We start from the raw sequence: 113,089 nt of genomic DNA, 5'->3' as shown, positions 1-113,089 counted from the left end.
CCGATCCATGATCAGCCAGAAGATGAAGTACGCGCTCAAGGCTCTCATGGTCCTCGCCGACGAAAAGGAGGAGGGGGGACAGGCGCTGCGCATCGAGGAGGTCGCAAAGCGTGCAGGGGTCCCCAAGCGCTTTCTCGAACATATCCTTCTCGAGATCCGCAACTCCGGGGTCATCGCGTCGATTCGGGGACGGTCTGGCGGATACGTGCTGGTCAAGGACCCGGAAACCATCGCCCTGTCCGAGCTTCTCCGTCTGATCGACGGGCCGATGGCCCCGCTGCCCTGCCTGTCGCGCCGGAGCTACGAGCGCTGCGAGGACTGCGTGGACGAGGAAACCTGCCGCATCCGCAAGGTGTTCGCCGAGGTGTTCTGGAGCTACCTCGTTCTCATCGAGTCATTGACCTTGGCCGACATGCTGCGGTCCAATGACAAGGCCACGCAGGTTTTCGCTGCCTGACAGGCCATGGCCTGTTTCGGATAAGCCGCTGTCATCAAAGCATTATCACCGCAGCTTCGGCAGAGTTCCGCCCGCCTCATCAAATCACGACACGGACGAGCGTCTTTTCCGCTTGAAATAGACGACTAGCTCCGTCGATATTCAATGGGCCGCGATCAAGCGACCCCGGTTTATCGGCAGGAGATCCAGATGCCTTCTCGCTTCGCCAACCTCATCGGTCCCGCCGCTTCTGGCCGCTGCTCGGACCGGAACGGTGCTGGGCGTGTCTGCGTGGCCCATGGACGCGCCACGGACTTGGCGTCCTGGCGCATGGCCCTTGCTGGCGGCGTCCTGACCCTGGCAGGGGCGGTCCTGGCCCAGGAGGCCCGCGCCCAAGAACTCCTCAACGTCTCCTATGACCCGACCCGCGAGCTGTATCGGGAGATCAACGAAGCCTTCAGCGAATACTGGCAGACCCAGGGCAACGAGGCCGTGAACATCGAGCAAAGCCACGGTGGCTCGGGCGCGCAGGCCCGCGCGGTCATCGACGGCCTGGGCGCGGATGTCGTGACCCTGGCGCTGGCCTCGGACATCGACGCCATCGCACAGAACACCGACCTGATCCCCGACGACTGGCAGGCGCGCCTGCCGCACAACTCGTCGCCCTATACCTCCACGATCGTGTTCCTCGTCCGCGAGGGGAATCCCAAGGCCATCCAGGACTGGGGCGACCTTCTGCAGGAGGGGGTGGAGGTTATCACGCCCAACCCCAAGACGAGCGGAGGGGCGCGGTGGAACTACCTGGCCGCCTGGGCCTGGGCGGAGCGGAACGGGCAGGACCCACAGGCCTTCGTGGGTGAGCTTTATCGCCATGTCCCCGTGCTCGACTCGGGCGCGCGGGGCGCCACCACCACCTTTGCCCAGCGCGGCATCGGTGACGTCCTGCTGGCTTGGGAGAACGAGGCCTATCTCGCGCTCGAGGAGTTGGGCGAGGATCAGTTCGACATCGTCGTTCCCTCGGTGTCGGTGCTGGCCGAGCCGCCAGTCGCTGTGGTGGACGGCAATCTGGCCGACGACAATGAGCGGGCCTTGGCCGAGGCCTATCTCAACTTCCTTTACACTCCCGAGGCTCAGGCCATCGTTTATAAGAACTTCTACCGGGGCTGGGATACCTCGGCTGCCGACCCTGCCGACGTGGAGCGCTTTCCCGAGATCGAGCTTGTCTCCATCGAGGAGTTCGGCGGCTGGGCGCAGGTTCAGCCCGAGCATTTCGGCGATGGTGGCATCTTCGACCAGATCTACCAGGAGGGCAGTCAGTGAGCCGAACCGGAGCCTGGAGCCTCCGCGCCCCTTCCCCCCTGCCGGGGTGGGGGCTTTCGCTGGGAATCACCCTGACCCTGCTGTCCCTGGTGGTGCTTCTGCCCATCGGGGCCCTGCTCACTCGTGCGGCCGGCATCGGCCCGGCCGAGTTGTGGGCCACCATCGGTTCCGAGCGGGTGCTTTCGGCCCTGGCCCTGTCATTCCGGGCGGCGCTGATCGCGGCGCTGTTCAACCTCGTCTTCGGGCTGGCGCTCGCCTGGGTGCTGGTCCGCTATGACTTCCCGGGCCGCAAGCTCGTGGATGCGGCGGTGGACCTGCCCTTCGCGCTCCCGACGGCGGTGGCGGGCATCGCCCTCACTGCGCTGTACGCCCCGAATGGCATCCTTGGCGGCCCGATCCAGGACTGGTTCGGCTTCCGCGTCGCCTATACCGAGATCGGGATCTGGATCGCCCTCGTCTTTGTGGGGCTTCCTTTCGTCGTCCGGACCGTCCAGCCCGTCATTGCCGAGATCGAGCAGGAGGTCGAGGAAGCCTCGGCCACCCTCGGGGCCACGCGGCTCACCACATGGCGGCGGGTCATCCTGCCGATGCTCACCCCGGCGCTGCTGACGGGCTTCGCGCTCTCGCTCGCCCGCGCGGTGGGGGAATACGGGTCGGTCATCTTCATCGCCGGCAATCTGCCCTTCAAGACCGAGATCGCGCCCCTCCTGATCGTGATCCGGCTCGAGGAGTTCGACTACAATGGCGCGGTCGCTATCGCCCTCGCAATGCTCGCCATCTCCTTCGTCCTCCTGCTCCTCATCAACCTGATCCAGGTCTGGAGCCGTCGCCACACCGCCGGAGCCTGAGAGCCATGGCCGATATGACCATTTCCCCCCCAGCCCTGTCCGCGCCCGTCCCGCGGCCCGCCCGTTTCACCCGCTGCACCGACGAGCCACGCTGGCTGCGCTGGACGCTCACCATCCTCGTGCTGGCCGTGCTGGCCGTCCTGGTCGTGATCCCTCTCGCCTCCGTCTTCTTCGAGGCGCTGCGCGACGGCTGGGCCCTTGCGGTCGAGTCGCTGGCGGAGCCCGATGCCTGGGCCGCGGTCAAGCTCACGCTGATCGTCGCGGCAGTAGCGGTGCCGCTCAATGCGCTATTCGGCGTCGCCGCCGCCTGGGCGCTGACCAAGTTCCAGTGGCGCGGCAAGGCGGTGCTTCTCACGCTCATCGACCTGCCGTTCTCGGTGTCGCCGGTGGTGGCGGGGCTGTGCATCATCCTGCTCTTCGGCGCCAACTCCGACTTCGGCGGCTGGCTGGTGGCGAACGGCTATCCCATCGTCTTCGCCGTGCCTGGCATCATCTTGGCCACGATGTTCATCACCTTCCCCTTCGTGGCCCGCGAACTGGTGCCGCTCATGACCGAACAGGGCAAGGCCGAGGAGGAAGCCGCGCTGACGCTGGGCGCATCGGGCTGGCGGATGTTCCTGACGGTCACGCTGCCCAACATCAAGTGGGCGCTTTTGTACGGCGTATTGCTCTGCAACGCCCGTGCCATGGGCGAGTTCGGGGCCGTGGCCGTCGTGTCCGGCAAGATCCGGGGCGAGACGGCCACCATGCCCATCATGATCGAGATGCTCTACAACGAATATCTCTCGGTCGCGGCCTTCACCATGGCGGCCGTTCTGACGCTGCTCGCTCTTGTCACGCTGACGCTGAAAAGCCTGCTCGAATGGCGCTACGCCGACCAGCTTGCCGCCGCCGGCGGACGGCACTGAGGAGTTTTCCCATGCAGATCCAGATCGACCAGATCGCCAAGGAATTCGGGGCCGCTACGGCGCTCCTGCCGGTGTCGCTGAATGTCCCTTCGGGGGCGCTGGTGGCGCTGCTCGGGCCATCGGGCTCGGGCAAGACCACGCTTCTTCGCATCCTGGGGGGCCTTGAAGAGCCGACTTCGGGACGCGTGATCTTTGACGGGACGGACGCGACCGGCATGCGGGTGCAGGACCGCCGCGCGGGCTTCGTGTTCCAGCATTATGCGTTGTTCCGGCACATGACGGTGTTCGAGAACATCGCCTACGGCCTGCGCGCCCGGCCGCGCGCGACCCGGCCGTCGAACGCCGAGATCGGGCAGCGCGTGACCAGACTCCTGGACCTGATCCAATTGCCCGACATCGCCAAGCGCTACCCGTCCCAGCTGTCGGGCGGCCAGCGGCAGCGCGTCGCCCTGGCCCGCGCCCTGGCCATCGAGCCGCGAATGCTCCTCCTCGACGAGCCCTTCGGCGCGCTCGACGCCAAGGTCCGCAAGGAACTGCGCCAGGGCCTGCGCGACATCCACGACGCGACGGGCCTGACCACGATCTTCGTGACGCATGACCAGGAAGAGGCGATGGAACTGGCCGACCTCGTCGTGGTCATGTCGATGGGTCGGATCGAGCAGGTGGGCAAGCCGGGGGATATCCAGGCGCGGCCGCAGACCGACTTCGTACGGGATTTCATCGCCGCCTGAGCCGGGTTAGGGAGGGGGCATGACCCCCGACGAATACCGAGCCCAGGACGGCGTGGGCCTGGCGCAACTGATCGCCCAAGGCCAGATAAGCGCAACCGAGGTGGCCGAAGCGGCCATCTCGCTCATCGAGGCGCTGAATCCCCGGCTGAACGCGGTGGTGCTGGACCGCTTCGATGCCGCACGGGCCGAGGCGGAGCGGCTCCGCCCACGCGGGCCTTTGGCCGGAGCGACGTTCCTGCTCAAGGACGTGAACCTTTTCGGGGCGGACATGCCCACCCGGTTCGCTTCGCGCTTCTTCGCCGGGGCCGAGCCCAAGCCCGACAGCACAATGGTGCGACGCTGGCGCGAGGCGGGGCTCGTGATCCTGGGGCGGACGAACACGCCCGAATTCGCGGGCGACTTCATCACCGAGCCTCAGCTCTACGGCCCCACGTTGAACCCATGGAACGAGGGCGTCACGGTGGGCGGCTCCAGCGGCGGGGCTGCCGCGGCTGTGGCGTCGGGAATGGTGCCGCTGGCTCATGGGACGGATCTTGGTGGCTCGATCCGCATCCCGGCCGCCTGCTGCGGCGTTTTCGGCTTCAAGCCGTCGGTGGGCCTGAACCCCCTTGGGCCGCCTTGGGAGGAGATCGCCGGGGGGCTTGATGCCGACCACGTCCTGACCCGGTCTGTCCGCGACAGCGCAGCCTCCCTGGACGTGACCGCCGGACCGGACACAGGCACGCGGCTCAACCGGCTTCCCCCCTCCGGTGGCTTCCTCGCTGGTCTTGTCGCGCCGCTGCCACGCCTGCGGATCGGGGTCGCCCTGGAGGACCCTGCGGGCCGGCGCGCCGGTGCGAACCAAGCTGCGGCGGTGGAGCGGACGGCGCGCCTGCTGAGCGGCCTCAGCCACCACCTCGAGCCCTACGCCTTTCCGCCCGAAGCGCTGCCTGGCCCCTGGTTTGACGCGCTCTGGACGACCGACATCCTGCACCTCGTCCAGGAGCGCGGCGCGGAGCTCGGTCGCGACCCGAGCGAGGACGAGTTGGACGACCTGACCCGCGCGGCGCTCCGCCATGCCCGGACGCTGAGCGCGGTAGACTACCTAGACGCCCGCCTTGCCATGGCTCGCGCGGCACAGGCCATCGGCCGGTCCAGGGAGTCGTTCGACATCGTGCTGACACCCAGTCTCGCCGAAGATCCGCCCTCCTTGGGCGAACTCGACTTTGCGACCAACGGCCGTGACCTCGACCGATGGAATGCGCGGGGCTACGCCTTCGCCCCCTTCTCCACGCCAGCGAACCTCGCAGGCCAGCCGTCAGCTTCCTGTCCGGTCATGATCGGCGGCAGCGGCCTGCCTTTGGCCGTTCAGATCACCGGCAAGCCCGGCGCGGATCTTCTGGTGCTCCAGCTCGCCCGCGAACTGGAGGACGCGACGGAGTGGCAGCGGACCTTCCAGGGCCTCTGGAAGCGATTGGCCTAAAGCGCGTCCAGCAACGCTTGGGTGGGCCAGGCGTCGGCGGGAAGGCCCAGGCGGACCTGTTCGGCCTGCACCGCCACCCGGGTTCTCGCCCCGAGGATGCCGTCGATCTCGCCCACGTCATGGCCGCGCGCCTGGAGCCGCTGCTGCAGGAACTTCATCTCCTCGCCGGACAGGGCCGGATCAGGCTCGCCTGCATCATAGACCGGCGCGCCCATGATCCGGGTGGCAAAGTAGCCAGCCGTCAGGACATAGGTCAGGCTCTGGTTCCACTCGGTCAGGAGCGAGAAGTTCGGATAGGCGAGGAACGCCGGACCCTTGCGCCCCAAAGGCAGGACCAGGGCGGCGGGCAGGTCGGTGGCGATCCCGCCCTCCCGCGCGGCGACGCCCAGCGTGGCCCATTCCGAGGCGGAGCGAGGCTTCTCCAGTCCGGTCAGGCTCCAGTCGAGGCTGTCGGGCACCGTGACCTCTTGCAGCCAGGGCTCGTCCGGCCGCCAGCCCAGGCCCGCCAGCATCCGCGCGCCGGACAGGAGCGCGTCATCCGACGAGCCCTTGAGGTCCACGATCCCGTCGCCGTCGCCGTCCGACCCGAATTCCAGGATATCGCGCGGCAGCATCTGGACCTGCCCGATCTCTCCGGCCCAGGCCCCCCTGACATCCGTGTCCCACCGTCCTTGGGCGTGCAGGCGCATGGCGGCCAGCGCTTCGGGCCGGAACAACTCGGGCCGGCGGCAGTCATGGGCTAGCGTGAGCAGGGCATTCGTGGTGTCGAAGTCGCCTTGGACCTGTCCGAAGTCGGTCTCAAAGGCCCAGAAGGCCAGGAGAATACCGCGCGGCACGCCCAGATCGGTCTCGATCCGGTCGAAGGTGGCGTCATGCTCCCCGGCCAGGCGGGCGGCGCGGTCCACCCGATCCTGCGAGATCAGCCGGCGCGAGAAGGTGACGAAGTCGGCCTGGAAGATGCCTTGCCCCCGATCCTGCTCCAGCACGCTGGGGTCTTGCCGCGCGCCCGACAGGAAGCGGTCCGCATCCTCGGCCGGCACGCCGGTGGCCAGGGCCTCGGCCTTGAGCTCGTCAAGGAACAGGGACCAGTCGCCCCCGCAGTCCTGGGCAAAGGCGGGCGCGGCAAGGCCAGCCGCGACGAGGGGAAGCACGAAGCGCATGATGGAAGCTTTCAGATGATGATCTGCTGGCCGAGCTCGATCACCCGGTTCGTCGGGAGACGATAGAAGTCGGTGGCGTTGGCGGCCGACTTGGACAGCGCGATGAAGAGCGCCTCCTGCCAGGCCGGGAGGCCCTGGGTCTTGGAGGTCCGGAAGGTGCGCCGGTTAAGGAAGAACGACGTGGACATGATGTCGAACTTCTCCCCCTGCTTGCGGGCCAGCGTCAGCGCGCGGGGCACGTTCGTTTCTTCCATGTAGCCAAAGCACATGTCCACGCGGCTGAAGCGGTCGGACAGCTTGGTGATCCGGACCCGCTCGCTGTCGGGCACGAAGGGCTTGGTGGCCATGCTCACGCAGACGATGATGTTGCGTTCGTGCAGCACGTAGTTGTGCTTGATGTTATGCATCAGCGCCGCCGGGGCGATGTCGGGGTCAGAGGTCAGGAAGACGGCGGTGCCCGGCACGTCCCTGAGGCGGCTCGACTTGGCGAGCATCTCGATCAACGCCTCGATGGTGCTGGCGCCCCGGCGGGCCTGGGCCTGGACGTGCCGGGTGCCGCGCACCCAGGTCCACATCAGCAGGACCGTGGCAGCGGCCATCAGGATCGGCACCCAGCCGCCGTCGGGAATCTTGAGGACGTTGGCCCCCAGGAAGATCACCTCGATCACGAAGATCGGCACGACGATCACCGCGACCAGCGGCGCAGGCCAGCGCCAGGCGCGCAGGAACACGAAGGACGCAAGGATGGTGGTGATGACCATGTCGCCCGTGACCGCGATCCCGTAGGCCGAGGCGAGATTGGACGAAGAGCCGAACACCAGCACGAGGATGATCACGCCCACGGCCAGGATCGCGTTCACGCGGGGCAGGTAGATCTGCCCTTCCTGGCTTTCCGAGGTGTGCAGGATCTCGAGCCGGGGCAGGAGACCCATGCGCACGGCCTGCTTCATCATCGAGAAAGCGCCCGAGATCACCGCCTGCGAGGCGATCACCGTCGCGGCTGTGGCAAGGATCACCAGCGGGAGAAGCGCCCAGGACGGGGCCTGGAGGAAGAACGGGTCCTCGGCTGCCTCGGGATGGGACAGGACCAGGGCGCCCTGGCCGAGATAGGACAGCGTCAGCGCCGGCCAGACCAGGGAAACCCAGGCCAGGCGGATCGGCTTCTTCCCGAAATGTCCGAGATCAGCATACAGCGCTTCCGCCCCCGTGACCGACAGGAAGACCGACCCCAGCACGATCAGGGAGGCGAACCCGTTGCTCACGACGAAGCCTGCGGCATAGACCGGGTTCAGGGCCCGCAGAATCGCCCAGTTGTCGCCAAGGTGCAGCAGCCCCATGACCCCCATGGTCAGGAACCACGCCACCATGATGGGGCCGAAGAAGACCGACACGAAGCCCGTGCCCCAGCGCTGCACCACGAAAAGGCCGACAATGATCGCCACGGTGATGGGCACGACGTAAGGGTCGAAGGCGGGCGTCACCAGGCTCATGCCCTCGACCGCCGACAGCACCGACATGGCCGGAGTGATCATCGAGTCGCCGAAGAACAGCGAGATCCCGACCATCCCCAAACCGAGCAGCCAGACGGGGCGCTTGTCCAGCGCCTGCTGGACCAGGGCCACGAGGGACAGGGTGCCGCCTTCGCCCCGGTTGTCGGCGCGCAGGATCAGCACGACGTACTTGAAGGTCACGATCAGGACGATGGTCCAGATCAGCAGCGAGATGACGCCGATCACATCGGCCTCGGCCCGCCCGCCGCTGGCGGTCGCGTGGAGCGACTCGCGCATGGCGTAAAGGGGCGAGGTGCCGATATCGCCATAGACGACCCCGATCGCGCCCAGGGTCAGCGCGGTCAGGCTCCCGGTCGCGTGCTGGCCGGGGGTCGGCAGGTCCGAGCCGCTTTGCGCGGCCGACGCTGACTCGGCCATGTTCTGGCCGTCGCCGACATGCACTTCCGGGCTGGGGGCGTCGCCCACGTTTGGTCTGTCGCTGTCGCTCATTGCCATCGTGGGAGCCTGCCGTGCATCCGAGCTTCATATAGGTCGGCCCGGGTCTCTGCAATGCGGCGAACGCGGCAGGGTTCCGTCAGCGTCAGGGCGCGAGCAGGCGCCGGAACAGCGTCTCGAGATAGTCCCCGGCCTCGGCGAAGGGGTCGTGCCCCTGGCCCAGCACGGCCCGGACCTGCGGCTCGAAGTCGGCATAGTGCTGGGTCAGGGCCCAGATCGAGAACAGCAGATGCTTGGGCGGCACCCGAGCTAGGCGTCCTTCGGCCATCCAGCGTTCCAGCACCGCGGCCTTGTCCTCCACGAGGGCCGCGAGCTCCCCTTCCAGAACGCCCGACAGGTGCGGGGCTCCGCGCAGGACCTCGTTGGCGAACAGCCGGCTTTCGCGCGGAAAGTCCCGCGACAGGTCGAGCTTGCGCCGCACATAGGCCAGAACCTCCGCCACCGGCTCCCCCTCGGGGTCGAGCGCCCGCAAGGGGGCCAGCCAAGCGTCCAGCAGGTTGGTCAAGAGGGCCATGTGCACGGCCTCCTTGGATGGGAAGTAGTATAGCAGGTTGGGCTTGGACAGCTTGGCCTCGCTGGCGATCCGATCCAGCGTCGCGCCCGAGAAGCCGGTGGCCGAGAACACCGCAAGGCCAGCTTCGAGGATGGCGGCGCGGTTGCGCTCTTGGATGCGGGTGCGACCGCCCCCGGCACGCGGCGGCTCGTCCTGTCCGTCCATGCTCATCTCGTTCCCTTCCTTGGGCATTCCTTTGGCATCGACGCTGCCTGTCGCATCATCTTTCAGCGGATCCGGTGGCGGAACGCGAAATCCTTGACTGGGGTCCGGCCTTTGCTAGCGTGGCTTTGACCGACTGGTCAAATCAAGGCTGGCCGCCGGGGGCAACTCTCCCCGCTTCATGCGGCGCCACGACAGGGAGACATCGCGATGGTCGTCACCGGGGCCAACCTCAGGATCTCGGGCGAAAGGCTGTGGGACAGCCTCATGGACATGGCCAAGTGCGGACCGGGCATCGCGGGGGGGAACAACCGCCAGACCCTGACCGACGCCGACGCCGAGGGTCGCCGCCTGTTCCAGTCCTGGTGCGAGGCCGCGGGCTGCACCATGGGGCTCGACACCATGGGCAACATGTTCGCCCGGCGCGAAGGGGACGACCCGGGCCTCGACCCGATCTACATGGGAAGCCACCTCGACACGCAGCCTACGGGCGGCAAGTACGACGGCGTCCTGGGCGTGCTGGGCGGCCTGGAGGTTCTGCGGACGCTCAACGACGCCGGCATCCGGACCCGCCGACCCATCGTCCTCACCAACTGGACCAACGAGGAAGGCACGCGCTACGCCCCCGCCATGCTGGCCTCGGGCGTCTTTGCCGGTATCCACGACCAGGACTACGCCTACGACCGCGTGGACGCGGACGGCAAGCGCTTCGGCGACGAACTCAAGCGCATCGGCTTCGTGGGCGACGAGCCGGTGGGGGCCCGCAGGATCCACGCCATGTTCGAGCTTCACATCGAGCAGGGCCCCATCCTTGAGGCCGAAGGCAAGGAGATCGGTGTCGTCACCCATGGCCAAGGCCTCTGGTGGCTGGAGGTGCGGCTGACGGGGCGGGACGCGCATACCGGCTCCACGCCGATGGCCATGCGGGTCAATGCGGGCCTTGGCATGGCGCGGATCATCGAACTCGTGCACCGCGTCGCCATGGATCATCAGCCGGACGCGGTGGGGGCAGTGGGGCAGGCGAATGTCTGGCCGAACTCCCGCAATGTGATCCCGGGCCGCGCGGTCTTCACCATCGACATACGCTCGCCCCATCAGGCCAAGCTCGACTCCATGCGCGCCATCATCGAGGCCGAGGCCCCGAAGATCGCCGCCGAGCTGGGCCTCGGGATCGAGATCGAGCCCGTGGGCCATTTCGACCCGGTGACCTTCGACCCCGCGCTGGCCCAAAGCGTCCGGGACGCGGCGGACCGCCTGGGCTACTCGCGCCGCGACATCGTGTCGGGCGCGGGGCACGACGCCTGCTGGATCAACCGCGTGGCCCCGACCGTGATGATCATGTGCCCCTGCAAGGACGGGCTGTCGCACAACGAGGCCGAGGAGATCACCCCCGACTGGGCGGCCAAGGGAACGGATGTCCTTCTCCATGCCGTGCTGGACGCGGCGGAGATCGTGCCGTGACGACCGAAAAAACAGGCCGCGCCGCCTCCCGCTCGCCTCGGGGCCGGGCTACGCTGCGCCTCGATCCTGCTTTGGAGCGCTGATGACACGCCTAGCCCTTCTCTTGCTGCCCTTCCTTGCCGCCTGCGCGGCCCCCGGTCCCGATAGTCGGGGGGGCGACGACACCTCCGGCGGCTTTTTCGGCAGCCCCGAGGCGGAGGCCGCCGCACCCGAGCCTCTGCCCCCGCAAGTCCTGGCCGCGCTCCCTGCCGGGGTGCCGCCCTCGGTGGCGGTGCGCAACGGCGACGGGTGCTATCTCCTGTCGATCGAGGTCACGGACCCGCCCTCGGGCTTTCCGTTGACCGACGCCGCCGGAAACCAGATCTGCGACCGGAGCCCCGTGGCCACCGTTTCAGGCGACGAAGCCGTGGGCGACGCCGAGTTTCCCGCGCTGCTGCCGGGCGACATCAAGCCGCCCGCGCCCATCGCGCCGCTGAACCCGACCTGAAGGGGTCGGGCTGCCCGAACAAAGAAGAACAGGCAAAAGGGGACATCATGGCCAGCACAGTCATCAGGGGCGGAACGGTCGTCACGCACGACCTGACCTATTCCGCCGACATCCTGATCGAGAACGGGCGCATCGCGGAGATCGGCCCGAATCTGCGGGGCGACGAAACGCTCGACGCGACGGGCTGCCTGGTGATGCCCGGCGGCATCGATCCCCACACCCATCTCGAGATGCCCTTCATGGGCACCTACTCCGCCGACGACTTCGAGTCCGGCACCCGCGCCGCCTTGGCGGGCGGCACCACGATGGTCGTGGACTTCGTGCTGCCGGGGCAGGGGCAGCCGCTCCTCGATGGCCTGCAGATGTGGCACAACAAGTCGGGCCGGGCGAGCTGCGACTATTCCTACCACATGTCGGTGACATGGTGGGGCGAGCAGGTCTGGGACGACATGCCCAAGGTGGTCGAGCAGGGCATCACCACCTTCAAGCACTTCATGGCCTACAAGGGCGCCCTGATGGTCAACGACGACGAGATGTTCGCGTCGTTCCGCCGCCTGGGCGAGTTGGGCGGCACCGCGCTTGTCCATGCCGAGAACGGCGACGTCGTGGCCGAGCTTCAGCGCAAGCTGATGGAGGAAGGCAACCGCGGCCCCGAGGCCCACGCCTATTCCCGCCCGCCCCAAGTCGAGGGCGAGGCCACCAACCGCGCCATCATGATCGCCGACATGGCGGGCGTGCCGCTTTATGTCGTGCACGTCTCCTGCGAGGAGGCGCACGAGGCCATCCGCCGCGCCCGTCAGCAGGGCAAGCGCGTCTGGGGCGAGCCGCTGATCCAGCACCTCACGCTGGACGACAGCGAATACCGCCACCCCGACTGGGACCACGCCGCCCGCCGGGTCATGTCACCCCCCTTCCGCGACAGGCACCATCAGGATTCGCTCTGGGCTGGCCTCCAGTCTGGCTCGCTCTCGGTCGTGGCCACCGATCATTGCGCCTTTACGACCCAGCAGAAGCGCTTCGGCCTGGACGACTTCACCAAGATCCCGAACGGCACGGGGGGGCTGGAGGACCGGCTGCCCATGCTCTGGACCCACGGCGTGGCCACCGGGCGCCTGACGCCCAACGAGTTCGTGGCCGTCACCTCCACCAACATCGCCAAGATCCTGGGTTGCTACCCCCGCAAGGGCGCGGTCCGCGTGGGCGCCGACGCCGACCTGATCGTCTGGGACCCCGAGAAGACCAAGACCATCACCGCCAGCGCGCAGCAGAGCGCCATCGACTACAACGTCTTCGAGGGCCACGAGGTCAAGGGCCTGCCCCGCTTTACCCTGACCCGCGGCTATGTCGCGGTCCACGATGGCGAGATCCGCACCCGCGAGGGCCATGGCGAATTCGTGGCGCGCGAGGCCAACACGCCCGTGAGCCGGGCATTGTCGACCTGGAAGGAACTGACCGCGCCGCGCCCGGTGACCCGGACGGGCATCCCGGCGAGCGGGGTGTGATGGCGTCAGGGCACCAGCCCCTCCAGGTCCGGCAGCAGCACCACGCTTTCCTGCTCGTGCGGGTCGGTGCGGGCGATGACCGCCGTCACAGGCTCGGGGCCCGGGTTCCAGGGCAGGTGTGGGGTGTCGGCGGGGATGTAGAGCATTTCGCCCGCGCCCACCTCCATACGGTGCTCCAGCCGCTCGCCCCAGGCCATGATCGACGTGCCGGAGATGACGTAGATCGCCGTCTCGTGGGTCGCGTGTTTGTGCGCCTTGGCCCGGCCGCCCGGCGGTATGGTCAGCAGATGCATGCAGATACCCCGCGAGCCCGTCGTTTCCCGTGCGATCCCTTCAAAGTAGTCGAACCCCTGTTTGCCCGCGTAGGTCGTCGCGCCGGGCGCGATCTTCTGGCATGAGGGCATGACAATGTCTCCCGATGGATCCACCGTGATGGCGAATGCCGCCAGTCTCTCACAAACCGCCGCTCCAGTCATCGATGCCAGGGGCGTCAACCTTGTCTTCGAGACCGCCGACGGGCCCGTGCAGGCGCTCAAGGACGTGTCGCTTTCGGTCACCAAGGGCGAGTTCGTGAGCTTCATCGGCCCCTCGGGCTGCGGCAAGACCACCTTCCTGCGCTGCGTGGCCGCCCTGGAGACGCCGACATCCGGCGCGCTCACCGTCAACGGCATGATTCCGGATCAGGCCCGCAGGGCCCGCGCCTACGGCTACGTCTTCCAGGCGGCGGGCCTTTATCCCTGGCGTACCATCGCTGGGAACATCCGACTGCCGCTTGAGATCATGGGCTTTCCCCGTGCCGAGCAGGACGCCCGCGTGGACCGGGTGCTGAAGCTCGTGGACCTTGCCGGGTTTGGGCGCAAATACCCGTGGCAGTTGTCGGGCGGGATGCAGCAGCGGGCCTCCATCGCCCGCGCTCTGGCCTTCGATGCCGACATCCTCCTGATGGACGAACCCTTCGGCGCGCTGGACGAGATCGTGCGCGACCGCCTGAACGAGGAACTTCTGAGCCTCTGGGCCCGGACGCAGAAGACCACGCTCTTCGTCACCCACTCGATCCCCGAGGCCGTGTACCTCAGCACCAAGATCGTCGTCATGTCCCCCCGGCCGGGACGGATCACCGACATCATCGACAGTCCGTTGCCGCGCGAACGCCCTCTCGATATCCGTGAATCGCCCGAGTTCCTGGCTGTGGCCCACCGCGTCCGCGAAGGGCTGCGCGCAGGCCACGTGGAGGTCTGATGCGCCGCACGGTCCTTCCGGTCCTCGCCGTCGTCCTGGCCATCCTCGCCCTCTGGTACGTCGCCGCCATTCCCATGAACATCCGCGAGGTCCTGACCGAGGCCGAGCGGGCGGGTGCCGAGGTCTGGGGCGGCACCGCCCCCGAGCGGCAGGATAGGTCCGCTTGGGCGCTGGTCGTCCGGAACCCCGACCTCGCGCCGGCGGGCTGGTCGCAGGAGCGGCCCCGCCTTCCCGCACCGCATCAGGTCGTGCGGGAGCTTTATGCCAGCACGATCGGGGAGGAGGTCTTCGGCCGCCGCGGCTTTGTTCAGACGGGCGAGTTCTCCAACCGCTCGCTGATCTATCATGCCGGGGTGACGCTTGGGGCCACGCTGGTCGGCTTTCTGATCGGGGCGGCGGCGGGCGTGCTCTTGGCCGTGGGCATCGTCCACAACCGCGCCATGGACATGAGCGTGATGCCCTGGGCCGTGATCAGCCAGACCATCCCCATCGTCGCGCTGGCCCCGATGATCATCGTGGTTCTGAATTCGATGGGCGTGCAGGGGCTGCTGCCCAAGGCCATCATCTCGGCCTACCTGTCGTTCTTCCCGGTGGTCGTCGGCATGGTGAAGGGCCTGCGCGCGCCCGACCAGATGCAGCTCGACCTCATGCACACCTGGAGCGCCTCGGGGGGCGAGACGCTCCGCAAGCTGCGCCTACCCGCGTCCGTTCCCTACCTCTTCGCCTCCCTCAAGATCGCCATCGCGGCGTCGCTCGTGGGCACCATCGTGGGCGAGTTGCCGGTCCAGCGCGGGGGCCTCGGCGCCCGGATGCTGGCGGGGAGCTATTACGGCCAGACCGCGCAGATCTGGGCCGCGCTGTTCATGGCGGCCATCCTCGCGGCGCTGCTGGTTTGGCTGATGGGCTGGCTCGAGCGGCGCACCCTGCGCGCGATGGGGGTGCCCGCATGACGCTGGTTCTCCTCGCCGTCCTCCTCTGGATCGGGGCCTGGGCGCTGAACGGCTGGCTTACGCGGGGGACTCGGCATCGGGTCCGCGCCGTCCGCATGGCCGTTCCCCTGATCTTTGGCGTGACCGTCCTGCTGGTGTGGGAATTGGTCGTACGGGGCTTGGGGGTTCCCACCGCCATTCTTCCCGCGCCCTCGCGCATCGGCGCGACCTTCGGCGCGAACCTTCCGCTGCTGTGGGGCGACTTCGTGCAGACGATCCTCAAGGGGGCGCTCTCGGGCCTCGCCATCGGGGTAGCTGCCGCGCTGGTCACGGCCGTGCTGGTGGACCGCTTCGACGTGCTGCGGCGCGGCCTCCTCCCGGTGGGCAGCTTCATGGCCGCCTTGCCCATCGTCGGCACGGCCCCGATCCTGGTGATGTGGTTCGGCTTCGGGTGGGAGTCCAAGGCCGCGGTCGTCGTGCTCATGGTTTTCTTCCCCATGCTGGTGAACACCGTAGCGGGCCTGCAGGACACAACGGGGATGCAGCGCGACCTCATGCGGACCTATGGGGCGGGCTACTGGCCCACGCTGGTCAAGCTGCGCATCCCCGCCGCGCTGCCCTTCGTCTTCAACGGTCTCAAGATCGCGTCCACGCTGGCCATGATCGGGGCCATCGTGGCCGAGTTCTTCGGGTCCCCGACCCAGGGCATCGGCTTCCGCATCTCGGCATCGAACGGCCAACTCGCCCTCGACATGGTGTGGGCGGCGATCCTTGTCGGGGCCCTTGCGGGAAGCGCGGTCTACGGCATCATCAGCCTTGTCGAACGCTGGGTGACCTTCTGGCACCCGTCGCAACGCACATAACAAGAACAGTCCAACAGGGAGACTGACCACCATGAAGACACTGCTCGCCGCCACCGCCCTCGGCGCCCTGGCTCTTCCCGCCTTGGCCCAGGACGCCGTCACCCTGCAGTTGAAGTGGGTCACCCAGGCCCAGTTCGCGGGCTACTACGTCGCCCTCGACCAAGGCTTCTACGAGGAGGAGAACCTCGACGTCACCATCCTCCCGGGCGGCCCCGACATCGCGCCCACACAGGTGATCGCGGGCGGCGGGGCCGACGTCGTCGTGGAATGGATGCCCGCCGCGCTGGCCGCGCGCGAACAGGGTGTGCCGCTCGTCAACGTCGCCCAGCCCTTCCAGGGTTCGGGCATGCAGCTGACCTGCTGGGCCGACACCGGGATCACCGCGCCCGAGGATCTCAAGAACCGGACCCTTGGCGTCTGGTTCTTCGGCAACGAGTATCCGTTCCTGTCCTGGATGTCCCAGCTTGGCATCGCGACCGACGGCAAGGACGAGGATGGCGTGGAGGTGCTGAAACAGGGCTTCAACGTCGATCCGCTGCTCCAGCGGCAGGCCGACTGCATCTCGACCATGACCTACAACGAATACAACCAGGTTCTCGAAGCCGGCGTCACGCCCGAGGAGTTGGTGAACTTCAAGTACGAGGAGCAGGGCGTCGCCACCCTTGAGGACGGCCTTTATGTGCTGGAGGAGAACCTTCAGGACCCGGCCTTCGTGGACAAGATGGCCCGCTTCGTGCGCGCTTCCATGAAGGGCTGGCAGTGGGCCGAGGGGAACCCCGAGGAAGCCGCCCAGATCGTCCTCGACAACGACGAGACCGGCGCCCAGACCATCGAGCATCAGGTGTCCATGATGACCGAGGTGTCCAAACTCATCGGCGAATCGACCGGGGAGCTGGACCCCGCCGCCTATGAGCGGACCGTGGCGACGCTGATGGCAGGGGGTTCGGACCCCGTCATCACCGCGGCGCCCGAAGGCGCCTGGACCCACGCCGTGACCGACGCGGCCCTGGCCCAGTAACCGGCACGATCCATTCAGGCGGGCGCGGGGACCTCTCCGCGCCCGTTTTCCTTGCGAGCCCGACAGCGGAGCCCGGCACGACATGGCAGTTCTTCTCGGCGTCGATACAGGCGGGACCTATACCGACGCCGTCCTTCTCGACGAAGACGAGACAAGGGTTCTAGCCAAGGCCAAGGCTTTGACCAGCCGGCCCGACCTGTCCATCGGCGTCGGGGCGGCCATCGACGCGGTGCTGGCCCAGGGCGGCGTGGCTCCGTCCGAGGTCGCGATGGTGTCGCTATCCACGACGCTTGCCACCAATGCGCTGGTGGAAGGGCAGGGCGGGCGGGTCGCCCTGATCGCCATCGGCTTCGATGAAGCGGATCTGGGGCGTGACGGGCTGCCCGAGGCGTTGGGGGGCGACCCGGTGATCCGTATCGCCGGGGGCCACGACCATGCCGGGGGCGAGGCGGCGGCGTTGGACCTCGATGCCTTGGACGAGGCGTTGAGGGCGCTGCCCGAGGGGCTGACGGGCTTGGCCGTCGCGGCGCGCTTTGCCACCCGCAACCCGTCCCACGAGGCGCGAGCCCGCGACCGCGCGCGGCGGCTGACAGGCCTTCCCGTAACCTGCTCGCACGAGTTGTCGTCGGGCCTGGGCGGCCCACGCCGGGCCTTGACGGCGCTGCTCAACGCGCGGCTCGTCGGCCTCATCGACCGGCTCGTGGCAGCCTGCGAGGGGCACCTTCGGGCCATCGGAGTCGCGGCTCCGCTCATGGTCGTGCGCGGCGATGGCGCGCTGGTCGCCGCCGCCGTCGCGCGCGAGAAGCCCATCGAGACGATCCTGTCCGGGCCGGCCGCCTCGGTAGCTGGGGCCGCCTGGCTCGCGCGCGAGCCCCTGGCCCTGGTCAGCGACATCGGCGGCACGACCACCGACATCTGCCTTCTGCGTGACGGCCGCCCCACCATCGACCCCGAAGGCGCGCGGGTGGGCCCCTGGCGCACCATGGTCGAGGCCGTGGCCATGCGGACCTGGGGCCTGGGCGGCGACAGCGAGGTCCATGTCCTGCCGGGCCTTGCGGGCGAGTTGACCCTGGGGCCCCGCCGCGTCGTTCCGGTGTCTCTGCTGGCCCGCGACCATCCGGAGCTCGTGCATCGCTCGCTCGATGCCGCCCTGGCCGCCGACCGGCCTCCCGAGGACGCCGGGCGCTTTGTCCTGCCGGTCTGGCAGGGGGGCCTGCCTCTCGGCCTCGATGCCCGAGAGATGGCAGTGGCCTCGCGGCTCACTGCGGGACCACTTCCCTTGCAGCAGGCGGTCCTGGCCCGTCCCGAAGGTGCGGCGCTCCGGCGGCTCGTCGGGCGCGGCCTGGCCATGGTCGCGGCCGTGACGCCGACCGATGCCGCGCATGTGCTGGGCCTTCAGGCCGATTTCGACGAGAAGGCGGCCACCAAGGCCCTCACCCTGCTGGCCCGCCAGCGCACCGGCTCGGGTGACCGGCTCGCCCCGGACGCGGCCACCATGGCGCGTGCCGTCCTGGACCAGGTGACTGATCAGACCGTGCTGGCCCTCCTGGAGACCGCCTTTGCCGAAGACGGGCGCGCCTGGGGCAAACCGCCAGAGGTTCTGGCCCGGCATGCGCTTGCTCGGGCCGGGCTTGATGGCCACCAGGGAATCGTTCGGATGCAGTTGGCGCTCGGCGTGCCGGTCGTGGCGCTGGGTGCGTCCGCCCGCACCCATTACCCTGCCGTGGGCCGGCGGCTTGGGACCCTCGTCTCGATCCCCGAGCACGCCGAGGTCGCCAACGCGGTGGGCGCAGTGGTGGGCCGCGTCGCCATGCGTGTGGAGGGCAGCGTGACGAGTCCGGCCCCGGGCAGCTTTGTCGCCCATCTGCCCGACGGGCCCCGTCAGTTCACCGAGGCGAATGCAGCGCTGGCCGCCTTGGGCCAAGCGCTCGACGCCGAGGCGACGGCCCGGGCCCGGGCTGCCGGGGCCGAGGATGTGGAGCTTCTTCGAAGGACGGACATGAGCGAGGCCGAGGTCGAGGGACAACGGATGTTCGTCGAAGCCCGGCTCCGCGTCACGGCCCAAGGGCGCGCGAGGCTTGTGCAGGGCTGAGCCCTGTGCCACGCGGGCCAAAGGGCGCCGACCTGGGGAACCGGGCGGCGGGCCGGATCGCTATGACTGTCCGAGTGGGACAAACCAAGAGGGATGCATGCGGGTATTGGTGACGGGCGGCGCGGGCTACATCGGCAGCCACACGATGGTGGAGCTTCTGGGCCAAGGGCACGAGGCGCTGGTGGTGGACAGCTTTTCCAACAGTTCGCCCAAGGCGCTCGACCGCGTGCGCGAGCTGTCTAACGGCTACTTTGAGGCCGTGGAGGCCGATATCCGCGACACCGCCCGCCTGACCGAGGCGGCCGAGCGGTTCCGGCCCGAGGCGGTGATTCATTTCGCGGGCCTGAAATCCGTGGGCGAGAGCGTGCGCCGCACCGTGGACTACTACGACGTCAACGTAGCGGGAACGGTCTCGCTCCTGCGCGCGATGGATGCATCGGGCTGTGGTCGTATCATCTTCTCGTCCTCTGCCACGGTCTACGGCGAGCCGCAGTACCTTCCCTTCGACGAAAGCCATCCGCTGGGACCCATCAACGTCTATGGGCAGACCAAGGCCATGGCCGAACGGCTGCTGACCGACTGGGCCGCGGCCGAAAAGGGCAGGGGGGCGCTCCTGTTGCGCTACTTCAACCCGGTCGGGGCGCACGCCTCGGGCCGCATGGGCGAGGATCCCCTCGGCGTCCCCGAGAATCTGATGCCATTCCTGGCGCAGGTCGCCGCAGGCCGGCGCGACGCGCTGCGGATATGGGGCGACGATTACCCGACCCCGGATGGCACTGGCATCCGCGATTATATCCATGTGACGGACCTCGCTCGCGCCCATGTCGCCGCGCTCGCCCGGTTCGAGACGCTGGAAGGGGCGGAGCCTTACAACATCGGGACCGGACAGGGAATCTCGGTCAAGGAGATGCTCGGAGCGTTCAACCGCGCCGTCGGCCGCGACCTGCCGTTCGAGATCCATCCCCGTCGCCCCGGCGACATCGCCGAGATGCGGGCCGACTGCTCCAAGGCCAATCGCGAACTGAACTGGCAAGCGGAGCATGACATGGACGATATGGTGCAAAGCCTGTGGGCCTGGCAGTCCGCCAACCCCCATGGCTACGGCGAGCCGGGCTGAGGCAGGCGCCTCCCCTCACTCCGCGGGGTGGGGGATCCCCTGGACCGGACCGGACGCCGGGGATGCCTCGGCCTTGGCGACCGGCTGATCCAGCGGAAAGTCGTTGCGGCCTTTGGTGCGCCAGAACGGCTTTCCGGCGGTCTGCGCGACCAACACGATGTCGAGCCAAAGCGACTGGCGGCGCTGGTAGATCAGGTCGAGCCGCGCCTTGCGGGGAATGCAGCGACGGCGGTAGACGGCCTCCGTCTCCCGATGGGTGCGGCACTGGCCGAGCAGCCATTCCTCGTGCTGATGGAACCGCAGCGTGGCAAGGCCCGTGATCCCGGGACGGCACTTGAGCACCTCGCCATAAATCTCGGGATAAGCGTCAACATAGGACCGCATGGGCGGGCGGGGTCCCACGAGGCTCATATCGCCTTTCAAGACGTTGATGAGCTGTGGCAGCTCGTCGGCACGGGTCCGCCGCAGGATGCGGTGCAGGGGGGAGATCGCGCGGGCCTTGTCGCCCCCGGTGACGCCGCCCACCTTGTCCGTGCCCACCCGCATGGTGCGGAACTTGATCTGCTTGAAAGACCGGGTCGGCGAAGCCATCCGCTCCCCGACATAGAAGATCGGACGACCTTCGGCCACCAGCAGTACCACGCTCAGCACAAGCAGCAGCGGCATCAGCAGCGTAATGAGAAGCAGCGCAATGGTGAGGTCGAAGAGCCGCTTGCTCAGGGGCATGGGCGGCAGGCGCATCTCGGACCTCTGATCTGGCCGGCGCTGGACGGATGCCATGGCGCGCGGTTCACGCCGTATCGGCGAGGCCGAGCCTGAGCCCGCAAAGGACGACGCGGTTGGATCGAGGTTCGTCATGGGACGCAGTTAGAACTTTCGCAGTTAACACATCAAGCCGTGGCGTGATGCGAGCCCGGGTAGGGCATTGACGATCGGCAGAAAAACTCTGGCTCCCGTTTCCGGGGTAGCCTGCTTTGTTATCAATGTCTTTTGGACGGGACCCACGAACGGAATTGCCTTCAGAGGCGTGGCGACCCTGCCACAGCGGCGAAGAATGACAATCCGGCACTGGCAGGTGCCGCGGCACGACAGGTCCGGCGAGGTCCTGGGATCGGCTTTCCGGCGGGCTTGGACGGAGCCCAGGGATTCGCCCAGCGCGCTGGTCTCGGGGCCACTAGCGAAGCGGTCGTCGCTGGGTCAGGATGGAGCGAGGCCGGGATCGAGCCCGCCATTCACGTCCCATGAGGTGCCCCGTGGAGTTCGACTACGACCCCAGCAACGTCTTCGCCCGGATCCTGAGCGGGGAGATCCCGTCGCGGACTGTCTTCGAGAACGAGACCGCGCTCGCCTTCCATGACGTGCGGCCCCAGGCGCCGGTCCACATCCTCGTCATCCCCAAGGGGCCCTACGTCAGCATCGACCATTTCGCCGCCGAGGCGACCGCGGTGGAACAGGCTGGGTTCATGGCCGCCCTGGCCGAGGTCTGCCGCATGCCCGAACTGGAGCCTGGATTCCGCTGCATCGCCAACACCCGCGAGACCGGGGGACAGGAGGTGCCACATTTTCATGTGCATGTCCTCGGCGGCGCGCCTCTCGGTCCCATGCTGTCGCGCTAGGGACCACGATCCGCCGAGGGCAGGACCTGTCCAGATCGATGCCGCGGGTGCCATGCCCATCTTCGCTTGCTGCATCCTGCCGCCGCGTGCTGGCTTCGCGACCTCCATGCGGCCTGCCGAGATGGCTATCATGGGCCGTCGCTTCGAGCATCCGCAGCCGCTGCATGGACAGGGACTGATCCGGTTGGTCGGCCTGGCCGAGAACGGCGACTACGGACTGTGCGTGCTTGAGGCCTATGACGCCCATGCCATGGCCCGACCCGGCCCAGCCCGCCGGGCCGATGACGGTCGCGGTCCCTCCCTTCATGGTCGTGTTCGATGCGCCGGCTAGATAGCGGCCCAACCTTTCCTCCCCCGCGGCGCTCGGCTAAGAACGCAGCGACCGCCGCACAGCCCGAGGGACCGCCCGATGACCCAGATCATGATCCGCCGCACGGATCACCCCGCGCCCGACGGACTGCCGCCGCCCGAGGTCAAGGTCGTGACCTCCTGGCGCGTGTCCTGCGACGGCGGCGAAGGCGCGCTGGGACATCCCCGCGTCTGGTACACCATCCCGCGCGAGCAGGGATTCATCGACTGCGGGTACTGCGATGCCCGCTTCGTTCATGCCGACTCGCAGGGGCAACACGCCCACCCGGCCACGCCCGGACTGGCCGATCACGCCCAGCCCGCCGACCTGGAGGGCACCGTGCGCGGCAAGCAGCCGGGCGAGGGGACGGACGGTCCGCTCAGGGGCAATGACGGCGGCTCGGGCCAGACGCACGGCGAGTGAAGGGGACAGACGGATGGCATTCGGCAAAGGGTGCCACCTGCACCTGATCGACGGCTCGGCCTTCATTTTCCGGGCCTACCATGCCCTGCCGCCGCTCACGCGGAAGTCGGACGGTCTGCCTGTGGGGGCGGTCGCGGGCTTCTGCAACATGCTGCTCCGCTACATCGAGAACAACAACGGCCCCGACGCCGCGACCCATGTCGCCGTCATCTTCGACTTCTCGTCGAAGTCCTTTCGGAACGAGCTTTACGACCAGTACAAGGCCCATCGCCCGCCGCCGCCCGAGGAACTGGTCCCCCAGTTCCCCCTGACGCGCGAGGCGACGCGTGCCTTCGGCATCTCCTGCCACGAGATCGAAGGCTATGAGGCCGACGACATCATCGCGACCGCCACCTGCAAGGCCCGCGAGGCCGGGGGCCGCGTCACCATCGTGTCCTCGGACAAGGACATGATGCAACTGGTGGGCGGCGGGGTGGAGATGCTCGACCCCATCAAGAACAAGCGCATCGACCGCGAGGGGGTGTTCGAGAAGTTCGGCGTCTATCCCGAGCGGGTGGTGGACGTGCAGGCGCTGATGGGCGACGCGGTGGACAACGTCCCCGGCGCGCCGGGCATCGGTCCCAAGACCGCCGCGCAACTGATCCAGGAATACGGCGATCTCGATGCGCTCCTTGCCCGCGCGGGCGAGATCAAGCAGGCCAAGCGGCGCGAGACCCTCATCGCCTTCGCCGACCAGATCCGCCTGTCGCGAGACCTCGTGACGCTCCACTGCGACATGCCGCTGGATTTCGACCTCGACAGCCTGGAGGTGCGCGACCCCGACGCGACCCAGATCCTCGACTTCCTGGGCCGGATGGAGTTTCGGACGCTGTCCAGAAAGGTGGCCCAGCGCCTTGGTGTGGAGGCTCCTGCCGTTCCCGAGGACGCGGGCCAGCTGGCGCGCGAGCGTCCTGCGCCCGAGGAGACCGCGTTCCCGCCCATTGACCGTGCGGCCTACGAGACCGTCCGCACGCGAGCCCAGCTCGATGCCTGGATCGCCCGCATCCAGGAGGCGGGCCACGTCGCCGTGGATACGGAAACCACCTCGCTCAACGAGATGGTGGCGGAACTCGCCGGCATCTCGCTGGCGACCGCTCCGAACGTCGCCTGCTACATCCCCGTGGGCCACCGCGCCTCGGCGACCGCCGACCTGTTCGGCGGCAGCGACCTCGCACCCGATCAGCTCCCGCTGCAGGAGGTTCTCGACGCGCTCAGGCCCGTGCTCGAGGCGGACGACATCCTCAAGATCGGCCAGAACATCAAATACGACTGGAAAATCCTGGCCCGCCACGGGATCGAGGTCCGGCCTTTCGACGACACCATGCTGCTGAGCTACGCGCTCCATGGCGGGTTGCACAACCACGGCATGGACGAACTGTCCGAGCGCTACCTGTCCCACATCCCCATCCCGATCAAGGAGCTGATCGGCTCGGGGAAAAGCATGGTCACCTTCGACCGCGTTCCGATCGAGAAAGCGACGCCTTATGCCGCCGAGGACGCGGACGTCACGCTCCGCCTCTGGCTGACGCTCCGCCCACGTCTTCACCGGGTGCGCGTCACGACCGTCTATGAGACGCTGGAGCGTCCCCTGGTCCCGGTCCTCGCCCATATGGAGATGGCGGGCATCAAGGTGGATCGCGACACGCTCTCGCGCATGTCGGGGGCCTTCGCCCAGAAGATGGCGCAACTGGAATCCGAGGTGCAGGAGATGGCGGGCCGCCCCTTCAACCTTGGCAGCCCCAAGCAGCTTGGCGAACTCCTCTTCGATGAACTCAAGCTGCCCGGCGGGGTAAAGGGCAAGACCGGCGCCTACGGGACCGACGTCAACGTGCTGGAAGACCTCGCGACGGAACACCCGCTGCCGGGCCGCGTGCTCGACTGGCGGCAGGTGTCCAAGCTGAAAAGCACCTACACCGACGCGCTCCAGCAGGCGATCAACGCCGACACGGGCCGCGTCCACACCTCCTACTCCATCGCCGGCGCGAACACCGGGCGGCTCGCTTCGACCGACCCGAACCTCCAGAACATCCCCGTGAGGACCGAGGAGGGCCGCCGCATTCGCGAAGCCTTTGTGGCCGAGGAAGGAAAAGTTCTCGTTTCCCTCGACTACAGCCAGATCGAACTCCGCTTGCTGGCCCACATGGCCGACCTGCCAGAGCTGAAGACCGCGTTCCGCGAGGGGCAGGATATCCACGCCATCACCGCGTCCGAGATGTTCGGCGTGCCCCTGTCGGAGATGACCTCCGAGCTGCGCCGTCGCGCCAAGGCGATCAATTTCGGGATCATCTACGGGATCAGCGGCTTTGGCCTCGCGCGGAACCTGCGGATCCCCAAGGACCAGGCGCAGCAGTTCATCGACCGCTACTTCATCAAGTTCCCGGGCATCAAGGCCTACATGGACGGCGTGATCCAGGGTGCCAAGCGCGACGGCTTTGTCCTGACCCTGTTCGGTCGCAAGATCCACACGCCCGAGATCAACGCCAAGGGCCCGGGCGCCGCCTTTGCCCGCCGCGCCGCGATCAACGCGCCGATCCAGGGGACGGCGGCCGACATCATCCGCCGCGCCATGATTCGCATGGAGCCCGCCATCGAGGGGCTGCCCGCGAGGATGCTCCTGCAGGTCCATGACGAGTTGCTCTTCGAGGTGGAGCGGGGGGCTGAGGACGCCCTGATCGAGCGCGCGCGCAGCGTGATGGTGAATGCGCCGGACCCGGCGGTGAAGCTTTCCGTGCCCCTGGAAGTCGAGGCGGGCACCGGCCAGACCTGGGCTGCGGCCCATTAGATGTGAAAAGGGCGCCCCCTAGCCGGGGACGCCCTGTTCATCGTCACATTCTAGAAAGATCAGAACATGCTGCGGTCGGGGATCCGGCCTTCGGGCGTGTACTGGTCCACCGCATGGGGCAGCTCGCGCGACAAGCGGGCCACGATCTCCTGACGCGACAGGCCGGTCTGCTCCTGAAGGTCCTCCAGCACGTCGGGGCCTAGCGCGGCCTCGAGGTCATGCGGCGCCAGCTCATGGTTCTGGCCGGTGCCGACCCAGGAGTCCATCGTCTGCCCATGGCCGGTGCGGCGGAAGTGCTGGTCCATCTCTGACAGGCCACCGCCCAGAAGGCCGCCCAAGCCACCCCCGGCAGCCGCGCCGCCGCCGCCCAGGAGACCGCCCAGCAGGCCGCCCAAGCCCCCGCCGCCGCCCATGCCGCCCATCATGCCGCCCGACTGGCCGCCGCCGAAGGCGCCGCCTTGGCCGCGCATCTGGCCGCCCAGGCCACCGCCACCCATGCCGCCGCCCAGGCCACCACCGCCTTGCTGGTTCAGCATCTGGCCCAGCTTGTCGCGGTTCTGGTAGCCTGCGACGGCCAGGAGCCCCAGAAGGGCGGTCATTGAGGGAAATCCACTACGGGCCATGATGGCCTCCTGTTCGTGATGGTTGTTGGGATCGGGGCGAGGGACGCTCCCCGCCCGCCGGGTCCGTCAGGCGCGGCGTCGCGTGACCGCGCCGTAGATCAGCAGCACGATGATCGCGCCGACCACGGCGCCGATCAGGCCGGCGCCTTCGTTGGGCCCATACCAGCCCAACGCCTGACCCAGCCAGGTCGCCAGGAAGGCGCCCACGATGCCGAGGAGCATCGTCACGATGATGCCGCCCCCCTGCCGTCCAGGCATGAGCAGCTTGGCAAGCGCGCCAGCGATCAATCCGATGATGAGGGTTCCGATGAAGCCCATGGCCGTCTCCCGCAAAGTGGCGGGCGGCCCGGGCCGCCGCGCAAGGATGTTCCTCCGGCGTCGCGTGGTGCGCCGCCGGACGTCCTCACAATGAGACAGGCGCTCCCTTGGTTCCCCGGCTCCTCCCCCGAGCTGGCTGCAAGGGCTGGTACACCGTGTGCCGAGGCCTTGGCAGAGCGGGCTCCATGCAGACCTCCGACCACGGGCATCCCAAACCAAAAAGGGCGTGGACCCTACGGTCCACGCCCCCCTTGACGATCAGCGGAGCGGCCCTTGCGGGCCAGCCCCTCAGTTCACGGCCTTGGCTTCGACCAGGTTCGCATCCTGGGCGGCGGCCTTCGCGATCTCGATCCGGCGGGGCTTCAGGGCCTCCGGCACTTCACGCACGAGGTCGATATGGAGCATGCCGTCAACATGCGACGCACCCGTGACGCGGACGTGGTCGGCCAGGTGGAAGCGGCGCTCGAAGGCACGGGTGGCGATGCCGCGGTGCAGGAACTTGCGCTCGGTCGTGTCATCCACCTTCTTGGCGGTCACGATCAGGGCGTTCTCGCGCACTTCGGCGGACAGCTCGTCCGAGCTGAAGCCGGCGACGGCGATCGAGATGCGCCAGGATCCGTCGGCAAGCTTCTCGATGTTGTAGGGCGGGTAGTTGGTCGTGGACACGTCCTGAGTCAGGACACGGTCCATGAGGTCGGCGATCTGGTCGAACCCGACGGTGGCCCGGTAAAGCGGGGCAAGGTCAAAGCTGCGCATGGTCATCCTCGAAAGCGATAACGGTGGGACCATCCCCTTGAGGGGACTGGCCTTTTTTCCAGGGCCCATCTGTTGGCGCCCCGGTGAGTGTTATCTGGGAAGGACCGCCTGCGGGTTCAAGACCTCCTTGGCATGAATGATATGCGCCCCCGTGTCGGCCCGTTCGCCTGCTGCGATCCGGGCTTGCGCCAAGCCCGCCCGCGCAGCCGCGAACGCTTCCCGCAACTCGGCCAGCGGTTGGGTGAGCGAGGTGCCCAGGGCCACGCGCTGCCCGTCGAGCCGGCCCTTGGCGGACACGACGGAGACGATGCGCGCGATGCTGCCGTCCATCTGGAAGACCGGCGCCCCCGATGCCCCGAAATCCACGTCGCAGGTCAGGACGAACACGCCCCCTTCCTGCCCCAGCACCCCGCAGGCGTCCTCCCTTGAGGGGGCTTCGGCCCGGCCCAGGGCGTAGGACACGACGCTGACCTCGGCCCCGGCCTGAACCTCTGGCGCGGTCTCGAAGGGGCGGACGCCCGCCACGCCGATGGGCTCGTCGAGCTCGACGAGGGCGAGGTCGTTGCGGCTTTCGGCTGCTCCTGCAGCAGGGTCGAAGCGGTAGGCGGGGTGCGGCATGGCGCTCCGGGCCACGCGCGTCGCGGCGGATCGGCCGTTGCGGAAGCCGGCCCGGAACTCGATCCGAGACGGATCGACGGGCGACCCCGTCGCGCGGTCATATAAACAATGCGCGGCGGTCAGCACCACGTCGGGCGCGATCAGCGACCCCGTGCAGAAGCCCTTTCCACCGATATCAAGTCGACCAACGGCCTCCCAGGCCGCGGCCTCCGTTCCCGTTCCCAGGCTGTGAAGCCCTGTGCCTTGCGCAGCCGCCGGCGTAGCCAGCGCGAACGCCAGCAGCCATGCCGCCATGCGCATCCGTCATCTCCGCTGTCCCTTGCGGATCAGGGTTACGCTGCATATGGGGCGAAACTAGGGCCGTCTCTTCGGTCGGGGACATTTGGTCCCAGTGTTGCAGGACGGGGACCACCATAAGCCCAATCCAGCAGCTCGGCGGTATGAAGAACGGGCACTTCCGTCTTCCCGCCGATCTGCATCAGGCAACCGATGTTGCCCGCCACGATGGCATCCGGCCGAGTCGCCTCGAGCGTGGCGGCCTTGCGGCGTCCCAGCTCGTCCGCGATCCGGGGCTGCATGATGTTGTAGGTTCCCGCCGAGCCGCAGCAAAGATGCGCGTCGCGGGGCTGGAGCACGGTGAAGCCCGCCCGCTTGAGCAGGGCGAGGGGCTCTGCCTTGACGCGCTGGCCATGCTGGAGCGAGCAGGCCGAATGATAGGCGATCCTGAGACCCTGATCCGGAAGCTCTGGCAGGTCGAGCCGGGCCAGAACCTCGGTCACGTCGCGGGCCAGGTTCGCCATGGCTTCCGCCTTTGCCGCATCAGGGGTTCCGGCCAGCAGATGCCCCCAGTCCTTGACCGTCGTCCCGCAGCCCGAAGCGGTGACGATGATGGCGTCGAGCGGCTCGCGCTCATGCTCGGCGGCAAAGGCCGCGACGTTTGCGGCGGCCATCGATCGGGCCTCGGTCTCGCGGCCCATGTGGTGGACCAGCGCGCCGCAGCAGCCCTGGCCCCTGGGAATCACGACCTCGACCCCGGCCCGCTGCAACAACCTGACCGCCGCCTCGTTGATCCCCGGATTGAGTGCCCGCTGTGCGCAGCCCGTGAGCAGCCCGACCCTCATTTGCCGGGGGGCGTGAGCCTTGTGGGTCTGGGCATCCTCGGCCCGGCTGACCGGCGGGATCGCCCTGGGGGCGAGGCGGATCATGGCGCGCAGGCGTTCGTCCGGCACGAGACCCGCGAAGGGCCGCCCGATCTTGGCCGCGAGCAGCGCCAGCCGGAAGCGGGTGGGGTGGGGGAGGACCCAGGCCAGCACCTTGCGCAGCATCCGGTCCGACCAAGGCCGCTTGTAGCGCGCTTCGATATAGGCGCGCGCATGGTCCACGAGGTGCCGGTAGTGAACCCCCGAAGGGCAGGTCGTCATGCAGGCCAGGCAGGACAGGCAGCGGTCGATATGCTTGACCGTGGCCGGGTCGGGATCGCGCCCCGATTCCAGCATCTCCTTCATCAGGTAGATGCGGCCGCGCGGGGAGTCCAACTCGTCCCCCAGCACTTGGTAGGTCGGGCAGGTCGCCGTGCAGAAGCCGCAATGGACGCAGCTTCGCAGGATCGCGTTGGCCTCGGCGGTGCCGGGGTCCGAAAGCTGCTCGGGCGTGAAGAAGGTCTGCATAGGGTCACCTGTCTGGGCGGCGCGTCAGGCCGCCCGCGCCTCCATGAGGCCGGGATTGAAAAGCCCGCGCGGGTCGAAGCGCTCGCGCAGCCGGGCCGACAGCATCGTCACTGCCTGGGCCTCGGGAGGGAAGGTGCCCAGCGCAGCGCGCGTGTCCGATGTTGCCCGGACCAGCACGGCGCGTGGGCCGAAGCGGCCCAGCCGCCCTCGCAAGTCCGTTCCCTCGGGCACCAGCACCCAAGCCCGACCGCCGCCCCAGTCGAGCCTTTGCGCCCCGCCGGCGAGATGGAGCGCCTCGGCCATCTCGGACGGCCGGACCGACAGCCGCCACACATCGCCGGGCCGGTCCGCGAACTCCGTCACGTCACGGATCGCCGCCCAGGGCCCGTGGCCTTCGCTGGTCTCCGCCGCGCCCCAAACTTTCAGGAGCTTGGCCAGCCGTTCGCCCCGTACCGCGACCGCCGTCGCGAAGCCTTCCAACCGCAGCCGCGTCACCCCCGCCTCGGCATCATGCGCCGCGCCCGTCACCTCGAAGGGCGAGCCCAGCGCGGCCGACATGCAGGCCACCGCCTTGGCCGGGTCGTGCCCGCCGAAGGTCAGCGTCAGCGTCGCTTCGGGCGCGGGCAGAACCTTGAGCGCGACCTCCGTAATGACGCCCAGCGTCCCGTGGCTCCCCGCCAGAAGGCGCGCGAGGTCGAGCCCGGTCACGTTCTTCATGACCCGCCCGCCGTTCGACACGGCCGTCCCGGTCCCGTCCACGAAGCGCATCCCGAGCAGCACGTCCCGCGCCGCGCCGACCTGCACCCGCCTCGGCCCAGAGGCGTTGGTCGCGATCACGCCACCGATGGTGGGCTCGCCCGTCGTTCCAAGGAGCGGCCGCAGGTCCATGGGCTCAAAGGCCAGACGCTGCCCGGCCTCGGACAGCACCCTCTCGACCTCGGCCACCGGCGTTCCGGCCCGGACCACCAGTGTCAGCGCGCCGGGCTCGTAAAGCTCGATCCCGGACAGTCCAGCGGTGGACAGCGGCTCCCCCTCGTTGGCCATCCCGCGAGTAAAGCCGCCGCCGACGGCCAGCGGTCCCCGCGCCGCGCGGATCGCCTCGGCCAGTTCGGCCTCGCTGGATGGGGTCAGGCTCATGCGGCGGCCCGGCGGCTTGCGCTGACATGGAGCGGGAACACCTTGGCGGGGTTGAGCAACCAGTCCGGGTCGAAGGCGTCCTTGACGCGCATCTGCGCCTCCAAGTCCTCGGGGCGGAACTGATCGGTCATGAGGTCGCGCTTCTCCACGCCGACCCCATGCTCGCCGGTCAGGCAGCCGCCCATCTCCACGCAAAGCCGCAGGATGTCGGCGCCCAACGCCTCGGCCTTGTGGAGCCCGTCGGCGCTGTTGGCATCGAACAGGATCAGCGGGTGCATGTTGCCGTCGCCCGCGTGAAACACGTTGGCCACCCGCAGCCCATAGCCGTCGGCCAGCTGCCCGATCCGACCCAGCACGGGGGCCAACTGCGACACCGGAATCGTCCCATCAAGGCAGATGTAGTCGCCCATCTGCCCCATGGCCCCGAAGGCCGACTTGCGGCCCAGCCAGATCCGGGCTGCCTCGGTCGAATCCTTGGCCTCGCGGATTTCCATGGGCTGGAACCTGCTCGCGATGGCGGTGATGCGGCCCAGTTGATCCGCGATCTCGGCCTCCGATCCCTCGACCTCGATGATCAGCAGCGCCTCGCAGTCCGGGTAGCCCGCCTTGGCGAAGGCCTCGCAGGCGACGATGCAGGGGCGGTCCATGAACTCGATGGCGACGGGAACGAAGCCCGCCCGGATGATCGCCGCCACGCATTCGCCCGCCGTCTCGTTGGCGTCAAAGGCGATCAGGACGGGACGCGCGCCCTCGGGGCGGGGCAGGATGCGGAGCGTGGCCTCGGTCACGACGCCAAGCTGCCCTTCGGAGCCGCAGACCACGGCCAGGAGGTCGAGGCCCAGCGCCTCCCCCTCGGGCCCGCCCAGCTCCACGACTGTGCCGTCCATCAGCACCATGGTCACGCCCAGCAGGTTATTGGTCGTTACCCCGTATTTGAGGCAATGCGCGCCCCCGGAGTTCATCGCGATGTTGCCCGCGATCGCGCAGGCCAGCTGGGACGATGGGTCGGGGGCGTAGAAGAACCCTTCGGCCTCGACCTCCATGCTGACGGACAGGTTGGTGCGCCCGGTTTCCACGCGGATGAAGCGGTCCTCATACGACACGTCCAGCACCCGCGTCAGCCGCGCCACGCCCAGCACCACGGCATCGGCGGTCGGCAACGACCCCCCGGCCAGCGACGTGCCCGCGCCGCGCGGCACGACGGGAACTTGTTCCTCATGGCAGACCCGCAGCACCGCCGACACCTCGGCCGTGGAGGTTGGCAGCACCACGCAGAGCGGTGCGCAGCGGTAGGCGGTCAGCGCGTCGCATTCGTAAACCCGCGTCTCGGCCGGGTCGTCGATCACGCAGCCCGGCGGCAGGACCGCGCGAAGACGGTCCGCGATGGCACCCTTGCGCGACAGGATCGCGGAACTGGGGGCGGGCATGTCCATGGGCGGCCTCTCCTCCAAGGCTCGACGTGCATAGGCCCCAGCCGCTTCTCTGGCAAGTGACGCGGACGTGACCTAAGGTTTGGACCATGCCAGACCTGTTCCTCAACGGTTTCCTTCCGGCCACCATCCTTTCGGCCCTGGGCTGGGGGGACGTGCTGGGACTGCTATTCCTGCTGACCGTCTGGGGCGCGGTGGCGTGGGTCACCGAACATCCGCCGCGCGGCCTGCCATCGGTGACGATCCTGATGGCCGAGGTCCGGCGCGAATGGATGCGCGAGTTTCTGACCCGCGACAACCGGATCTTCGATGCCCAGATCATGGCCTCGCTCCGGCAAGGGACGTCGTTCTTCGCCTCGACAGCGATCCTGGCAGTGGGCGGCGTGCTGGCGCTGATCGGCAACGTCGCGCCGCTGACGGGCCTCGCGCAGGAGATCGGGCGGCAGGAGACCTCGGCCCTGCTGTGGCAGATCCGGCTGCTGCCCTGCGCGTTCCTGCTCACGCACGCCTTTCTCAAGTTCGTCTGGTCGAACCGCCTGTTCGGCTACTGTTCGGTGATGATGGCGGCCGTTCCCATGGACCCCGACGACCCCCGGTCGCGCCCCCGCGCCGCGCGCGCGGCCGAGCTGAACATCCGGGCGGCATACAACTTCAACCGCGGCCTACGGAGCATGTATTTCGCGCTGGCATCCCTGGGCTGGCTCGCGGGGCCGATCATGCTGGCGGGGGCGGTCATCCTGCTGACCGCCACGCTTCTGGGGCGCGAATTCGCCTCGGTGCCCCACGACATCCTGGCGGAACGATGAGGGCGGGGGCTACCGCCGCCCCTCGCGGACCCAAGCCCCCAGGATCAGCAGCGCCGACAGGAGCAAAAAGGCCCAGGCGGGCAGCAGGGGCAGGATGCGGATATCGGCGGTGAGATACGCCTCGCGAGGAGTGATGCCGATCCAGCCGCGCCCCGACGCCGGACGCCCCTCGCGCACGTCGCGCAGCGTGGGTAAGCCATCCTCGATCCGCAGGACGCCGCCGTTCGTGGGCTCCACCACCGGGGTCAGCAACTCGCCGGTCGCGATGGTCTGCTCGAACTCGCGGGGCGCGGTGGGGCCAAGCGCGATGACTGTGCTCTCCTCACCGTCGGTGAGCTTGTAGAGCCCGATCTCCGGGGCCTCCCACTGCAGCTCGAACCGGCCCGGCGAGATCTGCTGCAACTCCACGACCGTCTCTGTCCCGTCGGGGCCGGTGATGGTCAGGGGTGGCACCTCCTCGCCCAAGGTGCGGCGGATGATGCGCATGGTCTGGCCTGCGGGCTCGACCCAAAGCGCCTCCTCCTCCAGCTCGGGCTCCTTCATCAGCCAATGGGCGAGGCGGCGCAGGAGCTCGAGCTGCGGCCCGCCCCCCTCGTAGCCCCGGTCCCACAGCCAGGACTGGTCGGTGGCCAGCAGCGCGGCCCGACCCTCGCCGACCCGCTGCAGCAGCAGGAGGGGCCGGTTCTCGGGGCCTTCCATGATGCTCGTGGCGTCGGGGCTGGGTGTCACGTCGATCTGCCGGAACCAGCGGCCCCAGCCGGGGGTGCCATCCTCGGCGGTGGGCTGGGGCGCGAGGTCCTCGAGCCCTTCTGTCACCGGATGACGCTGGCCCAGCTCGCTCAGGCGGGGGACGAAGCCTTCCTCGATCAGCCGGGCGGTCGGCGCGCCGGGCAGCACATCGCCCAGGGGGGATCGGTAGACGGACTCGGCGCTGGCGTATTCCGGACCGCCCGCGACCAACACCGCGCCCCCGCGCGTCACGTAGTCCGCGACGTTCTGGAGGTATTCGTTGGGCAGGATGCCCTGCCGCCGATAGCGATCAAAGATGACGAGGTCGAAGTCCTCGAGCTTTTCCACGAACAGTTCGTAAGTTGGAAAGGCGATGAGCGACAGCTCTTCGACCGGAACGCCGTCCTGCTTCTCGGGCGGGCGCAGGATGGTGAAGTGGACAAGGTCCACGCTCGCGTCCGACTTCAGCAGGTTCCGCCAGGTCCGCTCGCCCGCATGGGGCTCCCCGCTGACCAGCAGCACCCGGAGGCGGTCGCGCACGCCGTTGATCTGCACCACGGCGGCGTTGTTGCGGTTGGTCAGTTCCCCCTCGGATTCCGGGGTCTCGAACTGGAGAACGTTCATGCCACCATGGGGCAGCACGAGCGGCAGCTCCATGTCCTCATTGACTGGCACGTCGAACTTCATCGGCGCACCCCCGTCCACCGCGATGGTGAGCGGCACGGTATCGACCGTCGGAGCTTCACCCTGGTCCTCGATGCGGATCGTCAGGGTCAGCTCTTCGTCAAGGATGCCGAAGGCCGGGGCGTTCTTCACCACCAGCCGCCGGTCCCAGTCGTCCTGATGCCCCGTGAGCAGGGTATGGAGCGGCGCGGGCAGCTGCGGCGCTGAGGGGACGTCATGGATGCGACCATCGGTGATCATGACCACGCCTGCGATCCGGCCCTGTGGCTCCTGCGCCATGGCTTCGGCCAGTGCGCCCATGACCAAAGAGCCGCCATCGCCCTCGGCGTCGCCCACGCGGGCCACGCGCAATTCGGTGTTGGGGCGGGTCGCGACCTCGGCCTCGAGCCGGGCGAGCGCTGCCGCGGCCTGCTCGGCGCGGTCGCCGATGCGCTGCGAGGCGCTTTCGTCCACCACCGCGACGACGATGTCGGTCAGCGGGTCGCGCTCCTCCTCCTGGAGGGAGGGGTTAAGCAGTGCCGCGAGCAGCGCGAGGCCTGCCAACCCCCGGAGCCACCAGCCCGACAGTCCCCGCCACGCGGCGAGGATGACCGCCAGGAGGACGAGCGCGAGCGCTGCCCATACCACGGGCCAGGGCAGCAGTGGGTCGAGGATGATCTGATCGGCCGTCAATGCATGTTCCCATCAAGATGGCCCGAGCCCGCCCAGCAGGCATCCAGCGTCATTGCCCCAGCCGTTCCAGCAGCGCGGGCACGTGGACCTGGTCGGATTTGTAGTTCCCCGTGAGCACGTGCATCACGAGGTTGACCCCGAAGCGCAGGGCGAACTCGCGCTGCTGCTCACCGGCCATGCCGCGGCCCACTGGGAGGAGGGGGGTGCCGTATTCGTCCACGGCCCAGGCCGCGGCCCAGTCGTTGCCGCCGATCACCACGGGGGTCACGCCGTCGTTGAGATCGCGGAACGGCATCCCTTCGGCCAATTCGGCGTCGGGCGGCGAGGCCTCGACCCAGATCTCCGGATCGTTGAAGCGGCCGGGGAACGCCTGGAGCAAATAGAAGGTCCGCGTCAGCACGTGGTCGGCCGGGATCGGTTCCAGCGCCGGAATGTCGAGCCCTGCCGCAATGGCCTGCAGCCGCTCGCCTTCGGGCGTGGCTGTGCCAAAGCCGCCCAGGTCCGCGTCGCGCGTGTCGAACAGGATCATGCCCCCGCCGGCCAGGTAGCGGTTGACCTTGTCATAGGCCGCGCGAGAGGGGATCGGCATGTCCGCCGTGACCGGCCAGTAGAGGAAGGGGAAGAAGGCCACCTCGTCTGTTTCCAGGTCGACGCCCATGGGCGCTGCGGGCTCAACGGCGGTGCGTTGCCATAGCGTGTTGGACAGGCCCTGCAACCCTGCGGCGGCCATGTCGTCCACCTCCTGGTCCCCCGTGAGCACATGGGCCAGGACGACCTGCTCGGTGGCGGCGAGGGCAAAGCTCTCGGCTTCGGGGTCAGGCGCGGGCGCCTCCTCGGACGAAGGGGCGACGGGCGCTTCCTGCGCGATGCCTGGGTCGGGGTGCCAGACCAGCACGGTCAGCACGAGGCCGGCGACAGCCCCGGCGCGCGGGGTGCGCAAGCGCCCGGACAGCAGGAGCGACGCCAGGACGTCCGTCAAGAGCAGCCCCAGCGCAAAGGCCAGGAGCGCGCCCTTGAGCGGGAGTTCGCGCGCGATCTCCAGCCCCTCGACGGTGACCGAGGCAGGCCAGGCTACTGGGGTAAGCGTGGTGTCGGCCGCGATCGTGTTGACGGCGATGCGCCGGTCCTCGCCTGCATAGAGCCCGGGGCGAAGGTCGGGGCCTGGACGATCTTCGGCCAGCCGTTCCCCCGGCACGCCGGGCTGGGTGTCCAACTCGGTCAGCGTGCCATAGGCATCGAGCGCGGCCTCTGGCACCCAGGTCGTGCCCTCAAGCTCCACCTCGGTCGGCGGCGCGGCGCGCGAGGACACGGCAAGGCGTTCCAGCATGCTCACGAACAGGCCCGACAGGGGCAGGGTGGACCATTCGGCGTTGGCGGTCACGTGGAAGAGCACGACCTGTCCTTCGCCCATCTCCTTGCGGGTGACGAGCGGAGTGCCGTCGGTCAGTTGCGCCACGACCCGTTCGGCCAAGGTCGGGTCGGGCTGGGCCACGACCTGCGCGTTGACCACGACATCCGGGGGAACGGCCAGACCGAAGAACGGAGAGCCTTCGGTGAAGGGGGCCAACGCCTTGGGCTCGCCCCAGCTCATCGCGCCACCCACGGCCCGCCCGCCGGCGCGCAGCCGCACCGGCAGGAGCGGGTCCTCCTCGGTCCGGGCGAGATCCGATGACGCCAGACGACCGCCCGCGAAGCGCAGCAGGAGCCCGCCTTCCTCGACCCAGGTCATCAGGTCCTCCGCCTCGCCGTCCGAGATCTGCGCCACGTCGGCCAGCGCGATCACGTCGGGGTTGGCCAGGATGACGTCGGACAGAGGGCCTTCCACGAGGTCGGCGTTCGGCGCCAGCGCCTCGCGCAGGTAGTGGAGAGGGTCGAGCAGATCGAGCTGCTCCCGCTCCTGACCGCCCGCGACAAGGCCCACCTCGCGGCGGCGGAGGCCGTCGTCGGTCAGCGCCATGGCGGCGGCAGAGCGCACGCCGGGCAGTTCGAAGCGGGTCACGCGGTTCCTCAGCTCGGCCGGAAGCTCCAGCGCGACCTCGGCCTCGCCCGCGCCGGCCTCAAAGTTCAGCGTCGCGGTCGCGAGCTGCCGCTCCGTTCCGGCCGGATCGAGCCCGATGGCCGCCACCGGAGCCTCGGCCGCAGGGCCCATGGGGGTGCGGACGGCCGACAGCACGATGCGGCCTTCCTCGAAGCGCGGCGGACGCAGGGCGACGATCTGGCGCGGGGCCTGGACCACGGTGACCGCCCCCTTGTCCTCGATCGCCTGCAGGAGCGCCTCGTGTCCCTCGCGGGCAAGGCCGTCCGACAGCCATACGGTATCGAAGCCGCCCTCGACCCCGGACAGGGCCTCGGCCCAGGCGGCGTCGGCCTCGGCGTCGGGCAGCCAGGGCTGGGGCGCAAGATTGGGGAGGTGCTGGATCGCGGCTTCGGCGTCATTGAACACGGGGGCGCCGTCGGGCGGGGTGGTCAGCGCGACCACGGCGGCAGTGCGCCCATCACGTGCGGCTTCGGCCAGCAGCGTCTCGGCCCGGTCCATGCGGGCGGGCCAGTCGCGGGCGTCGGCCCATGTGCCGTCGAGCAGCACCAGCAGCGGGCCGGAGCCCGCCCGGTCTTCCTGCGGGTTCAGGATCGGCCCCGCAAAGCCCAGGATCACCGCAACCACAGCCAGGAGGCGGATCAGCATCAGCCACCAGGGCGTGCGGTCGGCCTGCGCCTCGCGATCCTCCAGCCCCAGCAGGAGCGCCACGCCGGGAAAGCGCCGCCGGATCGGGGCGGGCGGCACCGCGCGCAGGATGAGCCACAGGATCGGCAGCGCGATCAGCGCCACCAGCAGCCAGGGGGCGGTGAAGCCCAGGGGGCCGAGGGTCCACATCAGGCGCGCCGCTCCAGAGCCGAGTGCAACCACAGCAGCGCGCGCGCGGGCGCGGCGTCGGTGTGGTGAGTGGAGAACATCCAGCTCGTCGCGCGAGCCAGGTCCTTGAGCCTCGCCTTCCGCTCGGCCAGCCGGTCGAGGTAGCGGGTCCGAAGCTCGCCCGCCTTGAGAGTCTCATGGCGGACGGTGCCGCCGATGGACTCAAAGATCGTGCGGCCCTGGAAGGGAAACGCCTCCTCCTGCGGGTCGAGCACCTGGAGCATCGCGCCCTTGATCCCCCGGTCGGCGGCCTCGGTGACCGCCCGCTCGATCGGGGCGGGGTTGCCCAGGAAGTCGGACACGAACAGCGCGCGGGAGCGGGGCGGCATCCCGGCGGTGTCCGGCGCGACGTACTCGCCCACCTGATCCTCGGACAGGGAGGCGGCCAAGCGGGTCAGCATGGTCGTCCCCCGGCGCGGCGGCAGCCCGTCGCGGCCACCCAAGCCAACCCGCTCTCCGCCCCGAACCAGGAGGATCGCAGCGGCCAGCGTCAGCAGGCGCGCCCGGTGCCCCTTGGTCGGCAGGTTCGGCGCGGAGGCGAAGTCCATCGCCCGGCCCCGGTCCGCCCAGACCACCACGGTCTGCGCCGTCTGCCACTCCTTGTCCTGCACGAAGGCCACGTCGGCGCGGCCCGACCGGCGCCAGTCGATCATGCGGGAATCGTCGCCCGCCTGCGCCGGGCGATACTGCCAGAAGTCGGCGCCCATGCCCGCGCGCCGCCGCCCGTGTTCACCCAGGACCACGGTCGCGGCAAGGTGCTGCGCCTCGGCCAGCAGGGCTGGCAGAGGCCCCGAGAGCGTTTCCGCCTCGGCGCGGAGGCGGGCTGCGCCCTCGCTCACGCCGCGACCCCGACCCGCGTCGTCTCACTGGCCACGCGGTCGATCAGGTCGGTCAGGCTCGCGCCCTGCGCGCGGGCGGCAAAGCTGAGCGCCATCCGGTGTTCCAGCACCGGGACGGCCAGCCGGCGCACATCCTCGGGCGAGGGGGCGAGGCGGCCGGTCAGCAGCGCTTCGGCCCGAACGGCCAGCATCAGCGCCTGCGCGGCGCGGGGGCCGGGGCCCCAGGCGACCTGTTCGTTGACATAGGCGGGCGCGTCCGTCCCTGGACGGCAGGCGCGCACGAGGTCGAGGATCATCTCCACGATGGCCTCGCCCACCGGCATCCGCCGCAGGAGTGTCTGGGCTGCCAGCAGCTCGCCCCCGGTGAAGACCGGGGTCGCCGCGGCATCTTCGGCCCCCGTGGTGGCCAGCAGGATATCCCGCTCGGTCGCCCGCGTCGGGTAGGGCACGTCGATCTGCACGAGAAAGCGGTCGAGCTGCGCCTCGGGCAGGGGGTAGGTGCCCTCCTGCTCGATGGGGTTCTGGGTGGCCAGCACATGGAACGGCACGCCCAGGGGGCGGTGCTGCCCGGCGATGGTCACCTCGCGCTCCTGCATGGCTTGGAGAAGGGCGGACTGCGTCCGGGGCGAGGCGCGGTTGATCTCGTCGGCCATCAGCAGCTGGCAGAAGATCGGGCCGGGGATGAAGCGGAAGGCGCGCGTCCCATCGGCGGCGGTCTCCAGCACCTCGGACCCCAGGATGTCGGCAGGCATCAGGTCCGGCGTGAACTGGATGCGCCCGCCTGACAGGCCCATCACGGTCGCCAGCGTGTCCACCAGCCGCGTCTTGCCCAGGCCCGGCAGGCCCACCAGCAGCGCGTGACCCCCGCACAAAAGCGCCGTCAATGTCAGGTCCACGACCCGTTCCTGTCCGATGAAGCGGCGGCTGATGCTGCTTCGCGCTTCGGCGAGGCGCTCCTCAAGGGCTTCGATCCGACCGATCAGGTCCGCATCGGCCATGACAATTCTCCCCTCAGGCTCTACCATTGCCACATAGGAGTAGAGCGCCCCATGGATATGGGAAAGACAAACAAGAGTGAGACGGGCGACAGCACGCCCCCCTCCGCCGAGGGGCTGGCCCAGGCTGCCCAGGCCGCAGCCCGCCGCGGTCCGCCGCCCGTGCATCTGTGGAACCCGCCTCATTGCGGCGATATCGACATGCGGATCGCGCGGGACGGAACGTGGTTCTACTTGGGCACGCCCATTGGGCGGCCCGCGATGGTGCGGCTCTTTTCGACGATCTTGCGCCTGGATCCGGACGGCTACGTCCTCGTCACCCCGGTCGAAAAGGTCGGCATCACGGTGGACGACGCCCCCTTTGTCGCTGTGGATGTCGACGTCCAAGGGGACGACCTCACCTTCCGGACCAACGTGGACGAGGAGGTCACGGCCGGTCCCGACCACCCGATCCGCGTGGAGCGCGACCCTGCGACCGGTGAGCCCTCGCCCTACATCCTCGTGCGGCGGAACCTTGAGGCGCTGATCGACCGCAAGACCTTCTACCGTCTCGTGGACATGGGGGAGATCAGGGACCACGAGGGCGCCGAATGGTTCGGCGTCCGGTCCCAAGGGGTGTTCTTCCCGATCATCCCCGCGGCCGAACTGCCCGACTAGCGCTGCGCGAGCAGCACGCCCCCGGCCACGATCGCCGCGCCCAGCGCCTGCATCCAGGACCAGTCCCCACCCAGGGCGAGCAGGATCACCATGACGTAGAAGGGCGCGAGGTTGATGTGGAAGCTGGCGACCGCCACGCCCAGGCGCCGCACCGATTGGATCCAGAGGATCTGCGACAGACCCACCGCCGCCCCGCCGTAGATGGCGAGCAGCCCAAGATCCTCCATCGTCACCGACGCCGCCGGCAGGGCGGGATAACCCGCCGCGAAGGCCAGGACCCAGGTCAGGACCACGCCCCCGAAGGCGCCCGTCGAGGTGATGGTCGCCTGTCCCAGCCCCGACAGGCCCGGCAGGCGACGCACCGTCTCGTGGCTGGCCCAGGAGTATAGCAGGCAGGACAGGACCGCGAGGCCCACGCCCAGGAGGAGGTTTCCCTGGCCGCCCCCACCGCCCCAGGTCGCGACGACTCCGCCCAGCACGCTGGCCGCGAGGCCCAGCAGGAACCCGCCCGTAAGAGGCTTTCTGTCCGACACCCATTCCACCACCGTCCCGGTCAGCGGGCTGCACGCGGAGATGACGGCGACGGTGACGGGATCGGTCGCGGCCTGGGCCAGGATGATCAACACCGCGCCCCCGCCAAAGCCCAGTGCCCCGACCCAAAGCCCCGACCCCCAGGCCACCCCGCGCGGCCGCCCCTCGAGCAGGAGCCAGAGCGGCACGAGCAGCAAGAGCGCCATCACGAATCGGCCGACCACGACCGCCAGGGGCTCCCATGTGTCGAGAAGGCCATCGGCAGCCGGAAAGCCCGCCGCCCAGATGGCCATGGCAGCCGCGGCCAGAAGGTTGCCCGAAAGGCGGTCCGAGGCGGCCCGCGAAACGCTGTCGGCGGTCATAAAGGCAAACATCCTCGAACTGGGTCCGAGAGCACCTAGCATACCCACCCCGAGCGGCGACAGGCGGGACGCGTCACGGCCTGACGCATTGCCGACCCGATCCGCGGCCTTTGGGTGCTTGGCGGGCCCGCCTTGCCGCCGCAAGATGCCAGGGACATCCCCAGGACGCCTTCCATGCCCCGTTTCGCCGCGAACCTCACGCTTCTGTTCACCGAGCTTCCTTTCCTCGATCGGTTCGAGGCGGCTAGGGCGGCAGGGTTCGACGGCGTCGAGGTCCTGTTCCCGTACGACTGCCCGGCCCCGCAGATCCTGGAGCGTCTGGACCGGACAGGGCTGGCCATGGTCCTCATGAACTGCCCGCCTCCGAACTATGCCGACGGACCCAGGGGGTTCGCCGCCGTGCCGGCCGCAGAGGCGCGGTTCCGCACCGACTTCCGCCGCGCCGCGCGCTATGCCGCGACCTTGGGCGCCAAGCACCTCCATATCATGGCGGGCGCGGCCGAGGGCGAGGCGGCGCGGGCCTGCTTCGTCCGCAACCTCGCCTGGGCCGCCCAATCCGCGCCGCGCCTGTCGCTGACCATCGAGCCGATCAACGGCCAGGACATGCCGGGCTACTTCCTCCAGGACTTCGGTCTTGCCGCCGAGATCCTGGAACGGATTGGCGCGCCGAACCTGCGGCTGCAGTTCGATGCCTATCACGCGCATCGCCTGACCGGCGACGTCCTGGGCACCTGGGACCGCGTCCGGCACCTCGTGGCCCATGTGCAGGTGGGCGGCTTTCCGGGCCGTCACGAGCCCCTGGGAGGCGAGATCGATTATCCCGCGTTCTTCGCCCGGCTAAAGGCCCAGGGCTACGCGGGCTGGATCAGCGGAGAATACCACCCCGCCGGGGCGACGCGCGACGGGCTGGCCTGGATCCGATAGGACGCGGCCAGCCCGAACGGCATCAGCGTTGCGACAGGCTCTGCGACAGCCGCATGAGGCGAACCGCCTCGGTCCGGTAGCCGAACGGGTCCTCGCCCCGGTTCGCGGTGGCCAAGCCGATGGCGTCCTCGTGGCCCCAGTCGCCGAGAGGCCCGCCTTCCCGCAGGATCTGCGCCCAGCCCGCGACGGCGGCGGCGAAGTGCGCCTCGGACCCGGCCTCTTCCGTTCCTGTGATCGGGGTTTCGAAAAGCTGGCTCTGCTCCCCGCCCGGCTCCTTCCAGCGGAGCCGAAGGAGGCCCCACTCATCGGAGCCCGCCTGGGCCACGCGTTCCGGCTGATAACGCAAGGGCTCGGTGAGCCGGGCGGGGCTGTCCACCAGCGTTACCTCGTAGAGCGCCGTGACCGAATGGCCCGCGCCCAACTCCCCCGCGTCCACCCGGTCGTTCGCGAAATCCTCGCGGCGCAGGGCGCGGGTCTCGTAGCCGATCACCCGGTACTCGGCGATGGTGGCGGAGTTCCATTCCACCTGCACCTTCACGTCCTGCGCGATGGGGAACATCTCTCCGCTCAGCTGGTCCACCAGCACCTTCTGCGCTTCCTGCAGCGAATCGATATAGGCGGCTTGGCCGTTCCCGTTCTGCGCCAGAGCCTGCATCGTCGCATCCTCGAGGTTTCCGCGCCCGAATCCCAGGACCGAAAGGAACACGCCCGACTCCCGCTCCTGCGCGACGTAATCCTCAAGCCCCTCGGGGTCGCTGAGTCCGACGTTGAAGTCGCCGTCGGTGGCCAGGATCACGCGGCTGACCTCGCCCTCGGACGCCATTCGGCGGGCCGTGTCATAGGCCTGTTCCAGCCCGCCCTGGCCGTTGGTGGACCCCCCGGCCGTCAGCCCGCCGAGGGCCCCCAGGATCGCCTCGCGGTCCGAGGCAGGCGTGGGTGGCAGCACGAGACCCGCACTGCCCGCATAGGCAACGATCGCCACCTGATCCTCGGGCCGCAACTCGCCCACCATCAACCCAAAGGACTGCCGTAGAAGAGGTAGCTTGCGCGGGTCGTCCATCGACCCGGAGGTGTCGATCAGGAAGACGAGGTTCAGCGGAGGCCTGTCCTCGACCGCAGGCCGCTGGCCCTGGAGGCCGATAGCCACGAGCCGCGTGTCGGGGTTCCAGGGCGTGGTCATCACGCTCACCGTAGGCCGAAACGGACCTTCCCCGGCCTCGGGGGCGGGGTAGTCATAGGGGAAGTAGTTCACCATCTCCTCGGTCCGCACCGCATCGGGCGGGGGCAGGGCGCCGGACAGGAGCGACTGCCGCACCACCCCATAGGACGCCGTGTCCACATCGATGGAGAAGGTCGAGACCGGTTCTTCGGCGGTGACCTTGAGAGGGTTCGGGTCCGCGTTCGCGAAGCTTTCGGTGGATGGCGTGGGAAGGGGGGCAAGGCTGTCCATGGACCTGGGCGCAAGAACCAGGCCCCGACTCAAGAGGCCGCCCGGGGCCGGAGCGGCCCGTCGTTCCAGCCTTCCGACAGCGGGCGGAAGGGGAGCGAAGGCCTCCGGGTCCGCTGAGGGCGAGCGCGGGGCGGCCTCAGCCTCCTCGGGCGGCAGGACCCAGACCGGCGCGATGGGGTCCGGCAGGGGCTCGGCTTCCGGCACCTCGGCCGAGGCCGCCCCGCTGAGATCGCCGGGCATCTCCTCTTGGACGGCTAGGTCGGGGGCCGCCTGCACGCTCCTGGCGTCCTCATCGCCTGTCGCGACCTTGGCCTGGGGCAGGGACGCCTCTTCCGGGGCCGGCGCCAGCGGATCAGACGGCCGCGCGACGGCCTCCTCGGTCGCGGCAAGGGCCGGCGCCGGATCGGACGCACTGACCTCGCCGCGCTCGAAAGGCTCTAGCAGCAGAGTGCGCCCTGCAGGCGTCAGCACAAGGAAGCCGCAGGCGGCCAGGGCCGTCGTGGCCGTCAGGCCACCTCTCAAGGTGATAGCGTTCATCATATCTCTCGCTCCCGACCACGCGCCCCGTCGCGGGCGCTCGGAACTGGGACGCGGGGCGTGCGCTGCGCCTTGGAGGCGATCAAAGTTTTCCTGCGCGAGCCGCAGATGCGCGGCCCGCGTGGCGGGATCGGGCTTTGGCGTCACTTGCTCCAGGGCGGAGCGCAGGTCGTCCAGATCGTCGTCCGGCGTCATCGCGCCTCCTCCGTCGCACGCAGGGCGCGCAGCCGTTTCTTGGCCTCGGACACGCGCCAGCTGACCGTGCCCTCGGATACTCCCAGAATCGCGCCGGCCTCGGCGTGGTTCACCTCGTCCAGCACGAGCGCCATGGTATCCCGCAGATCCTCAGGCAGCCGCGCCATGGCGGCCAGCAGCCAGTCGGTCCTGTCCCTTCCGTCCGCGATGTCGGCCTGCCGCGCGGCCTCCCAGTCGCCCCAGCCGTCGCTGGCCTTCCTGTAGGTGGCCCGCCTGCGCCGCCGGTCATGCGCGGCATTCACCGCGACGCGCCAGAGCCATGTGGTGACGCGGGCCTCGCCCCGCCAGCTCCGCAGCTTGGCGGGCAGGGCGGCGCAGATGTCCTGGCACAGGTCCTCGGCCTCGGCCCGTGCGCCGGTCAGGCGGAAGCACAGCCGGAACAGCCGATCGTAATGGCGTTCGAGCAACGCGGCAAAGGCCGCGCCGTCCCCTTGGGCGGCCGCCTTGGCCAGATCCTCGTCGCTTGCCATCATGCGCATCGTGACCCTTGGACGCAGGCCAGGGGCCGATCCTTGGTCAGGTCTCGGTGCGGGACACGAGAAGCTTGTCGATCCGTCGCCCGTCGAGGTCCATCACCTCGAAGCGCCAGCCTTCGGCCTCCACTGTGTCGCCCAGTTGCGGCAAGCGATGGAGCTGATTGAGCACGAGGCCCGCCACCGTCTCGTAATCCCCCGCAAGGTCGCGCGACAGGTTCAGCCGCTCCGTGAACTCGTCCGCCGCCATCCAGCCCGAGACGAGGTAGCTGCCGTCCTCGCGCTCGTGCATGGCAGGCTCTTCCACGGCGGTCTCGCGGAAGGTGCCGGTGATCGCCTCGAGGATGTCGCCCGTTGTGATGATGCCCTGGAAGCTTCCGTATTCGTCATACACGAGGCCCATGTGGTTGCGGGCCGCGCGCAGTGTCCCGATCACGTCCAGCGCGTCGGCGCTTTCGAAGATGACAGGCACCTCGCGCATGAGGCGGCGCAGGTCCAGGGGCTCGCCCCGCGACAGCGCCGCAAAGGCGTCGGTGACGTAAAGGACGCCCAGAACCTCGTCGGTTTCCGGGTCCTGCACGGGCAGGCGCGGACGCCCCGAGATGCGGATCGCGTCCAGGGTCACCTCGGAGGGGGCGTCCACCGCCAGCATCTCCACGTCGCGGCGCGGCGTCATGAGGCCCCGCGCCGACCGGTCGGCGAGCCGCATGACGCCCGACAGCATCTCCCGTTCCGCAGGCTCGATGACACCCTCGTCGTGGGCTTCGGACAGGATGCCCCGAACCTCCTCCTCGGTCACGCCCGAGCGTTCCTCGCCGCTTTGGCCCAAAAGATGCAGGACCGCGCGCCCAGACGCGTCCAGCACCCACACGATCGGCGCGGCCAGTCGGCTCACGAGGGCCATCGTGGGCGCGGTCCGCCGCGCGACCCGTTCAGGATCGCGGAGCGCAACCTGCTTGGGCACCAGTTCCCCGATGACGAGCGACAGGTAGGCCAAGAGGACCACGACGCCACCCACGCCCAGGGTGCGCGCCCATTCGGGATCGACCCCCTGCGCCACGAGCCATCCAGCCAGGCGCACGCCCAGCGTCGCGCCCGAAAACGCCCCGGACAGCACGCCGACGACCGTGATGCCGATCTGGACGGTGCTGATGAAGCGCCCCGGATCGGCCGCAAGCTCGAGCGCTGATTCGGCCGCCCGGTCCCCGGCATCGGCGAGCGGTCTGAGACGCGCCGACCGGGCCGAGACGATGGCGAGTTCTGACAGCGACAACGCCGCGTTGAGCAGGATCAGCACGACGACGATCAGGATCTCCGTCAGCACGGCGGCGCGTCCTGCGGCAAGAAGGGGCGGGGCAGCGGTGGCCTCAAGCGATGGCGCCCGGCTCTGGGCCGGACAATCCTGTAATTATGGGCAGCGCCGTGTAGGAGCAAGCGTCACGGCTCCTGCAGCCGCCACGAGGCCCAGATCGCCGCGGCGCCCAGCGCCGCAAAGGCCGCCGACCCCCAGTGGGCGCCCGGTCCCCAATGCTGCATGAGCAGGCCGAACCCCGCCATCGCCGCCACGGACATGCCCTGCTGGAGCACGACGAAGAAGCCTTGCGCCTCGGCCGCGATGTCCTCGCTGGTCCAGTTCGCGATGAACTGCACGCCGGCAAGGAACCCCATGCCATAGGTCAGGCCGTGGAGGGCCTGCAGGAACCACAGAACCGGCAGCCCCGGCGCCTGGGCCATCAGCGCCCAGCGAATCGCCGACAGCACCGCGGAGGCAAGCATGAGCGTCCGCGCCCGCACGCCCCTGAACAGCCGGCGATAGACGAAGAACATCGCCGTTTCCGAAGCCGCACCCACGGCGATCAGGAGCCCCACCGTCCCGAGCCCGATCCCTTGCGCCTGCCAAAGGAGACCCTGGAAGGCGTTGATGACCAGATGGGTCGCAAAGACCGCCGCCCAGCCCAGGAGCGGCAGGAGGAACCAGGGCTTGAGCACCTCGCGCAGGTGCCGCGCGCCAGGGGCGTCCGGATTCGTCCCCGGCGCACGGAAGCGGGGCAGCCCCATCGCCGCCACCGCCTTGAGGGCCGCAAAACCCGCGAGCAGAGGCACGTACGCCCCCTGGCCCAGCCGCTCCATCAGCCACCCCGCCCCTGCGAGCGCGACGAGATAGCCGATCGTGCCCCAGGCCCGGAGCGCCCCGAAGGCGCTGCCCCGCCGCGCGGTCATGCGCATGGCCGCCGCGTCCAGGACAGGGATCGAGGCCATGTGAGGCAGTCCGGCCAGCGTCCAGACCAAGAGGATGCCCCAGAAACCCTCGACCGCGAAGAAGCCCAAGGGTGCCAGGGCGGCGAGCCAGGCGGACCACACGATCACGCCGCGCCAGTCCGAGGCCTTGTCCGCTACGCGTCCCACAAGCCAGTTCAGCACCAGCATCAGGAACAGCGGCACGGCATTGACCACGCCGATCTGGTCCGGCGTGAGGCCGCGACCCGCCATCCACACCCCGGCATAGACGGCGCTCAGCGCGCTGCCCATGAACAGGGTGGAATAGAACAGCGCGGTGCGCGTCTCGGGGGTCAGGATCGCGGGCTCCGAAGCCCCCGTCGGGTGGTCGGTCATGCAGCGGCCCTGATCGTGGCGGGGACAGGACGGGGGTACCGGCCCGTCCGGCATGTAGCGGCGCGGCGCGGGGCGAACAGCCCCCGCAGCCATCGTATTCGGTGCCGGATCAGACCTGCGTGCAGATGTACTTCATCTCCAGGTAGTCCTCGATCCCGTGGCGCGAGCCCTCGCGCCCGAGGCCGGACTGCTTCACGCCTCCGAAGGGCGCGACCTCCGTGCTGATGATGCCGGTGTTCACGCCCACCATCCCGTATTCCAGCGCCTCCTGCACCCGGATCACCCGGCTCAGGTCGCGGGCGTAGAAGTAGCAGGCCAAGCCAAAGATGGTGTCGTTGGCCTGCTCGATCACATCCGCCTCGTCCTCGAAGCGGAACAGCGGCGCGAAGGGGCCGAACGTCTCCTCATGGGCGACCTTCATCGCGCGGGTGGCGCCGGTGACAATGGTCGGCTCGAAGAACTGCGCGCCCAGCGGGTTTCCGTGGCCCCCGGTCAGGACCTTCGCGCCCTTCGCGACGGCGTCCTCGATGTGCTCCCGCACCTTGTCCACGGCCTTGGGCTCGATCATCGGCCCCAGGTCGGTCCCGTCATCGAGCCCGTCGCCCACCTTCATCCGCCCCACGGCGGCGGCCAGCTTCTCGGCGAAGGCGTCATAGACCCCGGCCTGCACGTAGATGCGGTTCGCGCAGACGCAGGTCTGGCCGTTGTTGCGGAACTTGGAGACGATCGCGCCCTTGACCGCCTCGTCGAGGTCCGCGTCGTCAAAGACGATGAAGGGCGCGTTGCCCCCAAGCTCCATGGAGCACTTCATCACCTGATCGGCCGCCTGCTTGAGGAGGATGCGCCCGACCTCCGTGCTGCCGGTGAACGTGAGCTTGCGCACCTTGGGGTTCTCGCAGAACTCCTTGCCCGCCTCCGACGACGAGGTGGTGGTGACGACGCTGAACACCCCTGCCGGAACGCCTGCCTCCTCGGCCAGCTTCGCCATGGCGAGCGCGGACAGCGGGGTGAGCGATGCGGGGCGCGAGACGAAGCTGCAACCGGCGGCGAGTGCGGGCGCGACCTTCCGCGCGATCATGGCGTTCGGAAAGTTCCAGGGCGTGATCCCGGCGGCGACGCCGATGGGCTGCTTGATGACGGTGATGCGCTTGTCCGGCATGTGGCCGGGGATGGTCTCGCCATAGACGCGCTTGGCCTCCTCGGCGAACCATTCGACGTAGGCCGCGCCATAGGCGACCTCGCCCCGCGACTCGGTCAGGGGTTTGCCCTGCTCGGCGGTCATCAGGACGGCCAGATCCTCCTGATGCTCCATCATCAGCTCGTACCAGCGGTGGAGGATCTTTGCGCGCTCCTTGCCGGTCTTCGCGGCCCAGCCCTTCTGGCTCGCATGCGCTGCATCGATCGCGCGGGCGATCTCGGGTCGGGACAGGTCGGGAAGGCGCGCGATGACGTCGCCGCGGGCGGGGTTCCGCACCTCGAAGGTCTTGCCATCCGCCGCGTCCACCCACTGCCCGCCGACAAAGGCCCGCTGGCAGAGCAGGTCCGGGCGCTTCAGCATCGAAGCAAGGTCGGTGGTGTGGTCGAGCATGATCGCCTCCGTTACGGTCGGTGCCAGTGACCACGGCGGGCGGGCCTCGTCCAGCCGGATCGCGACGAAAAGGACAGGGGAATGGACCTCTCGGACGCCTACGCCAACGCTGCCTACATCCCTGACGGAGAGGCCTTTCCCGCCCGCTGGGCCGCTGCCGCACAGGCTTTCCGGGTGTCGCATCCCGCTAAGGCCCTGCGTTACGGCGACGGAGAGCGGGAGTGGCTCCATCTGTTCCGGCCCCAAGGCGCCCCTCGTGGCCTCATGGTGTTCGTCCATGGCGGCTACTGGATGCGGTTCTCGCCCGAGGACTTCTCCCATCTTGCGGCCGGGCCATTGGGGCAGGGCTGGGCGGTGGCGATGCCTGCCTATCCACTCTGCCCGGATGCCACGGTCGGCGGCATCGTCCGTTGCGCGGCCCGCGCGGTGGAGAGGGCGTCGCAAGAGGTCGAAGGGCCGGTCGTCCTGACCGGGCACTCGGCCGGAGGGCATGTCGTAGCCCGGCTCGCCTGCGGGGACGTCACCCTGTCGGTCCGTGACCGGCTGGTGCGGGTAGTGCCGATCTCGCCGCTGGCGAACCTGTTGCCGCTGATGTGGACCGGGCTGAACGAGACCCTCCGCCTCGACATCCCCGACGCCGTGGCCGAGAGCCCGCTGCTGCGACCCCGGCCCGCCGTGCCGGTCGCCGTCTGGGTGGGAGAGCAGGAGCGTCCCGCCTTCCGCGACCAGGCGCTCTGGCTGTCCAAGGCATGGGACGCCTCGCTGGTCGTGGAGCCCGGTCGCCATCACTTCGACGTCATCGAAGGGCTGGAGCATCCTGGCAGCGCCCTAACACGGGCCATCGTGGGGGTGTGACGATCCAGTCCCCTGACGCGCCGCGACCCCTGCCCAGGCTAATGGCTGGGCAGGGGTCGGGATGGCGTAAATCACGAACAGTATGGACGTCTTGGAAACAGTCTGCTTGGAAAGTCTCGGTGCTTGCAAATCTTGCCGCGTCTTTTAGACGCATCGAACGGCTCGAGAACAGTCGGGTATTTCCTACCTTGGTCGGCCCGGCGTGTTCCTTGCCCGGCTCGGCGCGTCCCCGCCATGGGCCGGAGTTGTCCACAGTTCCCTGCGGGCTGACGCATTGCACCACCGACTCAGCCTGTTAACGTGGCGCCCAGCCCCGCTGCCAAAGGTAAGCCGCCCATGTCCCGTTTCCTGTTCGGTGCCCGGCTCGCGATGCGCGCCATGGGCCTTTGCGCAGCCCTGTCGCTGACCGCCTGCGTCGTGGCCCCGCCCCCCGAGCCCCAGCCCGAACAGACGATCGACGGCATCCCCGTGTCACAGATCGTGCCGGGCTACGAGAGGATCGAGGACAACGGCTATGTCCTCCCGGCGGTGCCCGCAGGTTACCTGGCCGGCGTGAACCGGCGCGCGGTCGTGCCCTATCGCGGCACGGTCGCCCCCGGCTCCATCGAAGTCGATCCCTACGCCAAGTTCCTTTACTGGGTCCAGGCGGACGGCACCGCGGTCCGCTACCCGATCGCCGTGGGGCGCGAGGGGCGGGGGATCAGCGGGTCCTTCTCGATCGCGCGCAAGGCCGAATGGCCGGGCTGGACGCCCACCGCCAACATGCTGCGCCGTGAGCCCGAGGTGTACGGGCCGTTCCGCAACGGCATTCCGGGCGGCCTCGCCTCGCCGCTCGGCGCGCGGGCGCTGTACCTTTATCGCGGCTCGCGGGACACCTATTACCGCATCCACGGCACCAACGACCTGTCCTCGATCGGAAGCTCCGGGTCTGCGGGCTGCATCCGGCTGTTCAACCAGGACGCCATTGACCTGTACAACCGCATTCCGGACGGCACGCGCGTCGTGATCCGCTCCCGCGAGGACTCCGTGCGGATCGAGGGGCCTCTCATGGCGACCCGTGGCGTGCAGCTGCCGCCCTTCTACTCGGGCGAGGGGCAACGCCCGCCGGTGCCGCAAGCCATGGTCCCCGACGAGTATTACGGCAACCCGGCCGCGCAGGCGGGCGTGTCCTACATTCCCGACGAGACCGACATCTATGGCGTCGATGGCGCGCCTTTGGCCGCCGCATCACCCACCGGGGTCGAGATGATCAGCACGAGCTACGCGCCCGCCCAGGGCTGACGCGTCACACGGACACGACGTAATCCTTGAGCGTCGTTTCCAGCACCTCCCAGGTGCCCTTGAAGCCCGGGCGGATCACAAAGCTGTCGCCCGCGCGCACGATGCGGGCGGCGCCGCCGTCCTCGGTGATCACCGACAGCCCTTCGACGATCCGGCAGTACTCCCATTCGTCGTAATGGATGCGCCACTTGCCGGGCGTGCATTGCCACATGCCGCAGTACAGGCTGCCCCGCTCCTCGGCGTTCCAGGTGGTGAAAACGGGGTCTCCCCCCACGACCTTGTCGGCGGGAGGACGCGAGACGACGGGCGCCGCCGCGTTCCGAGACAGGAAGAGAAACCGTTCCTCGCTCATCGCGGCCCTCCGATCACAGGCTGATTCGGCACGTGGGAACCTTTCCAACCTGCACTACACTCCCCAGATAACACGGAATTGCGAGCGCAGGAGAGGACAGCATGGCCGACTTCGAGACCCAGATCCGTGAAAGCCAGGCCCAGGTGGCGCAAGCCCAGGCCAAGATTTCGGAGCTGACCTCCCGCATCGAGGGGGCCCGCACCAAGATGGCGCAGGGCACCGAGGTGTCCCTCGACATCGAGAATGCGACGCTGCAGGACGTGCACAAGCACACCGATCTCATGAACGCCAACATCGCCGAGCTCATCATGGGCCTCGATGACGTGACCTCGGCGTTTTCCCGCGACTTTGCGGAGATGCGGAACAAGACGGGCTGGGAAAGCTTCGTGGGCTTCTTCAACGCCACCCGGTCCGAGGCCATGCGGCAGGAACGCATGCGCATGGCGAGCATCGACGACAAGCTTCAGGATTTGATCGCCAAGTCCGACACCATCGTGAACCTGCTGGAAAGCCAGCTGGCCATGCTGGAAGAGCAGAAGACCAAGGTGGAGGGCAACCTCGCCTCGACGCTGGCCGAGCGCGAGCAGGTCGTGACCGAGCTGGAGGGTGTCCGGGCCGAGATCCGGGCCATGGACCCCAAGATCATCGACCTTGAGAACCGCATCGGCGCCGAGACGGACCCCGCCGCGCGGACCCGGCTGGAGACCGACCTCGCCGGGATGAACTCGCGCCACAACGAGTTGGTGCGGCAGGAGCAGGTGAAGCTTGCGCTGTCGCAGACGCTGGAGCGCTACATCGAGAGCGGCAAGACCTGGATCGACTCGCTCCAGAACCAGGCGGCGACGCAGATGGTGCTGATCAACAAGCTCCGCACCGACACGCGGCAGCGGGTGGTGCTGTATGATGCGCTTTCCAAGTCGCTCAAGACCGCGCAGCAGCAGGACGTGGCGCACCGCATCAACGAGATCGGCGTCAAGACCGACCAGGAGGCCCAGACCGCCATGGCCGGCATCGGCGCGGCCACCAACGCCCGCATGGCCGACATGCTGGAGGCTCACGAGCAGCAGATGATCTTTTCGCGCGATGTCATGGAGGCCAAGGCCCGCGCCGATGAGCGCTTCATGCGCCGCTTCCAGGCCATCGTGGAGAAGCACGACAAGAACCTGTATGGCGCGCAAGGGGGCGGGCAGGGCTGAGGCCGTCATGCCCGGAGACCCCGCGCCGTGGAACTGACGCTCGACCATCAGGTCCTGGCGGACACCGTCGCCACGCGGCGCTACTTCCGCAAGTTCGAACGGATCACCACGCACCTTGCCAAGGTCGCCGCCGAGGAGCAGGCGGCGGGCCGCATGACAGCGCCCGAGGTCGAGGCCTTGGCGCGGAGCCTCGTGTCGCTGAACCTCACCTTTCGGGCGCTGGCGCTGAAATACCACTTCGCCGGTGCAACGCGGGAGGCCGGGACGCTGACCTTTGATCGCGTGGAGTCGGGCTTTCCCGTCGCCTCCGAGCTGATGGAGATGGCCTCGGACGCCACGCAGGCCGAACGGCACCTGGCGAGCCTGCCCACCGTCGAGGCGCTCAAGGACGAGATGGTCCGCGTGATCCTGTCGGAGCGCGTAGTGCCGACCCGCCTGCAATACGCGCTGAGCCAGCGGCTCTACTACGAGGAACTGGCCAAGGGCGGGCTGTTCTGGGCGCGAAACGACCCGGAAGCCGTCTGGCTGGGCAACCTCGCCGAGGGCCGGGCCGAGCGGCGGCAGTATCTTCTCCGCTGGGGCGTCTACGAGACGACCGACAACCTTCCCGTCATCTACCTGATGACGCTGGAGGACACGGGCCGCGAGGGCCTGCCCAAGGACGGCACGCGCTGGCCCATGGTGCAGCGGCACCTGATGGCGCAGTCCGTGGGCGGCCTCACCCTCCTGACCATCGCCAGGGGCTTCGACGAGGACTTTGGCGATCTTCACCCCAAGCGCCTTCGCCGCATCAGGCTCGGGCCCATGTATTCCTCGGCCTTCACCACCCAGACCGGCCCGATCCGGGAGGTTCTGACCGCCGCCCGGGCCCCCGAGGGCGAGGATTGGGCGCTGGCCTGGACGGAGGAGGACCTGATCTCCGAACGGGTGGAAGAATCGCCCTCCGGCTGGTTCGGGGTCCAGGAGCGTCAGGTTTTTGCCTTGGCCGAGCCCAGGGAGCGCGGCCTCTCGGGCCTCGACCGCTCCATCATCCTGCCCGCCCGGCCGTATCAGGCGCTGGCCGAGCTCGACCCTCCTGCCTTCCGGTCCATGCGGAAGGTCGTGGTGGGCGAGGGCGGGCGCATTCTGAACCTGAAGTGAGACCCGAATGAGCCTGTCCGCCGATCTCATGGAACTGCGCGAGGAGGACGTCCGGCGCCACTATCCGGCCGCGCTGAACCTGCTCCAGGGTTTTGACCATGCGCCCAGGATCGCGCAGGGAACCGCCGCTCCGGCCCCCGAACGGTCGCCTGGGATCGGCACGCGCCGCGCCTTCCGGCCCACGACGCCGGGCCTCGTGACCCAGCGGACGACGCTTCCGGGCGCCGTGCACCTGCTGGCGCGGATCGAAGGCGTGCCGGGGTCCGAGGGGTTGCCGTCGCCGCTCCAGGCCACCGTTGCGCAGGCCGTCCGCCGGGCCATCGCCATCGCCATGGCCTTGGCCGAGCAGGTGGCGCTGCGCTCCGGTCTGTCCGACCTCAAGCGCGCCAACGCCGCCGGAAGCCTTGGTCCCGGCCAGCAGCCCGACTTCGCCGAACTCAGCACCGCCGAGTCGCTGGTGACGCTCCATGTTTTTGCCGATGCGCTGGCGGTCCTGTTGGCCCCCCATGCGGGCGGAGAGCCGGTGGAGATCGGCCACCTCGACGAGGTGCTGACCGACAACGCCCCGCTCGCCCTGCAGGGCGCGCTGTGGGAGCTGGACCAGGACATCGCCACGCTCGCCACCACCGACCAGCGCCTTGCGGGCACGGTGCTGGCCTTTGCGGAGGCGCTGATGGCCCGCGTCGCCGCGCGCGCGGCGCATACGCCGGGGCTCGGGGCCTTCACCTCCGCGAGTTGGCGGGTCGCGGCGGACGACCTGACGATCCAAGGCTTCACGCCGTCGCGCAAGGGGCGGGGCCCCGCGCTCCAGATGACCTTCAAGAAGCCCGAGGAGGTCGTCGGCAACCACATCGCCAAGCATCAGGCCATGAAGCTTGCCAAGATGCTGATGGCCTACGACTTCGACCGGCGGCTGAACCCCTTCGTGGAGGAAGGGGGCTTCATCTTCACCTTCATGGGCGACGGCGCGCCGGGGACGGGCAAGACGACGCTGATCCAGATGATGGCGGGCCTCGTCCACGGCTACTGCGAGGGCGCGGGGGTGCCGTTCCGCTACCGGAACCTTTCCACCGACAACATCGACTCCTACCAGGGCAAGTCCGGCCAGAACGCCAAGGCCTTCGTCAACGAGATCACCGACCCAACCGTGATCGGCTTCGGCACCATCGACGACATCGACACGCTGGCGGGCAAGCGGGGCGACCGGCAGGCCTCGGCGGGGCAGCTCGAGATCACGGCCGTCCTGATGGAAAGCTTCGCGGGCGCGAACACGGTCGTGCGGGGGAACTGCACCTTCGGCATGTTCTCGAACCACCCCGAGAACGTGGACGACGCGCTACGCCAGCGGGCCGGGGCGCGGTTCCTCGTGGACGGGCCGCAGACTCGCGCGGACTACATCGACATCCTGGCCCTGCTCCTGGGCAAGAACCACGGCATCCCGTTGGGTGACCACCGGCTGTTCGAGGCGCAGGCGATCCAGCGCGCCGTCGCGGAAAGCTATGCCGCGCATTCCCGGCCACAGGAAGCCGGGCTGGCCGAGATCTGGTCGCGCGTGCAGACCCAGGTCGGCCCGCTCGACACGCTGGCCAAGATCGGAGCCTACCTCAAGGCGATCCAGGAGGTGGAGCCGCGCTTTACGGGCCGCGCCATCAAGAACATCACCGACGCGATCAAGGTCCGCGCCATGGACGTGGAACTGCCCGACGAATGGATGGCGGAGCCCGACCTGTTCCTGCGGAAGGACTACGACACCAAGGCCGCGATGATCCGCGAGCTTCGCCGTCCCATCACGCCCGAGATGGTCCTGCAGGAGATCAACCGCTACGCCGATTCCGAATTCCGCTACAGCGACACCTCGGACGAGGCCGCCATCGAGGCCGCCGTCCGCGACATGCGCCGGATGGAGGAAGCCAAGCGGCGCTACCTCGCGGAACGGGGGACCACGTGATTCAGGGCTTTGCGGATGGGCTGATCGTCCCGGCAGCGGCGCTGGCCTTCCTCGGCTGGCTGGTGCCCCGGATTCTGAGCCTCATTTTCCCCGAGGGCGTGAGGGCCCTGCTTCTCCTCGCGCTGACCTCCTTCGTGGCCCTGCTGGCGCTGAGCATGGCGGCGTTCATCGGGCTGTATGTCCTCCGGGGCGTCCCCTTCTCCGAACTGTTCTACGCGGGGCCGATGGACGGCCTGTTCCACTTCCTCCGGCTGGGCCTTGCCTCGACCCTCCTTTGGGCGCCGCTCATGATCCTGTCCATCGCGGGCCTGCCAAAGCATTGGGTAAAGGAGACGTGGTGAGACGCCTCATCGAAAAGGGCCTGATGTTCGGCGGCCTCGTCCTCGTGGACAGCCCCGTGCTGGTCGAACGCTACAAGCGCGCCCTCAAGCACCTGACGGGCAAGGAGACCGCGCTTCCCGACTTCCACATCGACATGTCCGGCTTCTCGCCCGAGATCGGGGACGAGCTGGGCGACGAGCATTACCTCAACCCTCCTGGCTTCAATCGGCAGTTCATCCTTCTCACAACCGACCAGAAGAAGGCGCCGCTCCTGAACGCCCGGTTCTCCACCTCGCGCGGGGTCCTGCGGCAGTTCATCGAGGCGAACGAGGCCGAGTTGTTCGCCCTGACCGCCCGCGACGCCGTGGCCGGCGAGCTGGTGAACTCGGTCTATGCCGCCGACAGCCCGGCGCGGCTGTTCGACATTCGGCAGGTCACGGTCGAGGCCGACACGACGCAGGGCACCGTTGCCACCGCCGAACGGCTCACCGGGCTCATCGACCGCTTCAAGACCGAACCGGACGCCTGGTGGGACGACACCCTGATCGGGGAGATGATCCAGCTGGCCGGCGTGACGGGCGACCTGTCGCGCAACCCCGTCCGGCTCCGGTCCATGACCTTCGAACAGGACGATTTCTGGACCTCGCATTTCGGCGGGGTCTATATCCTCCGCTCGGTGCCCCATCCGGCGGCCATCGTGGCTGGGGGCAAGCACGCGCTGGGACCGCTGCCCATCGCCGACGTGCTGGACCTGACCGACCGGACCGGCATCGCCCGCTTCCTGTCCGTCAATGAACTGGCCGAGCCCATCGTGACCGGCCGCGGGGCCGAGGTGGCCGCCGTCCTGCGCCAGAAGATGGACTTCATCGTGGCGGAGGTCGCGGGGTCCGAGGGGCATGTCTCCGAGGCGACGACGCGCCGTGATCTTCGCGCGCTGGCCCGCCGATATGCCGGGCGACTGCCGCAGGAATGGGAGGGGCTCGCGCAGCTCGTGGCCTGGGCCGAGGACGGGGCGCGCTGGCCGCGGATCACCTCGGACCACCCGGCCTACTTCTACACGCTGCGGGCCAAGCGGACGCCCGACGCCGATCTGGTCAACATGCTTCTGGCCGAGCTGTGCCCGCTGGACATCCGCCAGCTCTTCATCTGCCACAAGGAGCTGTTCTACCGGCTCTACCGCACATGGTCCGAGGCCAAGCAGGCTTTTGTCGCCGAGGTGCTGGCCCGCGAATACATGGTGGACAAGGCCGGCACGCGCGACGCCCTGTTCGGGCCCGAGGAAACCATGGACGAGCCCGCCGCCCCGGTTGCCGGACCCTGGGGGGCGCCCGCCAAGCCGTCGCGGCCCCAACGCGGCGACGACATCATCGACCGGGTGGGGCCCTGGGACTCCCTGAGGCGGCGCTGAAATGGGGTTCCTCCGCGTTCTCCTGTTCGTCCTGCTGATCCTGCTGGTGCTGTACTTCATCCTCTCGGTATGGCTCCGCCTACGGGAAAAGCGGCGGATGAGGGAAGAATGGGAGGCCGGGGACAGGCTCGTGGAGCGGGACATCTTCGTGGAGGTCGGCATGGCCGACTACGATCGGTCCCTTCGCAGGCGGCTCCTGTGGCTCGTTGTCATCGGCCCCATGGCGGGCCTGCTTCTCCTGCTCTATCTCCTCAACGTGTCTTGAGAAGGAAGAGTCGATGCGCGTCGTGAAATGGGTGTTGGGGCTGCTCGTGCTGGTGGTGGTGGGGCTGTTCCTCCACTACATCCTGCCCAGGCATGAGGTGGTCTACGTCACCTCGACGGAGAACAGGATCGTCTCGCCGGACGAGGTGCGGGGCTTCCGCTCCTTCAACGAGGCGACGGCCAACGCTCAGGGCCAGGTCGTCACCGACGTGTTCTTCATCAACACGACCAAGCGGGACGGCGGACCCCTGGTGTTCCGCAACGAGGACACGGGCTTCGGCTTCCCGCCCTACTTCAAGTTCGACAGCGCCAACCTGCAGGCCGAGGCCCAGGACGCCGTTTCGACCCGCGACACCCCGCGTTGGGTGATCATGCGCTATTATGGCTGGCGCGTCCCGTTCCTGTCGATGTTCCCCAATGCCGTGTCCATGGAGCCTGCTGCCAGCCGGGACGTGCGGGTCATCCCCTGGTTCAACATCATCATCCTGACCCTGACCATCGCCGTCGCCTGGGCGATCTGGTCCCGCATCCGCCGCTGGCAGCGCCGCCGGGCCGACCCGATGTCCGCCGCTTGGCAGCCCGAGCGGCCCCGTCGCGGCTGGTTCGGTCGGTAGCCATCGCCTGACCCTGGGGGGAGGCGTTCAGCCTTCCCCGTAAGGGATCCAGACCGTCTTGACCTCGGTCGCCGCGTCGATGAAGGCGCGGTCGTCCGGTCGGGTCCAGTCGCGGGCGCGGGTCTCGACCCAGGTCCGCTTGAGGTTGCCCGCCGACCCGGCTTCGATCACCCGCGCGAGCGGCTGGGACGAGAAGCTCCACACCGCGTCGATGTCGAGGTGCGAGGCCAGCACCGGGGCCAGTTCCTTGTGCGAGCCGGTCAGGATGTTGACCACGCCACCCGGCACGTCCGAGGTTTCCAGGACCTGATAGAAGTCCGTTGCGGCCAGAGGGTAAGGCTCCGAGGCCACCAGCACCGTCCGGTTTCCCATGGCGATGGCCGGGGCCATGGCCGCGACCAGCCCCAGAAGCGGCGCGCGGTCATCGCAAAGCACCCCGATGGTCCCCACCGGTTCGCGCATGGCGAGCGCCACGCCCCGGAACGGTGCGCCTGCAGCGCGGCCATCCACCTTGTCGGCCCAGGCCGCCCAGCGGAACAGCGTCCGCAGCGACGCCTCGACCTCCTCGGCGCCACCTTGGCCGGTCAATCCGTCGATGCGGCGGGCGAACTCCTCAGCCCGGGCGGACAGATTCTCGGCCAGGAAATAGAGGATCTGTGCGCGGGCGTGACCCGTGGTGCGGCCCCAGGACCGCGCGGCGTTCGCCGCCTCGACGGCATTTCGCAGGTCCTTGCGGTTGGCGAGGCTCGCGTGCCCCAGCAGCGCACCGGACGGGCCCCAGACCGCGCGGGAGTAGCCGCCATCCGGCCGCGCCTGCTTGCCGCCGATATAAAGCTTGTGCGTGCGGTCGAGAGCGTCGAGCGGCTGGCCCTCGCCCGTGAAGGGCTCTACCGGGTTCAGCGCGGCGCCGGGCGTCGCGGCAGGGCGGGTGTAAGCCGCCAGCCCTTCCCAGCCGCCTTCGCGTCCGAAGCCCGATTCCCGCACGCCGCCAAACGGGGCTGCCGCGTCGAACATGTTGGTGCCGTTGATCCAGACCACGCCCGCCGCCAGCTTGGGCGCGATATCGAGCGCGAGGTTGACGTTCTCGCTCCAGACCGTCGCGGCAAGGCCGTAGCGGGTGTTGTTGGCCAGTTCCACCGCCTCGGCAGGCGTGCGGAAGGTGGTGCCGACCAGCACGGGGCCGAAGATCTCCTCCTGCATCAGGGGGGACGCAGGCGACAGGCCGGTGATGAGCGTGGGCGGGTAGAACGACCCCTTGGCCGGGATCGGGCAGGGGGCGACATAGCGCTCGCCCTCGGTGCTGGCCTCCACGAGGCGGGTGATGGTGGCCAGCTGCACCGGGTCCACGATGGCGCCGATGTCGATGACCTTGTCCAGCGGATCGCCGATCCGCAGCGTGGCCATCCGCGCGCGGAGCTTGCGGTGGAACGTGTCGGCCACCCCCTCCTGCACGAGGAGGCGGGAGCCCGCGCAGCAGACCTGGCCCTGGTTGAACCAGATCGCGTCCACCAGCCCTTCGACCGCCGAGTCGAGGTCCGCGTCCTCGAACACGATGTACGGCGACTTGCCGCCCAGCTCCAAGGTCAGCGCCTTGCCGGTTCCGGCGGTGGCCTCGCGGATGCGGCGGCCAACGGCGGTGGAGCCGGTGAAGGCGACCTTCTCCACCGGGGCGGCCACGACCATCTCGCCCACGGCCCCATCGCCGGTGACGATGTTCACGACCCCCTTGGGCACCCCCGCCTGACGGCAGAGGTCGGCAAGAAGGAGCGCGGTCAGCGAGGTGTACTCGGCGGGCTTGAGGACGACCGTGTTGCCCATCGCCAGCGCGGGGGCGACCTTCCAGGCCAGCATCAGCAGCGGAAAATTCCAGGGAATGACCTGCCCGCAGACGCCCAGGGGCGCTCGGCCGGGTAGTTCCGTCTCCATCAGCTCGGCATAGCCCGCGTGATGATAGAAGTGCCGCTGCGCCAGCGGGATGTCGATGTCCCGGCTTTCCCGGATGGGCTTGCCGTTGTCGAGCGTTTCCAGCACCGCGAACAGCCGCGACTGCCTTTGCAAGAGGCGAGCAATGGCATACAGCACCCGCGCGCGGCCATGCCCGCCCAGGCCCGTCCAGCCCGGCTGCGCGGCGCGGGCGGCGGCCACGGCGCGATCCACATCCCCTTGAGTGGCCTGCGTGACCTCGGCCAGCGCCTCGCCAGTGGCGGGGTTGCTCGTGGCAAAGGTTTCGCCCGGCTCGGTGAAGGCCCCGTCGATGAAGCAGCCGAAGCGCCCCCCGTGCGAGGCGATCCAGGCCAGCGCCTCGGACGCGCTTTCGGGGGCGGGGCCGTACTCCATGCTGTCGAAGATTTCCTTGATGGTCATGGCGTTCCCCCTCAGGCCAAGGCGTGCCGCCAAGAGGCGGAATAGGCGCCCGTCACATGATGCTCGAGCTGCCTCTCGATATCGCCCAGAAGCGAGGATGCCCCGAAGCGGAGCAGGTCCGGCCGGAGCCAGCGGTCCCCCAACTCGTCCTTGACCAGCGCGAGGTGGTTCAGCGCGTCCTTGGCCTTGCTGATGCCGCCAGCGGGCTTGTAGCCCACGCGGATGCCGGTCGCGTCGTGATAGTCGCGGATCGCGCGGATCATGGTCAGCGTGACGGGCAGGGTGGCGTTGACGCTTTCCTTGCCGGTCGAGGTCTTGATGAAGTCCGCCCCGCCCATCATGCAGACCAGCGACGCGCGGGCCACGTTCCTCAGCGTCCCCAGTTCGCCCGTGGCGAGGATGGCCTTCACATGCGCCTCGCCGCAGGCCTCACGCATCTCGCGCATCTCGTCGTACAGGGCCTGCCAGTTGCCGGTCAGCACGTGGCGTCGCGAGATGACGATGTCGATCTCCCGCGCGCCGGCGGCCACGCTTTCGCGGATCTCCTGGATACGGAGATGAAAGGGCGACAGACCCGCCGGAAAGCCCGTGGACACGGCGGCGACCGGGAGGTCCGTGCCCCGCAGGGCCGCCACGGCGGCAGGCACCATGTCGTGATACACGCAGACGGCGCCAACGGTCAGCCCGGTCATGCCCAAGGTTTCCAGGATCTCGGGGCTGACCGGTTGCCGGGCCTTGGCGCACAGGCGGCGCACCCGGCCTTCGGTGTCGTCGCCCGAAAGCGTCGTCAGGTCGATGACCGAGATGGCCCGGCACAGCCACGCGGCTTGCCAGTCCTTCTTGACCGACCGCCGTCCCGGCAGCGTCGCCGCGCGCCGCTCAATGGCCGAGGTGTTGGCCTGCACCCGCCGGACCCAGTCGAGGTCGAGGGGCAGTCCGGGGTTGCGGGGTTCGTGGAGCGCCGCCGGAGCGAGCGTCTGGGCTCTGTCGATCTGCACGGGCGACCTCCCTTGTCTGCGCAACCTGTCGCACAGAGGTACCCCATGAAGCAAGGTTTGACCACTTGGTCAAATCTCCTCGCCCGAGTCCTTTGCAGGCAGTCCCGGCTGCATGAGGTCGTGCTGGTGGCGGCGGCGCCAGGCGGCGGGGGTGGTGCCGTGCGCCTCGCGGAAGAGGCGGTGAAAGTGCGACAGGTTCTCGATCCCGCATTCGGCCGCGATCTCGGCCAGCGGATCGCTCGATCCAGCCAGCCGCCGCGCGGCATGGGCCATGCGGCGGGCGTTGACGTAGTCGGTCGGTGTCTGCCCCAGGAAGCGCTGCGCCGTGCGGCTGACATGCGGATGGGCGCGTCCCGCGGCCCGGACGAAGCCTGCCGCCCCTTCGCGGAACACCTTGGGCGACAGGGCGGCCACGCAGGCCACGCGAAGCCAGTCCGGCGCGTCGTCGGGCAGCGGCACGTCCTCGGCCATCAGGGCCGCGACCAGCGGAAGCAGGAAGCCCTCGGCCGCAAGCGCGTCGCGCCCGCTCCGCTCCAACCGCAGGGCCGCCTGGTTCAACTCGGCCAGTTGCCGGCTGTCGCGCCCCAGGATGGTGGGGGCGGGTGCCCAGAACAGCCGCCCGCCCAACGCCGGATGACGCTGCCCTAGGTCAGCCACCAGACCGGGATGCAGCGCGACCGCCACGACCAGCGTGTCCTCGCCCCGGCTCTGGAGCGCGTGCGCGTGCTCGGGCCGCAGGAACAGGAGCGTGCCCTCGGGCAGGTCGCGGCGTCCGGCTGGGGTGTGGTGGCGCAGGGTGCCGTTCTGGACCCAGAGCAGTTCGAAGAAGTCGTGGTCATGCAGCCCCAGGGGCCGCGATGGCGTCAATGTCGCCCGTGTCAGGGCGACGGCATCGCGGCCCAGGACCTCGGCGGCACGAAGGGTGCGGATGACCGGGGTCACGGCTGCGATGTCCCACCTTTCGACTGACGTTGCCGTGCCAGAGGAGCAGAACGCCCCCTCCGCGTCAGCCCCCCTTGACCAGCTTCGCCAGCCCCGCGACCCCGCTTTCGCCCAAGGCGACCGTGGCGAAGGGGCCGCCCAGCCGCATCTGCGCGAGGTTCGACGGGTCGGGCCTGCTCGCCTTGGCCAGGATCGCGGCGGCATGGGTTTCGGCATTGTCCCGGGGCCGGTAGCCCAGAAAGGCGACCCTGGCGTTCGACACCGGCGAGCGGTCGTTGTCGGACACCCCATAAACGACGCAGAACCCCGTCGTAGGGGAGTCCACCGCCCGCTCGACCAGATGCACGAGGTCGCGGCGCGACAGCCAGGTGCCCAGCGCGCGGGGGTTCTCCGGCGACTCGGTGGCCGAGAAGATCCTCAGGCACACGGCTTCCAACCCCCGCTTCTCCCAGTAGAGCCGCGCGAGGTCTTCGGCAAAGCACTTGCTGAGCCCGTAGAAGGTGTCGGGGCGGTGCGGCGCGTCGGTGTCGATGCCCGCGTTCGTCTCCCACATGCCGACCGCATGGACCGAGGAGGCATAGACGACCCGGCGCACCCCGGCGCGGTAGGCCGCCTCCCAGATCACGTAGGAGGACAGGAAGTTCGGGCGAAGAAGCTCCTCGAAGGACCGCTCGTCGGGGATGCCGACGAAGTTGACGATGATCTCGGCCCCCTCCATCAGCGGAGCGACCTGATCCAGTTCGGCGCAGTCGGCCACGGCCCAGGACTCGTTGGAGGCGAGGGGGCCGGGGGCGTCCTTGAGGTCCACGCAGACGAGGGCCTCGCACATCCGCGACAGGGGCTCGCGGAGCGTGGAGCCCAGTTCGCCCGCGGCGCCGGTGAGGACGATCTTCTTCAGCATGTCATACCCTCAGATGATGGCGCGTTCGCGCAGGGGCTCGCCCCGCGTAATGCGGTCGTAGCCGAGCGGGGACAGGTCGAGGCTTCGCCAGCCGCCATGGAGGATCCATTCCGCCAGCCCGCGTCCCACGGCGGGGGCCTGCTGGAAGCCATGGCCCGAGAAGCCGTTGGCGAAGAGCAGGTTTGGGACGTCCGGCGACGGCCCCAGCACCGCGTTCTGGTCGAGCGTGTTGTAGTCGTACTGGCCGACCCAGGTGGACACGACCCGCAGCCGCTCGAAGGACGGGATGCGCGTGGCGAGGGCGGGCCACATGACCTCCTCCCACAGCGCGTGGTCCATGACGAAGTCGTCCGGGTCGGCGGCATGGTCGGGGTCGGGGAGGCAGCCCGCGAGGTAGTTGCGCCCATCCGTGCGGACATGGACGCCCGAAGGATCGATGGTCAGCGGCAGGTCCTTGGGCAGGGGCTCGGCGGCGCTGAACAGGACGGAGTAGCGCTTGCGCGGCTCCACCGGCAGGGACAGGCCCGCCATGGCGGCGATGCGCGGGCCACGGGTTCCGGCGGCGTTGACGACCCAGCCGCAGCCGATCGTCTCGCCGCTCGACAGGGTCACGCCCGTCACGCGGTCGCCCTGCACTGCCAGCCCGGCGACCTCGTTCCGGATGGTCTCGACGCCCTTGGCGCGCGCCTTGCGGCGGAACCAGTCGAAGATGGTCGCGCCGTCAAAGTACCCTTCGTCCACCGGATTGTGCGAGCCGCAGAGGATGTCGTCGACCTCGTACCAGGGCCATTCGGCCTTGATCTCGGCGGGGCTCAGGATGCGGGTCGCGGCGCCCAAGCGGTTCTGCATCGCCGCGTTGTCGCGCAGCACGTCCGCGAAGTCCTCGTTGTCGGCGAGGTATAGGTAGCCGAAGCTCTGGAGCCGGATCTCGGGCGCCTCGGGGTCCTCCATCCAGTCGCGGAAGCTGTGGATGAACTCGGCTCCGAAGCGGGAGATCAGGACGTTGACCTCCTGACCGAACTGCTGGCGGATAGAGGAGTGGGAGAGCGAGGATGCCGCCTGCGCGTAGGTCGGGTCGCGCTCCACCACCAGGATGCGGCCTTTGAAGGCCGGGTCGCCGGACAGCCACCACGCGACCGAGGAGCCGATCATCGCCCCGCCGACGATCACCACGTCATAGGAGGCGTGCTGGGGCGTCACGGTGTCCATCCGTAGTCGCGCTTGGCCGCCTTCTCCGAGATGTAGCCCAGCCGCACGTCGCGGGCGACGGCCTGGAGGTCCCGCTCGGACGGGGGCCCCATGCCGCCCCCACCGGGGAAGGCCAGTCGGACGGTCTGCCCCTCGGGCACCGCGAAGCGGGCCTTGGCGGGAAAATCCGTGCCATCCGAAAGCTGGACCACCGTGGGACCACCCTCGGTCCCGCCCTGCCGACCCCGCGCCGGATGCGCCTTGCGATCAAATTGGGCGCGGAACTCCATCGTGAAGCCCTCGCGGGGCCCGACCTCCATGTATTGGCCGAGGCCGCCGCGTTGTCGGCCCGCGCCGCCCGAGTCGGGGCGCAGCTCCTTGCGGTGGATGACGATGGGACCCGCGTGCTCGGTCGCCTCGACGGGCATGGTCATCACGCCCGATGGAAAGGCCGTGGCGTTGAGGCCATCGAGCCGGGGCCGCGCGCCGGTGCCGCCGGAGTTGAAGGTCAGCACCTCGGACCGTTCGCCGTTGGAGCCCCGCAGGGAGACCTGGAAGTTGCAGAGCGCGCCCGCGCCCTCGGCAGGGACGGTGTCGGGCAGGATCTGGTCGAGCGCGCCAAAGACGGTGTCGGGGATCAGGTGCCCGATGACGTGGCGCAGCGCGACCGGGTGCGGGCGGCGGGCGTTGACGATGGTGTTCTCGGGCGCTGTCACCCGGAACGGCGCAAGCGATCCGGCGTTGTTCGGCACCTCGGGCGCCAGCGCGATCTTGAGCGCGTAGGCGGCGTAGGCGACCGTGTAGATGAAGGGGACGTTGATCCCCTTGGGGTCGGGGGCCGAGGTGCCCGCGAAGTCCACCAGCACGTAATCGGGAAAGGTCTCCACACTCGCGGCCAGTGTGATGGGCGTGGCGTAGCCGTCCGTTGTCATCGTGTTGCAGGCGCGGGCCTTTGGCAGCCTCGCGATGGCCGCGACCGTCGCCTCGTGCGAGGCGTCCACGATGAAGTCGGCCAGCGCCTCGATGTCGGACAGGCCGTATTCATCAAGCATCGCGCCCAGGCGGCGCAGCCCCACCTCGTTGCAGGCGGCCAGCGCGTAGATGTCCCCGATCACCTGATCGGGTTCGCGGGTGTTGACGCGGAGCATCTGGATCAGGGTGCGGTTGACCTCCCCCCTGTCGATGAACCGCAGGATCGGGATCTGGAGCCCTTCCTCGTAGACCGATTCCCCGTCCGCGCCAAAGCCCCTACCGCCGATGTCCACCACATGCGCCGTACAGCCGAAGTAGCCGACTAGGCTCCCCTTGTGGAACACCGGCGTGACCACGGTGATGTCATGGAGGTGCCCGGTGCCCATCCAGGGGTCGTTGGTGATGTAGACGTCGCCCTCGGTCATCGTGTCCACGCCGATCTCGCGCATGAAGTGCGCGACGGCGGCGGCCATGGCGTTGACGTGGCCCGGCGTGCCGGTCACGGCCTGCGCCAGCATCCGGCCCCGCTGGTCGTAGATGCCGGCGGACAGGTCCCCGGCTTCGCGCACGGAGGTGCTGAACGCCGTGCGGATGAGGGCCTGGGCCTGCTCCTCCACGATGGAGATCAGGCGGTTCCACATGATCTGGCTTTGGACGCTCATGAGGTTCTCCGGATGTCGAGCACGCCATCGGCACGGCCGGTGACGGTGAAACCCCGGGGCACGATCACGGTCGTCTCCGCCTCGGTCACCGCCAGCGGCCCCTGGGCGACCATGCCGTCGGTCAGCCGTTCGCGCGGGAGCGTCCGCCCGTCAGCCCAAGCACCGGTCACGGGGTCGAACAGGCGACGCGGCGTGCCCTCGACGTCCCCGGCGGGACGGGTCTCTGGCGTGGGGACCGTGGGCGCGAGCGGGGTGGCGGCGTTGACCGCCCAGACGGTGATCTCCACCGGCAGCCCTTCGACTGCGCGGCCGAACAGGGCGGCGTAGCCGAGCGCGAAGCGGTGGCCCAGCGCGTCGGCCGTGGGCGCGGCCGCAAGATCGCCGTCCAGCGCCACCGGGATCTCCCAGCCCTGGCCCTTGTAGCGCATATAGACCTTGGCGTCGGTGCGGACATCGGCGTGGGGGTCGCAGGACCGGACAAAGCCCGCTGCCTCCTCAGACAAGTCCGCCAGGATCGTCCGGGCCAGGGCCCCGTCGAAGGCGTCGAGCCGCATGTAGACGGATCGCGTCGCCTCGAAGGCGTAAGGGGCGCGCAGGAACCCGATGGCCGAGCCCACCCCCGCCCCCGGCGGCACGAGGAGGCGCGTGATGCCAAGCTTCTCGCACAACCGCCCCGCATGAAGGGGGGCCGCGCCGCCAAACGCGATCATGGTGTAATCGGACAGGTCCTGGCCGTTCTCGACCGCGTGGACACGGGCGGCGTTGGCCATGTTCTCGTCCACGACCTCGGAGACGCCAAAGGCGGCCTGCACGGCGTCCATGCCCAGATGGCCCCCGACCTCGGCCACAAGGGCCTGTTCGGAGCGGTCGGGATGGAGGAGGATGGTGCCCCCGGCAAAGTTGTCGGGGTCAAGGCGGCCAAGGATCAGGTCGGCGTCCGACACGGCAGGACGCAGGCCACCGCGCCCGTAGGCGGCAGGGCCGGGCTCGCTTCCGGCGCTTTCGGGGCCTACGCGGATCTGGCGCATGGAGTCCACATGAGCGAGGGAGCCGCCGCCCGCCCCGATCTCCACCATGTCGATCACGGGGATGCTGATGGGCATCCCGGACCCCTTCTTGAAGCGGGTCGAGCGGGCGACCTCGAAGACGCGGGCCGTCTTGGGCTGGCCATCGCGGATCAGGCAGATCTTGGCGGTGGTGCCGCCCATGTCAAAGCTCAACACGCGGTCGAGGTTGTGGCGGCGCGCTACGTCGGCCGCAAAGATCGCGCCCCCGGCGGGGCCGGATTCGACAAGGCGGACGGGGAACTGGGCTGCGGTCTCGATGGACACGATGCCGCCGCCGGAATGCATCAGGAAGATGGGGCAAGCTGCGCCCTCATGGGCGAGCCGTTCGCGCAAGCGGCCCAGATAGCTTTCCATCATCGGCTTGACGTAGGCGTTGGCGCAGGTGGTGTTGAAGCGTTCGTATTCCCGCATCTGGGGGGACACGTCGCTCGACAGCGACACCGACAGTGTCGGGAGCCTGTCGGCCAGCACCTCGCGCACAAGTCGCTCGTGGTCGGGGCGGAGGTAGCTGTGCAGGAACCCCACGGCGATGCTGTCAAAGCCCTCCAGGCGGTCGGCCAGCGCCTCTACCTCGGTGCGGTCCAGCGGCGTCAGGATATTGCCCCCGGCATCCACCCGTTCGCGCAGGGTGAAACGGGCGTCGCGCGGGATCAGCGGCTCGGGCAGCACGATGTTGAGGTCGTACTGCTCGAACCGGCTCTCGGTCCGCATCTCGATCACGTCGCGGAAGCCCTCGGTGGTGACGAGGGCGGTGCGAGCGCCCCGCCGCTCGATCAGGGCATTGGTGGCCAGCGTCGTGCCGTGGATGATCCGGGTCAGGGCGGAGGGCGAAAGGCCCGCCTTGGCGCAGACCTGCCGCATCCCGTCCAGAATGGCGTCCTCGGGCGCGGCGTAGGTCGTCAGGACCTTCGTGGAGTGGAGACGCCCGCCCGTTTCGAGCACAACGTCCGTGAAGGTGCCGCCGATATCGACGCCGAGGTTCGCTTCTTCGGTCATGGTGGGGCGACGCTAGCCGCGCCACCCCCCGATTGGAACCCCCGCGCGGGGGCCGTGCCGCTACGACGCCGAGCGGCCCGCGCTGTCCGCCACGACGCCCAGCGGACCATCGGACTCCAGCGTGACATAGCCATGGGCGGGCAGGCTCACCGTCAGGCCGTCCACCTCCGCATGGATAGGCCCCACCGGCAGCGCCGGGCCCGACAGCGTCAGGGTCAGCGGCCGTTCGCCAAGGTTGAACAGGCAGGTCAGCACCGTGTCTCCCTGCGAGCGGACGATCCCCAGCACCGGCTCGGGCAGGTCGAGGAAGCTGGTGGCCCCCTGCGTCAGCGCCGGATGCGACTTCCGGAAGGCGAGGCTCGACCGGTAGGCGTGCAGGACGGAGTCGTTCCTCGCTTCCTGCAGGTCCACGGCGCGGGCGGCCTGCGGCGCCTTGACGGGCAGCCACGGGATGCCGGTCGAGAAGCCCGCGTTGGTCTGCTCGTGCTCCCAGACCATGGGCGTGCGGCAGCCGTCGCGTCCCTTGATCTCGGGCCAAAAGGAAATGTAGCCGAGGTCGCGCAACTCCTCGAAGAGGATGTCGGTCTCGGTCTGGCCCAGTTCCTCGCCCTGATAGAGGCCGAGCGTGCCGGGAAAGCTGGCGAGCAGCGCGATGGACTGCCGGGCCACCGCGTCCACGTCGCCGCCCGGCTTGGTCCAGCGGGTCGCGTGGCGCTGGACGTCGTGGTTGGAAAACGACCAGCAGGGCCAGCCGTCCGGAGCCTTGTCCAGGAACTTGGAGATGCGGCTGCGGAAATGCTCGGCCGTGTGGTCGTGGCTCAGGAACTCGAAGCTGTAGGCCATGTGCAGCTTGTCGCCGCCCGAGGTGTATTCGGCCATGATGTCGATCTGGCGCCCGGCCTCGCCGACCTCGCCCACCATCATGATGTCGGGGTATTCGTCCGTGAGCTTGCGCATCCGCTGAAGGACCGCGATGTTCTGCGGCCGGGTCTTGGAAAAGCGGTGGTCCTGCGCCTCGTAGGGGTTCGTCGGGAAATCGGTCCAGTCCGAGGGCGGGTTGTCGCGAAGCTTCTTGTCGTGGACGAAGAAGTTGACGGTATCCAGCCGGAAGCCGTCCACGCCCCGCTCCAGCCAGAAGCGCATGGATTCAAGAAGCGCGTCCACGACCTCGGGGTTATGGAAGTTGAGGTCCGGCTGTTCGGTCAGGAAGTTGTGCAGGTAATACTGCCGCCGCCCGGCGTCGAAGTGCCAGGCCGAGCCGCCGAACACCGACAGCCAGTTGCTGGGCGGCGTGCCGTCGGCCTTGGGGTCGGCCCAGACATACCAGTCGGCCTTGGAGTTCGTTCGGTCCTTGCGGCTTTCCTTGAACCAGGAATGCTGGTCCGAGGTGTGCGACAGCACCTGGTCGATGATGACCCGCAGGCCCAGCCGGTGCGACTCCGCGATCAGCGCGTCGAAGTCGTCGAGCGTCCCGAACAGCGGGTTCACGGCCGTGTAGTCGGACACGTCGTAGCCCATGTCGCGGTCCGGCGAGGCAAAGAACGGCGACAGCCAGATGGCGTCCACCCCAAGCGACGCCACATGGGACAGCCTGCGGGTGATCCCTGGCAGGTCGCCCACCCCATCCCCGTTCGAATCCTGAAACGACCGGGGATAGATCTGGTAGATCACCGCGTCCCGCCACCACTCACGCATTCTGCACGCTCCACTTTCTGCACCGCAGCGCGCCCTTAACGCGGATCGGGCGGTGCTGCTAGGCGCAACCGCGACGCAGCGTCAGTGGAGGGCGGAAGGCCGCTGCCAGGAAACGAGCGCCGAGCGCAACGCCAGCCCCGCCGCCTGCGCCAGATGCACGAGGATGGGGGCAAGGTCATGGCGCACCATGCAGCAGGCCAGCATCAGCGCGTCCTCGCGGTCGCCCTCGGTCGCGGTCCGGACAAGCTGGGCAAAGGCGGCCTCGTCGGCCCCCAGGCACAGGCATCCGCCGCCATGACGCATCAGCGGCCGCCGGCAGCCCGACAGGCACTGGCGGCAAAGCGCGTCAAAGGCCCGCGCGGCACGGTCGCCGTGATCCTCGCCCAGCGCGCAGCCCAGGTCCTCGGCCAGCGCCTCGTGCCCGCCATCGCACCAACGGCGCAGCGCCCGGACCGACAAGCCTTCGAGCGGCTGAAGCGTGTCGATGCGTCCGACGGGGGCGCCCCCGATGGATGCCGCCCCGCTCATTTGGTGAGGATCAGCTTGCCCGCGCGCGTGATGCGCAGGGTGTAGGTCTGGCCGTCGAGGACGATCTGGCCGACCCCGGTTGGTCCCACGAGGTCACGGGCATCATGGACCGGATCGGCGGGCGGGCGCGGGGCGGGCATGGGCACAAGGGACAGTTGGGCCATCGGAAAGCCTCCTGAGGCGGGGACGAGGGATGGCTGTCCCGCAAGGCAGGATGGCTGGCGATGAAGTTGAGTGAAACAGTAGGGTTTGTCAACCGCCCCGTCGGGCTGTCAACTCTTGAGGAGGCGGAGCCCCTGCGTCACGTCCGTCCGCACCGCCAGCCGCAATCCCGGCTCGTCCCCCGCCTTCAAGGCCGCCAGGATCAGCCGGTGGTTCCGTGGCGGCTCCGTCCGCTGAAGCCGCCCATAGAGCGCCCGCATCGTGGGGCCGAGCTGCAGCCACACTGTTTCAGTCAGCGCGAGGATCGCCGGGGACTGGGCCCGCAGGTAAAGGGTGCGGTGGAACTCCAGGTTCACGCGGATGTAACCGGTCGCGTCATGGCGGGCGACCATGCGGCTCACGCCTTCGTTGATGGCCTCCAGCCGCTCGATCAGGGCGAAGTGGGCGCGGGGCAGGGCGCGGGACGCCAACTCGGGCTCGAGCATCGCACGCAGGGTCGCCAGCTCCTCGATGCGGTCGTTGGACAGCGCCGGAGTGGAGATGCGGCCCGACAGGGACAGCGTCAATGCTCCCTCGGCCGCAAGGCGCTGCACGGCCTCGCGCGCGGGGGTCATGGAGACGCCGAACTCCTTGCCGATGCCGCGCAGGGTCAGCGAGGCGCCGGGTGCGATCTCCCCATGCATGATGCGCGCGCGCAGGGCGCGGTAGATGCGGTCATGGATGCGCGCGCCGGGATCGGCGGGCTTGTCGAGGGCGACAGGGCGGGGCTCGGAGGTCATGGTCCCTTGTGCGGCCCCCGGCGCCCTTCGGTCAACCGAGCCTCAACCGGTGAAGGCCCACGCCTTCGGCCCGCAGCCAGTCGCGGTGTTCCTCGAAACCGGGGCAGATCTCGCCCACCAGCGCCCAGAAGGCCGGCGAATGGTCCATGCGCGCCAGATGCGCGACCTCGTGCGCGGCCACGTAGTCCAGCACCGGCGGCGGCGCGAGCACCAGCCGCCACGAGAACATCAGGTGCCCGTCCGCCGTGCAGGACCCCCATCGCGAGCGCGGGTCGCGCAAGGTCAGGCGCGTCCAGCTCCGCCCGACGAGGCGGGCGTAACGGTCGGAGGCCGCCGCGAGCCGGTTGCGCGCCTCGGTCCGTAGAAAGGCGGCCAAACGCGGGATCAGCCGCTCGGGCTCGTCGGGCAGGATCAGCCGGTCGCCATCCAGCCCGACGCGCCGCCCCGGACCGGGGCAAAGCCGCACCTCGCCCCCCGCAAACGGGATCAGTTCGCCAAATGCAGGACGGATCAGGGTCGGCGCCTGCGCCAGATGCCCACGCAGCCACCCCTCGCGTTCCTGCAGGAAGGCCAGTCCGTCCCCCAACCGGGCCCGCAGGGGCAAGGTCAGTGTCACCCGCCCGTCAGCGCCCGAGATCCGCAGGGACAGCCGCCGCGCCCGGGCCGAGCGGCGCAGGGCCACAGCGACCGGCGGATCGCCTGGAAGAATGTGGTCCTTCACTGGCCTGACCCCCGGACCCAAAGCCTTTGACACCCGTTGCCAGTTATGGCAGGGCACCCCGATCCGCCGCAAGTGCGAGATTCCCTGGGGTCTCCATTCGCGCGATCCGCATGAACGAAAGGATCATTCGATGCCCAAGGAAGAATGGGGCAAGAAGCGCATCTGCCCGACGACCGGCAAGCGCTTCTACGACCTGAACCGCACTCCGATCGTCAGCCCCTACACGGGCCAGGTCGTCAGCATCGAGGTGGGCCGGTCGCGCACCATGGTCGCCGACGCCGAGGACGCGCAGACCAAGCGCCTCAAGATCGGCGACGAGGAAGACCTGCTGCTCGACGACGATGACGCGGTCGAGGACGACGCTGATCTCGGCGACGAAGTGCTTGAGGACGACGAGGACGAAGAGGTCTCGTTCGAGGATCTGGGCGACGTCGCCGGCGACGACGAATAGTTTTCGCTGGGGAATGCAGGGGCTCGAAAAAGAGCCCTTGCGCTCTCCTCCGACGCCTACTAGGAAGCGTCGCGCAGGCTGAAGAGACCCAAGCCTGCCGGATGGGGCCATAGCTCAGCTGGGAGAGCGCTTGCATGGCATGCAAGAGGTCAGCGGTTCGATCCCGCTTGGCTCCACCAAACCTTCTTGGTTCCTGATAATCGACCTGCGACCGGGATGGTCGCGCAGGCGCACCGGACGCCCCTGATCGGTGCAAGCCGAACCGGGCTATGCCGTTCCGACGCCGCGCGGGCCGTGCCGTCACGGGTCTGAAATCGGCTCCCCCTCCGAGTCCCCCCCTGAGGCGAGCATCCGCGCGAGCAGCATCGCGAGGTCGGACTGACGGAACGGCTTGGCCAGCACCGCGATCCCGCGGGTCTGCTCGGGCGGCAGATTCGCATAGCCCGTGATCATCAGCACCGGCAGGTCGGGCAGGCGCGACCGTAGTTCCGCCGCCAGGTCCGCCCCGCTCATGCCGGGCATCATGTGATCCGTGACCAGCGCGTCCGGCCTGATTCCCTGGCGCAGGGCGTCCAGCGCCTCGGCGGCGGTCCCGGCCTCGATGACGGCGTAGCCCAGGTCCCGCAACTCCTCGGCGGTGGATAGCCGGACGAGCGCCTCATCATCCACGAGAAGGACCACCGATGGCCGTGCGGCGCGGGGCGCGACCGCGGCGACGGCGCGTTCCGGCGCGGCCTCCTCCTCGTCCGCAACGGGAAGCCAGAGCGTGGCGGTGGTGCCCAGGCCCACCCGGCTGGCCAGGGTGAACAGCCCTCCCGACTGGGCGGCCAGCCCATGCACCATGGACAGGCCCAGGCCCGTGCCCTTGCCCATGGTCTTTGTGCTGAAGAACGGCTCGACGGCACGCTGGAGCACGGCCTCGTCCATCCCCGTCCCGGTATCCACCACCGTGACGCGCATGTAGCGGCCCGGGGGCAGGCCCAGGGCCCGCACGGCCGGCGCGCCCGACTCCTCGGCCGAGATGGTGAGCCGCCCTCCGCCGGGCATCGCATCGCGGGCGTTCACGCTGAGGTTCAGGAGCGCCAGTTCAAGCTGGTTGGGGTCCACCAGGACGGGCGGCAGATCCGCTGACACCTGCACGCGCACCTCGATGGTAGGGCCAAGGCTCCGGTCGATCAGCTCTCGCATGCCCTCGACCAGCCCGCCCAGATGGACGGCCCGGGGCTGGAGCGTCTGGCGGCGGGCAAACGCCAGAAGGCGCTGCACCAGGGTCTTGGCCCGTTCCGCCGCCTGCAGGGCGCCGCCGATCAGCCGCTCGGACCGCTCGTCGGTGACGCGCCGGCGCAAGATGTCGAGCCCGCCGACGATAGGGGTGAGAAGGTTGTTGAAATCATGCGCGATGCCGCCCGTCAGCTGCCCGATCGCTTCCATCTTCTGGGACTGCTGCAGCGCCTCCTGCGCCTCGATGAGCTGGGCCGACCGCTCGGCCACACGGTTCTCGAGCGTTTCGTTGGCGCGCTGCACCGCCTGGAACAGCCGGGCGTTGTCGATCGCGATGGCCGCCTGCGCGGCAAGCCCAACCATCAACTGCTCGTGGCGGTCGGTGAAACGGCCGGGCTCGGGGTGGCCGAACAGCAGCCCGCCCAGAACTTGGCCCGAATGGGCCACCACCGGAACGCCCAGGTAGCTGCGAACGGGCAGGTGGCCGGGCGGCATCCCGCGATGCGGTTCGAGCTGCCCATAGCGCTGGTCCGTCTGGATGTCGTCGGCGCGCACGACCCCTTCGTTGCGGAAGGTCGGGCCAAAGACCCCGGTCGCCCGCACGCCGCCCAATCCCTCGAAGTCTGCGCGCTCCGCCCCTGCCAGGGTGTAAAGGTGCAGCCGCTCGCCGCTGTCATCGAGGACGTTGTGGAAGAAGGCCCCGAACTTCGCCCCGGTGAGCTTGACCCCCGCATCCGTGAGACTCTGAACCAGCCGCTCCAGATCCAGTTCCCCGGCCAGGGCAAGGCCCGCCCGGTTCAGCGTCTCGAGGATCTGCGATTCCTCGAGGAGGGCGGCTTCGGCGGCCTTGCGGGCGGTGATGTCCACAAAGGCGGCGACCGCCCCGGCCGGCCGTCCCGCGGCGTCGCGCAGGGGCGTCGCGTTGCCCAGGATGTCGATATGGCTGCCGTCGTCAAAGGCGACCCGGTATTCGCGGTCCGCTACCGTCTCGCCGCGCGCGGCGGTCTGAACCGGCAGATCGCGGGGGGCAATCTCCCGCCCTTCCGTGTCCAGGAAGCGGAAATGCCGCGTCGGCGTGCCGGGCACGCCCTTGGACTGGTTCTCGCCCTGCGGCACGCGAAGGAACTCGTGCGACCGGGCGTTCCCGGTGATCTCCTGCGCGTCGGGGTCATGGGTGATCCAGATGCCGGCCGGCACGGCATCGAGCACCGCGTGCAACTCCTCGGCCTGGGCGCGCTGCGCGGCCTCCACCTCCTTGCGGGCCTGGATGTCCTCGCTGGTGCCATACCAGCGCAGGACGCGGCCGCCCGGGTCCCGGCGCGGATAGGCGCGCGAATGCATCCAACGGGTGCGCCCGTCCGTCAGGCGGATGCGATACTCGTGGTCGTAGGGCTCGTTTTCGGCAGTGGACTTGGCCCAGGCCTCCTGCGAGGGGCCGAGGTCCTCGGGATGGAGCGCCTCCAGCCAGGTCGCGCCCAGGCCGCTCGTTCCGGTCAGGGCGCGCCAGCGGGGCGACATATGCTCGACAAGGCCGTCCGGCCCGGCCGTCCAGGATATCTGCGGGCTCAGCTCCACGGCGTGGCGGTAATGATCCTCGCTTTCCCGCAGCGCGGCCTCGGCACGCCGCTGCTCGGTCAGGTCGGCCGCGATGCACAGGACGCTGCCCACGCGGTCCCCGGCGGCCCGGATCGCGGTCACGTTGTTGTGGACCCAGACCACCCGGCCGTCCGGCCGGACATAACGCTTCACGATTTCGAAGGCCTCGCCCACCGAGGTGAGCCGTCGGAACATCGGCTGGTTCCCGGCCAGGTCCTCGGGATGCGTGATGTCCTGCATACGCAGGGTCAGCAATTCCTCGCGCGGGCGGCCCACGATCTCGCAGTAGCGGGCGTTCGCCCGGATGAAGCGGCCGCCCACGTCGGTCTCGCAGATGCCGACCGTGGCCTGCTCGAAGATGGCGGCGAGGTGGGCCTCGCTTTCGCTCAGGGCCTCTTCCGTGCGCTTGGCCTCGGTGATGTCGAGGACGGTGCCCAAGAAGCGGACGGCCCGACGCCCCTGTCCCTCGCCCTCGAAGATGGCCCGCCCGCGCGCGGCGACCCAGCGCACCGTTCCGTCAGGCCAGAGCGCGCGGTATCGGCTGTGGAACCGTCCCGGCCCGGCCGGATCGAGAGCCCCCGCCGTGGCGTCGAGAAGGCTCGCCCGGTCCTCGGGGTGGACGCGGGCCATGAAAACGTCGTCGTCCACCGGCGCGTCGGGCGGCAGGCCGAACATCGCCTTGCACAGGTCCGACCACCGAAGCTTGCGGCTGAGCGGCAGCCAGTCGAAGGTTCCGACGCCCGACGCCTCCTGCGACAGGCGGAGCCAGCGTTCGGCCTCGCGCGCGTCGGCCTCGGCCTGCTTGAGGTCGTGCACGTCGGTGCAGGTGCCCAGCCATTGCCGGATGCGGCCGTCGGGATCGCGCTGCGCGGCGGCCCGGCCCTGGAACCAACGGTACTGCCCATCGCCGCGGCGCAGCCGGTATTCCACGTCCACGGGATCGCCTTGGCGTAGCGCCGCCTCCCAGGGGGCGGCGGCCCGGTCCCTGTCATCGGGATGAATGATAGCCGTCCAGCCGCTTCCGCTCAGCGCGGCGAGCGACAGGCCGGTATAGGCCTGGTAACGGGCGTTGGCGTAAATGGTCGCGCCGGCGGCATCGGTCACGAAGGCAACGGAGGGCAGGGCGTCGAGCATCGCCCGCGCGGATGCGTCCAGGGTCGCCGCCCTGCTGCCCAAGTCCGGAACCTCCGCGTTCGCCGTCATGCTTTGATCCAACGTCCCGCCAGGGCTTTACTCAAGTCCACGTCGCCTGCCGGGTCAACCAAACCCTTGCGTCGCTTGCGATTAGACCTCCAGGTTGTGCCGGCGAAACCGCGCGGTCGTTCGAAACCGGGCTTATGACGCACGCCCCAAAGGTCAGGCGACGGCCACTTCGACGGCGGCCTCATGGATGCCGTCGGGCAGCCAGTGCTCGATCAGGCGCGGCAAGTGCATGGGACGTCCCAGATGGTAGCCCTGCGCCAGGTCGCATCCCAGCCTCCGGAGGAGGTCGAGTTCCTCCTGGTTCTCGATCCCCTCGCAGACCACGCAAAGACCCAGGCCGTGCGCCATCATGATCATGCCGTTCACCACGGACACGGCGGACGCCGACCGCTCGACCTCGGCCACGAAGCTGCGATCGATCTTGAGCGAGCCGAAGCCCATCTGCTTGAGGTAGCCGATCGAAGAGTATCCCGTCCCGAAGTCGTCCAGCGCCGTCGAGAAGCCTGCCGCGTGCAACTCCTCCAGCCGCTCGGCGGCGAGCCTGGGGTCGTCCACCAGAACGGCCTCGGTCAGCTCGACCTCGATGCGGCCGGGGTCGATCCCGCGCCGCTGCAGGCTCCCGACCACCGACGGGATGAAGTCGGGCGCCATGAGCTGGAGGGGCGAGATGTTGATGCTGACCTGCAGGCCCGGATGCGCCGCAAGGTCGTCGCAGACAAGCTGGAACAGGCGGCGTCCCAGTTCGACGATCAGGCCCGCCTGCTCGGCCACCGCGATGAAGCGCGGCGCTGGCACCGGTCCCAGCTCGGCCGAGGTCCAGCGGGCCAGCGCCTCGGCCCGGACCAGGCGGCCATCGCGGCCGACGATGGGCTGATAGGCCAGCGACAGTTCCCCCGGTCGCTCCAGGGCCCGCCGCAGCCCCTGCTCGATCAGGGACGCGTCCCGCGAAGCCTGCTCAATCACGGTGCTGAAGGCCACGAGGCCACGCCCCTTGTGGCGCTTGGCCTCGTACATGGCGAGGTCGGCCTGCCGCACGAGCGCGTCGCCGGTCATCCCGTCGGCGTCCTGAACCGCGTAGCCCATGGCCATGCTCAGGCGCATCTGGTGGCCCAGAACGCTGAAGGGTGGCCCCAACTCCACATCCACCGCTTGCGCCAGCCGCTCGGTCCGGGGCTGAGCCGCCGGGCCGGTTACAACAAAGACGAATTCGTCGCCCGCGATGCGCGCCAGGATGCAGCCCGGGCCGGCCAGCCGCTCCAACCGCCGGGCCACGTCGGTGATGACCTGGTCGCCCGCCGCATGGCCGATGCTGTCGTTGATCCGCTTGAAGCCGTTCACGTCGAGGAACAGGACTGCCCTTTCCCCCGCCCGCGCCGGCTGGGCCAGCGCCTCGTTGAAGGCGGCGCGGTTGGGCAGGCCAGTCATTGCATCCGTCCGGGCTGCAACGGACGCGTGATACTCGGCAACCACGAGATGCTGGGCGTTGCGCCGCACCAGCGTCATCCCCAAGGCCGTCAGGCCGCTCGTGAGCAGGACAATAAAGAGAAGGGGCGGCAGCATCCGCTGGAGCATGGCCGTGCCCGGGCGGGGCATGTCCCAGGCCAGGTAGGCCACGGGTGTTCCATCGGCGCCCAGCAGCGGCAGGGATGACTGCGTGGCGGGCATCTCGTGCAGGACCCTGAGGCCGGACAGCAGGTAATCCTGGCCCAGGCGGCTCAGGCTGTCATCGGTCAGCCGGGTGCCGAGCAGCAGGCGGGCGGCCTCGTCCAGGGCAGGCGCGCTGCCGCCTTCGCCGGTGCCCTCCTCCACGCGGGCGACGGCGAGCACGAACAACGCCCCGTCCTGCCAGCCGAAGAACTCCACCCCGTCATAGCTGTCGATGGCAATCTCGGCGATCCTGCGTTCGGCAAGATCCAGGGTGGCTTGGTCCACAAGGCCCGACCGCGGCTCGACGAGCCCGTCGTCGGCCCAGCCGATGTCGCCAGGGAAAGGACCGCCCCAGACCACCGCCAGTTGGATCGCCTCGCCGGTGGTGGCGGATGAGCCGATGTTCTCGAAGATCCAATCGAGGTCGGCGGCCTGAACGTAGGGCAGCGCCGCCTCCCATTTGGCGTAGTCAAGTGTGATCAGCCTCGTCTGCGACAGCAGGTTGGCGCGGGCGCTCCGGATCTGGTGAAGCGAGTGGTCCCGCGCCTGATCGTCCAAGGCGCGCGTCATCCAGAGGATCGACACGCCGATGGTGAGCACGAACACCAGGATCGAACCGGCCATGACGGCAGCGATGCGGCTGGGAAGTTGATGCACCTTTGCGTCCCGTCCTTGGCTGGACCGATCGGATCCCCGGCACCCTCCCTAGCAGGCAGAGACTGACGATTGTCTTAACGGCTTGGTCACTTTCTGCAAACAGGGCTGTCTTTTTCGTCAGGGCGCGTCGGCGCGATCACGCAATCGGGGCTGTCGGGCCGGGTCCCATCGCGCTCCGGGCTTGGCGCGGGCGTCCGGCATCGTTAACTAGCGTCATGCGGCGCGCTTGGGTGGACACGCTTGGCCCGGCGCCGCGGCACGCAAGGACACACGGCCCATGGACTTGGTTCATTACGATCCGCCCTTGCCGGACCTGCCCCTGCTGCGCGGCCTGAGGCTGCCCGGCCGGGAGATCCCACCGCCGCCCCGGTTCGACTGGGCCGCCTATGTCATTCGCCTGGCCCAGGCCGTGGCCGGCCAGGACGACCCGCCTGGCCGCTAGCGCCCGAACGGCGACAGACCCCGCGTCCCTTCGCTCAGGTCCAGCCCGCCCAGGAGCGGGGGCGCGGCCCGGCTGGGGCAGTTGACCCGCTCGCACAGGCGGCAGTTCACCCCGATCCCGGTAGGGCGCATCTCCTTGAGGGCGCGGGCGTAGATCAGTTGGGGCGCGAAGCGCTCTTCGCAGCCTAGGCCCACGGCAAAGGCGGCTTCGGGCTCGCCCCAGGGCGCGGCGAGGCGGCGCACCATCCGGGCGACCGAGAACCAGCGTTTGCCGTCCGGCATCTCGATCAATTGGGTCAGTGTCCGCCCCGGATGGCGGAACACGTCGTGGACGTTCCAGCGCGGACAGGTGCCCCCGAAGCGCGAGAATGGAAAGGCGCCCGAGGAGAAACGCTTGGACACGTTCCCGGCGTTGTCCACTCGCACCATGAAGAACGGCACCCCGCGCGCGGAGGGGCGGGACAGCGTGGTGAGCCGGTGCGCCACCTGCTCGAAGCTCGCGCCCCAACGCGCGCCCAGCATCTCCACGTCGTAGCCCAGGTCCTGCGCCGAGGCGAGGAAGCGCCCATAGGGCATCATCAGCGCCGCCGCAAAGTAGTTGGCCAGCGTGATCCGCCCGAGCTTGCGGGCCTGCGGGTCCTTCATGTCCGATCGGGCCAGCGCCGAGTCCATGACGTCGGAGGCTTCCAGAAGGCCGATCTGGTAAGCCGCCTGGAACGCCCGTCCGGCGGGCTCCACCAACTCCGAGATCATCAGCTTGCGCCGATGGCGGTCGTAGTGGCGCAAGGTCACGCCCATGTCCTGATGGGTCATCACCTGCAGGCGGATGCCGTGCCGCGCCCGCAGCCGCAGCGTCAGGGCATGCAGCAGGTCGCCCTCCACCTGACCCAGTTCGGCGCTCAGGGACTCCGCCGCGTCCTCCAGCGACGGGAAATGGTTGTCCTGCTGCTGGAGAAAGGCCCGCACCTGCTCCACCGCGTCCGCGGCCTGGGGCAGGGGGTCGCCGCGCTCGGCTTCGGACCGTTCGCCCGCAAAGCCCGCGCCCAGTTCCGTGGCCCCCGCATAGGCCGCATGCAGGCGCTTGAAGGCCTGCAGCAGCGTCGGGGCCTGTTCCAGCGCTGACTTCACCTCCGCGCGTGGCACCTGCAGCGGCGCGAGCAGGGGGTCGGCCAGGACCTCCTCGATCTCGGCGGCCCCCTGGCTGTCTTCGGCCCCGGCAAAGTCGCGGGCGTCGATGGCGTAGGTCTCGGACAGCCGGATGAGCAGCTGGGCGGTCACGGGGCGCTGGTTGCGCTCCACGAGGTTGAGGTAGCTCACCGAGATCCCAAGCTCGGCCGCCATGGCGCTTTGCGACAAGCCTAGCGTCGCGCGCAGCCGGCGAAGCTGGGGCCCGGCCATGATCTTGCGCCGTCCGCTCGGGTCCATCCGATCCTCCTGTCAAAACACCTACAGTTTTACAATTTGCAGTCTGTACGATTTTGACAAGTCATCCTTTCGGCGGGGTTGTCCGTCTTGTTCCGATGCCGCGCTGCCGCAAAATGATCCTCAGACAAACGCACAGACGGGACCGCCCACATGACCGACCTCACCTTCCAGGACCTCGTCCCGCACGCTCCCGAAGGGCGCTTCGACGGGATCAACCGCCCCTACACCCCCGAGGATGTGCAAAAGCTGCGCGGCTCGCTCACCATCCAGCACACCTTGGCGGAGCGCGGCGCGAACCGCCTTTGGAAGCAGCTCCACGAGGAGCCGTTCATCAACGCGCTCGGCGCCGTCACCGGCAACCAGGCGATGCAGCAGGTCCGCGCGGGCCTCAAAGCCATCTACCTGTCGGGCTGGCAGGTCGCGGCCGACGCCAACACCGCCGGCGCGATGTACCCCGACCAGTCGCTCTACCCGGCCAACGCCGCGCCCGAGCTCTGCCGCCGCATCAACCGCACCCTTCGCCGCGCCGACGAGATCGAGGCCAGCGAAGGCAACGTCACCCGCGACTGGTACGTCCCCATTGTCGCCGACGCCGAGGCGGGCTTCGGCGGGCCGCTGAACTCCTTCGAGATCATGAAGGCCTTTATCGAGGCCGGTGCGGCGGGCGTCCACTTCGAGGACCAGCTCGCCTCCGAGAAGAAGTGCGGCCATCTGGGCGGCAAGGTCCTGATCCCCACTGCGGCGCACGAGCGGAACCTCGTGGCGGCCCGCCTCGCGGCCGACGTGATGGGCGTGCCGACGATCACCGTGGCGCGGACGGACGCCGAATCCGCCCAGCTCATCACCTCGGACGTCGATGAGCGCGACCATCCCTTCATCGACCGCGAGAACCGCACGACCGAGGGCTTTTTCCGGCTCAAGCCCGGCACCGGCCTCGACCACTGCATTGCGCGCGGCCTCGCTTATGCGGAGATCGCCGACCTTCTGTGGTGGGAAACCTCGCACCCCGACCTCGACGACGCCCGCAAGTTCGCGGAAGCGGTGCACAAGAAGTATCCGGGCAAGCTCCTCGCCTACAACTGCTCGCCGTCCTTCAACTGGAAGGCCAAGCTCGACGACGCGACCATCGCCAAGTTCCAGCGCGAGCTGGGCGCCATGGGCTACAAGTTCCAGTTCGTGACGCTGGCGGGCTTCCACAGCCTCAACCTGTCGATGTTCGACCTCGCGGACGGCTACCGCGACCGCGGCATGGCCGCCTACAGCGAGATGCAGCAGCGCGAGTTCGCGGCGACCGAGCGTGGCTTCACCGCCGTCCGCCACCAGCGCGAGGTCGGCACCGGCTACTTCGACCAGGTCGCCACCACGATCACGCAAGGCAAGTCGTCCACCACCGCCATGGGCGAATCGACCGAGACCGCCCAGTTCACCCACGCCTGACCCCGACACATCAGACCCCAGGAGGGCCGACCATGTACGACATGACTCCCGAAGCCCACGATGGCACCACCGCCATGACCGAACGGCAGATGGCTGGAATAGAAGCCGTGGCCGAGCAGCTGAACCGCCTCAACGCGACGATCCGCGAGGCGGTGGACGCGGGCCTCTCAATCGAGCTTCTCCGCTCCGAGCGCTACCACTGCGGCGGCGGCTGCTGGGGCGACATGATGAAGCCCGTCATCGTGAAGTGCGTCTGAGCCCAGCGGGCCCGGTCCTCCGGGTCCGACCATCGGCGTCCATGCCCCATGGTTCGGGGTTCCACATCCGGGAGCCCTGCCTCCACAGTCTTCCCGGGGACGTCCTTGGTAGAACAGCCTCCCTGACATGACTGGGGGCCCCGCGGGGCCCCCTTCGACGTTCCTGCCCGGCGCGCGGGCTCAGGTCTGGCCGTGGCCCCCCTCGCCGGCTTCCGCCTGATCGGCGGGTTCGGCGTTGAGGTGCTCGTAATGCTGGGTGCCGAGACGGTCGTAGAGGCCGAGTTGTGTTTCCAGGAAGTCGATGTGCCCTTCCTCGTCCCGCAGGAGCTCCATGAACAGCTCCTTGCTGACATAGTCGCCCACCTTGTCGCAAAAGCCGTAAGCCTCGCGGTAGAGCGCGGCGGCCTCTTGCTCGGCCGCCAGATCCGCCTCGATGGTTTCCCGCGCGTTCTGGCCGATGCGGAGGGGATCGAGCTTCTGGAGGTTCGGGTGCCCTTCCAGAAAGATGATGCGGGCGATGAGCCGGTCGGCGTGGTGCATTTCCTCGATGCTTTCCTCGCGGCTCTTCTTGGCCAGATGCCCCAGGCCCCAGTCCTCCTGCAGACGGTAGTGCAGCCAATACTGGCTCACGGCCGTCAACTCGCTGCGGAGCGCGCGGTTGAGGTACTCGATGACCTCGGGGTTGCCCTTCATGCCCTGTCCCTTTGCTGTTCGCGCAGGATCGGAACGCCTGCGGGGACTTCGAGGTTAACATTTCGCTCCATGGTGGCAAGGAAATGCGGCAGGCATCCCCCGCAATCGGGGCGCTTGCCCAGCGCGCGATAGACCTTGCCGGGCGTGATGATCGTGTCCGTATCCGCGGCGCGCATCCAGTCGATGGCCGCGTGGATGTCACGATCCGAGATGCCATTGCAGTGGCAGACCATCATGGCGCGGAACTCCCCTTCAGCGCGTTCCGCGATGCCTGACTGTTTTGCTCGGTTCCGTCAATCCTGACTGAAACACTTAGTGCGCCTGCGACACGGGATCGTGACGGGGACTCGGTTAGGGCGCGGCCGCGTTGCGGGTTCCGCAAGGGCATGCTTGGTACGGGTCATGACCCGCAACCCGTTTCCCTGGCTCGTTTCTCTCCTCGTCGTCGCTGCGTCCGCCGCGTGGCTCCTGGCTGATGGTCGCGCTCTGGTTGCGCCATCTGGTCGCATCCTGCTCTGGTACAACGACCCCTGGGGGCCGGAGGGGTCGCAGCACCTGTTCGACTGGTACTCGCCCAGCCACATGATCCACGGCCTGCTGTTCTATGCCGCGCTCTGGCTGGCCGTGTGGCGGCTGCCGCTCGGATGGCGCTTCGCTCTTGCCGTGCTGGTCGAATGCGCCTGGGAGCTCGTGGAGAACTCGGACGCAGTGATCGAGCGGTACCGCACCGCCACCGTCTCCAAGGACTACCTGGGCGACACGGTCCTGAACTCGGTCATGGACGTAGCCTGCATGGCGCTGGGCTTCTGGCTGGCGCGGAGGCTTCCGGTCTGGGCCTCCGTCGCCCTCATCCTGTTCTTCGAGGCGCTGACCGTCTGGCTGATCCGCGACGGCCTCGCCCTCAACGTGCTGATGCTGCTCTGGCCGGTGGACGCGGTGCGGGACTGGCAGGCGGTGGCGGCGAGCTAGGCCGCCTGCATCATTCCCTTGAACAACTCGTCCCGCACGTCGAGAAGCACCTCCTCGCGCGTCCGGTTCTCCGCAGCCGCGAGCCAAGCCAGCACGCTGGCGGGCACCTCGGTCCGAACAAGGTCCGTTTGCGGGATCTTGGAGATGGGGTTCAGCCCCGCCTCGCGGATCTCGGCCTGCATGGCGGTGTCGGTGGGTGGGATGCCGACAAAGCGGGCGTGCACGCCACGGGGGCTCAGCTCCAGGTCCTGCATCAGGGTCAGCATCCGCGCGGCGGCCTTGGAGGTGCAGTAGGCCGTCCAGCCCTCCATCGCCTTGGTGGCCGCCCCCGTCCCGGCGTTCAGGATCAGGCCCCGCGATTCCTCCAACAGGGGCAGGCAGGCCATGGTCACGCGGTGCAGCCCGATGGCGTTTACCTCGAAGGCGGGGCGCAACTCGTCCGCCGAAAGCTCCGTCAGCGGCCCGATGGTCGAGATCAGCCCCGCGTTGTTCACCAGCACGTCGAGCCCGCCCAGGGTCTCGCGCAGCCGCGCCACCGCCGCCTGCACTGATCCATTGTCGGTGACATCCAGGGGCACGACCTCCGCCCCGGCGGGCAGCGTCTCGACCTGATCGTGGACGCCCGCGACGACCCGCGCGCCCCGGTCCACCAGAACGCGCACCAGCGCCGCGCCGATGCCGCGCCCGGCTCCAGTCACGAATACACGCCGCCCGGACAGGTCGGGGACGGGGATGGGACGCAGATCGAACATTTCTCTTGACCCCGGATGTTGGCGGCAGGTTAATTGGTCTGACCAATTCGATACGACGCGAAAGAAGCCCTGTCAAAGGGATCGCGTCAGGGGGAGGATACCATGACCCGCATCGCGCGGATCGAGCCCATTCACATCGCCTATCCGGACTCGAACGACTTCAACACGACGCGGCGCACCGTGCTCGTGAAGGTCGAGACGTCCGACGGCGTGGTCGGCTGGGGCGAATGCATCGCCATGTGGCCCGAGGCCTGCAACGCCGTCTGCACCGTCATCAACGAAGGCTTCCTTCCGCTGCTACGGGACCACGAGGCCGAGGACATCGACGGCGCCTGGACCCTCATGCGCCGCCACGTCTTCTGGTACGGGGAAGGGGGAATCGCCTCGCTCGCCATCTCGGGCATCGACATGGCGCTGTGGGACATCCGGGGAAAGGTCGCGGGCAAGCCGCTCTATGAACTGTTCGGCGGCCTCCGGCAGGAGCGGCTGCTCGCCAACGCCTCGGCCCACGTCAACAAGCGCGGCATGGACGCCTGCGTGGAGGAGGTGGCGGGCTTTTTCGCCGCCGGGTTCCGCTCCACCAAGCTCGGCTTCGCCAAGAAGGGCGAATCCAACATCGGCGGCGACCCCGACACGGACGTGGAGTTCGTGCGGCGCCTGCGCGAACGGCTCGGCCCCGATGCGGGCATCCTGATCGACATCGGCAACGGCGTGCGCTGGGACGCGGACACCGCCATCGACGTGGCCAACCGCATGGCCGAACAGGAGATCGGCTGGTACGAGGAGCCGCTGTATCCGACGGACGACGCGGGCTACCGCAAGCTCCGCGCCAGCACCTCCCTCCGCCTCGCCTCCGGAGAGAGGGAGTTCACCGAGGCCGGCTACCGTCGCCAGATGGAGTTCATCGGGGCCATCGACGTCTATGGCGTGGACCCCGCGCGGGTCGAAGGGATCACCGGCTTCCGCCGCGTGGACGCGCTCTGCACCCAGCATGGCAAGGTCATCAACGCCCATGCCTGGTCCACGGCCATCACCACCGCGGCCTCCCTGCACCTGTCGCTGGCCTCTCCGAACGCCGAGATCTTCGAGTTCAAGCCCTTCCCGGTCGTCGTGCAGGACGAGATCGTGACCGAGAAGATCTGGCACCGCGACGGCTGGGCCTACCCGCTGACCGGCCCCGGCCTCGGCATCGAGGTGCGCGAGGACGTGGTGCGGAGGATCGCGGCGTGACGACCCGCTGGGGCCTCCGGAAGCCGACCGAGGCGGACATCCGCCAAGGCGGCTTCTCGACGCCCTGGGACGCGCCGATGGTCCCGCCGTTCCCCTTCCGCTTCCGCAATGCGGAGATCCTGACGCTCTACTGGCGCACGGACCCGGAGGCGCTGACCTTCCTGCTGCCCCCGCCGCTTCAGCCCACGGGTGACGTGGCCTGCGTCCACATCTACCGGATGACCGACACCGACTGGCTCGGCCCCTACCACGAGGCCAATGTCATGGTCGGTGCCCGGCTCGGGGATCGCGAGGGGGCGTACTCCCCCTACCTCGCGCTGTCCTCGGACGTCGGAGTCGCGCATGGGCGCGAGGTCCACGGGCAGCCCAAGAAGCTTGCCAGCCCGTCGCTGGAATTTCGCGACGACCTCGTCGTGGGCCGGATCGAGCGGAACGGCATCGACGTGCTGACCGGGACGCTCCCCTACAAGCAGCAGGCCGTGACCCCGGACGCGCTGAAGCCCTTCTTCGATTTCGCCACGAACCTCAATCTCAAGGCCGTGGACCACATCGACGGGCGGCCCGCCATCCGCCAGATCACCTCGCGCCGCCTGTCCGAGGTCACGGTCCACGAGGCCTGGGCCGGACCGTGCACCGTGGAGCTTCGCCCCAACGCGCAGCTTCCCGTCTTCCGCCTGCCGGTGATGGAGCCTCTCCAAGGCTTCCTCTGGCGCGCGGACTTCACCCTCGTCCCCGGCGAGATCATCCACGATTACCTTACGGAGGCCGCATGAAGGTCGTCGTCACCGACACTACCTTCCCGACCCTCGACCAAGAGGAGCGGGCCGCGCGAAAGGGCGGGGCCGAGTTCGCCCGCTTCCAGGCCAGGACCGCCGAGGAGGTGGCCGAGGCCGTCGCGGGCGCGAAGGTCGCGCTGGTCCAGTTCGCCCCCTTCACCGAAGCCGCCGCCAAGGCCATGGCCCCCGGCGGCACCGTGATCCGCTACGGCGTGGGCTACGACAACATCGACGTCGCGGCCACGAAGGCGGCGGGGCTCCGGGTCGGCTACGTCCCCGACTACTGCGCCGACGAGGTGGCCGAGCATACCGCCGCCATGGCGCTCGCCATGCTGCGCAAGCTGCCGCAACTCGACGCCTCGGTGCGGGACAACGACTGGGCGGCGGTCAAGGTCTCGCGCCCCCTCAAGCCCTTTGCCGAAACGGTGTTCGGCTTCTTCGGCCTGGGCCAGATCGGGCGGGCGGTGCTGGGGCGGCTCAAGGACTTCGGCTTTCGGTTTGCCGCCTCCGATCCTGGCCTGTCCCCCCAGGACGCCGAGGCGCTGGGCGTGACCCTCATGACGCCCGAGGAGTTGCTGCGCGAGGCGGACGTGATCTCGCTCCACGCCCCCGCCACCGCCGAGACGCGGGGCTACTTCGACGCCCAGCGCCTCGAAACGATGAAGCCGCACGCCATCCTCATCAACTCCGCCCGCGGGCAGCTGATCGACGAGAACGACCTCGCCGCCGCGCTCAGGGCCGGGATCATCGGAGGTGCCGCGCTCGACGTCTTCGGGACCGAGCCGCTGCCCCCCGAATCGCCGTTGCGAAGCGCGCCGAACTGCCTGCTGACCCCGCACGCCGCCTGGTACTCGGACGCCGCGATCGGACGGCTCCAGGGCCTCGTGGCCGAGGACGTGGCCCGCGCGCTACGGGGGGAGGGGCCACGGAAGCCCGTCCCCGGCTGATCCGGTTCCCGGGCGCGGGGCAGGGAGGGAGACCCCGCGATCCGGTCATTCGAAGAACCCCTCCGGGAGGAATGACGATGATGAAGACGCTGGGCCTCGCGGCCCTTCTCGCCACGAGCGCGACCATGGCGCTGGCCCAGGCCAAGACGCTGACCCCGGGCCAGGAGGTGGACATGGTCCTCCTCCCCAAGTTCCTGGGCATCCTGGTGTTCGACCAGGCCCATGAGGGTGCGCAGGAAGCCCATGCCGAGCTTCAGAACCCTGGCGAGCTGCTGTTCCAGGGCCCGACGCCCGAGAACTCGGTCGCAGGCCAGATCGAGATCATGACCACCGCCGGGACGCAGGGCGTGGGCGCGGTCATGCTGTCCAACAACGCGGGCGACCAGATCGTCCCCGCCGCCCAGGCCGCCGCCGAGTCCGGGACCAAGATCGTGACCTGGGACAGCCCGATCCCCAACGGCGAAGGCGAAAGCGTCTTCATCGCCCAGGTGGACTTCGAGGAGACCGGCCGCGTGATGGCCGACATGGCCCACGAGATCATGGGCGGCGAAGGCCAGTTCGCGGTCCTCTCGGCCTCCCCGGACGCCGCCAACCAGAACGCCTGGATCGCCTCGCTGGAATCGGTGCTGGCCTCGGACGAGAAGTACGCCAACCTGGAACTGGTCGAGACGGTCTACGGCAACGACCAGTCCGAGGAGAGCTACAACCGCGCGCTGGCGCTGGTGGACTCGCACCCCGACCTCAAGCTCATCATGGCGCCCACCACGGTCGGCATCCAGGCCGCCGCCAAGGCGATGCAGGACGAGGGGCTCTGCGAGCAGGTCAAGGTCTCGGGCCTCGGCCTGCCCGCCGAGATGGCGAGCTACAGCCTGAACGGCTGCGCGCCGCAGTTCGCGCTCTGGGACTTCCGGGACCTCGGCTACCTCACCTACCAGGTGGCCTATGGCCTCGCGACCGGCCAACTGACCGGCGAGGAGGGCGAGACCTTCGTGGCGGGCCGGATGGGCGAATACACCATCGAGGCCGATCCGGGCCGCGAGGGCGCCAAGCGCGTCCTGATGGGCCCCTTCACCGTCTACACGGCCGAGAACGTCGAAGCCGCCGCCAACTGACCCCCGGCGGGACGGTCCCTTTGGCGGACCGTCCCCCCAGTCCCGGAGCCATCCCATGGCCGTTCCCGTCCTCGCCCTTCGCGACGTGTCGAAACGCTTCGGCGCGACCCAGGCCCTGTCCGGCATGACGCTGGAGCTGTTTCCGGGCGAGGTCCACGCCGTCGTGGGCGAGAACGGGGCGGGCAAGTCCACCATGATCAAGGTCATGACCGGCGTGCACGAGCCCACCTCCGGCACGGTCGAGGTGGACGGCCAGACCGTAACGCTCTCCGGCCCCCGTGATGCACGCTCCAGGGGGATCAGCGCCATCTACCAGGAGCCGATGGTCTTTCCCGACCTCGACGTGGCCGAGAACATCTTCATCGCCGCGACCGACCTCGGGTTGGTCCAGCGCAAGGGGCTGCTGCGCGAACGGGCGGCGCAACTGATCGCCCGCATCGGCATGACGCTTGACCCCGACCGGGTGGCGAGCGGCCTCACCCTGGCCGAGCAGCAGGCCGTGGAGATCGCCCGCGCGCTGAGCCAGGACGTCCGCGTCCTCATCATGGACGAGCCCACGGCCTCCTTGTCGGCCCACGAGGCGGGGCGGCTGCGGCGCATCGCGCGCACGCTGGCCTCCGAAGGCGTGGCCGTCGTCTACATCTCGCACCGCCTGGAGGAGATCTTCGACATCGCCCATCGGGTGACGGTGATCCGCGACGGCCGCCACATCTCGACCCGCCCCATCGCCGAGGTCACGCCCCAAGGCATGATCGCCGAGATGGTGGGCCGCGAGGTCGGCAATTACTTCCGCAAGGACGCAAGCCACGCCACGCCCGAGGTGCTGCTCTCTGTCCGGGGCCTGTCGCAGGAGGACGCCTTCGAGGGCGTCTCCTTCGACATCCACCGGGGCGAGGTGCTGTGCATGGCGGGCCTGATCGGCGCGCGGCGCACCGACGTGGCGCTGTCCCTGTTCGGCATCCATCCCGCCACGGGCGGCAGCATCGCCTGGAAAGGCCGCGAGGTCCGCGTCGGCTCCCCGCGCGAGGCGATGGCGCTGGGCCTCGCCTATGTGTCCGAGGACCGCCGCAAGCTCGGCCTCGCCATGCCGCTGTCGATCCGGTCCAACGTCACGCTCGCCACGCTGGGCAAGGTGCTGACCCGTTGGGGCCTCGTGCGCGAGGGGCGCGAACGGTCGGTCACGAACCGGTACCGCGAACGGCTCAACATCCGCATGGCCGACGCGGACACCCCCGTGGGCAAGCTTTCAGGCGGCAATCAGCAGAAGGTCATGCTGGCCAAGTGGCTGGAGACCGAGCCGCAACTCCTCATCTTCGACGAGCCCACGCGCGGCATCGACGTCGGCGCCAAGGCCGAGGTGCACGACCTCATACGCGACTTCGTGCGCGGGGGCGGCGCGGCGCTCGTCATCTCCTCGGACCTGCCCGAGGTTCTGGCGCTGGGCGACCGCATCCTCGTCATGCGCGAAGGGCGGCAGATGGGCATCCTCGCCCACGAGGAGGCCACGCAAGAGGCGATCATGCGCCTCGCCACCGGGCAGGAGGCTGCCGCAGCATGACCCGCCTTTCGCCCGGAACGCTCCGCATCCTGGCCCTGCTCCTCGTCCTCGTGCTCGTGGGCGCGTTCTTTGCGAGCCAGATCGACAACTACCTGAACGCGCGGCTGTTCAACCGCATCTCGTCCTCGGTCGCCATCGTGGCACTGATCGCCTGTGGGCAGACGCTGGTGATCCTGACGCGCAACATCGACCTCAGCCTCGGCGCGATCGTGGGCTTCTCGGCCTACGCCACCGGTGCTCTCGTGACCACCGCGCCGGACCTGCATCCCATCCTGCTCGCCTTGGGCTCGCTTGCCATCGGGGCGGGGTTCGGGCTCGTGAACGGTCTCCTCGTGGCCTATGCCGGGGTGCCGTCGATCATCGTGACGCTGGCCGCCATGGCCATCTTCCGCAGCGCGCTGGTCGAGTTCTCGGGCGCCCAGAGCATCACCACCGACGACCTGCCGCAGTGGCTCGTGGACTTCCCGAACCTGCCGCTCTTCACGGTCGCGGGGCTGCAGTTCCGCGCGGCCTTCGTCGCCGCCGTGGTGATCGTGGTTCTCGTCCACCTCGCGCTCACCCGGCTGCGTCCGGCCCGCGCGCTTTATGCCGTGGGCTCCAACCCTGACGCCGCCGAGATGGCGGGCATCGACGCGCGCCGCACGGTGCTGGCGGCCTTTGTCGCGGCTGGCGCCTTGGCGGGGCTCGCCGGGCTCTTCTTCCTCGCGCGCTTCGGCAACATCACCGTGGTCGCGGGCCTTGGGTTCGAGCTGAAATCCATCGCCGCCGCCGTGCTGGGCGGGGTCAGCATCAATGGCGGCTCGGGCTCGGTCATCGGCGCGCTGATCGGCGCGGTCCTCGTGGACCTGATCGAGAACTCTCTCGTCCGCTGGGACGTGGTGTCCGAGTTCTGGCGCGAGGCGGTGCTGGGCCTCCTTATCCTGTCGGCGGTCACGGCGGACGCGCTCCTGATGCGCCGCCTGACCCGCCTGCGCATCCGGCGCGAAAAGGCCGCCGCGCCCGCCACAAAGGAGGCCACCCCATGACCCGCATCCTCGGCCCCTGGGAGACGTTCCTCCTTGTCGTGCTGGTTCTCATCTACGCCGCGAATGCCTGGATCAGCCCGGAATTCCTGACGCTCCAGAACCAGGTCAACCTGTTCCAGCTGTCCATCGAGAAGGTCACCATCGCCCTGGTGATGGCCTTCGTCATCATCAACGCCGAGATCGACCTTTCCGTGGGCTCCATGATGGGCCTGTCGGCCTGCGCCTTTGCCACGCTGGTGGGCGAGGCGGGCGTGCCCGCCGCGCTGGCCTGCCTCCTCTGCCTCGGGGTCGGGCTCGCGGGGGGCTTCCTCAACGGCTGGTTCGTCGCGCGGATGGGGCTGCCATCTCTGGTCGTGACGCTCGCCACGCTGATCGGCTTTCGAGGCGTGGCCCGCATTCTGCTGGAGGACCGCAGCATCGGCAGCTTCCCCGACTGGTTCGCCGCGCTCGGCCAGCGCGGGCTCATTGGACCGATCCCGCTTGGCCTCCTGTCCTTCGTCCTCCTGTTCGTGCTGCTTTATGTCGTGCTCGAACGCGGGGGTTTCGGGCGCAAGACCTATGTCATCGGCGTCAGCCGCGACGTGGCCGAGTTCGCGGGCCTCGACACCGCCCGGCACAAGATCCTGATCTTCATGGCCTCGGGGCTGGTCGCGGCCTATGCCGGGCTTCTTTTCGCGGCGCGGGTGGGTGCGGTCCGGGGCGACGTGGGGCAGGGGTTCGAACTGGACATCATCACCATGGTCCTCCTGGGCGGCGTCAGCATCTTCGGCGGCTCGGGGACGCTGACCGGGGTAGGGCTTGCCATCCTGATCGTGCTGTCCCTACGCAACGGCATGTCACTGATGAACGTCACCGGCCACATCCAGACGGGCGTGGTGGGCCTCCTCCTCATCGCCTCGGTCCTGATCCCGCGCCTGGGCACGCGCCTCGCGCGGAGGTCGCCGGCATGAGCCTCCCGTCCCTCGACACCCCCATCCAGCGCGAATCCGTGGCCGAGCAGGTCGCGCGCCGCATCCTCGACCTCGTCGTGGCGCGGCAGCTTCGTCCCGGCGACCAGCTTCCTCCCGAACGCGACTTGGCGGAGTCGCTGGGTGTCTCCCGCCCCTCGGTGCGCGAGGCGATCCGGGGCCTGTCAATCCTGGGGGTCGTCCGGTCCCGGCAGGGCGGCGGCTCCACGATCTCCGCGCTCGACGCGCAGGCGCTGTTGTCGCCCATCCAGTTCTTCCTGGCTCTGGAGGAGGGGAACATCCGCGCCCTCTACGACGCGCGCTCCCTCATTGAAAGCGACGTGGCCCGGCGCGCGGCGGTCAGCATGGACGACGCAGCGCTCGACCGGCTCGGGGCCATCCTCCTGGCGCAGGAGGGCACGCTGCGGGACGCCACCGCCTTCCGCGCCTCGGACTTTGCCTTCCACGAGGCGATCTGGCAGGGATCGGGCAACCCCTTCCTGCGCCGTATCGGCGAAAGCCTGAACGTCTTGGGGCTGGAGGTCCGCAAGCGAGCCTCCGAGACGGCGGGCGTGCTGGAGCAGAGCTTCCTCGACCACGGCCGCCTTCTCGACGCGCTCAAAACCCGCGATCCAGAGGCCGCCGCGCGGGCGGCCGAGGCGCATATGCAGAACGTCTATCAATCCACCATCGGGCAGGAGGGGACATGACCGCACGGATCGGCGTGGTGGGAATCGGCTGGTGGGCGGTGTTCATGCACATCCCCACCCTTCAGGAATGCGAGGGCGTGGCGGTCGTGGCGCTCTGCGACCTCGACCCGGAGCGGCTGCGGATCGCGGGCGACCGCTTCGGGGTCAAGGGGCGCTACGCCGACCTCGACCGCATGCTCGCGCAGGAACGGCTCGACGGCCTCGTGGTGGCGACCCCCCATGTCGCTCATGCCGGGCCCGCCATCGCGGGGCTGGAGGCCGGGTGCCACGTCCTTGTCGAAAAGCCCATGGCGACCGCCACACAAGACGCCCGCGCCATCGCCGCCGCCGCCGAACGGTCCGGGCGCGAGGTGATCGTGCCGACCGGGCTCAACTTCACCCGCTTCTCGGCCAAGGCCGCCGAATGGGTGCGGGGCGGGCGGATCGGCCAGCTTCGCCACGTCGTCTGCCAGATGGGCTCGCCGCTGGACGACCTGTTCGCCGGCAGGCCCATGGCCGAGACGGAGGACCACGTCTTCCGACCACCGCCTTCCACCTGGGCCGATCCCCGGCGGGCGGGGGGCTACGGCTGGGGGCAGCTGTCCCACGCGCTGGCCTGGGTGTCCTACGTGACCGACGCCGGGCTCGAATCCCTCGCCTGCCTCGACGTGAAATCCCCAACGGGCGTGGACTACTACGACGCCGCCATGGGCCGCTTCTCGGGCGGTGCGACCCTGTCGCTGTCCGGGGCGGCGACGGTGCCCAAGCATGTCGGCATGCACACCGATGTGCGCCTTTACGGGACCGAGGGGATGGTCACCTTCTCCAACCTCCCCGCCCGGCTGGAGCTGCGCCGCCATGACGGCCACGACGAGGCGATGCCTCTGACCGACCTCGAAGGGGTCTATGACGGCTCGCTGCCCGTCCGGGCCTTCGCGCGGCTCTGCGCGGGCGAGGTCGTCGAGAACGCGTCCAACGCCCGCAACGGGCTGCGCGTCACGGCGGCGCTCGACGCACTCTACCGCTCGGCGGCCTCGGGCCGGATCGAACCCACCGGGCTTGGCTGATGCGCCTGTCCGTCACCTCCTGGTCCTTCCCGGCGCTGACGCTGCCCGAGGTCGCGGGGGTGGCGAAGGCGCTCGGCATCCCGGCCATCGACGTGGGGCTGTTCTACCGCTCCGCCATCGACAAGGCCGGGATCCTGTCGGACCCAAAGGCGGCGGCGGAGCGGCTGTCGGGCTTGGGCGTCGGCATCGCCAACTACTACCACCTGTTCGGGGACGGCCTCGGCGACCGGAACCTCGCCCTCCCCGGCACGGCCGAGGCCAACGCCCGCGATCTCGAACAGGTGCTGGCCTTCGCCGAAGCGGCAGGCATCCCGACCGTCTTCCTCCTCCCCGGCATCGTGAACCCCGGCCAATCGCGCGAGCAGGCGGCGCGGGTCGCCACTGACAACCTGCGCGTCCTGCTCGATGTACCGGGCGCCCGCGACCGCATCTGCATCGAGCCGCACGTCCAGTCCTGGGCCGAAAGTCCGGCTCTCGTCCGCCGTCTGATCGACGGGACGGGTGTGCGCCTCGCGCTCGACTACGCCCACTTCGCCTGCTTGGGCTACCGGCAGGAGGAGGTGGACCCGCTCGCCCCCCACGCCGCCCATGTCCACCTGCGGCAGGCGAAACCGGGGGCGCTTCAAGCCAAGTTCGCGCAAGGCACGCTGAACTTCTCCGCCATGTTCGGCACCCTGCGCGATGCAGGCTACGACGGCTTCCTCGCGCTCGAGGCGGTCCACCAGGATTACATGGGCACGCTTTACGATGACGTGCTGACCGAAACGGTCGCCCTGCGCGACGCATTCCACGCATGGGAGGGGAACGCCTGATGGCCAGCTACGCCTGGGTGCTCGAAGTCCGGCCGGGCTACGAGGAGGAATACAAGACGCGCCACGACGAGATCTGGCCCGAGATGACCGAAGCGCTCCAAAAGGCTGGCCTCCGCAACTACAACATCTTCCGCCACGGCCTGACGCTGTTCGGGTATTTCGAATGCGACGACCTGCCCGCGCTGCAAAAGGCCATCGCGGCCGATCCGGTGAACAAGCGCTGGGGCGAATGGATGGCCCCGATCATGAAGGTGGAGACCGACCCGGCCACGAGCTTCCCTTATCTCCTCCCCCAGCAGTTCCACATGGACTGATGCGGTCCACAACCGTAAGCTGTGTCCCGCCTGCATCGCTGCGCCGCCATTCAGCGCGCGGACCTCGTCTTTTCCTTGCACCCACAGGTCCGCAGGCATCACAATGCCACGATCAACGCCGGTCGAGTCGAAAGGCCGGCGCCTCGGGGCAGGGGGCGCGGAATGGCAAGGATCACGACTGGCTTGGCCAAGGCATCGGCGCTTATGGCGCTGGCCCTTTTGACCGCTTGCGGCGGGGGCGGGACGCACATGGCGTCGCGTGGCTCCTATGCCACGGTCCTGCGCGGTCCCCAGATCCACAGCGCCACCAGCCAGTCCGCTGCCCTGGCGCCCCGGATGTCCGCACCCGCCCGCGTCGCGGCCCCGATCTTCGGCGACGCCAAGCCGGTGTCCTGGCCCGGCCGAACGCCCACCACCCATTCGGTCCACGGCATCGACGTGTCGCGCTGGCAGGGCACCATCGACTGGCCCACCGCCCGCGCCAATGGCGTGAGCTTCGCCTTCATCAAGGCGACCGAAGGCGGCGACCGCAGCGACCCCGGCTTCGAGGGGCACTGGCGCGGGGCCGCCGCTGCGGGCGTGCCGCGCGGGGCCTACCATTTCTACTACTTCTGCACCTCGCCCGAGATTCAGGCCAACTGGTTCATCGCCAACGTGCCCCGTGAACGCGGCGCGCTGCCGCCCGTGCTGGACATGGAGTGGAACGCCCAGTCCCCCTCGTGCCGCCACCGGCCCGAACCCGCGACGGTGCGCGCCCAGGCTAAGACCTTCCTCGACATCCTGCACAGCCACTACGGCCAGCGCCCGATCATCTACATCACCCCCGACTTCTGGACCGAGAACCAGATGTGGCTCCTCCAGGGCGAGGAGGTCTGGCTCCGCGCCGTGACCCGCCACCCCGAGGAGGCCTATCCCGGTGCGGCCTGGTCCTTCTGGCAGTATTCCGGCACAGGCCTCGTGCCCGGCATCAACGGCCCGGTAGACCTCAACGCCTTTGCCGGCTCGCCCGAGGCCTGGGCCGCTTGGGTCGCCGCCCGCAGCCTCTGACCGGGCGCGTCACCCGGTCGCGCCCTCGGGCCGCCGCTCCCGTCAGGACCGCCGCAACCTTCCCGACCCGTGATGCGTTCGGGAGGCATGTCAGTTCAAAGCATCATCGAGACCGTCGAAGACGCCGACATCGCCGTCGCCCACGAGGCGGCCGAGATCCGGCATCACCCCGTCACCCAGGCCCTTGGCCATCTGAGCGAGGTCGCCGACCAGCCCCCCATGCTCGCGCTGGGCGCGGTCACGCTGGCCGGGGGTCTCCTGTCCGGCGACCGGCGCGTGGCCGAGGCTGGGGCGCGTCTCCTGGCCTCCGTGGCCCTGGCGACCGCCATCAAAACCGCCATCAAGAGAACCGTGGTCCGCACCCGGCCGCATGTGCTGGCCGACGAAGGGCGCTATGAGACGGGCCTGATGGGATCGACGGACGGCCCATTCAGCTCCTTCCCCTCGGGGCATACCGCCGACGCCGTCTCTGCGGCCCGCGCGATGGCGAGGGTCTATCCCGGCGCGGCAATGCCGTGCTATGGCGCAGCTGCGTCTATCGCTGCCATCCAGATTCCGCGCTGCGCGCATTATCCATCGGACATTGCGGCGGGCGCGCTGATCGGCGTGGCGGCCGAGGCCGCGGTGGATCGTCTCTGGCCGCAGGTCGCGCCGGCGCTGGACGTGACCCTGCACGCCCTCGACCGGATCGAGCCGCTCCGCGACGTCAGGCGGCGGGTTGCCGAAGCCGTTCCACGGCCCTGAGCACCAGCGGCGAGAGACCCTCGCCCCCCGCCTCCACATGGCCATAAAGCGCGGTCAGCATCCGCGGCTCCCAAAAGGCCTTGAGATGGCCCGCCACCTCGGCGGCCTGGGTGTCGCCGGGCTGGGTGGCAAAGAAGGTGGCGATCTGGTTCGCCATCCGGACAAGCTTCTGGACGTCAGCGGACAAAGCGGGGCCCCTCCCTGCGGCGGCGGGTGACGATGCGGCGGGGATGGGTGAAGACCTGCACCTCCCCGCGTGAGGTGGATGCAATGGTCAGGTTTGCCTCGTCCGCGATCCGTACGGCCCGCGCGGTGGGCGCGGACACGGCGATCAGCGTCGGGCAGCCTGCCATGACCGTCTTCTGGATCATCTCGACCGACAGCCGAGAGGTCAGCGCGATGGCCCCCATCGCCGGGTCGATGCGGGCCCGCGCCAAAGCCCCGATCAGCTTGTCGAGCGCATTGTGCCGGCCCACATCCTCGCGGGCGATGAGGATGCCGTTCCCCGGCTGCCAGAACCCGGCAGCATGGACAGCCCGCGTCTCGTCATGGAGCGGCTGCCAGTCGCGCAGCTCGCCCAGGGCGAACTTCACGTCGGCGGTAGTTAGGCCCGCATAGGCTTCGGGCAAAACGGGCAGGGGCCGCAAGGCCTGGGCCAGCGAATCGATCCCGCACAGGCCGCAGCCCACCGGTCCCACGCTGGCGCGGCGGCGTGACCGGAGCGCCCGCTCGGCCTCGGGCGGCAGCCACATGCGGGCCTCGATGCCGGGTCCTGACGGGGTGTCGTGGGCCATCACCTCCACATCGGGCAGGTCGTAATGCGGGGCGATCCCTTCGGACAGGGTGAAGCCCAGGGCAAAGTCCACGATGTCGGCGGGCGTCGCCATCATCACGGCCTGCGTCCCGCCGTTGTAGACCAGCGCGATCGGCGTCTCCTCGGGCAGGGTGCGCGAGGCCTGCAGCCCATCCGGCGTCACGGCGCGCACCCGCGCCGTGGGGGCCGAGGCCGGGATCATGCCCGAGATCACGCCCGGGACCACGGGCACCCTCCTACTCGGCAGCCGGCAGGATCCGCCGGGACTGCTCCGCCTGTCCGGCGTAATCCACCTGCCATTCCGAAGGTCCGTTCGTCAAAGCCACCTGCACGGCCGTCACCTTGTATTCGGGGCAATTCGTCGCCCAATCCGAAAAGTCCGTGGTGATGACGTTAGCCTGCGTATCGGGATGGTGGAAGGTGGTATATACAACCCCAGGTGATACGCGGTCGGTGATGAGCGCCCGCAACGACGTCTCCCCCGCCCGCGAGGCGAGCCGGACCCAGTCGCCCTCCTTGACGCCCCGGACCTCGGCATCGTGGGGGTGGATCTCCAGCACGTCCTGGTCGTGCCAGACGACGTTATCCGTCCGCCGGGTCTGCGCGCCGACGTTGTACTGCGACAGGATGCGCCCGGTGGTCAGCAGCAGCGGAAAGCGCGGGCCGGTCCGTTCGTCCGTGGCCACGTATTCGGTGACGATGAACCGTCCCCGGCCCCGCATGAAGCCGTCCACATGCATGATCGGCGTGCCTTCGGGGTGCAGCTCGTTGCAGGGCCACTGGACCGAGCCGCGCTCTTCCAGGAACTCGTAGGAGACGCCGGCAAAGGTCGGCGTGGTGGCCGCGATCTCGTCCATGACCTGGCTGGGATGCGTGTAGGTCCAGCCCGCGCCCATGGCATTGGCCAGAAGCTGCGTCACCTCCCAGTCGGCATAGCCGTTCTTGGGCATCATCACCCGGCGGACGCGGTTGATGCGCCGCTCGGCGTTGGTGAAGGTGCCGTCCTTTTCAAGGAACGTGCTGCCCGGCAGGAAGACATGGGCGTAGTTCGCCGTTTCGTTCAGGAACAGGTCCTGCACGATCACGCATTCCATCGCGGCCAGACCCGCCGAGACATGCTTGGTGTCCGGGTCGGACTGGAGGATGTCCTCGCCTTGCACGTACAGCCCCTTGAACGTCCCCTCGACGGCGGCGTCCAGCATGTTGGGGATCCGCAGGCCCGGTTCACGGTCCAGCACCGCGCCCCAAAGCTTCTCGAACACCTCGCGGGTTGAATCCTGGCTGACATGGCGGTAGCCCGGCAACTCGTGCGGGAAGCTTCCCATGTCGCAGGCGCCCTGGACGTTGTTCTGCCCGCGCAGCGGGTTCACGCCCACGCCCGGCCGCCCGAGGTTCCCCGTCAGCATGGCAAGGTTGGCAATGCCCATGACGGTGGTCGAGCCCTGGCTGTGCTCGGTCACGCCCAGCCCGTAGTAGATCGCCCCGTTGCCGCCCCGGGCGAACAGACGCGCGGCGGCGCGCAGCTCGTTGGGGTCCACGCCGGTCAGCATGGCGATGGCCTCGGGCGAGTGACGGTCCTGGGCCACGAACTCGGCGTAGTGCTGGAACTCGTCCCAGTCGCAGCGCTCGCGGATGAAGGCTTCGTCGTAAAGCCCCTGGGTCACGATCACATGAGCCAGCGCGGTCACGACCGCGACGTTGGTGCCCGGCCGCAGCGGCAGGTGATGCGCGGCCTCCACATGCGGCGACCGCACGAGGTCGGTCCGGCGCGGGTCGATGACGATGAGCTTCGCGCCCTCGCGCAGCCGCTTCTTGAGGCGGCTCGCAAAGACCGGGTGCCCGTCCGTCGGATTGGCCCCGATGACGATCACGACGTCCGTATGCTCGACCGAGTCGAAGTCCTGCGTCCCCGCCGAGGTCCCGAAGGCCCGGCCCAGGCCATAGCCGGTGGGTGAATGGCAGACGCGGGCGCAGGTGTCGGTGTTGTTGTTGCCGAACACCGCGCGGATCATCTTCTGGACGAGGTAGGTTTCCTCGTTGGTGCAGCGCGAGGAGGTGATGCCGCCGATGGCCTTCACGCCGTGGCGGGCCTGGATGTCGCGCATCCTGGTCGCGGCAAAGGTGATCGCCTCGTCCCAGCTCACGACCTCCCAGGGGTCGGTGATGCTTTCGCGGATCATCGGCTCCAGGATGCGGTCCTTGTGGGTGGCGTAGCCCCAAGCGAAGCGGCCCTTGACGCAGCTATGGCCCCGGTTGGCCTTGCCGTGCTTCCAGGGGGTCATGCGGACCACCGTGTCGCCCCGCATCTCCGCCTCGAAGGAGCAGCCCACGCCGCAATAGGCGCAGGTCGTGATCACCTTGCGGTCGGGGGTGCCGATGGCGATGACCGACTTTTCCTGCAGGGTCGCGGTCGGGCAGGCCTGCACGCAGGCGCCGCAGGACACGCAGTCCGACGACAGGAAGGTGTCGCCCGACATCCCCGCCGAGACGCGAGAATCGAAGCCCCGCCCTTCGATCGTCAGCGCGAATGTGCCCTGCACCTCCTCGCAGGCGCGGACGCAACGCGAGCAGACGATGCACTTGGCCGGGTCATAGGTGAAATACGGGTTGGAATCGTCCTTGGGCAGCCATTCCGGGTTCGGCGCGCCCGTCGCGTCGCGGCGCAGGAAGTGGTTCTCCATCCCGCCGCCCACGGGCGCCTCGTAGCGCACGTCGCGCAGGCCCACGGCGCCGGCCATGTCCTGCAACTCGCAATCGCCGTTGGCCGCGCAGGTCAGGCAGTCGAGCGGGTGGTCCGAGATGTACAGCTCCATCACCCCGCGCCGCAGCTTTTCCAGCTTTGCGGTCTGGGTGTGGACGACCATGCCCGGCGTGACCGGCGTGGTGCAGGAGGCGGGCGTGCCGCGCCGCCCCTCGACCTCAACGGCACAGAGCCGGCACGAGCCCCAGGCCTCCATGTTGTCGGTGGCGCAAAGCTTGGGGATGGCGATGCCGAGCGTGTTCGACGCCCGCATGATCGACGTGCCCTCGGGCACCGACACCTCGAAGCCGTCGATGGTCAGCGTGACCGTCCTGTGGGAATGCCGCTCGGGCGTGCCGAAGTCGCGGTCCGAAAAGGCGGGCGCGCCGTCCAGGCCGGGGATGATGAAGTCCTTCATGACGCGGATTCCTTCCGGGCGGCGAGGGCATGGGCGACAAGAGCGTTGGCATGGCCGTGGCCAAGCCCGTGCTCGGTCTTGAGCCAGGTCACGATCTGCATGTGGGGCTTGTCCGTCTGGCCCTCGATCAGGTCCAGCCAGTGGGCGACGGGATGGCCGTACTTCGCCTCGATGGAGGGGAAGTAGGAGGCGGGGCCTTTCACCGTGTCGGTCATTCGGCAGCCTCCTTCATGCGGGCGAAGTCGTCGGGGAAGTGGGTCAGTGCCGACATCACCGGGTAAGGGGTGAACCCGCCAAGGGCGCAAAGCGATCCGTCCCGCATCGTGTCGCACAGATCGACCAGCAGCGGCATTGCCGCGGCGTCCCCCTGGGCGATGCGGTCGATGGTCTCCACGCCCCGGACCGCGCCGATGCGGCAGGGGGTACACTTGCCGCAGGATTCGACGGCGCAGAACTCCATGGCAAAGCGGGCCTGCTGGAGCATGTCCACGCCGTCGTCGAAGACCACGACCCCGGCATGGCCGATGAGCCCGCCCTGACCGTCGAACTCCTCATACCCGAACGGAGTCGCAAACTTGGAGGCCGGGAAGTAGGCGCCCAGGGGGCCGCCGACCTGCACCGCCTTGACGGGGCGGCCCGACGCGGTGCCGCCGCCGACCTCCTCGACGATCTCGCCCAGGGACATGCCGAAGGCCGTCTCGAACAGCCCGCCGCGCTTCACGTTCCCGGCGATCTGCAGCGGGATCGTCCCGCGCGACCGGCCCAGCCCGAAGTCCTTGTAGGCCTGCGCGCCATTGGCAAAGATCCACGGCACGGTGGCGAGCGAGATCACGTTGTTGACCACCGTGGGCTTGCCGAACAGCCCATGCAGCGCGGGCAGGGGGGGCTTGGCGCGCACAGTCCCGCGCTTGCCTTCCAGAGAATTGAGAAGCGACGTCTCCTCCCCGCAGACATAGGCCCCGGCGCCGACGCGCACCTCCATGTCGAAGGCGGGGCCGGTGCCCAGCAGCATCGGGCCCAGCAGCTTGTTCAGCCGGGCGATGCGGATCGCCTCGGTCATCTGGAAGATCGCGTCCGGGTACTCCGAGCGGATGTAGACGTAGCCCTTGGTCGCCCCCACGGTGACGCCCGCGATGGCCATGCCCTCGATCAGGGTGAAAGGGTCGCCCTCCATCAGCATCCGGTCGGCAAAGGTGCCCGAGTCGCCTTCGTCGGCGTTGCAGACGATATACTTCTGGTCCGCATGGGCCAGCCGCACGGTGTCCCACTTGATGCCGGTGGGAAAGCCCGCCCCGCCCCGGCCCCGGAGGCCCGACAGCTTCATCTCGTCGATCTGGGCGTCGCCGTCCATTTCCAGCGCGCGGCGCAGGCCCGACAGGCCGCCATGCGCCTCGTAGTCGGCCAGCGACAGTGGGTCGATCAGGCCCACGCGGGCAAAGGTCAGGCGGGTCTGACGCGCGAACCACGGGATCTGGTCCACCGGCCCCAGCGCCTTGGGATGCTTGGCGGGTGCGTCGAACAGCGCGGGCACGTCGGCGGGCGTCATCGGCCCGAACGCGGTGCGCCCCTCGGCGGTCTCGATCTCGACCATGGGCTCCAGCCACACCATGCCGCGCGACCCGTTCCGCACCAGATCGACCGACACGCCGCGGCGCGAGGCTTCCAGGATCACCGCATGAGCCACCTGATCCGATCCCAGGGACCGGGCGGCGGCGTCGCGGGGCACATAGACCTTCATTGCGCGGCCTCCTGAATGCGTTCGACCGAGGCCCGGCCCACCAGCCGCTCGCCCACGATGGCCGCCGGCCCGCAGGCGCACAGGCCCAGGCAGTAGATCGGCTCGACCGTCACGCGGCCGTCCAGCGTGGTCCCAAAATCCTTGAGCCCAAAGGCCCGCAGCGTCGCCTGCACGAGATCGCGCCCGCCCTGGGCCTGGCACGCCTCGGCGGCGCAGACCTTGATGACCGTCGCCCCGGCCTGCACCGCGCGGAAATCGTGATAGAAGGTCACGACCCCATGCACCTCGGCCCGGCCCAGGTTCAGCGCGTTGGCGATGACGGGGACCGCAGGCTCGGGGATATGCCCCCACTCGGCCTGCACGGCATGCAGGATGGGCAGCAGCGGCCCTTCCATGGGCAGGTGAGCGGCGATGATTTCCTGCAGGCGCGAAGAGAAGTCGGCTGTGTCGAGCATGGGGGCTCCCGATTGGCTGCCGCCCGTCTTGCCGCATTTTCATCCGGAATCAAGATCGACCTTTCGTTGGTCGATAGTTGAATCCTATCAGGAGGTCCGCTTCGCCTCGGCCAGCAGGGCGGCCACCAAGGGCATCTGCGGCTCGCGGGCGGGTGCGATCAGGCCCACGCGGTGATGCGCGTCGGGGTCGGTCAGCGGCGCGGCCCGCAGGGGTCCATGCTCCAGAAAGATCTCGGCGGCCCCCAGGGGCAGGATCGTGGCCCAGCCCCCGGTCAGCACATGCCCGATCAGCACGATGGTCGAGTTGGTCTCGATCCGCGGCGCGACGGACACCCCGGCCTCGGCCAGCAGGCCCGACACGATCCGCCGGTTCTGCATGTCCGGCGTCAGCAGGCACAGCGCCACCTCTCCCAGCTCCCCCCAGCCGACCGAGCCGCGCCCGGCCAGCACGTGATCCTCGCGCATCACCAGGGCGTAGCGCTCCTCGTAAAGGGGCAGGGTGGCCTTGGTCCCCAGCGGCTCGTTGTCCAGGTAGCTGATCCCGGCATCGACCCGCAGGCTGTCCAGATCCTCGAGGATCGCGATGGAGGTGGCCGACAGGATCGTGATCTGCACCTCGGGATGGGTCGCGGCAAAGGCGGCGGTCAGCCGCGAGGCGGCGGCCAGCGCGGTCGGGATCACCCCCAGGCGCATCGTCCCCGACAGGCCCGCGCGGCCCACCCGCACCTCCTCGCGCATCGCGCGGGCGTCGGACACGATGCGGCGTGCCCAGCCCAGCACCCGCTCCCCCTCGGGCGTGAGCCCGGCAAAGCGCGAGCCGCGCAGCACCAGCACCGCGCCGAGCTGCTCCTCGAGCTGCCGGATCGCGGCCGACAGCGTGGGCTGCGCCACCCCCACGGCTTCGGCGGCGCGGCCAAAGTGCCGGGCCTGCGCGAGCGCGATGAACATCTCGAGCTTATCGATCATCCGCGCAGCCTAGCGCGCCACAGGCGCCGCGTCAGCCACCAACGGCGTCGGGGCCGTCCCGCAGGATCACCGGCACGATCAGCTCCTCTTCGTCGGTCAGATGCCGGTCGAGAAAGCGCCCGAGCCGGATCAGCCCCGAGCGGAACCGCCCCGCCTCGGTCCGGTGGTCGGGGCCGTCCAGCGCCTGCAAGGCCGCGTTCGCCTCGGCCACGAAGGCCTCCAGATGACCGTCCAGCGCATGGTGGTCGCGGTCGAGGATGCCGAACCCTCGCTCCAGCCGGGCGTCGCGCGTCACCAGCAGGGGAAAGTAATGCTGGTCCTCGATCGTGTGGTGGCCATGAAGGTCGCCCACGAAATGGCTGCCCAGCCGGGACGCCCGCCCGCCCCAGGCGCGCGGGTCCATGCGGCCGTCCAGCAGCGCCTCCGTGTCGGTCCGCATGGTGTCCATCAGGCGCCGGAACAGCAGGTGCCGGCCCAGCCACATCTCCACCAGCCCGGCAAAGTTGGGATCACGCTCCCAGCGGTCGCGGGGAAAGTCCTCCAGGAGGACGCGAAGCGCGTCGGGCAGGCCGGTGCGGGTTTCGAGCGGATGATCCATGCCGGCGTTCTAGGGCGGTCGCGGCGCGGGGACCAGCGGGACCGGGAACCTGCGCGGATTTCGTGTCGTAGGGTCATAACCGGGGTTGGCGGGGTTTTCTCTTGCCACCGTCCGCCAAGACTCCAAAGCTTTCGGCAGTTCTGCCCCGGTCCGGGAGGATCGGGCGCAAACAGGTTCAAACCCGCGAGAGGCCAAAGGCCCTCGCCACGGTACCAGGGAGAATCCACATGACCGTCCGAACCACCCTCGGAGCGGCCTCGCTTCTGGCCATGCTGGCCGCAGGGAGCATCGCTCAGGCCGCCACCCCCCAGCCCGGCGAGACGCTGGCCGACAACCAGACCTTCACCTACCGGGTGCTGGACGAATTCCCGTCCATCGACCCCGGCCTGATCGAGGATGTGGAAGGGTCGCACATCGCCCGCCAGCTCTTCGAAGGGCTGATGAGCCAGGACCCCCAGGGCAACGTGATCCCCGGCGCGGCGGCCGACTACACGGTCAGCGAGGACGGCCTGACCTACACCTTCACCCTGCGTCCCGAGGCGAAGTGGTCGAACGGCGATCCGCTCACCGCGAACGACTTCGTCTTTGCGTGGCGCCGCGCGGCCGATCCCGCCACCGCCTCGCCCTACAGCTGGTACATCGACCTGATGAAGGTCGCGAACGCCTCGCAGGTCGTGTCCGGCGAGGTCCCGCCCGACCAGCTCGGCGTGCGCGCCGTGGACGACCACACGCTCGAGGTCACGCTGTCCGCGCCCATCCCCTACTTCCCGCAGATGGTCACGCATACCACCACCTTCCCGGTGCCCCAGCGCATCGTGGAGGAGCTGGGCGACGCCTGGACCCAGCCCGGCAACATGGTCAGCAACGGCGCCTATGTCCTGAGCGAGCGGGTTCCGCAGGAGCGGATCGTGATGACCCGCAACCCGAACTACTGGGACAACGCCAACACGGTCATCGAAACGGTAACCGCGCTCGTCATCAATGACGAAAGCCAAGCCCTGACCCGCTGGGAGGCGGACGAGCTCGACCAGACCGACGTGCCGATCGGGCAGTTCCCGCGCCTGAGCGAGGAATACCCCGAGCAGGTCCACACGATCCCCAACCTCTGCTCCTACTATTATGCCGTGAACGTGCGCGAGGACGCGAACCCGGCGCTTCTCGACGTGCGCGTGCGCGAGGCGCTGAACCTCGCCATCGACCGCGACGTGATCGTCAACAGCATCCTGGGCGCGGGCCAGCGTCCGGCCTACACGCTGACCCATTGGGCGACCGCCGGCTTCGAGGTGCCCGAGCTTCCCATCGCCACCATGACCCAGGAAGAGCGCAACACCCGCGCGCAGGAACTCCTGGCCGAGGCGGGCTACGGCGAGGGCGGCGAGCCGCTGACCTTCGAGATCATCTTCAACACCGACCAGGCGCACCAGCAGCTTGCCGTGGCCATCGGCCAGATGTGGAAGCAGACCCTGGGGATCGAGACGACCCTCGCCAACCAGGAATGGCAGACCTTCCTCGACACCCGGCGTGACGGCAACTTCGAGATCGCCCGCGCCGCCTGGTGCGCCGACTACAACGAGGCGTCGTCCTTCCTCGACCTCCTGACCAGCGACAACGAATCCAACGACCCGCGCTACGAGAACCCCGAATACGACGCGCTCATGGAGCAGTCGCGCACCGCCGAGGACCCGCAGCCGATCTACCAGCAAGCCGAGGAGATGCTGGCGCGCGACCTGCCGATCCTGCCCATCTACTTCTACGCCGAGGATTTCCTCCTCGACGAGACGATCAAGGGCTACCCCTACGAGAACGCCCAGGAGAACTGGTACGCCAAGGACCTGTACCGGGTCGCGCAGGAGTGATCGCCGCCTGATGGCCCAAGGGTCCGTCGTCCTTTAGGGCGGCGGACCCAGCGGCGTTTCCCGCACGTTGCGCCCCGGGTGCCGAGGACTCCTCCCATGCTCAGCTTCATCCTTCGCCGCCTGCTGGTGGCCATTCCGACGATCCTGATCCTGATCGTCATCTCCTTCGTCATGATGTTCGCAGCGCCCGGAGGCCCCTTCAACAGCGAACGGCCCCTCCCGCCCGAGGTCATGGCCAACATCGAGGCGCGCTACGGGCTCGACCAGCCCTACCTGGTCCAGATCTTCACCTACGTGAAGAACATCGTTCTTCACTTCGACTTCGGGCCGTCGTTCAGGCTGCGTGACTACAGCGTCACGGAGCTGATCGCGCAGGGCTTTCCGGTGACGCTCACCTACGGGTTCTGGGCCTTCCTGATCGCGGTGGTGCTGGGCGTGGCCCTGGGCGTGCTGGCGGCGATCCGGCACAACACCTGGGTGGACTACCTCGCCACCGGCTCGGCCATCGGCGCCTCGGTGCTGCCGAACTTCGTGCTGGCCCCGATCCTGGTGCTGGTCTTCACGCTCTGGCTCGGGTGGCTGCCCGGCGGTGGCTGGAACGGCGGGCAGTGGCAGTACATCATCCTGCCGGTGATCGCGCTGGCCACCACCTACCTGGCCGCCATCGCGCGGATCACCCGGTCCTCCATGCTCGAGGTGATGAACTCCAACTTCATCCGCACCGCCCGCGCCAAGGGCCTGCCCATGCGCCGGATCATCCTGCGCCACGCCCTCAAGCCCGCGATGCTCCCGGTGCTGAGCTATCTCGGGCCGGCCTTCGTGGCGATGATCACCGGCTCCGTGGTGATCGACGTGTTCTTCTCCACCGGCGGCATCGGCCAGTACTTCGTCAACTCCGCGCTGAACCGGGATTATTCGGTGATCATGGGCGTGACGATCCTGGTGGGCGTGCTGACCATCCTGTTCAACCTCGTGGTCGATATCCTTTACGCCTGGATCGACCCGAAGATCCGCTACTGAGGAGGGCTCCCATGGCGTTCCACGACCCCACCGCCGACGCCCTCCAGGCCCCGGCCCGGCCCGACAAGGGCCGCTCGCTCTGGACCGACGCGCGGCGGCGCTTCTTCCGCAACAAGGCCGCGACGGTGTCGCTGATCGCCCTGGTGCTGATCGCGCTGTTCGCCTTCTTCGGCCAGTTCCTCAGCCCCTTCGACGGGGAAACGGTGGATTTCACCCTGATCGGCGTCAACGCGACCCAGGGCGTTCCGTCCTTCGAGACGGGCCATTACTTCGGCACCGACCAGGAAGGGCGCGACCTCTACGCCCGGACGGTGCAGGGGACGCGGCTGTCGCTGCTCATCGGCCTCGTGGGGTCGCTCGTCGCGGTCGTGGTGGGCACGCTTTATGGCGCGACATCGGGCTATGTCGGGGGGCGCACCGACAACGCCATGATGCGGATCGTGGACGTCCTGATGTCCATCCCCTTCATGTTCGTGCTGATCCTCCTCCTTGTGATGTTCGGCCGGTCGCTCCTCATGCTGTTCATCGGCATCGGCCTGATCTCCTGGCTCAGCATGGCGCGGATCGCGCGGGGCCAGACGCTGTCCATCAAGAACAAGGAATTCGTGGAGGCCGCCGTCGCCACCGGCGTGCGCCCCCTGACGATCATCCTGCGCCACATCGTCCCCAACCTCCTGGGCGTGGTGATCGTCTATGCGACGCTGCTGATCCCCGAGATGATCATCTACGAATCCTTCATCAGCTTCCTCGGCCTGGGCGTTCAGGAGCCCAACACCTCGCTGGGCGCGCTGATCTCGCGCGGGGCCTCGCAGCTCGGCAACGGCGTGCCGTGGCAGCTCGGCTTCCCGCTCTTCTTCTTCGTTGTGATGCTGTTCGCCTTCTTCTTCGTGGGCGACGGGCTGCGCGACGCCATCGATCCCAAGGACCGCTGACATGGCACCGCTTCTCGAGGTCGAGGACCTCCGCGTGACCTTCACCACCGGCGACGGCGCGGTGAACGCCGTCAACGGCGTGTCCTTCGCCCTGCGCGAAGGCGAGACCCTCGCCATCGTGGGCGAATCCGGCTCGGGCAAGTCGCAGACCGCCTACGCCGCCATGGGCCTTTTGGCCCGCAATGGTCGCGCCACCGGCACCGTCCGCTACGGGGGCCGCAACCTGCTGGAACTGCCCCAGCGCGAGCTCAACAAGGTCCGCTCCGAGGAGATCGCCATGATCTTCCAGGATCCGATGACCTCGCTGAACCCGTATATCCGCGTCTCGGACCAGATGGCCGAGGTGCTGATGCTCCACAAGGGCCAGTCCAAGCGGCAGGCGGTGGCCGAGGCGGCGCGGATGCTCGACGCCGTCCGCATCCCCGATGCCCGCGCGCGCATCGGCATGTACCCGCACGAATTCTCGGGCGGCATGCGCCAGCGCATCATGATCGCCATGGCGCTCCTCTGCCGTCCCAAGCTCCTGATCGCCGACGAGCCCACGACCGCGCTCGACGTCACCGTGCAGGCGCAGATCATGAAGCTTCTGGCCGACATCAAGCGCGACCTGGGCACCGCCATGATCCTCATCACCCACGACCTGGGCGTGGTCGCCGGATCGAGCGACCGAACCCTCGTGATGTACGGTGGCCAGATCATGGAGGAAGGGACCACCGACGCCATCTTTGCCACGCCCACGCACCCCTACACCCTGGGCCTCCTGTCCGCCGTCCCCCGCATCGACCGCGAGGACGAGGAACTGCTCACCATCGCCGGTGAACCGCCCGACATGTCCCGCCTGCCGCCCGGCTGCCCGTTCTTTCCCCGCTGCGCCTTTGCCCGGCCCGAGAACGCGACCCTCCGGCCCCCGCTCGTCACGCTGCCCGACGGCCGCCGCCGCGCCTGCCACGTTCCCGTGGAGGAGATCCTTGCCCGCCACGAGGCCGCCCAATGACCGCACCCATCCTCCAGGTCGATGACCTCCGCGTGACCTTCGACGTTCCCGTCCGGGGCGGCTGGCCCTGGACGCCGGCGCGCAAGCTCCAGGCCGTGGGCGGCATCTCCTTCGACCTCCAGCCCGGAGAGGTTCTGGGCGTGGTGGGCGAAAGCGGCTCGGGCAAGTCCACGCTGGCCCGCGCCATCATCGGCACAGTCCCGTCCACCGGCGGCATCCTGTTCGAGGGGCAGGACCTCTCGGCCCTTGGTGCGGACGCCCGCCGGTCGCGGCGGCGCGACATCCAGATGATCTTCCAGGACCCGCTTGCCGCGCTGAACCCCCGCATGACCGTGGGCGACATCATCGCCGAGCCGCTGACCACCCACTTTCCCAAGACCCCGCGCGCCGAGGTCCGCCAGCGCGTGCAGGCGCTGATGGAGCGGGTGGGCCTGCTGCCGAACCTCGTGAACCGCTACCCGCACGAGTTCTCGGGCGGGCAGTGCCAGCGCATCGGCATCGCCCGCGCGCTGATCCTGAACCCCAAGCTCCTCATCTGCGACGAGCCGGTGTCGGCGCTCGACGTGTCCGTGCAGGCGCAGGTGGTGAATCTCCTGCGCGAGCTTCGGCGCGACCTCGGCATCGCGATGATCTTCATCGCGCACGACCTGTCGGTGGTGCGGCATATCTCGGACCGCGTGATGGTCATGTATCTGGGCCGCCTGATGGAGACCGCGCCCGCCCGCGCGATCGTGGAGCGGCCCCGCCACCCCTACACGCAGTTCCTGATCTCCTCAGTCCCCATTCCCGACCCCGCGCTGGAAAAGGCCCGCCCCCGGCCCGTGCTGGAAGGCGACCTTCCCTCGCCGCTGTCGCCCCCCTCGGGCTGCGTGTTCCGCACCCGCTGCCCCAAGGCCAAGCCCCGCTGCGCCGCCGAGCCGCCCCCGCCCTACGAGGTCGGCCCCGGCCAGCGCGCCACCTGCCACTACTGGGACGAACCCACCCCCATGGTGCAGGCGGCGGAGTAGGGGATCAGGGCAGCCGTTCCAGATAGCGGGGCGGCACCCGCTCGGTGAGCCAGACGCCATTGTCGGCCTGCCAGAAGGGCAGGCCGTCCTGGTGCATGGCTCCGGCTCCCACGCGAAGCACCACGGGGCGGCCATGGCGTTGTCCGACCTTCGCAGCGGTCGGGATGTCCGGCGACAGGTGAACGTGACGCCGCCGCCCGGGGATTAGGCCTTCAGACAGGATCGCGGGCAGACTCGTCTCAGCGGTCCCGTGAAACAGGATCGCGGGCGGTTCGGCAGGCGGAAGTCCAAGATCCACCTCCGCCGAGTGTCCCTGCGCCGCCCTGATGCGGCTCCCGTCGGGCGACAGGGTGAAGCGGCCTTTCTCGTCCTGGGCCACGATCCGTTCCAGCGCTGCCCGGTCGAGCGGGCGCCCCAGACGCGCCATCCCGGCCAAAAGGTCGTCCACCCCGACCCAGCCGCCCGGACCAAGCACAAGCCCCGCCTTGTCCGGCCGGTGGCGAAGCAGCAGGGACAGGAGCCGGCTGTCCCTGCTCACCTCAATAATCCCGCTCGAAGTAGATCCCCACAGAGGTTTCCCCCGTCGTCCCCACCCCCGCGCGCACCGTCAGGTCTGGCGTGAGGTCGAGGTTGATCGTGGCCTCGGTCTGGTCCTGCGAGACGGTGACGTCCGTGTAGACGTTCTCGCTCAGGTAGCGGCCCAGGCGCAGGCCGAAGCCGCCGCTCTCGGTCGTGGTGACGTCAAGGTCCGCGAGACCAGCCCCCGCCCGCAGGTCCTGGACAAGGCCGCCTCCGCCGCCCGCCAGCTCGGACACCGCCGCGGCCAACTGCACCGCCTGGAACGGCGTGATCGAGGCGATGTCCACCCCGAACAGGAGCTGCGCCAGGATCTCGTCCTGCGGCAGCTCGGGCGAGGAGGAGAACGTCACCTCCGGCGAGGCCAGCGGTCCTTCGAGCGTGATGGAGATGAGCGTCCCGGTGCGCGCGGTGGTTTCCGCCACGAGCCGCAGGAAGGGGTTGAAGTCCCCCTGGATCGTGGCCGACCCTTCGGTCAGATCGAAGCGCTGCCCCAGGATCGACAGCCGCCCGCGCAGCAGCGAGAACTGCCCGATGGGGATCACCTGCCGCGTGGTCCCGGTCAGCCGCAACTGCCCCCCCAACTCCGCATCAAGGCCCCGGCCGCGCACGAAGACCCGCGCCGGCGCATCCAGGAGGATATCGAGGCCGAAGGACACGCCCCCGCCCTCCGCGTCGTCCGCCGCCGCCTGCGCCGCGCCATCCACCGCCAGCTCGGCGCGCGCCAGCGTCCGCTGGACGGGGACCGACGGCTCGATGTGGAACACGGGCAGCGGCTCGCCCAGCGCGCCCACGCCCGTGGCGGGCACCCGCAGCTCCACCGTCTCAAGCCCGACAGCCCCTGCGATCAGCGCGCCCCCGGCCAGAGGGCCGGTCACCGTCAGCCGTCCGTTCCCCCGCGCCTCGTAAAGCGACGGGTCGCGGATCACGAGGCCGGTACCGTTGATCGCCAGATTGGCCTCGAAGGGCGGCTGGAGCCCGACCGGACCCGCCACGTCCAGCCGTCCGCCGGTGGCGAGGTCGCCCGCCAGCGCCAGCGTCGCCGTCCCACCCGCGATGGTGGCCGTCCCGGTGATGTTGCGCAGCGCCTCGCCCAGTCCGGGGTCCGCCAGTTGCGCGCCTTGGACCGAAACGGTCCCCGACAGCGCGTCCAGCGACGGCGCCCCCGCGAGCCGGAGGTCAAAGCTCGCCGGTCCCTCCAAGCGGCGCGGGTCGAGAAAGGCGTTCGCGATCTCCAGGGGCGCGGTACCCGTGGCCCGCAGGTCCGTCGCCTCCCCGCCCACCGTGCCCGCGACGGCAGCGGTGATCCCGCCCGGCCCGGTCACGTCCGCGTCCACCGTCGTGCCCCCGGCCCCGAGCGTGGCGGTCCCCGTCGCGGCGACCGGCCCCGGAAACTCCGGCACGAACAGCCCCAGGTCGGCCAGCCGCGCGTTAAAGGTCACGCGCGCTTCGCCCCCCTCGGTCGTGCCCTGTCCGGTGACGTCGATGTTGGGGAAATCGGCCGCCAGCCGTTCCACGAGGATCGC

Annotated in this window: 104 protein-coding genes, 1 tRNA gene and 1 pseudogene (1 of these 106 cut by a window edge); 55 read left to right on the top strand and 51 right to left on the bottom strand. The window is 69.0% G+C overall.

What is annotated here, in order from left to right:
* Positions 1-7: 7 nt before the first annotated feature.
* The 6 genes from FHG66_RS02940 (at position 8) to FHG66_RS02915 (ending at position 5,705) form a co-directional block, all read left to right on the top strand.
* Positions 8-457, top strand: coding sequence for an Rrf2 family transcriptional regulator (locus FHG66_RS02940; protein ID WP_139075186.1), 450 nt, complete (start codon positions 8-10; stop codon positions 455-457).
* A 309-nt stretch (positions 458-766) separates the two neighbouring features.
* Positions 767-1,756, top strand: coding sequence for a sulfate ABC transporter substrate-binding protein (locus tag FHG66_RS02935; RefSeq protein ID WP_139075231.1), 990 nt, complete (start codon positions 767-769; stop codon positions 1,754-1,756).
* Complete coding sequence (gene cysT, locus FHG66_RS02930; RefSeq protein WP_139075185.1) at positions 1,753-2,604, top strand: sulfate ABC transporter permease subunit CysT; 852 nt, start codon at positions 1,753-1,755, stop codon at positions 2,602-2,604. The genes FHG66_RS02935 and cysT overlap by 4 nt, the downstream gene beginning before the upstream one ends.
* A gap of 14 nt (positions 2,605-2,618) precedes the next feature.
* Entirely contained in the window at positions 2,619-3,512 is an 894-nt protein-coding gene (gene cysW / locus FHG66_RS02925) for a sulfate ABC transporter permease subunit CysW (protein WP_139075230.1), read from the top strand.
* An 11-nt stretch (positions 3,513-3,523) separates the two neighbouring features.
* Entirely contained in the window at positions 3,524-4,243 is a 720-nt protein-coding gene (locus tag FHG66_RS02920) for a sulfate/molybdate ABC transporter ATP-binding protein (RefSeq protein WP_176556102.1), read from the top strand.
* A 19-nt stretch (positions 4,244-4,262) separates the two neighbouring features.
* Complete coding sequence (locus tag FHG66_RS02915; RefSeq protein WP_139075183.1) at positions 4,263-5,705, top strand: amidase; 1,443 nt, start codon at positions 4,263-4,265, stop codon at positions 5,703-5,705.
* Here FHG66_RS02915 and FHG66_RS02910 read toward each other — a convergent pair.
* From FHG66_RS02910 to FHG66_RS02900, 3 genes are all read right to left on the bottom strand, one after another.
* The gene (locus tag FHG66_RS02910) at positions 5,702-6,865 is read right to left on the bottom strand and encodes a lytic murein transglycosylase (protein WP_139075182.1); all 1,164 of its coding nucleotides are present in this window, start codon (positions 6,863-6,865) and stop codon (positions 5,702-5,704) included. The genes FHG66_RS02915 and FHG66_RS02910 overlap by 4 nt on opposite strands.
* An 11-nt stretch (positions 6,866-6,876) precedes the next feature.
* Positions 6,877-8,871 carry a potassium transporter Kup gene (locus tag FHG66_RS02905; RefSeq protein WP_246082433.1) on the bottom strand — a complete coding sequence of 665 codons (1,995 nt, stop codon included), beginning with the start codon at positions 8,869-8,871 and terminating at the stop codon, positions 6,877-6,879.
* Between the two features lie 85 nt (positions 8,872-8,956).
* Entirely contained in the window at positions 8,957-9,595 is a 639-nt protein-coding gene (locus tag FHG66_RS02900) for a TetR family transcriptional regulator C-terminal domain-containing protein (RefSeq protein WP_246082432.1), read from the bottom strand.
* A gap of 201 nt (positions 9,596-9,796) precedes the next feature.
* Between FHG66_RS02900 and FHG66_RS02895 the strand changes: the two genes are divergently transcribed.
* The 3 genes from FHG66_RS02895 to hydA all read left to right on the top strand — a co-directional run bounded on the left by FHG66_RS02895 (position 9,797) and on the right by hydA (position 13,036).
* Positions 9,797-11,047 carry a Zn-dependent hydrolase gene (locus FHG66_RS02895; RefSeq protein ID WP_139075181.1) on the top strand — a complete coding sequence of 417 codons (1,251 nt, stop codon included), beginning with the start codon at positions 9,797-9,799 and terminating at the stop codon, positions 11,045-11,047.
* Between the two features lie 82 nt (positions 11,048-11,129).
* Positions 11,130-11,534, top strand: a complete 405-nt coding sequence (locus tag FHG66_RS02890; protein ID WP_139075180.1) for a hypothetical protein — start codon at positions 11,130-11,132, stop codon at positions 11,532-11,534.
* Positions 11,535-11,581: 47 nt separating this feature from the next.
* Entirely contained in the window at positions 11,582-13,036 is a 1,455-nt protein-coding gene (hydA, locus tag FHG66_RS02885; RefSeq protein WP_139075179.1) for a dihydropyrimidinase, read from the top strand.
* Between the two features lie 5 nt (positions 13,037-13,041).
* Here hydA and FHG66_RS21850 read toward each other — a convergent pair whose 3' ends face one another.
* Complete coding sequence (locus tag FHG66_RS21850; RefSeq protein WP_139075178.1) at positions 13,042-13,440, bottom strand: cupin domain-containing protein; 399 nt, start codon at positions 13,438-13,440, stop codon at positions 13,042-13,044.
* Positions 13,441-13,468: 28 nt separating this feature from the next.
* Between FHG66_RS21850 and FHG66_RS02875 the strand changes: the two genes are divergently transcribed.
* The 6 genes from FHG66_RS02875 (at position 13,469) to galE (ending at position 20,294) form a co-directional block, all read left to right on the top strand.
* Complete coding sequence (locus tag FHG66_RS02875) at positions 13,469-14,275, top strand: ABC transporter ATP-binding protein (RefSeq protein ID WP_139075177.1); 807 nt, start codon at positions 13,469-13,471, stop codon at positions 14,273-14,275.
* Positions 14,275-15,225, top strand: a complete 951-nt coding sequence (locus FHG66_RS02870) for an ABC transporter permease (RefSeq protein ID WP_139075176.1) — start codon at positions 14,275-14,277, stop codon at positions 15,223-15,225. Before FHG66_RS02875 ends, FHG66_RS02870 begins: the two co-directional genes overlap by 1 nt.
* A complete protein-coding gene (locus FHG66_RS02865; protein ID WP_139075175.1) occupies positions 15,222-16,067 on the top strand; it encodes an ABC transporter permease in 846 nt (281 codons plus the stop codon). Before FHG66_RS02870 ends, FHG66_RS02865 begins: the two co-directional genes overlap by 4 nt.
* Before the next feature lie 31 nt (positions 16,068-16,098).
* The gene (locus FHG66_RS02860) at positions 16,099-17,085 is read left to right on the top strand and encodes an ABC transporter substrate-binding protein (RefSeq protein ID WP_139075174.1); all 987 of its coding nucleotides are present in this window, start codon (positions 16,099-16,101) and stop codon (positions 17,083-17,085) included.
* 82 nt (positions 17,086-17,167) lie between these two features.
* The gene (locus tag FHG66_RS02855) at positions 17,168-19,177 is read left to right on the top strand and encodes a hydantoinase/oxoprolinase family protein (RefSeq protein ID WP_139075173.1); all 2,010 of its coding nucleotides are present in this window, start codon (positions 17,168-17,170) and stop codon (positions 19,175-19,177) included.
* Positions 19,178-19,274: 97 nt separating this feature from the next.
* A complete protein-coding gene (galE, locus tag FHG66_RS02850; protein ID WP_139075172.1) occupies positions 19,275-20,294 on the top strand; it encodes a UDP-glucose 4-epimerase GalE in 1,020 nt (339 codons plus the stop codon).
* A 15-nt stretch (positions 20,295-20,309) separates the two neighbouring features.
* On the opposite strand, the gene FHG66_RS02845 is transcribed toward galE, so the two are convergent.
* Positions 20,310-21,035, bottom strand: coding sequence for a sugar transferase (locus FHG66_RS02845; RefSeq protein ID WP_342777473.1), 726 nt, complete (start codon positions 21,033-21,035; stop codon positions 20,310-20,312).
* A 512-nt stretch (positions 21,036-21,547) separates the two neighbouring features.
* On the opposite strand from FHG66_RS02845, the gene FHG66_RS02840 reads away from it, so the two are divergent.
* From FHG66_RS02840 to polA, 4 genes and pseudogenes are all read left to right on the top strand, one after another.
* Positions 21,548-21,910, top strand: coding sequence for an HIT domain-containing protein (locus FHG66_RS02840; protein WP_139075171.1), 363 nt, complete (start codon positions 21,548-21,550; stop codon positions 21,908-21,910).
* A 52-nt stretch (positions 21,911-21,962) separates the two neighbouring features.
* Positions 21,963-22,241: a hypothetical protein gene (locus FHG66_RS02835; RefSeq protein WP_139075170.1), complete on the top strand. Its 279-nt coding sequence runs from the start codon at positions 21,963-21,965 to the stop codon at positions 22,239-22,241.
* A 90-nt stretch (positions 22,242-22,331) separates the two neighbouring features.
* A pseudogene (locus FHG66_RS22135) lies at positions 22,332-22,535 on the top strand (zinc-finger domain-containing protein); the annotation flags it as partial.
* Positions 22,536-22,695: 160 nt separating this feature from the next.
* Positions 22,696-25,503, top strand: coding sequence for a DNA polymerase I (polA, locus tag FHG66_RS02825; RefSeq protein WP_139075169.1), 2,808 nt, complete (start codon positions 22,696-22,698; stop codon positions 25,501-25,503).
* Positions 25,504-25,562: 59 nt separating this feature from the next.
* Here the strand turns inward: polA and FHG66_RS02820 are convergent, their stop codons facing one another.
* From FHG66_RS02820 to FHG66_RS02790, 7 genes are all read right to left on the bottom strand, one after another.
* Positions 25,563-26,126: a YidB family protein gene (locus FHG66_RS02820; RefSeq protein WP_218013779.1), complete on the bottom strand. Its 564-nt coding sequence runs from the start codon at positions 26,124-26,126 to the stop codon at positions 25,563-25,565.
* Between the two features lie 66 nt (positions 26,127-26,192).
* Entirely contained in the window at positions 26,193-26,444 is a 252-nt protein-coding gene (locus FHG66_RS02815) for a GlsB/YeaQ/YmgE family stress response membrane protein (RefSeq protein ID WP_139075168.1), read from the bottom strand.
* Positions 26,445-26,732: 288 nt separating this feature from the next.
* Positions 26,733-27,200, bottom strand: coding sequence for an Hsp20 family protein (locus FHG66_RS02810; protein ID WP_139075167.1), 468 nt, complete (start codon positions 27,198-27,200; stop codon positions 26,733-26,735).
* A gap of 90 nt (positions 27,201-27,290) precedes the next feature.
* A complete protein-coding gene (locus FHG66_RS02805; RefSeq protein ID WP_139075166.1) occupies positions 27,291-28,118 on the bottom strand; it encodes a trypsin-like serine peptidase in 828 nt (275 codons plus the stop codon).
* Between the two features lie 32 nt (positions 28,119-28,150).
* Positions 28,151-29,485, bottom strand: a complete 1,335-nt coding sequence (gene glcF, locus FHG66_RS02800; protein WP_139075165.1) for a glycolate oxidase subunit GlcF — start codon at positions 29,483-29,485, stop codon at positions 28,151-28,153.
* A gap of 24 nt (positions 29,486-29,509) precedes the next feature.
* Positions 29,510-30,616: an FAD-binding protein gene (locus FHG66_RS02795; protein ID WP_139075224.1), complete on the bottom strand. Its 1,107-nt coding sequence runs from the start codon at positions 30,614-30,616 to the stop codon at positions 29,510-29,512.
* A 2-nt stretch (positions 30,617-30,618) separates the two neighbouring features.
* Entirely contained in the window at positions 30,619-32,055 is a 1,437-nt protein-coding gene (locus FHG66_RS02790) for an FAD-linked oxidase C-terminal domain-containing protein (protein WP_139075164.1), read from the bottom strand.
* Positions 32,056-32,141: 86 nt separating this feature from the next.
* On the opposite strand from FHG66_RS02790, the gene FHG66_RS02785 reads away from it, so the two are divergent.
* A complete protein-coding gene (locus FHG66_RS02785) occupies positions 32,142-32,858 on the top strand; it encodes a DUF599 domain-containing protein (protein ID WP_139075163.1) in 717 nt (238 codons plus the stop codon).
* A 9-nt stretch (positions 32,859-32,867) separates the two neighbouring features.
* Here FHG66_RS02785 and FHG66_RS02780 read toward each other — a convergent pair whose 3' ends face one another.
* The 4 genes from FHG66_RS02780 to FHG66_RS02765 are packed head-to-tail and all read right to left on the bottom strand — an operon-like array spanning position 32,868 to position 39,691.
* Positions 32,868-34,943, bottom strand: a complete 2,076-nt coding sequence (locus FHG66_RS02780) for a hypothetical protein (RefSeq protein ID WP_176556099.1) — start codon at positions 34,941-34,943, stop codon at positions 32,868-32,870.
* A gap of 49 nt (positions 34,944-34,992) precedes the next feature.
* Positions 34,993-37,815 carry a DUF4159 domain-containing protein gene (locus FHG66_RS02775; RefSeq protein ID WP_139075162.1) on the bottom strand — a complete coding sequence of 941 codons (2,823 nt, stop codon included), beginning with the start codon at positions 37,813-37,815 and terminating at the stop codon, positions 34,993-34,995.
* Positions 37,815-38,693: a DUF58 domain-containing protein gene (locus FHG66_RS02770; RefSeq protein ID WP_139075161.1), complete on the bottom strand. Its 879-nt coding sequence runs from the start codon at positions 38,691-38,693 to the stop codon at positions 37,815-37,817. Before FHG66_RS02770 ends, FHG66_RS02775 begins: the two co-directional genes overlap by 1 nt.
* On the bottom strand, positions 38,690-39,691 hold the full coding sequence (locus tag FHG66_RS02765) for an AAA family ATPase (protein ID WP_139075160.1): 1,002 nt from the start codon (positions 39,689-39,691) through the stop codon (positions 38,690-38,692). The genes FHG66_RS02770 and FHG66_RS02765 overlap by 4 nt, the downstream gene beginning before the upstream one ends.
* A gap of 57 nt (positions 39,692-39,748) precedes the next feature.
* Here FHG66_RS02765 and FHG66_RS02760 point away from each other — a divergent pair, with 57 nt between their 5' ends.
* Complete coding sequence (locus tag FHG66_RS02760) at positions 39,749-40,345, top strand: DUF1285 domain-containing protein (protein ID WP_139075222.1); 597 nt, start codon at positions 39,749-39,751, stop codon at positions 40,343-40,345.
* Here FHG66_RS02760 and FHG66_RS02755 read toward each other — a convergent pair.
* The gene (locus FHG66_RS02755; protein ID WP_176556098.1) at positions 40,342-41,238 is read right to left on the bottom strand and encodes a DMT family transporter; all 897 of its coding nucleotides are present in this window, start codon (positions 41,236-41,238) and stop codon (positions 40,342-40,344) included. The two genes, FHG66_RS02760 and FHG66_RS02755, sit on opposite strands and share 4 nt — an antisense overlap.
* 174 nt (positions 41,239-41,412) lie before the next feature.
* Here FHG66_RS02755 and FHG66_RS02750 point away from each other — a divergent pair, with 174 nt between their 5' ends.
* Positions 41,413-42,162, top strand: a complete 750-nt coding sequence (locus FHG66_RS02750) for a hydroxypyruvate isomerase family protein (RefSeq protein WP_139075158.1) — start codon at positions 41,413-41,415, stop codon at positions 42,160-42,162.
* Between the two features lie 22 nt (positions 42,163-42,184).
* On the opposite strand, the gene FHG66_RS02745 is transcribed toward FHG66_RS02750, so the two are convergent.
* The 5 genes from FHG66_RS02745 to FHG66_RS02725 form a co-directional block, all read right to left on the bottom strand.
* Entirely contained in the window at positions 42,185-44,344 is a 2,160-nt protein-coding gene (locus tag FHG66_RS02745; protein ID WP_139075157.1) for a VWA domain-containing protein, read from the bottom strand.
* Complete coding sequence (locus FHG66_RS02740) at positions 44,341-44,877, bottom strand: RNA polymerase sigma factor (RefSeq protein ID WP_139075156.1); 537 nt, start codon at positions 44,875-44,877, stop codon at positions 44,341-44,343. Before FHG66_RS02740 ends, FHG66_RS02745 begins: the two co-directional genes overlap by 4 nt.
* A gap of 43 nt (positions 44,878-44,920) precedes the next feature.
* Positions 44,921-46,201: a hemolysin family protein gene (locus FHG66_RS02735; protein WP_139075155.1), complete on the bottom strand. Its 1,281-nt coding sequence runs from the start codon at positions 46,199-46,201 to the stop codon at positions 44,921-44,923.
* A gap of 113 nt (positions 46,202-46,314) precedes the next feature.
* Positions 46,315-47,490 carry an MFS transporter gene (locus FHG66_RS02730; protein WP_176556097.1) on the bottom strand — a complete coding sequence of 392 codons (1,176 nt, stop codon included), beginning with the start codon at positions 47,488-47,490 and terminating at the stop codon, positions 46,315-46,317.
* 109 nt (positions 47,491-47,599) lie between these two features.
* Complete coding sequence (locus FHG66_RS02725) at positions 47,600-49,078, bottom strand: NAD-dependent succinate-semialdehyde dehydrogenase (protein WP_139075153.1); 1,479 nt, start codon at positions 49,076-49,078, stop codon at positions 47,600-47,602.
* 81 nt (positions 49,079-49,159) lie between these two features.
* Here FHG66_RS02725 and FHG66_RS02720 point away from each other — a divergent pair, with 81 nt between their 5' ends.
* Both FHG66_RS02720 and FHG66_RS02715 read left to right on the top strand, forming a co-directional pair.
* Entirely contained in the window at positions 49,160-49,933 is a 774-nt protein-coding gene (locus FHG66_RS02720; protein ID WP_139075152.1) for an alpha/beta hydrolase, read from the top strand.
* A gap of 336 nt (positions 49,934-50,269) precedes the next feature.
* Positions 50,270-51,214, top strand: coding sequence for a L,D-transpeptidase (locus FHG66_RS02715; RefSeq protein ID WP_246082431.1), 945 nt, complete (start codon positions 50,270-50,272; stop codon positions 51,212-51,214).
* 4 nt (positions 51,215-51,218) lie between these two features.
* Here the strand turns inward: FHG66_RS02715 and FHG66_RS02710 are convergent, their stop codons facing one another.
* Positions 51,219-51,566 (bottom strand): cupin domain-containing protein, encoded by a 348-nt coding sequence (locus FHG66_RS02710; protein ID WP_139075151.1) that lies wholly within the window; start codon positions 51,564-51,566, stop codon positions 51,219-51,221.
* A gap of 101 nt (positions 51,567-51,667) precedes the next feature.
* Between FHG66_RS02710 and FHG66_RS02705 the strand changes: the two genes are divergently transcribed.
* From FHG66_RS02705 to FHG66_RS02675, 7 genes are read left to right on the top strand one after another with little or no spacing between them, the layout of a single operon-like run.
* Positions 51,668-52,762 carry a coiled-coil domain-containing protein gene (locus FHG66_RS02705; RefSeq protein WP_139075150.1) on the top strand — a complete coding sequence of 365 codons (1,095 nt, stop codon included), beginning with the start codon at positions 51,668-51,670 and terminating at the stop codon, positions 52,760-52,762.
* A 27-nt stretch (positions 52,763-52,789) separates the two neighbouring features.
* Positions 52,790-53,902, top strand: coding sequence for a hypothetical protein (locus tag FHG66_RS02700; protein WP_139075149.1), 1,113 nt, complete (start codon positions 52,790-52,792; stop codon positions 53,900-53,902).
* Between the two features lie 7 nt (positions 53,903-53,909).
* On the top strand, positions 53,910-55,850 hold the full coding sequence (locus FHG66_RS02695; protein ID WP_139075148.1) for an AAA family ATPase: 1,941 nt from the start codon (positions 53,910-53,912) through the stop codon (positions 55,848-55,850).
* Complete coding sequence (locus FHG66_RS02690; protein WP_139075147.1) at positions 55,847-56,191, top strand: hypothetical protein; 345 nt, start codon at positions 55,847-55,849, stop codon at positions 56,189-56,191. Before FHG66_RS02695 ends, FHG66_RS02690 begins: the two co-directional genes overlap by 4 nt.
* A complete protein-coding gene (locus FHG66_RS02685) occupies positions 56,188-57,579 on the top strand; it encodes a DUF6638 family protein (RefSeq protein WP_139075146.1) in 1,392 nt (463 codons plus the stop codon). Before FHG66_RS02690 ends, FHG66_RS02685 begins: the two co-directional genes overlap by 4 nt.
* A 1-nt stretch (position 57,580) precedes the next feature.
* Entirely contained in the window at positions 57,581-57,844 is a 264-nt protein-coding gene (locus FHG66_RS02680) for a hypothetical protein (RefSeq protein ID WP_139075145.1), read from the top strand.
* Positions 57,845-57,857: 13 nt separating this feature from the next.
* A complete protein-coding gene (locus FHG66_RS02675; RefSeq protein WP_139075144.1) occupies positions 57,858-58,457 on the top strand; it encodes a DUF1523 family protein in 600 nt (199 codons plus the stop codon).
* Between the two features lie 27 nt (positions 58,458-58,484).
* Here the strand turns inward: FHG66_RS02675 and FHG66_RS02670 are convergent, their stop codons facing one another.
* The 12 genes from FHG66_RS02670 to FHG66_RS02615 all read right to left on the bottom strand — a co-directional run bounded on the left by FHG66_RS02670 (position 58,485) and on the right by FHG66_RS02615 (position 72,432).
* Positions 58,485-60,821, bottom strand: coding sequence for an aldehyde dehydrogenase family protein (locus FHG66_RS02670; RefSeq protein WP_139075143.1), 2,337 nt, complete (start codon positions 60,819-60,821; stop codon positions 58,485-58,487).
* Between the two features lie 11 nt (positions 60,822-60,832).
* Positions 60,833-61,819, bottom strand: coding sequence for a deoxyribose-phosphate aldolase (deoC, locus tag FHG66_RS02665; RefSeq protein ID WP_139075142.1), 987 nt, complete (start codon positions 61,817-61,819; stop codon positions 60,833-60,835).
* Between the two features lie 69 nt (positions 61,820-61,888).
* On the bottom strand, positions 61,889-62,761 hold the full coding sequence (locus FHG66_RS02660; RefSeq protein ID WP_176556096.1) for an AraC family transcriptional regulator: 873 nt from the start codon (positions 62,759-62,761) through the stop codon (positions 61,889-61,891).
* Positions 62,762-62,825: 64 nt separating this feature from the next.
* On the bottom strand, positions 62,826-63,662 hold the full coding sequence (locus tag FHG66_RS02655; protein WP_139075141.1) for an NAD-dependent epimerase/dehydratase family protein: 837 nt from the start codon (positions 63,660-63,662) through the stop codon (positions 62,826-62,828).
* Positions 63,663-63,671: 9 nt separating this feature from the next.
* Positions 63,672-64,871 (bottom strand): NAD(P)/FAD-dependent oxidoreductase, encoded by a 1,200-nt coding sequence (locus tag FHG66_RS02650; RefSeq protein ID WP_139075140.1) that lies wholly within the window; start codon positions 64,869-64,871, stop codon positions 63,672-63,674.
* Positions 64,859-66,484 carry a hydantoinase B/oxoprolinase family protein gene (locus tag FHG66_RS02645; RefSeq protein ID WP_139075139.1) on the bottom strand — a complete coding sequence of 542 codons (1,626 nt, stop codon included), beginning with the start codon at positions 66,482-66,484 and terminating at the stop codon, positions 64,859-64,861. Before FHG66_RS02645 ends, FHG66_RS02650 begins: the two co-directional genes overlap by 13 nt.
* Entirely contained in the window at positions 66,481-68,547 is a 2,067-nt protein-coding gene (locus FHG66_RS02640; RefSeq protein WP_139075138.1) for a hydantoinase/oxoprolinase family protein, read from the bottom strand. Before FHG66_RS02640 ends, FHG66_RS02645 begins: the two co-directional genes overlap by 4 nt.
* A gap of 60 nt (positions 68,548-68,607) precedes the next feature.
* Positions 68,608-70,242 (bottom strand): alpha-amylase family glycosyl hydrolase, encoded by a 1,635-nt coding sequence (locus FHG66_RS02635; RefSeq protein WP_139075137.1) that lies wholly within the window; start codon positions 70,240-70,242, stop codon positions 68,608-68,610.
* An 81-nt stretch (positions 70,243-70,323) separates the two neighbouring features.
* Positions 70,324-70,770: a hypothetical protein gene (locus FHG66_RS02630; protein WP_139075136.1), complete on the bottom strand. Its 447-nt coding sequence runs from the start codon at positions 70,768-70,770 to the stop codon at positions 70,324-70,326.
* Positions 70,767-70,934: a hemin uptake protein HemP gene (hemP, locus tag FHG66_RS02625; protein ID WP_139075135.1), complete on the bottom strand. Its 168-nt coding sequence runs from the start codon at positions 70,932-70,934 to the stop codon at positions 70,767-70,769. The genes FHG66_RS02630 and hemP overlap by 4 nt, the downstream gene beginning before the upstream one ends.
* Positions 70,935-71,042: 108 nt before the next feature.
* Positions 71,043-71,711, bottom strand: coding sequence for a GntR family transcriptional regulator (locus FHG66_RS02620; protein ID WP_139075134.1), 669 nt, complete (start codon positions 71,709-71,711; stop codon positions 71,043-71,045).
* 31 nt (positions 71,712-71,742) lie between these two features.
* Entirely contained in the window at positions 71,743-72,432 is a 690-nt protein-coding gene (locus FHG66_RS02615; protein ID WP_139075133.1) for a M48 family metallopeptidase, read from the bottom strand.
* A 130-nt stretch (positions 72,433-72,562) separates the two neighbouring features.
* Between FHG66_RS02615 and FHG66_RS02610 the strand changes: the two genes are divergently transcribed.
* The gene (locus FHG66_RS02610; protein ID WP_139075132.1) at positions 72,563-72,883 is read left to right on the top strand and encodes a TIGR02300 family protein; all 321 of its coding nucleotides are present in this window, start codon (positions 72,563-72,565) and stop codon (positions 72,881-72,883) included.
* 103 nt (positions 72,884-72,986) lie between these two features.
* Positions 72,987-73,062 (top strand) — tRNA-Ala (locus FHG66_RS02605).
* A 121-nt stretch (positions 73,063-73,183) separates the two neighbouring features.
* Here the strand turns inward: FHG66_RS02605 and FHG66_RS02600 are convergent.
* Together FHG66_RS02600 and FHG66_RS02595 are read right to left on the bottom strand one after the other, a co-directional pair.
* Positions 73,184-76,903: a PAS domain-containing protein gene (locus FHG66_RS02600; RefSeq protein WP_139075131.1), complete on the bottom strand. Its 3,720-nt coding sequence runs from the start codon at positions 76,901-76,903 to the stop codon at positions 73,184-73,186.
* A 153-nt stretch (positions 76,904-77,056) separates the two neighbouring features.
* Complete coding sequence (locus tag FHG66_RS02595; protein WP_139075130.1) at positions 77,057-79,207, bottom strand: putative bifunctional diguanylate cyclase/phosphodiesterase; 2,151 nt, start codon at positions 79,205-79,207, stop codon at positions 77,057-77,059.
* Between the two features lie 277 nt (positions 79,208-79,484).
* On the opposite strand from FHG66_RS02595, the gene FHG66_RS21465 reads away from it, so the two are divergent.
* Positions 79,485-79,649, top strand: a complete 165-nt coding sequence (locus FHG66_RS21465; RefSeq protein ID WP_176556095.1) for a hypothetical protein — start codon at positions 79,485-79,487, stop codon at positions 79,647-79,649.
* Here FHG66_RS21465 and FHG66_RS02590 read toward each other — a convergent pair.
* A complete protein-coding gene (locus FHG66_RS02590; protein ID WP_139075129.1) occupies positions 79,646-81,073 on the bottom strand; it encodes a helix-turn-helix domain-containing protein in 1,428 nt (475 codons plus the stop codon). The genes FHG66_RS21465 and FHG66_RS02590 overlap by 4 nt on opposite strands.
* 150 nt (positions 81,074-81,223) lie before the next feature.
* Here FHG66_RS02590 and aceA point away from each other — a divergent pair, with 150 nt between their 5' ends.
* Positions 81,224-82,510 carry an isocitrate lyase gene (gene aceA / locus FHG66_RS02585; RefSeq protein ID WP_139075128.1) on the top strand — a complete coding sequence of 429 codons (1,287 nt, stop codon included), beginning with the start codon at positions 81,224-81,226 and terminating at the stop codon, positions 82,508-82,510.
* Positions 82,511-82,542: 32 nt separating this feature from the next.
* The gene (locus tag FHG66_RS02580; protein WP_139075127.1) at positions 82,543-82,767 is read left to right on the top strand and encodes a hypothetical protein; all 225 of its coding nucleotides are present in this window, start codon (positions 82,543-82,545) and stop codon (positions 82,765-82,767) included.
* A gap of 180 nt (positions 82,768-82,947) precedes the next feature.
* Here FHG66_RS02580 and bfr read toward each other — a convergent pair whose 3' ends face one another.
* Positions 82,948-83,460, bottom strand: a complete 513-nt coding sequence (gene bfr, locus FHG66_RS02575; RefSeq protein WP_139075126.1) for a bacterioferritin — start codon at positions 83,458-83,460, stop codon at positions 82,948-82,950.
* Complete coding sequence (locus FHG66_RS02570) at positions 83,457-83,696, bottom strand: (2Fe-2S)-binding protein (RefSeq protein WP_139075125.1); 240 nt, start codon at positions 83,694-83,696, stop codon at positions 83,457-83,459. Before FHG66_RS02570 ends, bfr begins: the two co-directional genes overlap by 4 nt.
* 166 nt (positions 83,697-83,862) lie before the next feature.
* On the opposite strand from FHG66_RS02570, the gene FHG66_RS02565 reads away from it, so the two are divergent.
* Entirely contained in the window at positions 83,863-84,429 is a 567-nt protein-coding gene (locus FHG66_RS02565; protein WP_139075124.1) for a DUF2585 family protein, read from the top strand.
* Here FHG66_RS02565 and FHG66_RS02560 read toward each other — a convergent pair.
* A complete protein-coding gene (locus tag FHG66_RS02560) occupies positions 84,426-85,181 on the bottom strand; it encodes an SDR family oxidoreductase (RefSeq protein ID WP_139075123.1) in 756 nt (251 codons plus the stop codon). The genes FHG66_RS02565 and FHG66_RS02560 overlap by 4 nt on opposite strands.
* 102 nt (positions 85,182-85,283) lie before the next feature.
* On the opposite strand from FHG66_RS02560, the gene FHG66_RS02555 reads away from it, so the two are divergent.
* The 13 genes from FHG66_RS02555 (at position 85,284) to FHG66_RS02495 (ending at position 97,449) form a co-directional block, all read left to right on the top strand.
* Positions 85,284-86,411 (top strand): mandelate racemase/muconate lactonizing enzyme family protein, encoded by a 1,128-nt coding sequence (locus FHG66_RS02555; RefSeq protein ID WP_139075122.1) that lies wholly within the window; start codon positions 85,284-85,286, stop codon positions 86,409-86,411.
* A complete protein-coding gene (locus FHG66_RS02550; RefSeq protein WP_218013778.1) occupies positions 86,408-87,184 on the top strand; it encodes an acetoacetate decarboxylase family protein in 777 nt (258 codons plus the stop codon). The genes FHG66_RS02555 and FHG66_RS02550 overlap by 4 nt, the downstream gene beginning before the upstream one ends.
* Positions 87,181-88,134 carry a C-terminal binding protein gene (locus tag FHG66_RS02545; protein WP_139075121.1) on the top strand — a complete coding sequence of 318 codons (954 nt, stop codon included), beginning with the start codon at positions 87,181-87,183 and terminating at the stop codon, positions 88,132-88,134. The genes FHG66_RS02550 and FHG66_RS02545 overlap by 4 nt, the downstream gene beginning before the upstream one ends.
* 77 nt (positions 88,135-88,211) lie before the next feature.
* A complete protein-coding gene (locus FHG66_RS02540; RefSeq protein WP_176556094.1) occupies positions 88,212-89,246 on the top strand; it encodes a rhamnose ABC transporter substrate-binding protein in 1,035 nt (344 codons plus the stop codon).
* 55 nt (positions 89,247-89,301) lie between these two features.
* Positions 89,302-90,804, top strand: a complete 1,503-nt coding sequence (locus tag FHG66_RS02535; RefSeq protein WP_139075119.1) for a sugar ABC transporter ATP-binding protein — start codon at positions 89,302-89,304, stop codon at positions 90,802-90,804.
* Positions 90,801-91,829 (top strand): ABC transporter permease, encoded by a 1,029-nt coding sequence (locus tag FHG66_RS02530; protein WP_139075118.1) that lies wholly within the window; start codon positions 90,801-90,803, stop codon positions 91,827-91,829. Before FHG66_RS02535 ends, FHG66_RS02530 begins: the two co-directional genes overlap by 4 nt.
* The gene (locus tag FHG66_RS02525) at positions 91,826-92,779 is read left to right on the top strand and encodes an ABC transporter permease (RefSeq protein WP_139075117.1); all 954 of its coding nucleotides are present in this window, start codon (positions 91,826-91,828) and stop codon (positions 92,777-92,779) included. The genes FHG66_RS02530 and FHG66_RS02525 overlap by 4 nt, the downstream gene beginning before the upstream one ends.
* Entirely contained in the window at positions 92,776-93,486 is a 711-nt protein-coding gene (locus FHG66_RS02520) for a FadR/GntR family transcriptional regulator (protein WP_139075116.1), read from the top strand. Before FHG66_RS02525 ends, FHG66_RS02520 begins: the two co-directional genes overlap by 4 nt.
* A complete protein-coding gene (locus FHG66_RS02515; protein WP_139075115.1) occupies positions 93,483-94,532 on the top strand; it encodes a Gfo/Idh/MocA family protein in 1,050 nt (349 codons plus the stop codon). Before FHG66_RS02520 ends, FHG66_RS02515 begins: the two co-directional genes overlap by 4 nt.
* Positions 94,532-95,344, top strand: a complete 813-nt coding sequence (locus tag FHG66_RS02510) for a sugar phosphate isomerase/epimerase family protein (RefSeq protein WP_139075114.1) — start codon at positions 94,532-94,534, stop codon at positions 95,342-95,344. The genes FHG66_RS02515 and FHG66_RS02510 overlap by 1 nt, the downstream gene beginning before the upstream one ends.
* On the top strand, positions 95,344-95,658 hold the full coding sequence (locus tag FHG66_RS02505) for an L-rhamnose mutarotase (RefSeq protein ID WP_139075113.1): 315 nt from the start codon (positions 95,344-95,346) through the stop codon (positions 95,656-95,658). The genes FHG66_RS02510 and FHG66_RS02505 overlap by 1 nt, the downstream gene beginning before the upstream one ends.
* A 336-nt stretch (positions 95,659-95,994) precedes the next feature.
* Positions 95,995-96,705: a glycoside hydrolase family 25 protein gene (locus FHG66_RS02500; RefSeq protein WP_246082435.1), complete on the top strand. Its 711-nt coding sequence runs from the start codon at positions 95,995-95,997 to the stop codon at positions 96,703-96,705.
* A gap of 87 nt (positions 96,706-96,792) precedes the next feature.
* Entirely contained in the window at positions 96,793-97,449 is a 657-nt protein-coding gene (locus FHG66_RS02495) for a phosphatase PAP2 family protein (protein ID WP_176556093.1), read from the top strand.
* Here the strand turns inward: FHG66_RS02495 and FHG66_RS02490 are convergent.
* The 8 genes from FHG66_RS02490 to FHG66_RS02455 all read right to left on the bottom strand — a co-directional run bounded on the left by FHG66_RS02490 (position 97,412) and on the right by FHG66_RS02455 (position 105,178).
* Entirely contained in the window at positions 97,412-97,636 is a 225-nt protein-coding gene (locus FHG66_RS02490) for a formate dehydrogenase subunit delta (RefSeq protein WP_342777472.1), read from the bottom strand. The genes FHG66_RS02495 and FHG66_RS02490 overlap by 38 nt on opposite strands.
* Positions 97,626-98,465 (bottom strand): formate dehydrogenase accessory sulfurtransferase FdhD, encoded by an 840-nt coding sequence (gene fdhD / locus FHG66_RS02485; protein WP_139075216.1) that lies wholly within the window; start codon positions 98,463-98,465, stop codon positions 97,626-97,628. Before fdhD ends, FHG66_RS02490 begins: the two co-directional genes overlap by 11 nt.
* Before the next feature lie 34 nt (positions 98,466-98,499).
* Positions 98,500-101,421 (bottom strand): formate dehydrogenase subunit alpha, encoded by a 2,922-nt coding sequence (gene fdhF, locus FHG66_RS02480; RefSeq protein ID WP_139075111.1) that lies wholly within the window; start codon positions 101,419-101,421, stop codon positions 98,500-98,502.
* Positions 101,418-101,636, bottom strand: coding sequence for a DUF4287 domain-containing protein (locus FHG66_RS02475; protein ID WP_139075110.1), 219 nt, complete (start codon positions 101,634-101,636; stop codon positions 101,418-101,420). Before FHG66_RS02475 ends, fdhF begins: the two co-directional genes overlap by 4 nt.
* Entirely contained in the window at positions 101,633-103,159 is a 1,527-nt protein-coding gene (locus tag FHG66_RS02470; protein ID WP_139075109.1) for a formate dehydrogenase beta subunit, read from the bottom strand. The genes FHG66_RS02475 and FHG66_RS02470 overlap by 4 nt, the downstream gene beginning before the upstream one ends.
* Complete coding sequence (locus FHG66_RS02465; protein WP_139075108.1) at positions 103,156-103,614, bottom strand: NAD(P)H-dependent oxidoreductase subunit E; 459 nt, start codon at positions 103,612-103,614, stop codon at positions 103,156-103,158. The genes FHG66_RS02470 and FHG66_RS02465 overlap by 4 nt, the downstream gene beginning before the upstream one ends.
* Before the next feature lie 87 nt (positions 103,615-103,701).
* On the bottom strand, positions 103,702-104,580 hold the full coding sequence (locus FHG66_RS02460) for a LysR family transcriptional regulator (RefSeq protein WP_139075107.1): 879 nt from the start codon (positions 104,578-104,580) through the stop codon (positions 103,702-103,704).
* Positions 104,581-104,611: 31 nt separating this feature from the next.
* On the bottom strand, positions 104,612-105,178 hold the full coding sequence (locus tag FHG66_RS02455) for a hemerythrin domain-containing protein (RefSeq protein WP_139075106.1): 567 nt from the start codon (positions 105,176-105,178) through the stop codon (positions 104,612-104,614).
* Between the two features lie 227 nt (positions 105,179-105,405).
* Between FHG66_RS02455 and FHG66_RS02450 the strand changes: the two genes are divergently transcribed.
* The 5 genes from FHG66_RS02450 to FHG66_RS02430 all read left to right on the top strand — a co-directional run bounded on the left by FHG66_RS02450 (position 105,406) and on the right by FHG66_RS02430 (position 110,987).
* The gene (locus FHG66_RS02450; RefSeq protein ID WP_139075105.1) at positions 105,406-107,034 is read left to right on the top strand and encodes a peptide ABC transporter substrate-binding protein; all 1,629 of its coding nucleotides are present in this window, start codon (positions 105,406-105,408) and stop codon (positions 107,032-107,034) included.
* Positions 107,035-107,130: 96 nt separating this feature from the next.
* Positions 107,131-108,054: an oligopeptide ABC transporter permease OppB gene (oppB, locus tag FHG66_RS02445; protein WP_139075104.1), complete on the top strand. Its 924-nt coding sequence runs from the start codon at positions 107,131-107,133 to the stop codon at positions 108,052-108,054.
* Between the two features lie 11 nt (positions 108,055-108,065).
* Positions 108,066-108,986 carry an ABC transporter permease subunit gene (locus FHG66_RS02440; RefSeq protein ID WP_139075103.1) on the top strand — a complete coding sequence of 307 codons (921 nt, stop codon included), beginning with the start codon at positions 108,066-108,068 and terminating at the stop codon, positions 108,984-108,986.
* Position 108,987: 1 nt separating this feature from the next.
* Positions 108,988-109,980 carry an oligopeptide/dipeptide ABC transporter ATP-binding protein gene (locus FHG66_RS02435; protein ID WP_139075102.1) on the top strand — a complete coding sequence of 331 codons (993 nt, stop codon included), beginning with the start codon at positions 108,988-108,990 and terminating at the stop codon, positions 109,978-109,980.
* Positions 109,977-110,987 (top strand): ABC transporter ATP-binding protein, encoded by a 1,011-nt coding sequence (locus tag FHG66_RS02430; RefSeq protein ID WP_139075101.1) that lies wholly within the window; start codon positions 109,977-109,979, stop codon positions 110,985-110,987. Before FHG66_RS02435 ends, FHG66_RS02430 begins: the two co-directional genes overlap by 4 nt.
* A gap of 4 nt (positions 110,988-110,991) precedes the next feature.
* Here FHG66_RS02430 and FHG66_RS02425 read toward each other — a convergent pair whose 3' ends face one another.
* Together FHG66_RS02425 and FHG66_RS02420 are read right to left on the bottom strand one after the other, a co-directional pair.
* Positions 110,992-111,525 (bottom strand): RNA 2'-phosphotransferase, encoded by a 534-nt coding sequence (locus FHG66_RS02425; protein ID WP_139075100.1) that lies wholly within the window; start codon positions 111,523-111,525, stop codon positions 110,992-110,994.
* A gap of 1 nt (position 111,526) precedes the next feature.
* A protein-coding gene (locus FHG66_RS02420) for a translocation/assembly module TamB domain-containing protein (protein WP_139075099.1) crosses the window boundary here: on the bottom strand, positions 111,527-113,089 show its end. The gene runs 3,291 nt beyond the window's last position; 1,563 of the gene's 4,854 nt are visible here — the last part of the coding sequence; its start codon lies beyond the right edge, outside the window; it ends in the stop codon at positions 111,527-111,529.

The sequence above is a fragment of the Rubellimicrobium rubrum genome, from assembly GCF_006152115.1.
GTDB classification, from domain to species: domain Bacteria; phylum Pseudomonadota; class Alphaproteobacteria; order Rhodobacterales; family Rhodobacteraceae; genus Rubellimicrobium; species Rubellimicrobium rubrum.
Note: the sequence above shows the minus strand (reverse complement) of the source record. Positions and strands in the feature narration are given on the sequence as shown.

Coding starts and splice junctions, on each gene's coding strand:
- FHG66_RS02620 (WP_139075134.1), bottom strand. CDS start 71,711: ATGACCTCCGAGCCCCGCCCTGTCGCCCTCGACAAGCCCGCCGATCCC.
- FHG66_RS02865 (WP_139075175.1), top strand. CDS start 15,222: ATGACGCTGGTTCTCCTCGCCGTCCTCCTCTGGATCGGGGCCTGGGCG.
- FHG66_RS02465 (WP_139075108.1), bottom strand. CDS start 103,614: ATGCTCGACACAGCCGACTTCTCTTCGCGCCTGCAGGAAATCATCGCC.
- FHG66_RS21465 (WP_176556095.1), top strand. CDS start 79,485: ATGGACTTGGTTCATTACGATCCGCCCTTGCCGGACCTGCCCCTGCTG.
- cysW (WP_139075230.1), top strand. CDS start 2,619: ATGACCATTTCCCCCCCAGCCCTGTCCGCGCCCGTCCCGCGGCCCGCC.
- FHG66_RS02610 (WP_139075132.1), top strand. CDS start 72,563: ATGCCCAAGGAAGAATGGGGCAAGAAGCGCATCTGCCCGACGACCGGC.
- FHG66_RS02675 (WP_139075144.1), top strand. CDS start 57,858: ATGCGCGTCGTGAAATGGGTGTTGGGGCTGCTCGTGCTGGTGGTGGTG.
- fdhD (WP_139075216.1), bottom strand. CDS start 98,465: ATGATCCCGGCCTCGGCCCCCACGGCGCGGGTGCGCGCCGTGACGCCG.
- FHG66_RS02720 (WP_139075152.1), top strand. CDS start 49,160: ATGGACCTCTCGGACGCCTACGCCAACGCTGCCTACATCCCTGACGGA.
- FHG66_RS02820 (WP_218013779.1), bottom strand. CDS start 26,126: ATGGCCCGTAGTGGATTTCCCTCAATGACCGCCCTTCTGGGGCTCCTG.
- hemP (WP_139075135.1), bottom strand. CDS start 70,934: ATGGCCCAACTGTCCCTTGTGCCCATGCCCGCCCCGCGCCCGCCCGCC.
- FHG66_RS02815 (WP_139075168.1), bottom strand. CDS start 26,444: ATGGGCTTCATCGGAACCCTCATCATCGGATTGATCGCTGGCGCGCTT.
- FHG66_RS02500 (WP_246082435.1), top strand. CDS start 95,995: ATGTCCGCACCCGCCCGCGTCGCGGCCCCGATCTTCGGCGACGCCAAG.
- FHG66_RS02875 (WP_139075177.1), top strand. CDS start 13,469: ATGGCGAATGCCGCCAGTCTCTCACAAACCGCCGCTCCAGTCATCGAT.
- FHG66_RS02515 (WP_139075115.1), top strand. CDS start 93,483: ATGACCGCACGGATCGGCGTGGTGGGAATCGGCTGGTGGGCGGTGTTC.
- FHG66_RS02555 (WP_139075122.1), top strand. CDS start 85,284: ATGACCCGCATCGCGCGGATCGAGCCCATTCACATCGCCTATCCGGAC.
- FHG66_RS02470 (WP_139075109.1), bottom strand. CDS start 103,159: ATGAAGGTCTATGTGCCCCGCGACGCCGCCGCCCGGTCCCTGGGATCG.
- FHG66_RS02730 (WP_176556097.1), bottom strand. CDS start 47,490: ATGACCGACCACCCGACGGGGGCTTCGGAGCCCGCGATCCTGACCCCC.
- FHG66_RS02680 (WP_139075145.1), top strand. CDS start 57,581: ATGGGGTTCCTCCGCGTTCTCCTGTTCGTCCTGCTGATCCTGCTGGTG.
- FHG66_RS02810 (WP_139075167.1), bottom strand. CDS start 27,200: ATGCGCAGCTTTGACCTTGCCCCGCTTTACCGGGCCACCGTCGGGTTC.
- FHG66_RS02745 (WP_139075157.1), bottom strand. CDS start 44,344: ATGACGCCGGACGACGATCTGGACGACCTGCGCTCCGCCCTGGAGCAA.
- FHG66_RS02450 (WP_139075105.1), top strand. CDS start 105,406: ATGACCGTCCGAACCACCCTCGGAGCGGCCTCGCTTCTGGCCATGCTG.
- FHG66_RS02635 (WP_139075137.1), bottom strand. CDS start 70,242: ATGCGTGAGTGGTGGCGGGACGCGGTGATCTACCAGATCTATCCCCGG.
- FHG66_RS02940 (WP_139075186.1), top strand. CDS start 8: ATGATCAGCCAGAAGATGAAGTACGCGCTCAAGGCTCTCATGGTCCTC.
- FHG66_RS02805 (WP_139075166.1), bottom strand. CDS start 28,118: ATGCGCATGGCGGCATGGCTGCTGGCGTTCGCGCTGGCTACGCCGGCG.
- FHG66_RS02560 (WP_139075123.1), bottom strand. CDS start 85,181: ATGTTCGATCTGCGTCCCATCCCCGTCCCCGACCTGTCCGGGCGGCGT.
- FHG66_RS02655 (WP_139075141.1), bottom strand. CDS start 63,662: ATGCTGAAGAAGATCGTCCTCACCGGCGCCGCGGGCGAACTGGGCTCC.
- FHG66_RS02915 (WP_139075183.1), top strand. CDS start 4,263: ATGACCCCCGACGAATACCGAGCCCAGGACGGCGTGGGCCTGGCGCAA.
- FHG66_RS02505 (WP_139075113.1), top strand. CDS start 95,344: ATGGCCAGCTACGCCTGGGTGCTCGAAGTCCGGCCGGGCTACGAGGAG.
- FHG66_RS02455 (WP_139075106.1), bottom strand. CDS start 105,178: ATGGATCATCCGCTCGAAACCCGCACCGGCCTGCCCGACGCGCTTCGC.
- FHG66_RS02540 (WP_176556094.1), top strand. CDS start 88,212: ATGATGAAGACGCTGGGCCTCGCGGCCCTTCTCGCCACGAGCGCGACC.
- FHG66_RS02895 (WP_139075181.1), top strand. CDS start 9,797: ATGGTCGTCACCGGGGCCAACCTCAGGATCTCGGGCGAAAGGCTGTGG.
- FHG66_RS02495 (WP_176556093.1), top strand. CDS start 96,793: ATGTCAGTTCAAAGCATCATCGAGACCGTCGAAGACGCCGACATCGCC.
- FHG66_RS02650 (WP_139075140.1), bottom strand. CDS start 64,871: ATGGACACCGTGACGCCCCAGCACGCCTCCTATGACGTGGTGATCGTC.
- FHG66_RS02535 (WP_139075119.1), top strand. CDS start 89,302: ATGGCCGTTCCCGTCCTCGCCCTTCGCGACGTGTCGAAACGCTTCGGC.
- hydA (WP_139075179.1), top strand. CDS start 11,582: ATGGCCAGCACAGTCATCAGGGGCGGAACGGTCGTCACGCACGACCTG.
- FHG66_RS02565 (WP_139075124.1), top strand. CDS start 83,863: ATGACCCGCAACCCGTTTCCCTGGCTCGTTTCTCTCCTCGTCGTCGCT.
- FHG66_RS02835 (WP_139075170.1), top strand. CDS start 21,963: ATGCCCATCTTCGCTTGCTGCATCCTGCCGCCGCGTGCTGGCTTCGCG.
- FHG66_RS02430 (WP_139075101.1), top strand. CDS start 109,977: ATGACCGCACCCATCCTCCAGGTCGATGACCTCCGCGTGACCTTCGAC.
- oppB (WP_139075104.1), top strand. CDS start 107,131: ATGCTCAGCTTCATCCTTCGCCGCCTGCTGGTGGCCATTCCGACGATC.
- FHG66_RS02545 (WP_139075121.1), top strand. CDS start 87,181: ATGAAGGTCGTCGTCACCGACACTACCTTCCCGACCCTCGACCAAGAG.
- FHG66_RS02715 (WP_246082431.1), top strand. CDS start 50,270: ATGTCCCGTTTCCTGTTCGGTGCCCGGCTCGCGATGCGCGCCATGGGC.
- aceA (WP_139075128.1), top strand. CDS start 81,224: ATGACCGACCTCACCTTCCAGGACCTCGTCCCGCACGCTCCCGAAGGG.
- FHG66_RS21850 (WP_139075178.1), bottom strand. CDS start 13,440: ATGCCCTCATGCCAGAAGATCGCGCCCGGCGCGACGACCTACGCGGGC.
- FHG66_RS02760 (WP_139075222.1), top strand. CDS start 39,749: ATGGGAAAGACAAACAAGAGTGAGACGGGCGACAGCACGCCCCCCTCC.
- FHG66_RS02570 (WP_139075125.1), bottom strand. CDS start 83,696: ATGATGGTCTGCCACTGCAATGGCATCTCGGATCGTGACATCCACGCG.
- glcF (WP_139075165.1), bottom strand. CDS start 29,485: ATGCAGACCTTCTTCACGCCCGAGCAGCTTTCGGACCCCGGCACCGCC.
- FHG66_RS02510 (WP_139075114.1), top strand. CDS start 94,532: ATGCGCCTGTCCGTCACCTCCTGGTCCTTCCCGGCGCTGACGCTGCCC.
- FHG66_RS02705 (WP_139075150.1), top strand. CDS start 51,668: ATGGCCGACTTCGAGACCCAGATCCGTGAAAGCCAGGCCCAGGTGGCG.
- FHG66_RS02775 (WP_139075162.1), bottom strand. CDS start 37,815: ATGTGGACCCTCGGCCCCCTGGGCTTCACCGCCCCCTGGCTGCTGGTG.
- FHG66_RS02600 (WP_139075131.1), bottom strand. CDS start 76,903: ATGACGGCGAACGCGGAGGTTCCGGACTTGGGCAGCAGGGCGGCGACC.
- fdhF (WP_139075111.1), bottom strand. CDS start 101,421: ATGAAGGACTTCATCATCCCCGGCCTGGACGGCGCGCCCGCCTTTTCG.
- FHG66_RS02440 (WP_139075103.1), top strand. CDS start 108,066: ATGGCGTTCCACGACCCCACCGCCGACGCCCTCCAGGCCCCGGCCCGG.
- FHG66_RS02890 (WP_139075180.1), top strand. CDS start 11,130: ATGACACGCCTAGCCCTTCTCTTGCTGCCCTTCCTTGCCGCCTGCGCG.
- FHG66_RS02695 (WP_139075148.1), top strand. CDS start 53,910: ATGAGCCTGTCCGCCGATCTCATGGAACTGCGCGAGGAGGACGTCCGG.
- FHG66_RS02785 (WP_139075163.1), top strand. CDS start 32,142: ATGCCAGACCTGTTCCTCAACGGTTTCCTTCCGGCCACCATCCTTTCG.
- FHG66_RS02750 (WP_139075158.1), top strand. CDS start 41,413: ATGCCCCGTTTCGCCGCGAACCTCACGCTTCTGTTCACCGAGCTTCCT.
- FHG66_RS02525 (WP_139075117.1), top strand. CDS start 91,826: ATGACCCGCATCCTCGGCCCCTGGGAGACGTTCCTCCTTGTCGTGCTG.
- FHG66_RS02580 (WP_139075127.1), top strand. CDS start 82,543: ATGTACGACATGACTCCCGAAGCCCACGATGGCACCACCGCCATGACC.
- FHG66_RS02645 (WP_139075139.1), bottom strand. CDS start 66,484: ATGAGCGTCCAAAGCCAGATCATGTGGAACCGCCTGATCTCCATCGTG.
- FHG66_RS02640 (WP_139075138.1), bottom strand. CDS start 68,547: ATGACCGAAGAAGCGAACCTCGGCGTCGATATCGGCGGCACCTTCACG.
- FHG66_RS02905 (WP_246082433.1), bottom strand. CDS start 8,871: ATGGCAATGAGCGACAGCGACAGACCAAACGTGGGCGACGCCCCCAGC.
- FHG66_RS02670 (WP_139075143.1), bottom strand. CDS start 60,821: ATGACCATCAAGGAAATCTTCGACAGCATGGAGTACGGCCCCGCCCCC.
- FHG66_RS02870 (WP_139075176.1), top strand. CDS start 14,275: ATGCGCCGCACGGTCCTTCCGGTCCTCGCCGTCGTCCTGGCCATCCTC.
- FHG66_RS02710 (WP_139075151.1), bottom strand. CDS start 51,566: ATGAGCGAGGAACGGTTTCTCTTCCTGTCTCGGAACGCGGCGGCGCCC.
- FHG66_RS02855 (WP_139075173.1), top strand. CDS start 17,168: ATGGCAGTTCTTCTCGGCGTCGATACAGGCGGGACCTATACCGACGCC.
- bfr (WP_139075126.1), bottom strand. CDS start 83,460: ATGAAGGGCAACCCCGAGGTCATCGAGTACCTCAACCGCGCGCTCCGC.
- FHG66_RS02740 (WP_139075156.1), bottom strand. CDS start 44,877: ATGATGGCAAGCGACGAGGATCTGGCCAAGGCGGCCGCCCAAGGGGAC.
- FHG66_RS02755 (WP_176556098.1), bottom strand. CDS start 41,238: ATGACCGCCGACAGCGTTTCGCGGGCCGCCTCGGACCGCCTTTCGGGC.
- FHG66_RS02790 (WP_139075164.1), bottom strand. CDS start 32,055: ATGGACATGCCCGCCCCCAGTTCCGCGATCCTGTCGCGCAAGGGTGCC.
- FHG66_RS02935 (WP_139075231.1), top strand. CDS start 767: ATGGCCCTTGCTGGCGGCGTCCTGACCCTGGCAGGGGCGGTCCTGGCC.
- FHG66_RS02530 (WP_139075118.1), top strand. CDS start 90,801: ATGACCCGCCTTTCGCCCGGAACGCTCCGCATCCTGGCCCTGCTCCTC.
- FHG66_RS02725 (WP_139075153.1), bottom strand. CDS start 49,078: ATGCTCGACCACACCACCGACCTTGCTTCGATGCTGAAGCGCCCGGAC.
- FHG66_RS02460 (WP_139075107.1), bottom strand. CDS start 104,580: ATGATCGATAAGCTCGAGATGTTCATCGCGCTCGCGCAGGCCCGGCAC.
- FHG66_RS02900 (WP_246082432.1), bottom strand. CDS start 9,595: ATGAGCATGGACGGACAGGACGAGCCGCCGCGTGCCGGGGGCGGTCGC.
- FHG66_RS02590 (WP_139075129.1), bottom strand. CDS start 81,073: ATGGACCCGAGCGGACGGCGCAAGATCATGGCCGGGCCCCAGCTTCGC.
- FHG66_RS02520 (WP_139075116.1), top strand. CDS start 92,776: ATGAGCCTCCCGTCCCTCGACACCCCCATCCAGCGCGAATCCGTGGCC.
- FHG66_RS02435 (WP_139075102.1), top strand. CDS start 108,988: ATGGCACCGCTTCTCGAGGTCGAGGACCTCCGCGTGACCTTCACCACC.
- FHG66_RS02475 (WP_139075110.1), bottom strand. CDS start 101,636: ATGACCGACACGGTGAAAGGCCCCGCCTCCTACTTCCCCTCCATCGAG.
- polA (WP_139075169.1), top strand. CDS start 22,696: ATGGCATTCGGCAAAGGGTGCCACCTGCACCTGATCGACGGCTCGGCC.
- FHG66_RS02860 (WP_139075174.1), top strand. CDS start 16,099: ATGAAGACACTGCTCGCCGCCACCGCCCTCGGCGCCCTGGCTCTTCCC.
- galE (WP_139075172.1), top strand. CDS start 19,275: ATGCGGGTATTGGTGACGGGCGGCGCGGGCTACATCGGCAGCCACACG.
- FHG66_RS02845 (WP_342777473.1), bottom strand. CDS start 21,035: ATGCGCCTGCCGCCCATGCCCCTGAGCAAGCGGCTCTTCGACCTCACC.
- FHG66_RS02630 (WP_139075136.1), bottom strand. CDS start 70,770: ATGAGCGGGGCGGCATCCATCGGGGGCGCCCCCGTCGGACGCATCGAC.
- FHG66_RS02765 (WP_139075160.1), bottom strand. CDS start 39,691: ATGGCCGATGCGGACCTGATCGGTCGGATCGAAGCCCTTGAGGAGCGC.
- FHG66_RS02920 (WP_176556102.1), top strand. CDS start 3,524: ATGCAGATCCAGATCGACCAGATCGCCAAGGAATTCGGGGCCGCTACG.
- FHG66_RS02910 (WP_139075182.1), bottom strand. CDS start 6,865: ATGCGCTTCGTGCTTCCCCTCGTCGCGGCTGGCCTTGCCGCGCCCGCC.